At 39.2% G+C, this 115,343-nt stretch carries 105 protein-coding genes, 2 pseudogenes and 3 riboswitches (2 of these 110 only partly in view); of the genes and pseudogenes, 25 read left to right on the forward strand and 82 right to left on the reverse strand.

The genetic code is table 11. From position 1 onward, the window contains the following. The 6 genes from parC to codA form a co-directional block, all read left to right on the forward strand. On the forward strand, positions 1–934 hold the end of the coding sequence (parC, locus tag H0185_RS04675) for a DNA topoisomerase IV subunit A (protein WP_221871646.1). Its footprint begins 1,517 nt before the window's first position; the window shows 934 of its 2,451 coding nt (coding positions 1,518–2,451); its start codon lies beyond the left edge, outside the window; the stop codon is at positions 932–934. A 201-nt stretch (positions 935–1,135) separates the two neighbouring features. After that, positions 1,136–2,566 (forward strand): alanine/glycine:cation symporter family protein, encoded by a 1,431-nt coding sequence (locus H0185_RS04680; RefSeq protein WP_221871648.1) that lies wholly within the window; start codon positions 1,136–1,138, stop codon positions 2,564–2,566. A 104-nt stretch (positions 2,567–2,670) separates the two neighbouring features. Continuing rightward, positions 2,671–3,438 carry a hypothetical protein gene (locus H0185_RS04685; protein WP_221871650.1) on the forward strand — a complete coding sequence of 256 codons (768 nt, stop codon included), beginning with the start codon at positions 2,671–2,673 and terminating at the stop codon, positions 3,436–3,438. 79 nt (positions 3,439–3,517) lie between these two features. After that, positions 3,518–4,009 (forward strand): staygreen family protein, encoded by a 492-nt coding sequence (locus H0185_RS04690; RefSeq protein ID WP_221871652.1) that lies wholly within the window; start codon positions 3,518–3,520, stop codon positions 4,007–4,009. Positions 4,010–4,739: 730 nt separating this feature from the next. Further along, entirely contained in the window at positions 4,740–6,008 is a 1,269-nt protein-coding gene (gene codB, locus H0185_RS04695; protein WP_221871654.1) for a cytosine permease, read from the forward strand. Between the two features lie 325 nt (positions 6,009–6,333). Further along, positions 6,334–7,602 carry a cytosine deaminase gene (codA, locus tag H0185_RS04700; protein ID WP_221871655.1) on the forward strand — a complete coding sequence of 423 codons (1,269 nt, stop codon included), beginning with the start codon at positions 6,334–6,336 and terminating at the stop codon, positions 7,600–7,602. Between the two features lie 266 nt (positions 7,603–7,868). Here the strand turns inward: codA and H0185_RS04705 are convergent, their stop codons facing one another. The 6 genes from H0185_RS04705 to H0185_RS24420 all read right to left on the reverse strand — a co-directional run bounded on the left by H0185_RS04705 (position 7,869) and on the right by H0185_RS24420 (position 16,829). After that, a complete protein-coding gene (locus H0185_RS04705) occupies positions 7,869–8,549 on the reverse strand; it encodes an LrgB family protein (RefSeq protein ID WP_221871657.1) in 681 nt (226 codons plus the stop codon). After that, on the reverse strand, positions 8,527–8,925 hold the full coding sequence (locus tag H0185_RS04710; protein WP_246629005.1) for a CidA/LrgA family protein: 399 nt from the start codon (positions 8,923–8,925) through the stop codon (positions 8,527–8,529). Before H0185_RS04710 ends, H0185_RS04705 begins: the two co-directional genes overlap by 23 nt. Positions 8,926–9,061: 136 nt before the next feature. Further along, positions 9,062–13,528: a coiled-coil domain-containing protein gene (locus H0185_RS04715; protein ID WP_221871659.1), complete on the reverse strand. Its 4,467-nt coding sequence runs from the start codon at positions 13,526–13,528 to the stop codon at positions 9,062–9,064. Next, positions 13,506–14,252, reverse strand: coding sequence for a DUF6063 family protein (locus H0185_RS04720; protein WP_221871661.1), 747 nt, complete (start codon positions 14,250–14,252; stop codon positions 13,506–13,508). Before H0185_RS04720 ends, H0185_RS04715 begins: the two co-directional genes overlap by 23 nt. Next, a complete protein-coding gene (locus H0185_RS04725; RefSeq protein ID WP_221871663.1) occupies positions 14,249–15,757 on the reverse strand; it encodes a hypothetical protein in 1,509 nt (502 codons plus the stop codon). The genes H0185_RS04720 and H0185_RS04725 overlap by 4 nt, the downstream gene beginning before the upstream one ends. Next, positions 15,750–16,829 (reverse strand): Wadjet anti-phage system protein JetD domain-containing protein, encoded by a 1,080-nt coding sequence (locus tag H0185_RS24420; RefSeq protein WP_221871665.1) that lies wholly within the window; start codon positions 16,827–16,829, stop codon positions 15,750–15,752. The genes H0185_RS04725 and H0185_RS24420 overlap by 8 nt, the downstream gene beginning before the upstream one ends. A gap of 583 nt (positions 16,830–17,412) precedes the next feature. Between H0185_RS24420 and H0185_RS04735 the strand changes: the two genes are divergently transcribed. Continuing rightward, the gene (locus H0185_RS04735; RefSeq protein WP_221871667.1) at positions 17,413–18,960 is read left to right on the forward strand and encodes an amidase; all 1,548 of its coding nucleotides are present in this window, start codon (positions 17,413–17,415) and stop codon (positions 18,958–18,960) included. Between the two features lie 428 nt (positions 18,961–19,388). Here the strand turns inward: H0185_RS04735 and H0185_RS04740 are convergent, their stop codons facing one another. From H0185_RS04740 to H0185_RS04755, 4 genes are all read right to left on the reverse strand, one after another. Further along, entirely contained in the window at positions 19,389–21,059 is a 1,671-nt protein-coding gene (locus tag H0185_RS04740) for an SWIM zinc finger family protein (protein WP_221871669.1), read from the reverse strand. Positions 21,060–21,273: 214 nt separating this feature from the next. After that, on the reverse strand, positions 21,274–21,675 hold the full coding sequence (locus tag H0185_RS04745) for a hypothetical protein (protein WP_221871671.1): 402 nt from the start codon (positions 21,673–21,675) through the stop codon (positions 21,274–21,276). A gap of 27 nt (positions 21,676–21,702) precedes the next feature. Continuing rightward, positions 21,703–22,485: a PD-(D/E)XK nuclease family protein gene (locus H0185_RS04750; protein WP_221871673.1), complete on the reverse strand. Its 783-nt coding sequence runs from the start codon at positions 22,483–22,485 to the stop codon at positions 21,703–21,705. A gap of 83 nt (positions 22,486–22,568) precedes the next feature. After that, on the reverse strand, positions 22,569–22,847 hold the full coding sequence (locus tag H0185_RS04755; RefSeq protein WP_221871675.1) for a DUF2325 domain-containing protein: 279 nt from the start codon (positions 22,845–22,847) through the stop codon (positions 22,569–22,571). Positions 22,848–23,552: 705 nt separating this feature from the next. Between H0185_RS04755 and H0185_RS04765 the strand changes: the two genes are divergently transcribed. Beyond that, a complete protein-coding gene (locus H0185_RS04765) occupies positions 23,553–25,532 on the forward strand; it encodes an NAD(P)/FAD-dependent oxidoreductase (protein WP_221871678.1) in 1,980 nt (659 codons plus the stop codon). Positions 25,533–25,863: 331 nt separating this feature from the next. Here H0185_RS04765 and H0185_RS04770 read toward each other — a convergent pair whose 3' ends face one another. From H0185_RS04770 to H0185_RS04780, 4 genes and pseudogenes are all read right to left on the reverse strand, one after another. Continuing rightward, positions 25,864–26,817, reverse strand: coding sequence for an ATP-grasp domain-containing protein (locus H0185_RS04770; protein ID WP_221871680.1), 954 nt, complete (start codon positions 26,815–26,817; stop codon positions 25,864–25,866). A gap of 38 nt (positions 26,818–26,855) precedes the next feature. Continuing rightward, a pseudogene (locus H0185_RS24225) lies at positions 26,856–26,959 on the reverse strand (LLM class flavin-dependent oxidoreductase); the annotation flags it as partial. Positions 26,960–27,042: 83 nt separating this feature from the next. Further along, positions 27,043–27,151, reverse strand: a riboswitch (SAM riboswitch). Positions 27,152–27,481: 330 nt separating this feature from the next. Continuing rightward, the gene (locus H0185_RS04775) at positions 27,482–28,117 is read right to left on the reverse strand and encodes an FMN-dependent NADH-azoreductase (RefSeq protein ID WP_221871682.1); all 636 of its coding nucleotides are present in this window, start codon (positions 28,115–28,117) and stop codon (positions 27,482–27,484) included. A gap of 283 nt (positions 28,118–28,400) precedes the next feature. Next, the gene (locus tag H0185_RS04780; RefSeq protein WP_221871684.1) at positions 28,401–28,826 is read right to left on the reverse strand and encodes a DUF4395 domain-containing protein; all 426 of its coding nucleotides are present in this window, start codon (positions 28,824–28,826) and stop codon (positions 28,401–28,403) included. Positions 28,827–29,105: 279 nt separating this feature from the next. Between H0185_RS04780 and H0185_RS04785 the strand changes: the two are divergent. Together H0185_RS04785 and H0185_RS04790 are read left to right on the forward strand one after the other, a co-directional pair. Beyond that, positions 29,106–29,567 (forward strand): annotated as a pseudogene (locus tag H0185_RS04785) (cation diffusion facilitator family transporter); the annotation flags it as partial. A 196-nt stretch (positions 29,568–29,763) separates the two neighbouring features. Then, a complete protein-coding gene (locus H0185_RS04790) occupies positions 29,764–30,630 on the forward strand; it encodes a metal-dependent hydrolase (RefSeq protein WP_221871686.1) in 867 nt (288 codons plus the stop codon). Between the two features lie 76 nt (positions 30,631–30,706). Here the strand turns inward: H0185_RS04790 and H0185_RS04795 are convergent, their stop codons facing one another. The 6 genes from H0185_RS04795 to H0185_RS04820 all read right to left on the reverse strand — a co-directional run bounded on the left by H0185_RS04795 (position 30,707) and on the right by H0185_RS04820 (position 38,051). Next, entirely contained in the window at positions 30,707–31,591 is an 885-nt protein-coding gene (locus H0185_RS04795; RefSeq protein WP_221871688.1) for a peptidylprolyl isomerase, read from the reverse strand. Positions 31,592–31,846: 255 nt separating this feature from the next. Next, on the reverse strand, positions 31,847–33,658 hold the full coding sequence (locus H0185_RS04800) for a LysM peptidoglycan-binding domain-containing protein (protein ID WP_221871690.1): 1,812 nt from the start codon (positions 33,656–33,658) through the stop codon (positions 31,847–31,849). Positions 33,659–34,061: 403 nt separating this feature from the next. Further along, a complete protein-coding gene (gene hprK, locus H0185_RS04805; protein ID WP_221871692.1) occupies positions 34,062–34,982 on the reverse strand; it encodes an HPr(Ser) kinase/phosphatase in 921 nt (306 codons plus the stop codon). A 303-nt stretch (positions 34,983–35,285) separates the two neighbouring features. Then, positions 35,286–35,427, reverse strand: a riboswitch (cyclic di-AMP (ydaO/yuaA leader). A gap of 50 nt (positions 35,428–35,477) precedes the next feature. Then, complete coding sequence (locus H0185_RS04810) at positions 35,478–35,660, reverse strand: hypothetical protein (RefSeq protein WP_221871694.1); 183 nt, start codon at positions 35,658–35,660, stop codon at positions 35,478–35,480. A gap of 375 nt (positions 35,661–36,035) precedes the next feature. Next, positions 36,036–36,740, reverse strand: a complete 705-nt coding sequence (locus H0185_RS04815; protein ID WP_221871696.1) for an RraA family protein — start codon at positions 36,738–36,740, stop codon at positions 36,036–36,038. Between the two features lie 297 nt (positions 36,741–37,037). Next, positions 37,038–38,051, reverse strand: coding sequence for a DUF3231 family protein (locus H0185_RS04820; RefSeq protein WP_221871698.1), 1,014 nt, complete (start codon positions 38,049–38,051; stop codon positions 37,038–37,040). Between the two features lie 498 nt (positions 38,052–38,549). Here H0185_RS04820 and H0185_RS04825 point away from each other — a divergent pair, with 498 nt between their 5' ends. The 3 genes from H0185_RS04825 to H0185_RS04835 all read left to right on the forward strand — a co-directional run bounded on the left by H0185_RS04825 (position 38,550) and on the right by H0185_RS04835 (position 40,993). After that, the gene (locus tag H0185_RS04825) at positions 38,550–39,959 is read left to right on the forward strand and encodes a purine-cytosine permease family protein (protein ID WP_221871910.1); all 1,410 of its coding nucleotides are present in this window, start codon (positions 38,550–38,552) and stop codon (positions 39,957–39,959) included. Positions 39,960–40,210: 251 nt separating this feature from the next. Next, complete coding sequence (locus tag H0185_RS04830) at positions 40,211–40,603, forward strand: YkvA family protein (protein ID WP_221871701.1); 393 nt, start codon at positions 40,211–40,213, stop codon at positions 40,601–40,603. 117 nt (positions 40,604–40,720) lie between these two features. Further along, positions 40,721–40,993 (forward strand): hypothetical protein, encoded by a 273-nt coding sequence (locus H0185_RS04835; RefSeq protein ID WP_221871703.1) that lies wholly within the window; start codon positions 40,721–40,723, stop codon positions 40,991–40,993. Between the two features lie 62 nt (positions 40,994–41,055). Here H0185_RS04835 and H0185_RS04840 read toward each other — a convergent pair whose 3' ends face one another. The 15 genes from H0185_RS04840 to H0185_RS04910 form a co-directional block, all read right to left on the reverse strand. After that, positions 41,056–42,351 carry an MFS transporter gene (locus H0185_RS04840; RefSeq protein ID WP_221871705.1) on the reverse strand — a complete coding sequence of 432 codons (1,296 nt, stop codon included), beginning with the start codon at positions 42,349–42,351 and terminating at the stop codon, positions 41,056–41,058. Between the two features lie 170 nt (positions 42,352–42,521). Then, the gene (gene pqqE, locus H0185_RS04845) at positions 42,522–43,643 is read right to left on the reverse strand and encodes a pyrroloquinoline quinone biosynthesis protein PqqE (RefSeq protein WP_221871706.1); all 1,122 of its coding nucleotides are present in this window, start codon (positions 43,641–43,643) and stop codon (positions 42,522–42,524) included. Further along, positions 43,624–43,944: a pyrroloquinoline quinone biosynthesis peptide chaperone PqqD gene (gene pqqD / locus H0185_RS04850; RefSeq protein WP_221871708.1), complete on the reverse strand. Its 321-nt coding sequence runs from the start codon at positions 43,942–43,944 to the stop codon at positions 43,624–43,626. The genes pqqE and pqqD overlap by 20 nt, the downstream gene beginning before the upstream one ends. A 37-nt stretch (positions 43,945–43,981) precedes the next feature. Then, the gene (gene pqqC / locus H0185_RS04855; protein WP_221871710.1) at positions 43,982–44,716 is read right to left on the reverse strand and encodes a pyrroloquinoline-quinone synthase PqqC; all 735 of its coding nucleotides are present in this window, start codon (positions 44,714–44,716) and stop codon (positions 43,982–43,984) included. 2 nt (positions 44,717–44,718) lie between these two features. Next, positions 44,719–45,651, reverse strand: coding sequence for a pyrroloquinoline quinone biosynthesis protein PqqB (pqqB, locus tag H0185_RS04860; protein WP_221871913.1), 933 nt, complete (start codon positions 45,649–45,651; stop codon positions 44,719–44,721). A gap of 95 nt (positions 45,652–45,746) precedes the next feature. Then, positions 45,747–45,839, reverse strand: a complete 93-nt coding sequence (locus H0185_RS04865) for a pyrroloquinoline quinone precursor peptide PqqA (RefSeq protein ID WP_221871712.1) — start codon at positions 45,837–45,839, stop codon at positions 45,747–45,749. A 201-nt stretch (positions 45,840–46,040) separates the two neighbouring features. Then, positions 46,041–48,251 (reverse strand): outer membrane protein assembly factor BamB family protein, encoded by a 2,211-nt coding sequence (locus tag H0185_RS04870; RefSeq protein WP_221871714.1) that lies wholly within the window; start codon positions 48,249–48,251, stop codon positions 46,041–46,043. Positions 48,252–48,731: 480 nt separating this feature from the next. After that, positions 48,732–48,950, reverse strand: coding sequence for a hypothetical protein (locus H0185_RS04875; protein WP_221871716.1), 219 nt, complete (start codon positions 48,948–48,950; stop codon positions 48,732–48,734). 167 nt (positions 48,951–49,117) lie between these two features. After that, entirely contained in the window at positions 49,118–49,873 is a 756-nt protein-coding gene (gene nagB / locus H0185_RS04880; RefSeq protein ID WP_221871718.1) for a glucosamine-6-phosphate deaminase, read from the reverse strand. Beyond that, a complete protein-coding gene (gene nagA, locus H0185_RS04885; protein ID WP_221871720.1) occupies positions 49,863–51,074 on the reverse strand; it encodes an N-acetylglucosamine-6-phosphate deacetylase in 1,212 nt (403 codons plus the stop codon). Before nagA ends, nagB begins: the two co-directional genes overlap by 11 nt. A gap of 57 nt (positions 51,075–51,131) precedes the next feature. Further along, positions 51,132–52,568, reverse strand: coding sequence for a glycoside hydrolase family 32 protein (locus H0185_RS04890; RefSeq protein ID WP_221871722.1), 1,437 nt, complete (start codon positions 52,566–52,568; stop codon positions 51,132–51,134). 6 nt (positions 52,569–52,574) lie between these two features. Beyond that, entirely contained in the window at positions 52,575–53,534 is a 960-nt protein-coding gene (locus tag H0185_RS04895) for an aminoimidazole riboside kinase (protein WP_221871724.1), read from the reverse strand. A 31-nt stretch (positions 53,535–53,565) separates the two neighbouring features. Beyond that, a complete protein-coding gene (locus H0185_RS04900) occupies positions 53,566–54,972 on the reverse strand; it encodes a sucrose-specific PTS transporter subunit IIBC (protein ID WP_221871727.1) in 1,407 nt (468 codons plus the stop codon). 202 nt (positions 54,973–55,174) lie between these two features. Further along, on the reverse strand, positions 55,175–56,170 hold the full coding sequence (locus tag H0185_RS04905) for a LacI family DNA-binding transcriptional regulator (RefSeq protein ID WP_221871729.1): 996 nt from the start codon (positions 56,168–56,170) through the stop codon (positions 55,175–55,177). A gap of 141 nt (positions 56,171–56,311) precedes the next feature. Beyond that, positions 56,312–58,387 (reverse strand): DUF4179 domain-containing protein, encoded by a 2,076-nt coding sequence (locus tag H0185_RS04910; RefSeq protein WP_221871731.1) that lies wholly within the window; start codon positions 58,385–58,387, stop codon positions 56,312–56,314. A gap of 376 nt (positions 58,388–58,763) precedes the next feature. Here H0185_RS04910 and H0185_RS04915 point away from each other — a divergent pair, with 376 nt between their 5' ends. Further along, complete coding sequence (locus H0185_RS04915) at positions 58,764–59,399, forward strand: YitT family protein (protein ID WP_221871733.1); 636 nt, start codon at positions 58,764–58,766, stop codon at positions 59,397–59,399. Between the two features lie 168 nt (positions 59,400–59,567). Here the strand turns inward: H0185_RS04915 and H0185_RS04920 are convergent, their stop codons facing one another. From H0185_RS04920 to H0185_RS04965, 10 genes are all read right to left on the reverse strand, one after another. After that, complete coding sequence (locus H0185_RS04920) at positions 59,568–60,917, reverse strand: amino acid permease (protein WP_221871734.1); 1,350 nt, start codon at positions 60,915–60,917, stop codon at positions 59,568–59,570. 142 nt (positions 60,918–61,059) lie between these two features. Beyond that, positions 61,060–61,138, reverse strand: a riboswitch (glycine riboswitch). Between the two features lie 277 nt (positions 61,139–61,415). Next, entirely contained in the window at positions 61,416–62,420 is a 1,005-nt protein-coding gene (locus H0185_RS04925; RefSeq protein ID WP_221871736.1) for a glycine-rich domain-containing protein, read from the reverse strand. Between the two features lie 101 nt (positions 62,421–62,521). After that, entirely contained in the window at positions 62,522–63,454 is a 933-nt protein-coding gene (locus tag H0185_RS04930) for a D-2-hydroxyacid dehydrogenase (protein ID WP_221871738.1), read from the reverse strand. Between the two features lie 104 nt (positions 63,455–63,558). Beyond that, positions 63,559–63,699: a hypothetical protein gene (locus H0185_RS04935; RefSeq protein ID WP_221871740.1), complete on the reverse strand. Its 141-nt coding sequence runs from the start codon at positions 63,697–63,699 to the stop codon at positions 63,559–63,561. A 36-nt stretch (positions 63,700–63,735) separates the two neighbouring features. Further along, positions 63,736–63,906: a hypothetical protein gene (locus tag H0185_RS04940; protein WP_221871741.1), complete on the reverse strand. Its 171-nt coding sequence runs from the start codon at positions 63,904–63,906 to the stop codon at positions 63,736–63,738. A gap of 274 nt (positions 63,907–64,180) precedes the next feature. Continuing rightward, the gene (locus H0185_RS24555) at positions 64,181–64,264 is read right to left on the reverse strand and encodes a putative holin-like toxin (RefSeq protein WP_404333166.1); all 84 of its coding nucleotides are present in this window, start codon (positions 64,262–64,264) and stop codon (positions 64,181–64,183) included. A 156-nt stretch (positions 64,265–64,420) separates the two neighbouring features. Beyond that, positions 64,421–65,716 (reverse strand): D-serine ammonia-lyase, encoded by a 1,296-nt coding sequence (gene dsdA, locus H0185_RS04950; RefSeq protein ID WP_221871743.1) that lies wholly within the window; start codon positions 65,714–65,716, stop codon positions 64,421–64,423. A 149-nt stretch (positions 65,717–65,865) separates the two neighbouring features. After that, positions 65,866–66,699, reverse strand: coding sequence for a deoxyribonuclease IV (locus tag H0185_RS04955; protein ID WP_221871745.1), 834 nt, complete (start codon positions 66,697–66,699; stop codon positions 65,866–65,868). 214 nt (positions 66,700–66,913) lie between these two features. Beyond that, complete coding sequence (locus tag H0185_RS04960) at positions 66,914–67,264, reverse strand: hypothetical protein (protein WP_221871746.1); 351 nt, start codon at positions 67,262–67,264, stop codon at positions 66,914–66,916. 162 nt (positions 67,265–67,426) lie between these two features. Then, a complete protein-coding gene (locus H0185_RS04965) occupies positions 67,427–69,976 on the reverse strand; it encodes a PEP/pyruvate-binding domain-containing protein (RefSeq protein ID WP_221871748.1) in 2,550 nt (849 codons plus the stop codon). Between the two features lie 172 nt (positions 69,977–70,148). Here H0185_RS04965 and H0185_RS04970 point away from each other — a divergent pair, with 172 nt between their 5' ends. Beyond that, positions 70,149–70,292 carry a hypothetical protein gene (locus H0185_RS04970; RefSeq protein ID WP_221871750.1) on the forward strand — a complete coding sequence of 48 codons (144 nt, stop codon included), beginning with the start codon at positions 70,149–70,151 and terminating at the stop codon, positions 70,290–70,292. Positions 70,293–70,656: 364 nt separating this feature from the next. Here the strand turns inward: H0185_RS04970 and H0185_RS04975 are convergent, their stop codons facing one another. Further along, positions 70,657–71,994 carry an MATE family efflux transporter gene (locus H0185_RS04975; RefSeq protein ID WP_221871752.1) on the reverse strand — a complete coding sequence of 446 codons (1,338 nt, stop codon included), beginning with the start codon at positions 71,992–71,994 and terminating at the stop codon, positions 70,657–70,659. A 272-nt stretch (positions 71,995–72,266) separates the two neighbouring features. On the opposite strand from H0185_RS04975, the gene H0185_RS04980 reads away from it, so the two are divergent. Continuing rightward, positions 72,267–72,506: a hypothetical protein gene (locus tag H0185_RS04980; protein WP_221871754.1), complete on the forward strand. Its 240-nt coding sequence runs from the start codon at positions 72,267–72,269 to the stop codon at positions 72,504–72,506. 55 nt (positions 72,507–72,561) lie between these two features. Here H0185_RS04980 and H0185_RS04985 read toward each other — a convergent pair whose 3' ends face one another. The 12 genes from H0185_RS04985 to H0185_RS05040 form a co-directional block, all read right to left on the reverse strand. Next, on the reverse strand, positions 72,562–73,356 hold the full coding sequence (locus tag H0185_RS04985) for an ABC transporter permease (RefSeq protein ID WP_221871756.1): 795 nt from the start codon (positions 73,354–73,356) through the stop codon (positions 72,562–72,564). A gap of 3 nt (positions 73,357–73,359) precedes the next feature. Further along, entirely contained in the window at positions 73,360–74,136 is a 777-nt protein-coding gene (locus tag H0185_RS04990) for an ABC transporter ATP-binding protein (RefSeq protein ID WP_221871757.1), read from the reverse strand. Positions 74,137–74,148: 12 nt separating this feature from the next. Continuing rightward, positions 74,149–75,210, reverse strand: coding sequence for an ABC transporter substrate-binding protein (locus H0185_RS04995; protein WP_221871760.1), 1,062 nt, complete (start codon positions 75,208–75,210; stop codon positions 74,149–74,151). 205 nt (positions 75,211–75,415) lie between these two features. Then, complete coding sequence (locus tag H0185_RS05000) at positions 75,416–77,134, reverse strand: ABC transporter ATP-binding protein (protein WP_221871762.1); 1,719 nt, start codon at positions 77,132–77,134, stop codon at positions 75,416–75,418. 141 nt (positions 77,135–77,275) lie between these two features. Then, positions 77,276–77,464 (reverse strand): hypothetical protein, encoded by a 189-nt coding sequence (locus H0185_RS05005; RefSeq protein ID WP_221871764.1) that lies wholly within the window; start codon positions 77,462–77,464, stop codon positions 77,276–77,278. A gap of 18 nt (positions 77,465–77,482) precedes the next feature. Beyond that, complete coding sequence (locus tag H0185_RS05010) at positions 77,483–77,644, reverse strand: hypothetical protein (RefSeq protein WP_221871766.1); 162 nt, start codon at positions 77,642–77,644, stop codon at positions 77,483–77,485. Further along, on the reverse strand, positions 77,641–77,919 hold the full coding sequence (locus H0185_RS05015; protein WP_221871769.1) for a DUF1292 domain-containing protein: 279 nt from the start codon (positions 77,917–77,919) through the stop codon (positions 77,641–77,643). The genes H0185_RS05010 and H0185_RS05015 overlap by 4 nt, the downstream gene beginning before the upstream one ends. Before the next feature lie 244 nt (positions 77,920–78,163). Continuing rightward, a complete protein-coding gene (locus tag H0185_RS05020) occupies positions 78,164–78,658 on the reverse strand; it encodes a flavin reductase family protein (protein WP_246629007.1) in 495 nt (164 codons plus the stop codon). Between the two features lie 204 nt (positions 78,659–78,862). After that, on the reverse strand, positions 78,863–79,705 hold the full coding sequence (locus H0185_RS05025) for a 2OG-Fe(II) oxygenase (protein ID WP_221871771.1): 843 nt from the start codon (positions 79,703–79,705) through the stop codon (positions 78,863–78,865). Positions 79,706–79,995: 290 nt separating this feature from the next. Then, positions 79,996–80,745 carry a glucose 1-dehydrogenase gene (locus H0185_RS05030; RefSeq protein WP_221871773.1) on the reverse strand — a complete coding sequence of 250 codons (750 nt, stop codon included), beginning with the start codon at positions 80,743–80,745 and terminating at the stop codon, positions 79,996–79,998. A 73-nt stretch (positions 80,746–80,818) separates the two neighbouring features. After that, positions 80,819–82,060 (reverse strand): MFS transporter, encoded by a 1,242-nt coding sequence (locus H0185_RS05035; RefSeq protein WP_425515811.1) that lies wholly within the window; start codon positions 82,058–82,060, stop codon positions 80,819–80,821. A gap of 215 nt (positions 82,061–82,275) precedes the next feature. Beyond that, positions 82,276–83,457 carry a thiolase family protein gene (locus tag H0185_RS05040; RefSeq protein ID WP_221871776.1) on the reverse strand — a complete coding sequence of 394 codons (1,182 nt, stop codon included), beginning with the start codon at positions 83,455–83,457 and terminating at the stop codon, positions 82,276–82,278. A gap of 215 nt (positions 83,458–83,672) precedes the next feature. Here H0185_RS05040 and H0185_RS05045 point away from each other — a divergent pair, with 215 nt between their 5' ends. Further along, a complete protein-coding gene (locus tag H0185_RS05045) occupies positions 83,673–83,924 on the forward strand; it encodes a hypothetical protein (RefSeq protein WP_246629008.1) in 252 nt (83 codons plus the stop codon). A gap of 157 nt (positions 83,925–84,081) precedes the next feature. Here the strand turns inward: H0185_RS05045 and H0185_RS05050 are convergent, their stop codons facing one another. Together H0185_RS05050 and H0185_RS05055 are read right to left on the reverse strand one after the other, a co-directional pair. Continuing rightward, the gene (locus tag H0185_RS05050; RefSeq protein ID WP_221871778.1) at positions 84,082–86,331 is read right to left on the reverse strand and encodes an AAA domain-containing protein; all 2,250 of its coding nucleotides are present in this window, start codon (positions 86,329–86,331) and stop codon (positions 84,082–84,084) included. Between the two features lie 212 nt (positions 86,332–86,543). Then, positions 86,544–87,482, reverse strand: coding sequence for an SDR family oxidoreductase (locus H0185_RS05055; RefSeq protein ID WP_221871780.1), 939 nt, complete (start codon positions 87,480–87,482; stop codon positions 86,544–86,546). Positions 87,483–87,642: 160 nt separating this feature from the next. On the opposite strand from H0185_RS05055, the gene H0185_RS05060 reads away from it, so the two are divergent. Next, the gene (locus H0185_RS05060) at positions 87,643–87,816 is read left to right on the forward strand and encodes a hypothetical protein (RefSeq protein ID WP_221871782.1); all 174 of its coding nucleotides are present in this window, start codon (positions 87,643–87,645) and stop codon (positions 87,814–87,816) included. 47 nt (positions 87,817–87,863) lie between these two features. Here H0185_RS05060 and htpG read toward each other — a convergent pair whose 3' ends face one another. Continuing rightward, entirely contained in the window at positions 87,864–89,741 is a 1,878-nt protein-coding gene (htpG, locus tag H0185_RS05065) for a molecular chaperone HtpG (RefSeq protein WP_221871783.1), read from the reverse strand. 204 nt (positions 89,742–89,945) lie between these two features. Then, positions 89,946–91,631, reverse strand: a complete 1,686-nt coding sequence (gene ilvD, locus H0185_RS05070) for a dihydroxy-acid dehydratase (RefSeq protein WP_246629009.1) — start codon at positions 91,629–91,631, stop codon at positions 89,946–89,948. Positions 91,632–91,898: 267 nt separating this feature from the next. Between ilvD and H0185_RS05075 the strand changes: the two genes are divergently transcribed. Further along, positions 91,899–92,732, forward strand: a complete 834-nt coding sequence (locus tag H0185_RS05075; protein WP_221871784.1) for an MBL fold metallo-hydrolase — start codon at positions 91,899–91,901, stop codon at positions 92,730–92,732. Here H0185_RS05075 and H0185_RS05080 read toward each other — a convergent pair. The 3 genes from H0185_RS05080 to fabF all read right to left on the reverse strand — a co-directional run bounded on the left by H0185_RS05080 (position 92,729) and on the right by fabF (position 95,524). Beyond that, positions 92,729–93,394: an NUDIX hydrolase gene (locus tag H0185_RS05080; RefSeq protein WP_246629035.1), complete on the reverse strand. Its 666-nt coding sequence runs from the start codon at positions 93,392–93,394 to the stop codon at positions 92,729–92,731. The genes H0185_RS05075 and H0185_RS05080 overlap by 4 nt on opposite strands. Positions 93,395–93,541: 147 nt before the next feature. Continuing rightward, the gene (locus tag H0185_RS05085) at positions 93,542–93,910 is read right to left on the reverse strand and encodes a replication termination protein (RefSeq protein ID WP_221871789.1); all 369 of its coding nucleotides are present in this window, start codon (positions 93,908–93,910) and stop codon (positions 93,542–93,544) included. A gap of 375 nt (positions 93,911–94,285) precedes the next feature. Further along, positions 94,286–95,524: a beta-ketoacyl-ACP synthase II gene (fabF, locus tag H0185_RS05090; RefSeq protein ID WP_221871791.1), complete on the reverse strand. Its 1,239-nt coding sequence runs from the start codon at positions 95,522–95,524 to the stop codon at positions 94,286–94,288. A 168-nt stretch (positions 95,525–95,692) separates the two neighbouring features. Here fabF and H0185_RS05095 point away from each other — a divergent pair, with 168 nt between their 5' ends. Then, a complete protein-coding gene (locus tag H0185_RS05095; RefSeq protein ID WP_221871793.1) occupies positions 95,693–95,944 on the forward strand; it encodes a DUF2533 family protein in 252 nt (83 codons plus the stop codon). A 288-nt stretch (positions 95,945–96,232) separates the two neighbouring features. After that, complete coding sequence (locus H0185_RS05100; protein ID WP_221871795.1) at positions 96,233–96,700, forward strand: GNAT family N-acetyltransferase; 468 nt, start codon at positions 96,233–96,235, stop codon at positions 96,698–96,700. 186 nt (positions 96,701–96,886) lie between these two features. Here the strand turns inward: H0185_RS05100 and H0185_RS05105 are convergent, their stop codons facing one another. The 4 genes from H0185_RS05105 to H0185_RS05120 all read right to left on the reverse strand — a co-directional run bounded on the left by H0185_RS05105 (position 96,887) and on the right by H0185_RS05120 (position 100,166). Continuing rightward, positions 96,887–97,441 (reverse strand): GNAT family N-acetyltransferase, encoded by a 555-nt coding sequence (locus tag H0185_RS05105; RefSeq protein WP_221871796.1) that lies wholly within the window; start codon positions 97,439–97,441, stop codon positions 96,887–96,889. A 19-nt stretch (positions 97,442–97,460) separates the two neighbouring features. Next, the gene (locus H0185_RS05110; protein ID WP_221871798.1) at positions 97,461–98,255 is read right to left on the reverse strand and encodes an aspartyl protease family protein; all 795 of its coding nucleotides are present in this window, start codon (positions 98,253–98,255) and stop codon (positions 97,461–97,463) included. A gap of 274 nt (positions 98,256–98,529) precedes the next feature. After that, positions 98,530–99,075, reverse strand: coding sequence for a hypothetical protein (locus H0185_RS05115; RefSeq protein WP_221871800.1), 546 nt, complete (start codon positions 99,073–99,075; stop codon positions 98,530–98,532). Between the two features lie 209 nt (positions 99,076–99,284). Next, a complete protein-coding gene (locus H0185_RS05120; protein ID WP_221871802.1) occupies positions 99,285–100,166 on the reverse strand; it encodes an AraC family transcriptional regulator in 882 nt (293 codons plus the stop codon). Between the two features lie 265 nt (positions 100,167–100,431). Here H0185_RS05120 and H0185_RS05125 point away from each other — a divergent pair, with 265 nt between their 5' ends. Then, positions 100,432–100,701, forward strand: coding sequence for an Atu4866 domain-containing protein (locus H0185_RS05125; RefSeq protein WP_221871803.1), 270 nt, complete (start codon positions 100,432–100,434; stop codon positions 100,699–100,701). Next, positions 100,701–101,432 carry an SDR family oxidoreductase gene (locus H0185_RS05130; protein WP_221871805.1) on the forward strand — a complete coding sequence of 244 codons (732 nt, stop codon included), beginning with the start codon at positions 100,701–100,703 and terminating at the stop codon, positions 101,430–101,432. Before H0185_RS05125 ends, H0185_RS05130 begins: the two co-directional genes overlap by 1 nt. Before the next feature lie 290 nt (positions 101,433–101,722). Here the strand turns inward: H0185_RS05130 and H0185_RS05135 are convergent, their stop codons facing one another. The 10 genes from H0185_RS05135 to H0185_RS05180 all read right to left on the reverse strand — a co-directional run bounded on the left by H0185_RS05135 (position 101,723) and on the right by H0185_RS05180 (position 111,476). Then, complete coding sequence (locus H0185_RS05135) at positions 101,723–102,730, reverse strand: LLM class flavin-dependent oxidoreductase (RefSeq protein ID WP_221871806.1); 1,008 nt, start codon at positions 102,728–102,730, stop codon at positions 101,723–101,725. Position 102,731: 1 nt separating this feature from the next. Further along, positions 102,732–103,031 carry a DUF3219 family protein gene (locus tag H0185_RS05140; protein WP_221871807.1) on the reverse strand — a complete coding sequence of 100 codons (300 nt, stop codon included), beginning with the start codon at positions 103,029–103,031 and terminating at the stop codon, positions 102,732–102,734. Positions 103,032–103,083: 52 nt separating this feature from the next. After that, on the reverse strand, positions 103,084–104,055 hold the full coding sequence (gene trhO, locus H0185_RS05145; protein ID WP_221871809.1) for an oxygen-dependent tRNA uridine(34) hydroxylase TrhO: 972 nt from the start codon (positions 104,053–104,055) through the stop codon (positions 103,084–103,086). A 203-nt stretch (positions 104,056–104,258) separates the two neighbouring features. Further along, positions 104,259–105,074 (reverse strand): undecaprenyl-diphosphate phosphatase, encoded by an 816-nt coding sequence (locus H0185_RS05150; RefSeq protein WP_221871811.1) that lies wholly within the window; start codon positions 105,072–105,074, stop codon positions 104,259–104,261. A gap of 205 nt (positions 105,075–105,279) precedes the next feature. Next, on the reverse strand, positions 105,280–106,497 hold the full coding sequence (locus H0185_RS05155; RefSeq protein WP_221871813.1) for an MFS transporter: 1,218 nt from the start codon (positions 106,495–106,497) through the stop codon (positions 105,280–105,282). Between the two features lie 211 nt (positions 106,498–106,708). After that, a complete protein-coding gene (locus H0185_RS05160) occupies positions 106,709–106,873 on the reverse strand; it encodes a hypothetical protein (protein ID WP_221871940.1) in 165 nt (54 codons plus the stop codon). A 198-nt stretch (positions 106,874–107,071) separates the two neighbouring features. Next, positions 107,072–108,067 (reverse strand): hypothetical protein, encoded by a 996-nt coding sequence (locus tag H0185_RS05165; RefSeq protein WP_221871814.1) that lies wholly within the window; start codon positions 108,065–108,067, stop codon positions 107,072–107,074. 180 nt (positions 108,068–108,247) lie between these two features. Further along, positions 108,248–108,676: a hypothetical protein gene (locus H0185_RS05170; RefSeq protein WP_221871816.1), complete on the reverse strand. Its 429-nt coding sequence runs from the start codon at positions 108,674–108,676 to the stop codon at positions 108,248–108,250. Positions 108,677–109,084: 408 nt separating this feature from the next. Then, positions 109,085–110,851, reverse strand: a complete 1,767-nt coding sequence (locus H0185_RS05175) for a LysM peptidoglycan-binding domain-containing protein (RefSeq protein WP_246629010.1) — start codon at positions 110,849–110,851, stop codon at positions 109,085–109,087. A 181-nt stretch (positions 110,852–111,032) separates the two neighbouring features. After that, entirely contained in the window at positions 111,033–111,476 is a 444-nt protein-coding gene (locus tag H0185_RS05180) for a DUF5392 family protein (protein WP_221871818.1), read from the reverse strand. Positions 111,477–111,941: 465 nt separating this feature from the next. Between H0185_RS05180 and H0185_RS05185 the strand changes: the two genes are divergently transcribed. Then, positions 111,942–112,934, forward strand: coding sequence for a DUF3231 family protein (locus tag H0185_RS05185; RefSeq protein ID WP_221871820.1), 993 nt, complete (start codon positions 111,942–111,944; stop codon positions 112,932–112,934). Positions 112,935–113,019: 85 nt separating this feature from the next. Beyond that, a complete protein-coding gene (locus H0185_RS05190; RefSeq protein WP_221871822.1) occupies positions 113,020–113,193 on the forward strand; it encodes a DUF8096 family protein in 174 nt (57 codons plus the stop codon). 96 nt (positions 113,194–113,289) lie between these two features. On the opposite strand, the gene H0185_RS05195 is transcribed toward H0185_RS05190, so the two are convergent. The 3 genes from H0185_RS05195 to H0185_RS05205 form a co-directional block, all read right to left on the reverse strand. Next, positions 113,290–113,826, reverse strand: a complete 537-nt coding sequence (locus tag H0185_RS05195; RefSeq protein ID WP_221871925.1) for a GNAT family N-acetyltransferase — start codon at positions 113,824–113,826, stop codon at positions 113,290–113,292. 327 nt (positions 113,827–114,153) lie between these two features. Then, positions 114,154–114,717: a hypothetical protein gene (locus H0185_RS05200; RefSeq protein WP_221871824.1), complete on the reverse strand. Its 564-nt coding sequence runs from the start codon at positions 114,715–114,717 to the stop codon at positions 114,154–114,156. A gap of 26 nt (positions 114,718–114,743) precedes the next feature. Further along, positions 114,744–115,343 carry the 3' portion of a DUF3231 family protein gene (locus H0185_RS05205; protein ID WP_221871826.1) on the reverse strand. It continues 399 nt past the right edge of the window, so 600 of the gene's 999 nt are visible here — the last part of the coding sequence; the start codon falls outside the window, past its right edge — the gene reads right to left on this strand; it ends in the stop codon at positions 114,744–114,746.

Genomic DNA, 115,343 nt, shown 5'->3' on the forward strand with positions numbered 1-115,343 from the left:
TGTGACGGTTACGAAGGATGGTTACATCAAACGCACAAGTCAGCGTTCCTTCGCGGCTTCAAATGGCAAAGATTTTGCGATGAAGGATACCGATAGACTTCTAGCTCAACTTGATATGAATACGAAAGAGGTTTTACTTCTATTCACAAATAAAGGCAGCTATCTTTACCTGCCGGTTCATGAGTTGCCAGATATTCGTTGGAAAGACTTAGGACAGCATATTGCCAATATTGTTCCGCTTGAACGTGATGAGCACATTATTAAGGCGATTCCTGTTAAAGACTTTGAGCAAGAGGTTTTCCTTCTTTTTGTAACAAAAAATGGAATGGTAAAGAAAACAGAATTGAAACAATACAAAGCACAACGATACTCTAAAACGTTAACGGCGATGAATCTGAAAGGTGACGATGAGACCATCGAAGTACATCTTTCAGATGGGAATAATAGCTTATTCCTCGTTACACATCTAGGGTATGCTCTCTGGTTCTCAGAGGAAGAGATTAGTCCAATCGGAATTCGAGCTGCAGGTGTGAAGGGAATCAACTTGAAGGATGACGACTATGTAATCGGTGGTAAAATCATTGATGGTTCAAAAGAACAGTCGGTTATCTTAGCCACACAGCGTGGAGCGGTGAAGAAGATGAAACTTAGTGAGTTTGAATTAGGTTCTCGGGCAAAACGCGGTGTCATTATGCTTCGCGAACTTAAAAGCAATCCACATCGTGTCGCAGGGTTTGAAGTGGCGAAAAATCAAGATGAGATCTTCTTGTTCACTGAAAAACAGAAAACGTACACACTAACACCAGAATCTCTCCGGTTTAATGACCGCTATTCAAACGGTTCATTTGTCTTTGATGAAAATGAGAGTGGGAAGCTACAAGAAATGTGGAAACAAGAAGTAACAGAGGAACAAGCAAAGAACGAAGAATCATAAATTGTCACTGTTTTGTCAAAAACATGTACCCTGGTTCAAAGAACTGGGGTGCTTTTTATGTGAAAATTTACTCTATACTTGCGCCTCATGCTTTTACATAGAGAAGGATTCTACATACTTATATTTTTGTTTTTTTGGAACAATAAATGAAATACAGCAATAAAATGAGCGACCTAGATTTACATTAAAAGGAGTCTTTAAATGGAAAAACTACTAGAGATAGTAAATACAAACGTCAATTTTTTAAATGATCTAATGTGGAGTTACATCCTCATTGCAGCACTTATTATTTTAGGTTTATATTTTTCAATCCGAACCAACTTTGTCCAAATTCGTTTATTTGGTGAGATGTTTCGAATTCTCGGTGATAAACCCGTACTAAGTAATGGAAGGAAAAAAGGGCTATCCTCGTTTCAAGCATTCACCATTTCTGCAGCCTCCCGTGTAGGCACAGGGAATCTTGCAGGGGTTGCTACCGCGATATCTGCTGGTGGTCCTGGTGCTGTGTTCTGGATGTGGTTAATTGCTTTCATTGGGGCAGCATCAAGTTTTGTTGAGAGTACTCTTGCGCAGATATATAAAGTGAAAGATAAAGATGGCTTCCGCGGTGGTCCTGCTTATTATATGGAAAAAGGCTTGAACAAGCGTTGGATGGGGATCATCTTTGCCGTTATCATTACCTTTAGTTTTGGGCTTGTATTTAATTCCGTCCAATCAAATACGATTTCACTTGCCGTTACGCAGGCATTTGGGATTAACCGAGTGTGGGTTGGTGTCGTGTTAGCTATTTTGACGGCAATCATCATTTTTGGTGGGGTGAAACGGATAGCCCATGTTTCTCAAATAATTGTTCCAATAATGGCGGTTCTCTATCTTATCTTGGCTTTGTACGTAGTGATTGTTAATTTTACAGAAATTCCTATGATGGTTTCGCTTATCCTAAAAAATGCGTTTGGTCTTCAGGAAGCAGTTGGCGGTGGAATGGGTGCAGCTGTTATGATGGGAATTAAACGTGGATTATTCTCGAATGAAGCGGGGATGGGGAGTGCTCCAAATGCTGCGGCAACCGCTGCTGTTACACACCCTGCTAAACAAGGTCTGATTCAAACTCTTGGGGTATTCGTTGATACCATCCTAATTTGTTCCGCAACCGCTTTTATCATCATTCTTTCTGGTGCATACACAAATCCTGACTTAACGGGGATTGAACTTACCCAAGTTGCACTTAGTAGTCATGTTGGCTCATGGGCGCCGGCATTTGTTAGTATTGCAATATTCCTATTTGCCTTTTCCTCGATTGTTGGGAATTATTATTATGGTGAAACGAATATTGAGTTTATCAAAGATAATAAACCAGCGTTATTTATTTACCGCCTTGCAGTTGTCGCGATGGTCTACTTCGGCTCGTTGGCAGACTTAGCCATTGTTTGGAATCTTGCGGATTTGTTTATGGGCGTTATGGCTATTATTAATCTGATTGCGATTGCTTTGCTTGGTAAGATAGCCTTTGCAGCCTTAAAGGACTATCAAGCTCAACGAAAGCAGCACAAAGATCCTACTTTCTTTGCTGACAGTATTCTTGGATTGCAAGGCGCTGAGACTTGGGAAACTCGCGAAAAACAGGGAAAATAAGGTGGATATTGTAAGACCCTCTATATCATATAGGGGGTTTTTTATGTATATCTCTCCCAAAAAATGGACAGTTTACTGGTAAAAGGAAAAAAGGTGGGGAGATTATGAAACGATTTATCATTCTACCAACAATTTTTATTCTTTCACTAATCGCTGCAACCGTTTATGCCGCAGATAAACAAGCTCAGAACGAGATTGTACAAGAACTAATGGATGTAACTGGAGATGGAAAAGACGATACCATCACCATAACCGGTGTTCCTTTTGAGGAAGGAAGCTTATTTCTGAAAGAAATTTCAATGAAAATAAAGACTTCTGAAGGGGAAAAGTTCCACACTGAGCTTGAAGGGGGCTATGAACCATCTTTAGCCTTTAAAGATTTTAATCATGATGGTGTGAAGGACGTCCTAGTTCGTGTTGAAACAGGAGGTAGTGGGGGCACATCCAATTATGAGCTCTATTCTTTCAAGGATGCTAAGCAAGTGGATATGGGTGTTCCTGAGCCATTAACAATTATTAGCCAGTTTGAGGAAGGGTATAAAGCGAGTATTCAAATCGAAGAAACCGGTAAATTATATACCTTTAATTTATTTGACAGAAAAGAGAAATACGATCGCTTAGGATTATATCAAAACGGCAAATTAAATGAGCCGATGGAGCTGATGGTGTTGCCGTATAGTACATTAAAACCGGTATTTGTTCACGAGAAACAAATTGGTTTTAAAGGGGTTCAACGCATTAGTGGTGTGGGCAATGTAGACACGATTGGGTTTGTGGAGTCTTCCTGGATTTTAGAAAACGGAGAATGGAAACAAACGGATACCAAAGTTCAAAAAAGCTTGAAAACAAAAAAGAAGAAAAAGAATAAATAGGCATATGTAACGAATCCTCTTTCGCTATCATAGGCTATGGTAAGAAAAGGTAATATTTCCTGAAAGGGGTTCTCTTGCCATGTCCACATTCAATCCAGATCGATTGAATACGATATATATTCCTCCGGTTAGCACCTTTGGTCCAATAAGTGGAAGGAAGTATACATTGACCCACTCCGATGATACAGGAGAGTTGTTTCTAACAATCGGAAAAAAATACGATGTGGGAGCAATCGATCCAACCCTTCGTGATGAAGTACTCGCAGAGTGGCAGACTAGAAACGGAGAATATTTATTATTAGCAAAGGTCTATATTAGTGGGGGGGAGTACGATAAAAAATTCTCCCAGGTTCGTTACATGATTTTTAAAAAGGATCTTTCTTTAGCCTTAACAGGGATTGTTTATGGCGATCAGCAGTTCTATACAAATTCACCTTGGCTGTTGGATTGCCCAATTCTTGTGCATTTTGAATCGGTTTATCCAGAATTCAACGAAGTGTTGTATTATGGAACACCAAGGCAGTACTTAACTGCTGCTAGAAATCAACCTATGAGCAAGACACAGGCATAAGCTTGTGTTTTTTTGTTTTATTTTGATTGGGGATTTGGATGGGTAGGTAACTGAACTAAACAAACATCATAATAATATTATGTTAACTAAGATGGAAGATTGACAGCAGTGGTTATTAAATCATAGAAGCATTAAACGTTAAATCAACCTAGAGTGAATCAGATAGCAAAATTGAATTGGGCTTAGAGTATGGTTGCGTGAGAATTTAAAGTTCGAATTTGTTTAATTCACTTAGTGATTGTAAATAGGTTAAAACTTAAGATAGTTGCAATTGTTTAACTGAAAACAATAATTACGCACAAATCCGTTTTTTATCCAATTTTGATTTTCTGTCTCACTATGTTAAGTATACTTAGGTATTGAGACCACTGATTGCTTTCGATTCATTGCTTCCGAGAATATATATTATGTAAACTAGAAGCGGATTTGCTCAACTATTTCATTTGTCATCACTTATACCCCCAATTAAACTAAATTATAGCATGACTACCAGTATTGGTGAATTTTCAGATCGAATTACAGATAGATTATCCGCACTATATCGGTATCCAACATCCATTTTTCTAAATAGGAGGTAAATTTAATGACTTAAATATTATAAGATCCACCAAAATATTATGTTAGGTTTCTTTACATATTAGTAGTTACAACCATTAAATTCTCTTATAGTTTACCTATAAAACAACCAAAACGATTCAATAGTATGTAAAGAATAAAGGAGGAAGTTGTAATGGCACAAACTGATAAGGATTATGCATTAACACCTGTTCCCAAAGATAAGCGTAAAGGTTTTATTTCCATGTTTTTCGTTATGCTTGGCTTTACCTTTTTCTCATCCAGTATGGTTGCTGGTGGTACATTAGGACAAGGATTGGATATGAAGCAATTTATCATCACGGTCCTGATTGGAAACCTAATTCTTGGGATTTATGCTAGTTTATTAGGCTTAGTTGGTGCGAAATCTGGCTTAACCACCCACCTACTAACCAGTCACTCTTTCGGTAAAAAAGGATCGTATTTAACTTCCTTTTTATTAAGTGCCATCCAGGTTGGATGGTTTGGTGTTGGTGTTGCCACCTTTGCCATTATGGTGAACAAAGCCACCGGTATAAACTTAATCTTACTAATCATTATTTCTGGAATTTTGATGACATCAACTGCTTATTGGGGCATGAAAGCTTTAACGATACTAAGTATGGTAGCTGTTCCGGCAATTGCCATTCTCGGAAGCTTTTCTATCTTCCAAGCAACCGAGGAAGTGGGTGGATTTGCTTCATTAATGCAATTAGAACCGTCTGAAACCATGACCTATACGCTAGCTCTTTCGATTTGTATAGGTTCATTTATTGGCGGGGCTACCTTAACTGCAGATTTTACGCGGTTCTCCAAGTCCAAATTGAACGGTTTTTTAACAACATTTATTGCTTATTTTATCGGAAACTCCTTAATGTTTGCCTTCGGGATGGTTGGTACACTTGCCTTAGGTTTAGCTGATGTCTCCGACGTGATGTTTGCTCAAGGATTATTAATTCCAGCCATTGTCGTTTTAGGCTTAAATATTTGGTCAACGAATGATAATTCCTTATACACCTCTGGGCTAGGGTTCTCACACATTACGAAGCTTCCTAAGAACAAAATTGTGATCTTTAATGGTTTAGTTGGTACCATTCTTTCCCTAGTGGTTTATAACAATTTTATTAGTTGGTTAACCTTGCTTGGCTCTACCATCCCTTCAATAGGGGCCATCATTTTGGCAGATTATTTCTTGCTTCGCAGGAAAGATGGTTATCAGGAAAAGAAAATGAAAAACGTTCAAATCAGTGCGGTTATTGCTTGGGTATTCGGTATCGTTGCAGCGAACCTGCTCCCTGGTATCCCGCCTGTCAATGCTATCATTACATCCGTAGTCGTCTATTCTATTGCCACTGCTATTGAGCATGGCGTGCTTAGAAATAAAAAGGGTGTTAGTCAACCTTATCCTCAAATGGAGAAAATATAAAAGAAAAAACCTCTATCTTTGATTATTTTGGTAGAGGTTTTTTCTTTTACATAATTGAGATAAGATCTTCTTCCGAGTTCTTATTTAAATAGTATAGAACATGCGTTTTCGATCCCTTAAATGTCTATCAGTTCTACTCATTTCTTTTAACAAAACGTTTGGCAACTCTTTAATAAATAATAACTTCATTTGGGAGTTTATTAAAATTCACGTTAGATTTTCTTACATAAGTCAAGTAATCATGACAATTTTGCATTTATATTGTAAACATGTTAGGTAAAGTTACGTCAAAAAATGTAAAAGATTAAAGGAGATGTGATTATAAATGTTCATTCAAAATGCAAAGTTATACGGTCAAGAAGGATTGTGGGATCTACATATAATAGAAAATAAAATTTTCAGTGTTACACCTGCTCAACAATCACCTAATCCTTCGGGTGAAAAGGTCATTGATGTTAACGGAAAAATCGTTCTCCCTCCTTTTGTAGAACCTCATATTCATTTAGATTATGTGTTAACTGCAGGAACTCCGAGGTGGAATCAATCGGGAACCTTATTTGAAGGAATTCAAATTTGGTCAGAACGTAAAAAGGTCGTCAAGGAATCAAAAGAAGAGATTAAAAATCGAGCTTTACAAGCGCTCCACATGCAAATAAAACATGGTGTTCAGCATGTAAGAACACATGTCGATATTACAGATCCAAGTTTACTAGGTTTAGAGGCCTTATTAGAAGTAAAGGAAGAAATCAAGCCATATGTTGATCTCCAACTTGTCGCTTTTCCACAGGAAGGGATCTATTCTTATCCAAAAGGAGATGAATTATTAGAGGAAGCCTTAAAAATGGGTGCGGATGTCGTCGGTGGTATTCCCCATTATGAATTCACACGAGAAGATGGCGTTCGTTCTGTACAAAAATCAATGGAGTTAGCCTATCGGTATGGGAAAATGGTTGATATTCACTGCGATGAGATTGACGACGAACAATCACGCTTTGTCGAAGTTGTCGCAGCAGAAGCTTATAAATTAGGGATGGGTGAATGGGTGACGGCTAGTCATACAACAGCCATGGGGTCTTATAATGATGCTTATACTTACAAACTTTTTAAACTATTGAAGCAATCAAACATCAACTTCGTTTCCCTTCCTAAAGCCAACTTACATTTACAAGGCAGATTTGATAGCTATCCAAAACGCCGTGGGTTAACGCGAGTAAAAGAGCTATTAGAGGCAGATATGAATGTATGTTTTGGATTGGATTCTATCATGGATCCCTGGTACCCACTCGGTGATGGAAATCTAATGTCGGTTGTCGATACCGGATTACATGCATGTCATATGACAGGATATAACGATATTGTCTCGGCATTAAATCTCATCACAACAAATGGAGCCAAAACCTTAAATCTACTAGATACGTATGGAATCAAAGAAGGCAATCCAGCAAACCTAGTTGTCATTGACGCAACCTCGGAGTACGATGTGATTCGATTGCAATCAACTGTCCTATATTCAATCCGAAACGGAGAAGTACTTGTTGAAACAAAACCAGCAGAAACAAAGGTGAATATGTTAAATGAATATTTAACCTTATAAACTATCAACATAGGTTAAATGAGCATATATAAAAAGCGATCCCTTATTTACTATTGAGGGATCGCTCTTTATCGTACAAAGTTTAAAACCTTAAGACTACAGGAAATCAGTTCCCCATTTATGATCTGTAACTGTCTCCTCACCAGGTGCTGGAAGCTATGTAACAGTATAACAAAGGTATTAAAGGGCTTGAATTGGATGAATGGTCTTTTCCAAATGACCTTTTTAATCAATAGGTGTTCCATCAATCTCCGTTTGTCATCTCTTTACAAAAACTGATACAACACCGAAAGAATAACTGGTGTGATAATGGCGGCTGCGCCCATTGCTACACTTGAAACTCCGCCTTGGATAGGACCTTCTCCCATTATCTGACTAGTACCAATCGCATGAGAAACAGTTCCGATACTAAGCCCTCGTGAGAATGGCTCAGAAATGTTCATCATGGTTAGTAAAGCAGGTCCGAAAATTGCACCAAATAGACCTGAGGCAACGACTAAAGCCGCGGCTAATGTAGGATCACCGCCAATTATTTGAACGGTCTCAATGGCCACTGGGGTCGTAACAGCCTTCACCGCAGAAGCCGCCTGTATGTTTTCAGATAAATGGAATGCCCTGGATAACCATACAGCAGAAACGATGGATGAAAGCGTCCCGATAATCAATCCTACAATAGCTGGCATCAATTTTTGCTTAATAATGTCTTTATTTTTATACAATGGAACTGCAAGAGCAACAGTGGCGGGACCTAGCAATGCGGTAATCCATTCTTTTGCAGGTGTGTAGGCATCATAACTTATTCCTGAGAAATGAAAGATGCAAATCATGATAATCGTTGTGGTTAAAATCGGAATCGTAAACGGAGATGGGAAACGATGTGCTAATTTCCTTGCACCCATATAGATAATAATCGTTAGCAAAATATTAATGAGAGTGAGACTGTTCATGATAGTTTTCTTCCTTTTGTACTTTCTTAGTTGATAGAAATTGGGTAAATCCCCCTGTGACGAATAAACCGATAAAGCTACTGGCCGCAATCATCACGAATAATTGAATGCCACTTGTTTTGATCAAGCCGCCATAATCCATCAAGCCGATCGCAATGGGAATAAAAAATAACGAAAGATGTTTCAACAAGAACGAGGCCGCAACTTCGATATACCGTAACTGAACAGTTCCATTCCTCAATAAGATATATAAAAGAATCATCCCCAAGACACTAGCAGGTAAAGGTATATCTAGGAATCTCACAATATAGTTTGAAACCTGATAGATTGCATAAAGAAAAAATAATTGTACGAAAAACATCAAAGTATGTTTCATCAGATCATTTCCTTTCGAGAACCAAAATAAAATTATATCAAGGATGGAGGAACAGGTCTACTTCCCCGTTCGTTTAAACGCTTTCCATATAAAAATCCTACTTTCAACCTTAGAAAGTAGGATTTTTGTTTAAGCTTTATTGTGTAACTGCTTCATCTCCCTGATAAATCCTAAACGCAGGAACAATCGTATCTGAAACAATCTCTTTTCCTTTTTCACGAATAAAGTCCAATTTATAATACGCATCGAAGCGTTGACTGATTTCGGTTTTCACCAGTTCAGGTGGCGTCACGACAATAAATTGGAACTTTAGTTTCTCCGCAACCGCGAAAATTGGGTCGAGAACATGCGCAGAGGCTGCTTGGCCGAATGGATTGTCAACCACTAGCGGAACCCAGCTTTGGTCTGTTTCGCCTTTAACGGATAATAGCATCATCATCATGACCATTCGAGCAGATAGCTTTTGGCCACCACTACCGTCGGATTTTGTCTTCGAACCTTGGTTAATCGTCTGCCAGGTTGAATAATGCTCACGTTGCGGTTTTCCGTACATAAACGCATTATCTGTTCGCATGTTATACACAAGTAGTTCAGGATATCGATTTCTGAGCGAAACAAATAAAATTTGTTCATCGCTAATCAGCTGTTTGATTTCCTGATCTAATTCGCGATTATGATCATCAATGCGGTCAAATTGTTTCGTAATTTTATTTATCGCAGAAACGAAATGCTGCTTTAGAAGGGGCTCAATCTCGTCTGCTTTTTTCGGTAAGATGTCTTCTTTCAGCTGAACAAGCGGGAATGAACCTCTTTCGTTCTTCAGCTTCATTTTCGCAATCATCGAGCGAATCGCTTCCGAAATGCCCATCACTTTCATACTCGCACGGCTTGCCCAGAAGCTTTGCGCCTTTTCTGCTCTTTCTTTATCGCGTTCTAATTGTTCTAAACCACTTTGTGAGAAACGCTTCATATTTTTCACAACGCTTTGGATATGGTGATAATGCCTTGTATCCATATGGTCCAGTGTAGTTAAAACTTCATTTTTAAAACGGATTTCCCAATCCTTGCCTTCAATTGCAAGCTTAAGATTTCGCAATGATTGTTCAATTTTCGCATGCTTCTCTTTGCCTTCTTCTTGGATGTTTTGATGATCATCACACCAAGCTAAGATGCATTTCTTTCCTTGAGTTCTAATCTTTTCAATATCCTCATCGGTAAAACTAGCTGCTTCCTCTTTTAGGACAACAGATAATGTAAACAAATCGCCTTCATAATTCGTGATATTGCTTTCTGTTTCTTTTTGTTGTTTCTCTGTGTCCTTAATCTCTTTCTTGGTTAGCTTCGTTTGGTCTTTGATTTCAACTTCTTTAACCTCTAAATCATGCTCTTCCCATTCTTCTGGCTGTTTCTCGTGCTTGGCAACCTTCTTCCCTGCCTTTTCACGCTGTTCAATTGAATGCTTTAAGGACGTTTCCGCCACTGTTACCGCAGTTCCCTGCTCACGTTCTTCTTTTTCAGCTGCCTTTACTTCTTTACTAGCAGTTTGCAACATGTTCTCTAGAATACTTATCGGTTCATCAGGCTCGGCTACATCTTTCCAATCCTCATTAATTGCTTTTAGTTTTTTCTCTAGTTTCTTTTGCTGCTTTTGTTCTGACTCTTTTGTTGCTTGAATTTTGATTAATTCGCTTGCCTGTTCTTCTTTTGATTTGTGAAGCTGTTTGAGCTCATCAATGCTCCCATTGATTTCCTCTAAAACATGAGAGGATAAGCGTGGCACCTCTTCAGTCGCATCCGCTTTTTCCTCAGCAGGGAATGATGCTTCTTCAATAAAGAAAGAGATTCCCTTTATACTTTGTTCTGTCGTGAGTTTCCATTCCACGTATGTTTGATTCCACTCGTTCTGGAGATTTACGACTGTTTCAAACTCACTAGCGATCTCTTCTTGTTGCTTAATTAATGATTCATGTTGTTTTTCTTTCTCTTGTTTGACACGCTTATTTTCTTGATGCAGCTCTTTTTCGCTTTCAAACGCCGTTAAGGTTTCCACATCTTTTGTTAGCTTTTCAACCTTTTGCTTCGCTTTTTTTCGTTGTTCTTTAAGCTGTAGCTGCAATTCTTTTTCTTTCTCTTGTTGGGCCGTAACTTCTTGAAGCTTTGTTTTCTTCGCAGCGAGCGCATTTTGTTCTTGTCCTAGAGATCTTTCCATTTCACTAGAAAGGTCATTGGCTAAAAATCGATCAATTTCCTTTAATATTCCACGTAAGGAAGCTTCCGTTTTCTCAATCTCTTCTAGTGTTTCTTTCTTTTCACCTAGTTGTTTCGCAATCTGAATTTTCCAGTGGGTAAACTGATTTTTATCCGTTAACAGCTCATGCTCGGTTCCATTAACCATTACAAAAGCAGACTCTTGATTTTCCCCATTCATTTCCTCGCGCATAAAAATCGGAACCGGACTCTTATACATTCTACCTGTAAGAATCTGTTGGTTGATTTTTTGCCATCGCTGTCCGCTAACGACTAATCCGTATGGAAGCAGAGGGTACGTCATAAGCGATTTTGCCATTTCTTCTTGACTTAGGGATTGAAGAAATTGAGTTCCATAAAAAACATCGATGCCTGTCTTCTCATCAATCCATTCCTTCAATTCTTTCACATCTTTATTGGCGACCCAAAATGGCTCATCGTTTAATGAATGATCAAGCTGGGTTTCCCAAAGCTCTTTCTTCAATTCCTCCGCCTGCTGACGGTTCTCAGAAAGTAGCTCCTCTATTTGTAAACTGTACTTCGATAATAGCGCATTGGTAAGAGGTGCTGTTACTTCCGCTAGTAAACCATGAAGCTTATCAACTAGTTTTCCTTCTTTTTGCTTTTGCAGTTCTTTGGCTTCGGTTAATTCCTGACATTTTTCCTCTGAAGTCTCAATCGATTGAACAAGTGTTCCGTGTTGCGTTGCTAATTCATTTTGCTTTTCATTCGAGGCTTTCTCTTTTGCTTGCAAGTCGGTTAATTGCTTTTCTTTATCCTCAATTTGTTTCGAAAGACTCTCAATAAAACCGGTTAAATCGTAGGTTAAACGATCTCCGAATTCCTTGATAAGCGTTGCTTCCTTCGATTCAAAGGTATGGATTTGAGTATAGAGGAAATCAATCTCGGTTTTCAGCTTGGCAATTTCGGTTGTCTTTTGTTTATCCTGTTTCGACAGCTCTGTGGCTTTTTTCTTTAAAAACTTTTGATAGCCAAAATACTGCTTAATGTTTTCTTTTATCGCTAAGGAGGATTCTTCCCATTGCTTGGCTGCTTCTGCTTTGATTTCATCCATACGTTGGTTGACTTGCTCTAAGCCACTATTTTGCTCTAATTTCGCAATCTGTTGCGAAAGGGCGCGAATGCTTTGCTCGTTTTCACTCCACTCTTTTAATAAAACTAGAAAAGCGAGCTCGTCTTTACGGTCCTGTTTTGCTTGTACAACCTCTTGTAACGCTTCATGCTTTTTCTGTTCTTCTGCTAACTTTTTCTCCCAATCGCGTACCTCGCGATGCGCTTTGGCGTACTCTAAGTTATCTTTTTGGAAGCGTAACTCGTCTTGCTTCACCATTAATTTTTCAAGGTCTTTTTCTAACTTAACAAGTGTTTCCCGTTCTGCTTGTAACAAATGCTCTAGTGCTCCAAGCAATTGTTGTCCAACCTTGATGCTTTCATCGATCACTTCTTTATGCTGAATTCCAGTTACTAAGTGGTCTTCAAACGGAACAATGTCTTCTAAAAACTCTTTATGTGCTTGCTCACGTTTTAACAGCACTGGAAGGTCTTTGGCAATACTCGCCTGACTTTTAAATATCTCCACAAGATCGTTCTTTTGGTGCTCGGTGCGATGCAACACTTGACTGACCGTTGGGATGATTCGCTTTTGGAACAGCGAATGATCATCTTCGGCGCCTTCGAAGTATTTGCCAACGCCACCTTCGTCTTTATTAATGTCCTTTAAGATATCCCAATCTTTGCGATCAATTCCATACGTATCAAGGATGCGATAATGCTTCTTTGTATCACGGTAAACGTCATAACCATTCCATTTTAAATAGTCTTTCAAGCCCTCAGTATCAGCCACTTCTTCATTTTCTAAAAGGGGGATATGCTCAAGGCCTGCTTCTTCCTGGCGCTCAAATTCTCTTGTATAAAAAGTGATGTTCGGAAGAATTTTCGCTTCTTGTTCTAAGGTTTTCTTCTCAGTTTCGCCTTCCTCACTCATCGAGATCCGCTGCTCGGCGGAGAACATCCCGCCCGTGATGAGATGTCTATGGTCGGCGCCGTCTAATTCCCACTGAATCACCACATGAAAGGTGTACGGAATAAACTGCTCTTTATGATTAAAAAAGAACTGCTGATAATAACGGTTATTTTGTTTACCCCACGAAGTTCCTGGCTTCAGGATTTGGAAGATGGTTTGTAAAAATACCCCTTTACCGCCTCCATTCATCATTGAAATCAACCCATTGGTGGATGTATTTTCATTATGAAAATTGAATGTGGTATCTTTGTATTGCTTTTGCATGCCATCATACTTGAGACCAACAATTCTAATTCGATTGATTTTCGGCATGCTCTTCCTCCTCAGTTGTTACTAATTTCTTAAACATTTCGTAGCGATCATAATCATGGTACAAGTATTCAATCCGCTCAAATAACTCTTGCTTAGGGATTGCTTTTGGAATTTCGTCACGGTCAAGTACGACAATTAATCCTTCCGTCTCTAACAAGCGCATCGCTGTTGTAATCAACCCGATTCTTGTACGGCGATTGGCTTTTTTTACCCCAAAATCATCGGTGTCCACTTCCATGTACTTCCACGTGGTGACAACTTCCTTCATATCGATTTTTTCAGCTTCACCGAAGGAAGGGTTGTTTTTAAGCATGTTATCCCAGTTCATAATGAGTTCATTCACTTGCCGTTCTAATGCGTAAAAGCTGATTCCTTCACGTTGCGAACGTATTTTCGCTGCCTGGTTCCGGTCGATGCTTGCTAAAAACGACATGATCACCACACTAATCAGATGAAAGTGTTTTTTCGTTTCAATCTGCTTGTGCTTGTCTTTCATATGAGTAAAATTCGTCGCAAACACGGAGCCTGTTGGCTGGACGACCAATTGAATCCGTTTTGCCGACTCGATGATATATGTACCAGATTCGTCTGCTAGTAACAGAACGGTCTGTCTCACTTCTGGATCAAAATACGTCTGGAAGTGCTCACTATTTTCATCAATGACTTTCTCTTTTAAAAGCGTAAAGTAAACAGCAGACGCTTTTTTGATGGTTTCCGCACTCATGCTTTCTCCTCCTCTACACAAATTTTAAATGGGGTGATTTTCATGCGATGCCAGAGGAAGGGCTTTGCACTTGAATCAAACTTTGTATAAATCTTCGAACCTTCAAACACTTGAAATTGTGGATATTCCTGCATCAGTTTATAAAGCAAAATTTCACGCTCATCGTTGATGGTTTCTTCCTGTCGATGTAGTACCTGTACCTTTAGTGGTTTACGATCAAACATCATCCATAAATCAATGGTTTCCGATTCTTCAAACCATAGGTCTTGTACCTCTAACGGCAATGTCGCTAAATCGGCTAACGAAAACTCTCCGTACGTTTGTAAAAACTGAAACACATAGCTCCAAGCTTTAATGACAGACTTCCAGTCGGTCACACGCTGGCGAGTCGTGGTTTCTTCTGTTTCTTCCTCAACAACCACATCGGTTTCCTGAGTTTCGTCGTATTCTTGTTCTCCCCAGATCCAATCAAGCGGCAAAACAAACTCGTTCTTCGGCGAAAATAGGGGCCCCAACACACTCTCAATAGTGTCGAAACTTTCCACGCCTTCTTTCATGAACCAGTTTTCATAAAAATGCTCTTTAAACGATACTAGACTGGTTTCCCAGAACAATGATGGATTTTCCGCTTTTAATTTCATCTCATAGGAAATGTTTTGAATCACAAGCTTAGCAAGACGGTCATGCAACTGTCTTGTATGGCCAATCTTTTCTTTAAGAAGCGTTAATTCTTTTTGTATATAATCTTCTTCGTCATTTGTCCGGATTGTTTTTTCAATCATGGTTGTAATCGTTCGAAAATGGGTTTTCTCTTCTTCAAATTGCTTTTCAATATCTTCGCGACTGTCAGACCGTTGCCATTCTTCTTCCATGATAAGGATTTTCGGATTATTGACCATTTCCTTTTGAAAGGTGAATTCTTTTGCCAATAAGCGGTTTACACGTGAAATGAGGTGATCGAGGTTTCGCGTTGCTTTGCGGAAATTCCCATTTTTAATCAACTGCATGCTATAAAGCTGTTCAATCGAAATCGAGAATTCTTCAGCCATTTCCCTGCTCATAAAAATCATTTCTTGAGCAACATCGGTAAGCTTATAAATAATTGAACCACCTAGTTCCAGGTTTGTATACGATTCATCCATTGTGACATAGCGAAACGTCTGCGTTTCCCATGACTGTCTAATTTCATCATAGTAAAGCGTTTCAAACGGCTTACTATACTCTTCCTTCCCCTGATACAGCAGCCCACTGGTAATCCGGTCAATTTGCTTATCATCGGCTAAAAGCTTCATTTGCTTTACCGCATCTTCGACCATGTAGCGGATATCAGATTTTCGTCTGCTGTCATCATCATTTAATTCTTTATAGAAAATCGTCAGCAGCACTTGCATGAGAATCGTTTGGAGATAGGGTTTTAGCTCACCTACTTCCATCCCTCTTCCTAGCTCAAACAACGGATTTAAACGCTGCATCCGCTGGGCAAATCCTTCCCAAGATTCATTCATATGTCCACCTCCTCCATGTTTCGATGGTTAATACTTCTTGCGGGATGCGCTTATTTTCATTCCATAATTGTTGTAAAAGCACCTGTTCTTCTTCCGTAAAGTAGTTGAAGAATGCGTCACGGTATTTAAGGTTCTGTGTTTGGCCGGTTTTCTGGTCATTTCTTTGGCTGATGCATTCAAGCATTTTTCGATAAACTTTAAGGGCCGGCTCAATACAGCAATCAGGATACTTTTCCATCAAGCGAATAAGGATTCCGTATCCAGCGGCATCCAAATCTCCTGCATAATAGAAAAGATAGTTTTTCGGCGGAAACATCCGAAAGAAGAACGAAAAGCTTCGTTCAATTTTCGTTCCTTCGCCGTAAATGATCAGCTCTGGTTCATAATCAAGTTGATTGTTTTCTAATAATTGAATCGATGTATGGAAGAATGATAGATTCTCGACAATCAACACGCGTTGAATATCTTTAATCTCTTTTCCTTGCTTCATCCAGAACACAAACGGTTCCCCGTATTTCACCACTTTCAGGTGTTCCTCGGTAACGCCAATACGAGTTAAAAAGCCTTTGCCTTCAGGAAATTGGTCGCTATCTAGTAAAAACTTTTCATGGCCAAACAGCTCCAAGCTTCGTTCCTCTAACGATACGATTTCTCGTTCCATGCTGGATTGCAAAAACGCATATAAATTTTGTATACGAGTCAATTCCTCTTCCGTTTGCCATTCAGGATGGTTTTCATAGTATGTAAAATCAAACACATCACTCAACTTCATCATTTCTAGTCGATCCCATTTGGTTTCCTGAACTTTGATATTGACCCAGTAAAATAAAGACAAAGCAGGAGTTTTTCCGTTGTATTGATTGTTTTTAAGCGGGGTTAGCTGACCCTCTTCTTGCAATAATTGAATGGCACGATAAAACATCGAATACCCATCCATATCAAAATAGTCATCCAGTAGCCTACGCAGCTGGAGTTCTAAGTCGTTTATATTAATCTTCTTCTTTTGTTTTGGGTGTTGAATGTCAGCAATAAAGCCACGCACCCGGGTTTCAATTACATCTATTTTACTCACCTACTTGTTGTTGCTAAGTCTCTTTTTGTTATAGGGATATAACTTCTAAAACAATTTTCGACATCTTTTAATTATAAACTAGATGGAGGATTGTGTGGAAAGAAAATTTTCTTGAGATTTTAGGGCATATTCCCCAGATTTCGGTTTCATATATTCGAGCTTTAGACTAAATAAAAACCGCACGATTGGAACAATCACGTGCGGTTAACGATAAATTGGAATATGTTTATCGTTTTTCCCTCTTGTTAGATCCACGTCTTTCCAACTCTTCTAAAATTAGTGGAATTTCAATTCTTCCTCTAATGGATGTATTCTTGAATTCAGAGCTAGTTGACTAACATGAAGGGAGTAAACTACTTTGTCTCTTAGAGAACCAATATATAAGAGTCTAAGGTTCCTTCCTTCAACTTAAAGCAACAACAGCAATTAAAACCTTTTCTATTAATTGATACTTTTATTATAGTTCTCGTAGATTATTAGTTTTCATGTTAGAAAATATGACATGTTTGTATTTTTCTAGATAAAACACATCTAAAATAATGATTGTATTCAATTAATAACAAATTGAGAGGGGAAATGCTAATTGGAAAATACCACAGTTTTGACAACTACCAGTGAAGATTTTCGTTTTGCGGAAGTGACAGTGAAGCAACTACAGACAGGGTATGAAAATGGTGAATTCACTGTGGAAGAGGTAATCACCTCCTACTTAAAACGTATTGAACAATTTGAAGAGCTTTATAATGCATTTACATCTTTGAATCCTAATGTTTTCGAAGATGCAAAAGAGATTGATCGATTGCGTGAATCAGGTGCAGAATTGGGCCCTCTAGCGGGAATTCCCATTGTCATTAAAGAAGCAGTCGATATGGCTGGATATCCATCCACTTTTGGCTGGGCTCCTTTTTGTAAGGATACAGGTGGCATTGAGTTATCGCCAAAAAATGACGCAACCATCGTTACTAGACTGAAAGACGCCGGTGTTGTGATTCTTGGAAGGACCAATATTCCTGCTTTCAGCTGTGCGTATAATGCAAATAATAGCTGGGACGGGCCAACATACAATGCGGTTAATCGTTCCATCTCGCCTGGAGGAAGTAGTAGCGGCACAGCTACTGCTGTTTCGGGAAATTTCACTGTCTTGGGTATCGCCGAAGAAACAGCTGGATCCATACAGGTTCCTGCAGCCGCACAGGCGATAGTGGGGATTAAGCCTACATTTGGGTTAGTTCCCATGCGAGGGTGCACTCCTTTAGCAGGGAGTACCAGAGATGTTCTAGGTCCTCACGCTCGAACCGTGGAAGATGCTGCTATATTACTCAATGTCTTGGCAGGTTATTCACCAGAAGATTCGAACACAGCAGCAGCGATTGGAAATGTCCCAATTGAGGGATACACCGCTTCCCTTGATACCGGGGCACTGAAGGGAAAACGAATTGGGTTGTACGGTCCTGGGTGGCGTTCGGAAGAACTATCAGCTGAAACTAAAAAGCTGTATGCTGAAGCCATTGAAGTATTAGAAAGCCAAGGTGCTGAAGTAATAGATGATCCGTTCGCTGGGACAGGTTTGGCTGAGTTCATGGAGACAAAATATTCGTTTATGGGTATGGAAACATTTTTCTATGATCTTGAAAAATACTTAAAAAACCTGGACCCAGAAGACGAAACCATTTCTTTAAAGTCTATCTTTGAAAAGGCTGGGCAAGTCCCGTGGGGCGAAGGGGGACCATTAAGTTTGGTATCAGAGATTATTAATGATGCAACCGCTGAAAAAGATCATAGTCTCTTACCAGATTTAACCGAATTTAATGAAGTTAAAAGTGAACTTCTCCGGGTGATTAATACCGTGATGGTAGAAAAGCAATTAGACGGATTTGCCTTCCCTCAGATGCCAGAAGAAATACCTGTCTTGAGCGAAGACAATGTAAAATCCACGACTATTTCTGAAATTAATATTAGTGGGTTGCCACTGATCACTGTACCTGCAGGGTATTATCAAAGCGGTTCTCCTTTTGCTTTAGCCTTCTTTGGCAGAGCATTCAGCGAAGCTGAACTCATCGCGATGGCTTACGCCTACGAGCAAGCAACCAAACTCCGCGTAGCCCCAACAATGGTTGAGAAGTTAAAATAATCATTCGTTATCGTTCTACTATAGCATTTTTAGAAGAGTGTTTTTCAGTGGATTTTTGATCACACCCTATGCTTCTCTTTCAGCTATAAATAAAGTCACACCATTTTAAAGAATCACAGGGTACGGTATCCCATTTATTAGATTTTTAGTTTCAAGAGTCTTCCCTACTTTTAAGTGTCTCACCCTCTAAATATAAAAAAGAGCCAAAAATATGCAGTTCTTTTGGAATACCTGAATATTTTGGCTCTTCTTTGCTTTTTTTTACTTATATTTAGGATATTATTGTTCCATTATGATAAACATTTGTTGCTCTCCCCGGAATACAACTTCCTCTATGTTCAGGAGGGTGTTTCGGTTCTTTGGCGTATTTTTTCGTTGAAGCTGATTGTGCTAGCTTGTCCTTCATCTATACGATCTGAAAGTAAGTATTAAATCCTCACCTTTTCCAATTCATCAACAAATGCGGGACGCCTTTTATATGTTTCTTTCAACGTTTCTATAAGGGCGATTGGTTGAGCGGTCCCACAGACTTTGCTGTATTTTTTTATGATGGAGGTAACTCCTTTATATTTCTTTCGATCAGAAGCTTCCTCTGCTGCTTTGAGGATATATTCAGTAAATAGTCTATTTAGCTCTTCAGGATGGCTTTCCTCAAAATAAGGATAGAGTTCTGTGACTGAGGAAAGATGATGGTTACAAAAGTCAAGAATATGCGTTGTTAACCTTTCTTCCTTAATAATGGAAAGATATGTTGCCGAGAGCCTGTTTTCTTTTTGAAACAGAGATAATAACCTGTTTAATTCTTCCGACCATTCTTTTGATGTATAAAGATTCTTTAATTTCTCGTAATAGCTATAATCATTACCCAGTAGAAACTCTTCTGCTAATTCCTTTTGTTTCTCAAGCTCTCCAGTTACTTCATAGACTTGATAACGATATTGACGGAATGTGTTAACAAGGCCTGGCCATTTTTTCGCTGCCATCCTTTCTCCCTCTAGAGCTAATTGAATCACTTTATCAAACTGACCTTTCGCGAATGCATGCTCGATGGCAATTTCTCGAAAGTCATGGAGATGAAGATGTTCGTAAATAAACTCTTCTATCTTCTCTTCATCATCAAACGTTTCCATAATAGCAAGTTGGAGCTTTTTCAATTGAGTTCGATCATACTCTCCTGACCAAGAGTCTTTTGTGGTCTGCTTCAATAAGGAGGCTAACGTTTCTTCAAGTTTTGAGCGTAACTTTTTACCACCGCAAAAAGGAATGCATAATCGTAATAAGTCAAAACGCCATTCGCTCCAGCCATCGTACTGTTCGTTCATGGCTTCCTTTACAATTGCATCAAAGAGCTCTGATTGTTCTTGTAAATGACCAAATTCAAAGCCACTGGAAATCGCCTGGTCGATGATCTGTATACACCAGGATATAACTGCCCCAATCGAACCATTAGAATCATCACTGTAATCGATCATTTCAACAACGTTCGATAAAACCGTTATCCCTAAAAGAACGGCATTTTCAAAATCCCCTTGTACGATTTTCGATTGAGCCTTTTCTAAAACCATTTCAGCTCCTTGCAAGGCATTATTAACTTGATTCCATTCAATAAAGCCCTTCCTACTAGCACGACGAATGGACTCCTTGATTAATTTTTCACTCGCGGTACGTTCATTTTTCGTTGGAGAATAGGTATATAACAGCTGTTCTTTTATATCTGGGTTGTCATCGGTGATTTCAAGGATGATTCGAATGAGCTCGTCCTTTTTTAAACTTCTCAGCATGGATGGCAAATTTGGTTGTTTCTCTTTTTTAAAAGATTTTCTCTTTAGTGCTTTCTGCTCTCGAATGGCATAAAGGACAGCAGCTTGATGTTTACAATAATCATCATAGTCGTAGGGACAATCGCAAGAAGAATCCACGATATCATCTACATCATTCAAGTAAACATCAACGGTATAGATGTCGGTCCCATCCACATCTGCTAGATAATGATGACCATCGTCTGTTTCAAGCGTATCGATCATGCCCCTATGAAAATAGTCCAGTCCACGCTCAAGAATCTGATTCTGAAGATATTGTTCAAAATTTGATAAATTCATTGTCTTCACTCCAATGAGGAAAATACTTGTAAGAAGATGTAAGTCTCTTAGGTTCCTATTTTAACACGTTTCCGTTCGCAGGAAACCAGTTCACTAAATGGCTATTTCATCCATAGATAGAAAAGGGATTTACTTTCTCTTTATCATGATACAATTCACAAGAAAAGCTTAATAAGGGAGGAACTCTTCATCTATTCGAAAAATCCCTCCATTATTAAGCCTCACTTTGATACAAATGATTTGTAATCTTTTCTTTAAGCTTACTCAATTCTTTTAACTCAGATGTAAAAACCATAAAGCTTTCATGGTCTCCTGTATCTAGGGCTTCGTTAATCTTGTACTGATAATAAATTTCTGTTAGTTCAAGGTCTGTTAATGAGACAAGATGCCCACTGTCATAGTAGTTCTCCAAATCTACTAGAGCGATATAGAAATGACGGTCGTCATTCACGCTAATTAAAAAATACCAGCCTTGGTCATGGACAAATTTCCGGTCCCTCGTAAGTTCAATGATATCTCCACTATGGATGGTAAACTGGCTAGCATGGTGTTGATCAGGACAAAAACATTTAATCTGATGGTTAAAGGACTTCTTAGCAATAAAATGTCGAAACATTTGCTTCTCTCCCAGTGTAATTTTTCTTTAGTGTAGAAAATTTTGGTTGGACCCCTTTATTTGACTATCGTGGTGCTCATTACATTTATCAGTAAACGGACAGCTGCTACATTCTGCCATCGAATTCGTTTTTAAATAATTGTTGGGTTGCTTTAGGAAGATTTTCATCTTGTTCAAATATAAAATGCCCTGGTCAACATTGCTCTTTGATGGTGAAAAGCTATGTTTCTTCCCATCCAATAGTGTGATGATTTCAATTTTTTCGGGCAGTTTCTTAAACGCTTTATCTGAAAATACCACAAGCATATGAAGGTATAGGTGAACCATTTCCTCGTCCGCTTCCACAAGGAATTTCTTCACTTTGAATGAATTGTTCGTCCATTCCACTAGCTCAAAGGTTAAAGAAAGATCACTTTCCAGTTCTTCGACATATGTATTCATTTTTTTATATAAAAAGAGTGGCGGAACTTGTTCTGTCTTGGGCACTAAGAATTGCAACAACTGGTCCGTTGTCTTTGCTAACACCATATAATAGTGGACCTTCGATTCAAAGGCTTTTGGATTCATGTTTTTCCAATAATGATCAACTAGCTTTAAAACATGCAATGTATTTTGCTCATTTGCAGGCAGCAAATAAAAGCTATACACAACTTTATTAATGATGGATTGCACGACCTGGCGCCATTTAACCTGGCTAGAATCTAAGGACAAGATATGTTGATAATAAAATCGATAAGGACATCGAAGAAATGATTCTAAATGATAATCAGTAATGGTTTTGATCGTGACCTGTTTCTGACTCCAGTCCATAAATGGATCTCCCCTTCCGTATAAAACTGAGAATATTCGCTTTAAGTGAGAATTATTCTCAATGCTGTATAAAAATTAACGAACTAACGTCCCTGTAACGCTTTATAGATTGAACACCAAGAACGCTTCGCAAAATATATTGGAATACATTGGCTTTTCGCTCGCTTTTTTATCTCAGTAGAGAGGTTATGATTCACAAAATCTGTTAAAACAAGAATGCAACCTACTTTTTCAGGAATCTCCATATTGACCATTTTTACTTTTCTTCCGTTTACATGATAAACATCATGAAAACCAAAAGATGAAAGTTTATCAAGAATACTTCCTAAGTGATCAGCGCCAACGATCATTAGTGAACTCATCTGTAGTTCCTCCCAAGACTCTAAATATGTAACGTAATATTTTTAATTGATAATGGTTATCACTGATTATCAATATTTTAAATGATAATGATTTTCATTGTCAATAATATTCGAAAAACTTATGAAAAATGAATTCTTTTGATTGTTTTCCTGATGAATAGCAATAATTGAACTTTCATTATCGTTGTTAGAAACTCTTTCGCTAAGCAGAGATAAGTCAGAGTTTATGAAGAGATGAGAATTAAATGAGCAACGTCCAAAGGGTAGTTCGGAAAAACCTTCTATTTGGATGCCAACATATATTCCCTTTTCATTAATACATATAGATGAAGTCTCAACATCTTGTTTATGGAGTGATTACTGTGCCAATCATCACGAGGAAAACTTTTATCTATACCGTACAACAAGGAGATACCGTGTATTCTATCGCACAACGATATCAGAGTTCGGTACAAGAGATCTTACGAATCAATTATCTATTTCCACCAGTAACTGATGTTGGATTGTATTGAGTCCCCTTCCTGGTGCAATTTTGAATGTCCCCGGAGTATACTTATCCCCCTTGCTTGACCATTTGTTACAAAACATTGTGAAAATATGAACAAAATTTGAAATCGTTTTTATAGTGATAAATGTCATACTGGCCTAAGAAATTCGAATGATAATCTAAATTTGTAGCGAATTCATAAGCAGGAGGAATTTACCATGTCCCAAAAATATCAAAACCTATTCTCCCCAGGGAAAATTGGAACCCTTGAACTAAAAAATAGAGTCGTTATGACCGCAATGGGAACTGGTTTCGCCAATCCAGACGGAACTCCATCAGAGCGAATTATAAAATATTATGAAGAAAGAGCGAAAGGCGGCGTTGGCTTAATCGTCACAGAAGTGACAAGAGTCAATGATGATCACGGTAAGGCTAGTGATGGTCAATTGAGTGTATCTAAGGATGAAAATATTGAAGCATTAAAAGTGTTTGCGGATCGAATTCATCAATATGGAACAAAACTATTTGTTCAATTGCATCACCCAGGAAGGCAAAATGCCTCTGCAGCCATTGGTGGCCAACCAGTTGTTGGACCAAGTGCGATTCCTTGTGGGCTTATGCAGGAGGAAACTCGGGCACTTACAACAGAAGAAGTGGAAGGTCTTGTAGAAGATTTTGTTAACGGTGCTAAAAGAGCAAAGGCAGCGGGAATCGATGGTGTAGAACTGCATGCTGCCCACGGTTATTTGCTTAACCAATTCTTGAGCCCTTATACCAATAAACGAACAGACAAATACGGTGGCTCGTTTGAAAATCGCCTTCGATTTATTGAAGAAATTATTAATGGGATCCGTCGAGAATGCGGTGACTTTCCTTTAATGGTAAGATTGTCAGTCGATGAATATTTAGATACCATCGGAGCTCCTGAACCTGGGATTGTGTTGGAAGAAGGTGTTAAAATTGTCCAAGCTCTTGAAAAACTGGGCATTGATGCGATTGATGTATCATCAGGCATCTACGAGACAATGAATACAATCGTCGAACCTACCTCCTATCCCCAAGGCTGGAGAACTCATTTATCACAAGCAGTTAAAGCAGCGGTGAACATCCCTGTCCTTGCGGCAAATGTCATTAGGAAACCCGAATTTGCGGAAGAATTACTCTCCTCCCATACAATCGATTTTGTTGGTATTGGCCGCGGTTTATTAGCGGATCCAGAATGGGTCAATAAAGCTGCAGAAGGACGCGAATGCGATATTCGGAATTGCATCTCTTGCCTACACTGCTTTGAATCAATTTTTGCTGGAAATCTTGAGTGTGCCGTGAACCCGAGGATGGGACGAGAGCTTGAATATGATCACCTGCAAAAAGATGGTCAAGGTCAAACGGTTGCCATCATTGGCGCTGGACCTGCTGGTATGGAAAGTGCTCGTGTGCTAGCGCTGAGAGGCTTTAAGCCTGTTATTTTTGAAAAAGAAGCTACAGTTGGCGGCCAATTGCTTTTGGCAAATAAGCCTCCGCAAAAAGAGAAGATTGATTGGTTGATTGAGTATTTAGACAATCAATTAAAACAACTTGGAGTAGAAGTCCGCTTAAATACAATGGCTACGGTTGAAGAAATTAGTAAGTTATCCCCTTATGCTGTTTTTATTGCCACAGGTGCCGATGCTTTTATTCCAGGCATAGAAGGGTCTAATCTTGAACATGTGTATACAACGACAGATATTTTAAATGGAGCTGTCAACTTAGAAGGGAAAAATATTGCGGTTATTGGATCTGGTATGACCGGTTTAGAAACGGCTGAGTTACTAGCTGAACAAGGAAATACAGTTACCGTATACGAAATGGCAACCCAAATTGGTGCTGGTGCCTATTTCCAAAACCTAATTGATGTGACAACAAAATTAGCGAGACTTGGTGTTGGCTTACATCCAGTTCATAAACTACACAAGATTTTGGACAGAAGCATCGTTCTCGAAAAGCTGGATACAAACGAAATGGTGGAAACTCCGGTTGATGCGGTTGTCCTTTCTCTTGGAGTACGACCGAACAATACAATCGCCAACGAAATGAAAGGAAACTTTGCTAACGTAAAATGTATCGGTGACGTGAACGCACCAAGGGAAATAGCTCAAGCTATGAGTGAAGGCTATACGGAAGCTTTTAATCTTGAAGTAAAAGAATTAGCAACAGTTTAATTTTAAGGAAGCATAGGGCCGCACGCACCCTATGCTCCCTTTTACTTTTTATTTTTGGCCATATCCACGCTCTTACAGATATGTAAACATCCTTTTTCTCACTTTTCTTGGTTGCACCTTATTGTTAAGGTACTTATGTATGATTTTCATTTTCTTCTATTATTATCTTAGATTCGGTAGTTTGAGTGGTTAGATGAATTTACTGTATTCAAATTTGCTAGGAAGCCCGAGATACAAGAAGCTATAACAAAACTTTGGGGCTGCTTTAGGGTCATTATTATGTAGAATCAAAGAAGCACAGGGCATCAATCCCCATGCTTCAAACCTACATTTATACACCAACCCCAGCCAACTTCTCCAACTCACTGCCTAAGAACTTCGCGACTTTAAGCATACCGAACTTTTGAGCGGCTTCTTCAGCATCAGAGTTATAATTTGTATTCGTGTTAATGTCATAGGTAAAAATTTCTCCATCCTGGTTGCAAATGAATTCAATGCCTGCAATTTGGATACCGTTTGCAGCTAACACCTGTTCATATTGTTCTAATAGTGGGTCTGCAAAATTTTCTACGATTTGGAACTTTGGTTTTGTTGTTGGGGCTTCCTCGCCAACTGGGCAGAATAAGTCACCGATTTGGCATGCGTCTGCGGGACATAGTTCAAAGCCTTCTGACGTGTCTACTTGAACTGCGTATACAAACTTTCCACCTACAAATTCACAACGTGTAATATAAGGTTCTGGTGCTTGGATGTATTCTTGTACTAACGTGATGCCATCAACTGGTTCTTCAAATGTTGGTCCATCTAGGTACTCATTTAAAGCTTCTAATGAATAAAACAATTGCACGCCTAACCCTTTCCCAGCTCTGTTATGTTTCGTGATAAATGGCGTACCGGCAAACTTTGCTGCGGCTTCCCTAATTTGGGCTTTGCCTACAGCAGCAACCGTTTTGGGGGTTTTTATGCCAAAACGATTTAACTCGAGATATTGCTGAACTTTACTAACTTCTAGCTGAAGAGCGCGAGAACCGTTGAACACTTTTCTACCATGTGCTTCTAGCCAAGCTAGTACCGCGCTTGTTAGCTCTGGTGCATAACGGTGATTACGTGTATGAGAGGATGCACTCATTCTACTATAATAGATCCCTTCTGGCGGCGCAGTAGAAAGGTCTACAATACCTTGATCTAGATGCCATACTTCATAAGGAAGCTCAAGTTCCTCTAATCGTCTTACTAAATGCTGTGTCCACTCGTCATTTTCATGAATGACATATATTTTACTCATTGTTGTCACTTCCATTTCTAGTTTTCTATTGTTTTGTTTGCTTTGAATGACTCCTTTGCATAGGCAAAAGTTGGTTGCAGTTTTCATCTTCTACATTATGTAACCATCCGCCAAATATCGGCAACCAAACCCCATACTTCACTCTACTCATCTCCTCATCCTAGCTGCTCAGTTGGCGCAATAGAAAAAACCTCTTCAAAGAAGAGGTTTGGATTGCTTCACCTCTTCTTATTTTTCAAACATGATGTTTGATGGACTTGGCACAGTTTTCTATCATTAGAACCCGCTGCCGAGGCTTCAAAGGGCCATTTCCCTCCACCTCTCTAAATAAGAAGAACATTATTAAAATATAATTTAATAATACTTGATATATTTGGATAGTTCAATATTTATTTAGTCTATTATTATTGTACAGTGGTAAACCGAGTATTTGGATAGACTTTATAAAAGGAAGCATAGAGTATATGGAAATACGTGAAGAGTGCTTCTTGCATAAACGGAAACTATTAAAAGGACATCGGATTTAAACTGAGTTTTGAGGAATAATACGCAAAAAAAAACCGCACGTATGGGTGCGGCTTTTTACATTTTATTGGTACACTTAGACACTCTATTAAGCATTTAAGTTTTCGTTATTTTAAATGATAATGAAAAGACTGGCTTCTTATTTAACAGCTACAGCTGATAAATTTTTTGCCACAGCTGCTACTTTTTCTAAGCCTTCAGCGACAATCCTTTCGGCTTGGTCGGGCATCGCATTGTGACCTTCAATAACGACTTCATCCATGATTTCCATTCCAAATACTCCACCTAAAACGTTTTTCATATAATTTGCAGCCATTTCCATTGGTGCTGCTTCAGGAGTAGAATAGACTCCCCCACGTGCACTTAGAATGATTGCCTTTTTATCAGTCAATAATTGTACAGCTTGTCCATTTTCATCGTATTTGAATGAAAATCCTGCTTCAGCCACATAGTCAATAAATGTGTGTAATTTCGCAGGAATGGTTAGGTTCCATAATGGGAATGCAAATACTATGATGTCTGCTGATGATAAGGCATCTTTTGCCTTTTGTTTTGCAGCTAAAATACGTTGCTCAACATCTGTCAATTCTTCGCCTGCAGATATTTTACCAAAAGCATTAAATAAATCTTGACCAAAGTATGGCATGTCTTCAGCAAAGACATCAAACGTTGTAACGTTCACACCCTCCAGGTTCTCTAGGAAGGTTTCATACATTTTACTTGATACAGCTTCTGAAGCTGGACGGTTATTTGCTTTTACTACTAATACATTCATTACTATATGATTCTCCTTTATATATAAATCAATTTATCTTGAATTGACAATATACAAAACTATTATATGCTAATCAATTTATTAGCTTAATAATCGATTGATGGGTTTAAAAATAAGTTTCTATACCTAGTTTCTATCCAATATATGGGCTTTTGGAATAGGCTCTTATGCCTAGCTCTATCTAACATAAATGAAAAGAAATCCAACTCAAATAAGAATTGGATTTCTTTTCATTTATTTGCTTTTTTCATCATAATCAAACCGCTTTTACAGTGGTTGCCTTTTATCCGTGTATCCTTCTATATTTATATTGTTTCCACTGAAAGAGTATAAAACATCCAATACAGAAACCGAGGATGGCAATAAAAGCGGCTAAAGCAACGAGGGTTGTAAATACATAACCAACAACATTCCAACCAAGAACGAAACTAATATATCCAATCGTTAGGCAAGCCACAGCAATCTTCTGATTGAACTGTTGCTGTTCCCAGTCTTCAGGAATGTAATCCTTTGGTGGTTTCTTTAAAAATCTTTTAGCTACCTCCATGATTGGATGAACGCTTAACATAAGACCCATGAGCCCTGCTAATAATGGTACTAGCAAAAACGCTTCTTGGCCCGTTCCCCATGTTAACAGGACACTGATCACAATCACGGTTTGATTCGTTTTAACAAGCGGTCTTGGTATTGAACGCTGTATTTGACTCATTTATAATCCCGACCTTTCACATTAGTTTTATAGGATTGGTATTAGTTTATTCCTTTCTTCTTCCTTTGTATAGGAAAAATTAATACCTCTACGGCCCCGCGCTTCAAGTGATTGACTAATTGTATAAATTTGTAACCTAAGGCACGACCACTTAATAGGCACCTCTTCTTCTGTGTGATTAAGAATAAATGTTGATAATTAAAAAGTTCCATTTTGTAGCTTCTTATAATTAAGGTTCATACAAGAAAGAAGAAAGAAGAAAGAAGAAAGAGTGATCTTATGAGAGACATATTTTTACTATTAAAAAAGGGCTACAAATCTGCATTATTAGCTTCCATTGTGAACGCAGCCATTTCCATCATAAAAGGAATTGCCTATACAATGACTGGGAATGTCGCCATGTTTGCCGAAACCATGCATAGCTTAGGGGATACGGCAAACCAATTCTTTGTATTTATTGGATCTGCCCTTAGTAAAAAGGCACTTACAAAACGGTTTCCTAACGACTTTGGCAGGTTAGTCAATTTAGTTTTATTAGGTGCAGTTTTAATTGTAGGGATTATGGCGTATGAAATGATCATTGAAGGCTACCATCACCTCCTACATCCCTTAGAAGCGAAGGGGTTTCTCATTAGCTTTTTCGTCTAATTAGCTTCTGTATTATTGGAGTCATTTGTTTTATTTAAAGCAATGAAGGAAACCTTGCATGATGTTGGTGTTCAAGCAAAAGGATTCCAAATTGTAACTTTTATTTATTGGGTACCTACTCTTTCTTCCAAGGGCTTTTTCGAATCCTCGTTCCTGATTTCAGGGTTATCATTTCTGTAAGTCAGAGAAGAAGTACGCTGTACTCATCAAAAAAGAAGCAAAGATAACGTTCCTTCACTTCTTTTTGATATAGTAAAAAAACATTCACCAAGCAACGGAGGACAGCGTTATGGATACGATTACCCATACACTTTTTGGACTTTCTTTATATGGGGCTACTGATAAAGAAAAGATGGATCGTAGAACCAAGATTGCTTATTTATTTACGGCCGTTGGAGCAAGTCAAATTCCTGATATTGATGTGATTTCGCAAGCATGGGATACTGAAGGACTCTACCAAATGTGGCATCGCGGGATTACTCACTCAATTTTTCTGACTCCACTATGGGCGTTGCTCTTTTATATTCTTTGCTTGCTATTCTTTAAAGTTAAAGATCGGCGTTTGTTTTTTCTAGGATGGATTGGAGCATTCATTCATGATACTAGTGATCTTTTTAATGCTTGGGGCACAGGCTATCTTGAGCCTTTTTCAGAAATTCGCATTACGTTTGGAACGATTCCCATCATTGATTTTGTTTTCTGGGTAATCATCGGTGGCGCTTATGTTTTATCGAGAAAGAAGTCACTTGTGAACAGACCCTTCTATTTCCGAGCCGCTTGGGTTGTCATCATTCTTCACGTTGGATTCCAAAGTTTACAAGGCTATTATTTATATCAAAAATACAGTCATGATTATGGACAAGTCGCATTATCTGCTGGGTTTATTCCAACTACCTTTCAGGTAATTACAAAACATGAAGGCAATGTCACCATCTTTCAAGATGGCCTTTTCCAACATAAACAAACCTTGTATGTACTTGAATCGCAAGAGGAAGCGGACCTAGATCGTTTATTCGCTAACAATCCAAGTGCTAAAACTCTTTACCAGTGGTCACCATTTGTTGTCATCGTTGAAGATGATAACAAAATTGGTGTTTTTGACCCGAGATTTTATCGAAATGGACAATCGTTTCTTTTTGAATCCATTGAACACTAAACAAACGCTTGGGTCCTTTTCACCCAAGCGTTTTCCATGCCGTCAAATGTTAATACCTTCTCTCAGTTTCCCTTTATTAACCTAATGTATTTTTAATTGTATATGCTTTTTTCTTCTCTTCCAACCAAGTTGTGTATTCACTTTGAATTTTTTCATTGAAGAGGATTTCATTGATTTCTTCTTTATGATCTTTAAATACAGCTTCTTTTGCTTCCTTTTTATCGGTCACTTGAATAAGATGGTAGCCAAATTCTGTTTTAACAGGCTCGCTAATTGTTCCAACTTCCATTGAAAAAGCAGTTTTCTCAAATTCCTCTACCATATCACCTTTTGCAAAAAATCCTAATTCTCCGCCATTTTCTGCATTGGATGTATCGGTTGAATATTCTGCTGCTAGTTTAGCAAAATCTCCACCTGCTTCCAGCTTTTCAGCTACTTCGCTAGCAGTCGACTCGTCCTCTACGAGAATATGACTTGCTTCAACTTGCTCTGGTTCAGCAAAGGACGCTTTATTCTCATCAAAGTAGGTTTGCAACTCTTCCTCGGTAATATCAATACGAGGTTCTAATAGCTTTTCTAGTTTAAAGTAGTTTTCTATCTCCACCTTAAGGTCATCTGCTGATATCCCGGTTTGCTTTAATGCTGTTGACAGTGCTTCTTCCCCACCATAAGAATCTACATATGCCTTGTATTCTTCTTCAATTTCTTTATTCGATACGGTTATTTCTTCTTTATCTGCCTCCATCTCGATAATTTTATTATCAATTAGGGCCGATAGAGCAGAAGCACCATACTGTCCGACTAAAACATCATATAATTCTTCTTTCGTTATCTTCTCTCCGTCAACACTCGCAATCGTCTCTTGTTTTGAAAAACCTAAAACTATAACCAATGCAGCAACCACAAGGATTACTCCCCCGATTGCAACTTGAACCTTTTTATTTCGTATTTTTTCAAACATGTTTTCCCTCCAAATTCATATTCCCATTAAGGCATGTACACAGAGTAACGTATAAATATGAACAAATTATGACCAAGGTATTAATGGGATATGAATTATGTTGGTGAACTAGAGTTTTTCCTGTGTTTACGAAAAATAAAACCATCTATCAGCGGGGTGTTCTTTACCTACTGATAGGTGGTCGAAATTGGTTACCAAATGATTTTTATCGTGAATTTTTTTACAGTAAACACAAATGAAGGTGGATTGTTGTTGCTATAAAAACAATAATGACTTCCCTATTGCTGTTATATGTCCCTGATCACCCCATAAGATAAAAAAGTGATAGTTGGTTCCAGCAATCACTTTTGGCGTTGGATAGCGAACGATGAGAGCGGCTTGATTGTTCATTTCAGCTGGTTGGTCTCCTGATGGAAAGATATAGCATGCTTCTTGGTTTTGGATATATGTTGGTACAATTTCTGGCTGTGCACCGTATGGCAAGAGTTGGTGGAAGGCTTCGTTACGGCACACGGTGTCAATCGAGTCCTCCGATGATATTGCTCCGACTTGAAAGAAGCCATCACTGCCCTCATAGCGTTCGCCCGTTACTCTTGCCCAGTGCGCTGGGTATTGGAAACTTATTTTTAAAATAGGATGACTGTATACATTCAGATTAGTGGACTGCGCTGGCGACCATTCTAATTCTGTGATGGTTCCTCCAGCTACTAGTCTGATTGGAACTGGATGAGTAAGAGTGAGCATCCAAATCTCACTTGCCTGCCCTTGTGGTTTACAGCCCGAAAGATAAGCCAGCTTATTCCCGTCTGGGGACCATGTAACAGGAGTGGTAAAGCAATTAGAAATTGCTCTTGTTTGCTCGTTTTCTCCCTGTCTACCGGTGGTTTTGATGACAGAGAAATAGCCTCTTTCTTCAAAAGCAGTTGCACTAAAAGCAAGATTCTCTGAATTTGGCGACCATGTTGGAAAGTAATTTTTCGCAAGTGATCCACCCCTCACTTCAAAGATTTTCCCTGTTGAAAGATCTATGGTGAAAATAAGTGAGATGCTTGCTCCTGGGGTGGTGAATAACACATAGTTCCCATCAGGGGTGAGCTGAACATGGTTATGACGCCCACCTGTGTTTTGCGTGATTTGCTTTTTCTCATTTCCATCGATCCTAATTCGGAAAAGCTGGCTGACTCCGTTTTGATCGGGTGCTTGATAAAGCAATTCTGTTCCATCTGGGAACCATTGAACATCGCTGGCTTCAGACTGGGGGATGGTTTGTGCTTGGTGTGTAACTGCATTGTAGAGGATGATGGAATTGCGGTTAGAGTAAACTAGTTTCTGACTGTCCGGGGACCAGTCAAGGAAAACGCTGAGCCCCTCTGAAAACTGATCGATTTGGGCAACGGTATTGGTACGAAGCGAAATGACATAAAGAATGCCGTTTTTACCAACGAAAGCTATTTTACTAGAATTTGGGGACCAAAAAGGAACAGAATAACTTTCTGCCAAACCAAATGTAATTTGTCGATTTACGCCATTTCCCAGGTTATATACCCATAAGTCAAACTCTCCCCCACTGTTCGAAATATAGGCAATGAATCCACTTTCACCAGGCATAGCATAGGGGATCATCAGTCTCATCCCAGGATAAATCGTATAAGAAGGTAATCGATTGACCTCGCGAATCAACTCAAAATTACTTTGGCCACCAGTTGTAACATTAAATCTTCGGGCGATTTCAAATAAGGTATCACCTGGTTGGACGAGATAAAATGGGACACCTGGAGGTACTGTTAACAGCTGTCCAATTTGTAACACATAGGGAGGTTGCAGCCTATTCGCTTGAATGATTGCGGATGGTGCAACGCCATAATCCTGTGCAATTTTAGTAACTGTGTCCCCTGCCTTTACGTTGATAACATCAACCCCAGATGGTACCGAAAGCTGTTGATTGACATAAATCGTGTAAGGCGAGGCTAAGTTGTTCGCCGCTATCAAGGACTCCACCGGTAGTTCCCAGCGTTTAGCAATCTGAGAAACGGTATCTCCTTGACGGACCGTATAAAAAAACTGCATGAGGAAACCTCCTCTCTATTTTATGAAGAGTTTTTTCTTAAAAAGTAAAAATCCATTTATTTTGAGTTACAAAAATATTAATAGTGGGTATAGTATCTTGTCATTGGCAGGTTGTTATAGAACGATTCATACATTTCCAGCTTAGTTTATAAAGTCATTCTACGTGCTTAAACACCCTAACCTTTTATTCTTTCCTAGACAAAAAAAGTGCTTCCCCACATTAGATGGGAGAAACACCGTTTTCCTGTACATATTTTAATCGAATTAGTTTTGATGAATGACGGTTATCCCTTCATTCAATGCACCTATGAATTTTTTTCTGCGTACTTTTGCATCGGTTTTCTTAACATGGAGTTCAATCAAGATATCTTTATCTTTTCTTTGTTCAATTTCTCTCCTCTAGTTAAGAAAACTCAGATTCTAGTCGGCTGAGGAAATCTTCTGCGGCACTGTAGCCTTGTTGTCTTAGGTACCAGTTGTTAGCTGCTGCTTCAATTAGACCCGCTACGTCACGCCCAGGTTGAAGTTGAATTTCAATCGAAGAGATTTTTACACCCATATAATCGGTAAAAGTTGGTTCTTGTTCCAAGTCATTGTTTAATGCATCTTTCTCCCATTTTGTTAACTTGATATCAAGAGATATACGGGTTTCATTTTGAAATGCTCTTTGTCCATAGGAGCGAACCACATTCAATAAACCAATACTACGAAGTGCCAAGAATTCTTTTGTTTTTTCATCGTTTGTACCTAAAAGGGTTTGAGCGCTCAGCTTTTTTAACACCACAATATCATCTGCTACTAATCGGTGACCTCTGCCGATTAAGGTGTGAGCAGTTTCACTTTTCCCAACTCCAGAGTCCCCGCGAATCAAAATACCAATCCCAAACACATTCATACAAACACCATGGAGGGTCATTTCGGGTGCCAACTCTTTGACCAAATACGAGTCGAGTTTAATGATGAAATCAGTCGTACCAGTGGGCTCCTTTGTCACAAGCAATGGAATCTTTTCTTCTGTACAATATTGGGTTAAATAAGTCAATCCTTCTTCACCTGCGGTTACAATGAAACACGGTGGATGATATTGAACAATATTTCCAATCCGCAATTTCCGCTCTTCATGGCTAAGCTTATGTAAATAAGTGATTTCCTTTCTACCTAAAATTTGAATTCGTTCGGTAGGAAAGAAATCAAAATGCCCGACAAATTCCAAGCCCGGTCGATGTACTCTCGGTTGTTTAATTTCTGTCTGAAGTTGATCATCTCCCACTAAAACTTTTAATGAAAAATGTTTAACTAATTGGTCAAGAGATAATGCTTTCACTATTTTTTATCAACACCGTTTCTTTTTATCTTTTATATTTAAATTATACAATATTTAAAGTAAAAAGCATGTTTAAGTCATATTTAATGGTTAAATAAGTATTTTTAAATATTTGCCGACAAGGAGGGGTGAACCGACATCCCAAGTTGTCGATATTCCACTATCCCTTATAGCTTGATGTTGGAAGTGTCCTACGCACCCATTAGATATGACTTTGGATGCATCCTCTTCATAACAAAAAAGTGCCTACAAGTTCATTAATCATGACCTGTAGACACATATTTTTGGATGCATAAGCTCCACCTTCTTTCTCGATAACGCTTACGAGGTTAGCTGTCGGATTCGGGCCATGAGTAGCCCTACCTGTTGAAAAAGGATTCACCCCTTGGATTCGAATAAATCCAGATGGTTCCCCCGCACACTGAGGTTTCGGCGATTTAGAAACTGGAAACTATTTTTAGTTGGTATTAGGGTAAGTGAAAAGGTTTATTTCTTTTAAGAAACCATTGAATTTAAGTAAGCTTCTTCAATAAGTTTGGAATCAAAGTCGTTATAGTAGATGACCTCACTAAGAACTTTGTTTCCTTTTATTTTCTTAAAAGACTCTTGTGCCTCTTCTAGATTATCAAATTCAAACATTTGAATATCGTTTTTAGCATACACAGTAATTACCCACATGAAAGTTCCCTCGCTTTTGTTAATGATTTCACATAATTATCCCAATGCCGTACACTCAACTATTTAGAGTTAAAACGTAATCTATGATGGTGTCTCATTCACCACTTCCTTTCGGTGGATCGATAGGGATAACCCTAAAACCAGTTTTCAAGAAGTTGCCCATTTTCCATAAGAGCAATTCTCTTTGTATGAAATAAGTATACCTCTTCACATATTCTATTGTACCTCAATTTTTTTGTTTTTTTGTAAAAACTATATGACAAATTTATCTCAACTCAAAAAATATAGGGACGTACCCTATGTTCCTCTGAACTAACAGTTGTCCAAAAGAAAAAGGGTACGTCCTCCTCATATTTCAAAAAACCTATACAGTAGTCACTTATTCTCAAGAGCACGTTCTTGATAGTTAAATCCACTTTGCATCAACTGGTCGATATCGATTAACTGACCAATGGTAGCTCCTGCTTTTAGTTTTTCTTGAACGCCGTCCTCTACTTCCAACAGTGCTTTCGTTTTATTTAATATTTCCTCTGATTCTGCTATTGGCACTACAACTATTCCGTTTCCGTCAATGACAATCATGTCCCCTGGATGCACCGGTAAACCTGCACATTGTATGGGTACATTGACATGGCCATAGCCGGCAATCGCTCCGACATTTGGTACAATCCCCTTGGAGAAGATTGGGAATTTCAGTTTCCTGATTTCCTCTACATCTCGAAATGATCCATCGATTACTGCCGCTGCTACTCCTTTGTTCATTGCAGACATGGTGATATTTTCTCCCCAAAAGGCCGAATTCGCATTTCCCTGTGCATCGACCACGATAATATCGCCAGGTTGTGAGAGGTCTACCGCTTTTATCACGGCCGATAAATCTCCACCAACACTCTTTGCCGTAATCACCGTTCCTGCCAACCGAAGACCTTCAAACAATGGCTTCATATCAGCAGTCATCGCCCCTGTTCTTCCCAGAATATCAGATATCGCACAGGTAACCGACTCATAATTTTCCACCAATGTTTTATACCCCTCGATAATATACTGAGAAGGGCGCTTAATTGACTCCACAACAGTCATCCACAATCTTCCTTTCATTTCTAGATATAGTTATCTTCTATATCCAAAGATACATTCCCTTCTTAAATGCTGATAGATGGTAGGTAGACTGTTTTTAAGATTCATAATAATCTTCCCTTGCTTCTGGATGAAGTTGGTTTACTTTGCCTAGGAGTTCCACAAACATGGGTGTAAATACCATATAACTAGATTTCTCCCAAGCTAAAAATAGGTCAGTCCCCCATTTGAGAGACTCTTCACTCCGCGTGGGGACTGACCATAGTTGTAAAAGATGCAAAGTTGCCGTTCCGATTTTCATCAATCTGAACGTTTCGCTAATCCCTTCCGATCAATGGTTTCCGGGATTTTTTCAAACCACCCATGCTTCACCATGATATGGTAAACGATCCCACCGGCTTTCATTGCATTGATAAAGACCTGTTGGTAATTCAGAATAATATCGGACCTTAGGCTTGAGCCTAATCCAGCTCCATAATAAGAAAGGGCCGAATTTACTAAAAAACCTGCGTGAAACATCATCAATTTGTCTGAGAATGGACTCTTGGTTGAATCGGTAATTTCAGAATCCCACTTTTCTGGAATAGGGAGATTGTCATTTTGCAGGATTTTATCAAAACTATCTGCATCTTTCCCAGCTAATTTCACATTTTTCAACATAAAGTTTCGAACTTCCTCAGAACTTGCAACCTGACTAAATCCTAAACTTAATGATCGAATAAATCCCGTTTTCCTAGAGTTGAAAAATAAGTTACTGATTTCGGAACTATTCAGTGGCCGCTTGTCACCGATCAAATTCTCAATGATGCCGGTTGTATCTGTAAACTCCACGCCTGCCGGGGAGGGTACTGTCGGAACAACGGAGAAAATGTTTCTTGATTTAGCTAAAATCACAATTTTTTGAAACAACTCTTTCGATGATGCCGTACATTCAAAAAAGTAATCTTGAATATCTTTTCGTTCGGCGTTTGTAATCGCTAAACCATAAGCTGTTAGCCCATGAATCGTCATAATATAAGTATAAAAAAGAATGAATTCATCAGAAAAAAGTCGTGGCGCCGTAAGATTTACATCCTTTTCAGTAAAACCCTTTGGGATTTGAAAATTACCTTTCTCTAAAAATCCAGTAATTTTCGTGATATGGGTCTCTGCTAAATGGAGGGCCATTTCTAGGATCGGTTTGATCTTTTTATCTTCCACAATATGTAGAAAATGTTTATATACACAAATTGCCATACTATCGCCTTGGTACTGAAACCAAAGCCCAGATATTTCTGCAGAGGTTAAGGTGTTTTCCTTCTCTTGCCCAAACATCCTTCAACATCCCCCCATTCAGGTAGATTTCAATCTCTATACCTTCTTCCCTTATTTTGCGGAAATTTTTTGGAGAGTATACAGGAGTAGTGTGAAGAATTGCAAAATGTCTTCTTTGGAAACTCAATTAAGTTTGCCATATAGTTTTTATCTTTAACTGTATACTTGCAGGTGAAAAAGGAATGTACCTAACACTCCTCCCCACCTTGTGATGGAGTTCCCTGTTTCATCCTACTAAACAATAAAATAACAACTCCATTTTCTTTGAAATAACGTACATTACCCTTCCTACAGTATTATTATATTCGGAATTTGAGCATTTCGGAGATAACAGCAGGATTTGAAGGATAGACACGCTTTAAATGTGTTATATGACAGAATTTGTCTATTTTCAGTGTTTGAATACATCGTGTTTTAATTGTTACCCTTAATTAGTTGACGGTATTCAAATTATGTCAACTTGCAAGGGAATGCCTTGTGAAAAAATATACAAAGGAGATGATACTATTGAGATCTGATACCGCTAAAGGTAACAATCTCAACGAAGAGTTGAGCGATGATTACTCATTGGATCGAGTCCCTCTTGACAAAAGGAACATGGGTTGGTTAAGCATTACCAACATCACATTTGGAATTGCCACTGCGATTTTCTATTTCCAAATGGGCAGTGTGATGGCCCTGCAATTTGGTGCCATTAATGCGATTATTTCGGCTGTATACGCTATCGTAGTTGCTGGAATTCTAGGAACCTTCATAGCCTATTTGTCTGCAAAATCTGGGATGAACGTTAACTTATTATCCAGAGGCGGCGGATTTGGTTATATTGGTGCATCTTTAACCTCCGTTATTTATGCTACGAACTTTATTATGTACTGCGCGCTTGAAGGGTTAATTCTTGTTGCTGCAGTCCATGAATTTTTCCCCGTAATCCCAGAATGGGCTCTGATTCTATTCTTCGGGACAATTGTCATTCCATTAAATTGGTTTGGAATCAAGCAATTAGATAAATTGCAAAAATGGTCATTGCCTCTGTTTGGCATTTTTTTAATTGCCGCAATTGTTGTCGCCGCCCTCAAGCCTTCCCTTTATGATGGGAATTTTTGGACCTATATGCCTGAAAATGTTCAGGTTGGAGGAACGGCCCTATTGCTTTGTATCGGGATGCAGCATGGAATTATGGGTTTAACGCCCCTGCTTGCATCGGATTATGCTCGTTTTCTAAAACCAAAGGATATCAAAATTGGTTCTTTCGCCATTGGGTTTATCCCACAAATTTTTTGTTTTGGCGTGATGGGTGGTTTAGGAATTTGGTTTGGTGTCCGCCTCGGCGAGCCTAACCCTGGAGTCTACATTGTAACGCTTCTTGGTATTTGGGGAGCATTATTTACGATGATTACTCAAGTTCGAATTAACGTCACCAATATTTATAGTGGTTCATTATCATTATCGAACTTCTTCGAAAATGTGTTTAATTTTAAACCAGGTAGACGAGTTTGGGTCGTTGTAACAGATGTATCAGCAATCCTTTTAATGCTTGGAGATATTGTCAATCATCTAGAAGTCGTACTAACCTTTCAAGGCGTTTTCTTATTATCATGGGCAGCTGTTTTAGTGGCAGATGCTGTTGTAGTCAAGAAATTCTTGAAAATTGGTCCTGGATATTATGAGGCAAGACAAGAGAATCTGCATAAGTGGAATCCAGTTGGTGTTGGAGCGCTCTTGATTTCGAGCATTCTAGGAACGGTTGCAGCTTTAGGGGTTATGGGAACCTTCCTACAGAGCACAGCTGCATTTTTTGCCGCAATCCTTGCATCGATATTAACCGTTCTATTAGCCATCATGACAAAAGGAAAGTTTTATATTAAAGAAGAAGCCACTGATGTTGAAAAAGAAGAGTATATTGCTTAAGGTATGAAGAATCGGGACTTACATAGCCCTTCCTCTAAGGTAGTATTTATTCTGAATATAGGATATTTCCAACAAGAAGCAAAACCGCCGTCTTACCAGATGGCGGTTTTTTCTTTGAAGATTCCTCCCCATTTCAGTAGTCTCGGTACGTCTTCTCCCAACTTCATGGTTACAACTATTTAGTAAAGGCAATATTATAGTAAATAAACCGTAAATTCGTAGCGGATTGCTATTTGTTAAGGGTGGTTGTTGTGGAGAAGATAAAAGCTTGGGCAAAAAACTTAAAACGACAAACGTTCGTTCTTTACTTGGCTTATAAAGATAATCGAGTACCTTGGTATGCCAAATTATTTATTATTGGTGTCGTATCCTATGCGTTTAGCCCCATTGATTTAATCCCGGATTTTATACCAATCCTTGGCTTCTTAGATGAGGTGATTATTCTTCCTCTTGGAATTATGTTCGCACTAAAGATGATCCCACAAGAAGTAATTGCAAACTGTGAGACAGAAGCAAATAGAATGATGGAAAATGAGAAACCGAGAAATTGGTTGGTGGGAATCCTAATCATTTTATTATGGAGTTTGCTAATTTTATGGATGGCTAAAGAAGGGTATCACCTTCTAAACGAAGGGTCCTTTTAAAGCTTGTTTATTGTTTAAATTGGAAAACCATAAGGCACATTGGACAACCTTTAGACAGAATTTTAGTTATTTCGAGCGATTCTCCGACATAAGATGAACTTGTATAGGACTAATAAAATGAATAAGGTGGTGCCAGAACAAATGAGGGGTTATCTTAAAGCAATTATTGGGGCGTTAATTGGGGCTGTAACTGCTGGGGTTTGGCTAACCATGGATCTCTTCCTCCCTGAACCATATGGGGACTTTTTATTATTTGGTCTCATGGGGTTGGTTCATATCATTATTGGTTGGCAAGTAGGAAGATTGCTTGAAAGAAAGGATGCTCTTGAGGCATCAGCAAAAGGGCACGAATTGAATTCGAATCAGGCGGAAACAGTTGTAGAAAAGTAGAGGAAAACACTTTAAACAGTGAAAGAAGACCATCGAAAATGATGGTCTATATTTTTCTAAATTTAATTTTGCCGAACATCACCTAGTTGCCCCTGCAACTTCATACTGGTATCAAAAGAGCGAAAGGTCCTTCCATATAAATAAGCAAAACTGAATTGAAGACCAGAGGCCAGGTAAAATGGGAAAGAAAGTGCACCTAATCCAAACAAGTATCCCGCAATCGAAGGTCCAATTGAGATAGGCAGTCTGATGGAAAGAAGGTTGATGCTTGATGCAAATCCGCTGCGCTGCCCACGAGTCAAACTAACACTAAGTGCTTGTTGAGCTCCTTGTGTTCCTCTGTTTAGCGCTGTTCGTAGGATATAAACGATGGAAACAAGAGCATAGGATGGTAATAAAGGCATTAAAATTAAAAATAAGCTCGCTATGTACCGAAATATCACAATTGATCGAACCGTTCCATATTTTTTCGAAAACCTTGCTTGCAAAATGGAAATCACACCTGTTGCGAAAAAGGTCAAAGCTAAAGTGCTACCAATTTGATTCATACTTACCCCGAATTTTGCTGAAAACCAGTAGGACATCATTGGTCCTGTTAATCCAATCGCAATTCCATTAAGAACATTAATTCCGGCGAGCTTCATCATCACAACATTCTCTTCTTGTCTTGTTTTCTTTTCATCCCTCCCAGCTTCTTTGTTTTGATGATTATCATATTTAGATCCTTTTCTTATGACAGCCTCTTCCCCACGAATTGTTAAAATAATGAACGAAGTAACCAATGAAAAAGCGAAATGAAAGAAAAAAGCAAGGCGGTATGAAGATACTCCTAAAACTGCTGGTTCCCCGATACTCATACTTCCGATTAAGATGGCCCCTGCTGCCATTCCGAAAAAACTAATTCCGTTATTCAAACTATAGATCTTTCCACGTTCACTAGTAGTGATAAAAGATGCAAGCCACGCCTGCTCGGCTGGAGCAAAGGGGTTGGACGAACCAGCATCTGCTTTCCCAAAGCCAGAAAATGTGATGCTAATAAACAATAGCACTGGGTTCGTCGAGACAATCCCAATTAGCGCACATCCCGCTGTTAATAGTTCCGAAACAAGTACGAATGGTTTCCTACCTATCCGATCGCTGCTCACACCTACAAATGGGGCGAGTAAGACACTTAGCAACCCACCGGCAGCCAGCACACCCCCAATTCCGACTGTACTCCATCCTAGTGCATCAAGATATAAAGCTAATACAACAATCATCATTCCTTGTCCAGTACTACGTATGGCATTAACTAGCATCAGTTTTCTGACGACCGGATGAATTTGTCCATTTTCTAAATGATGTACACCAACAACCATCTTTTCACCACTTCATTTGTATTTTTTAGATGGAGATAATCTTGAATGGAATGAATGGAGAAGTTATAGAAGCTTTTACTTAAAGCCTTCCAAACCTTGTGCAGGTTTATGCACAATAGAAAAGGTGCTAAAGGCAATCATGATCACCTCTAGCACCCCTATAGAAGATATTATTTTAAATGTTGGAGATAATTCCGATAAATGACTGGAGAGGACGGTTTCTCCGAACTGCTATTGGCATTTTGAACAGCCTTTTCAATAATTGAATGTTCTGGTGCCATATGGCAGGCAGGATCGGTCGCCGTCGCATCACCCGTCAATGCAAATGCCTGACAACGACACCCACCTCCGTCCTCGTGCCGCAAATCACATGACCGACATGTTTCCGGCATCCATACTTCGCCGCGAAAAGCGTTGAAAGAAGTAGATTCATACCAAATCTGGTTTAATGATGACTTTTGTATATTTTCAAAAGAGATTCCTTCAATCATCCCAGCAGTTGGGCAAGGAAGGACGTCTCCATTAGGTGCCACGGTAAGAGCGACTGCTCCCCACCCGCCCATACAAGGTTTAGGGGTTGATGCATAATAATCAGGAATAACCCAAATGATTTCCATTTTATTTCCGATTCGTGAAATGGCTTCTTCATATATCTTAGATGCCTGTTCAATTTGCTCACGACTTGGCAAGAGTTTTTCACGGTTGAGTAAAGCCCAGTTATAATACTGGGTATTTGCTAATTCTAGCCGGCCCGCTTCTAGCTCTTCGGCCAGCGTGATGATTTCATCCAAAGAATCAATGTTCAACCGGTGCAACACGACATTTAAAGATAAATGCATGCCGACTTCTTTTACCGCTTGAACTGCTTTCCGTTTTTGGTCAAAGGCTTTGAAGCCACCAATCTGGTCTGAGAGCTTGGCATCCCCTGCTTGAAAGCTTACTTGCACATTGGCTAGCCCAGCATCTTTTAGTCGTAGCGCCTTTTCTGTTGTTAATCCGATGCCACTCGTAATAAGATTTGTATACATTTCTAATCTAGTAGCATGATGGATTAGGGCCTCTAAGTCCTCCCCCCATAAAAGTGGTTCCCCACCAGAAAAATGAACCTCAACGACACCAAGGTCCGCGGCCTGTGTTAATACCCGGCACCATTCTTCGGTTTTCAGTTCATGATCCTTCAATGTCATTTCTAGCGGGTTCGAACAATAGGGACAATGCAAAGGACACCGATGTGTTAGTTCAGCTAGTAACGAGTATGGAGGCTGAACCCTATTATTCTTGTGCTCTATCATATTGCATGACCACCCATCCTTGATCAACCATTTCCTTTAGAAAATTCGTGATGTCTTCTTCCATCTTTTGAAAATCAGGCAATCCATTTGTAGTTGCTTGGCTAGACTTTAATTGGAGTGAACTTCGCAATTTTTCGGTGATGGTATGAACACTGTCCTTTCCGTCACAAAGGGTAAGGATGGATGCGGCTGAATCATTCAAAACCACAACCTTTTCAGGCAATAATAGAAGATGATTCCCTCTTACCTTATCGTATTTTAGTCGCCCTTTTGGTGCGAGTTTTGGAATAGTACTAGACAAGATTTCCTCCACCACCAATTTTATAATAATCATTTATTTAGTTGGGGTAAGCCTTTTCGATTGCATCAAGTTGAGCCCATAACACATCGCATTTAAATTGTAGAGCGTTGACTGCTCGCTGTTGTTCTTCTCGCGTTTGGCAATAGTCTAAAACCACTTTGAGAGCGAAATCTGTATCCCGTGGTGCTTGGGTTAGTCGATTTCGAAAATAGCCAAGTCCGGAGCTATCAATCCACGGATACAGTCGCTCAAGGATTTTTATCCGCTCTGAAATGAGAATCGGAGAAAATAACTCCGTTAAAGAGGAGGCGACCGCATCAATCCATGGTTTTTCCCGAGCAAAGGTAACATAGGCGTCAACCGAAAAGCGAACAGCTGGGACAACATGATCTTCCCTTAAAATTTCTTCCCGAGACAAACCTACAGCTTCGCCAAGCTTCACCCATGCTTCAATTCCGCCTTGTTCTTCTTGGTTCCCATCATGATCAATGATACGTTGAATCCACTCTCGCCGAAACTCCCTTGATGGAAGCTTCGACATGATGATAGCGTCTTTAATGGGAACACATTTCTGATAGTAATATCGATTGGCCACCCATCCTTTGATCTGCTTTTTGCTTAATACCCCTTCATGCATCGCCACATGAAAGGGATGTTTGTCGTGATAAGAATTTCGTCCGACATCAATCAATTGTTCGCGGAACTCTTCCCGAGTCCAAGGTTTTTCGTTTCGTTGGGATGTGCTGCGAACAATCCCTCCCTGGTTTAGCATCCTCAAACCTCCAGTTCCATCCCTTCATAGGCAATCTCTATTCCTACTTGTTTTACAATCTCTCTTTCCTTTGAATCTTGCTTTAAAATTGGATTGCTGTTATTAATGTGGATGAGAATTTTCCGTTCAGCAGAGTATGAAGCTATTTTTTCCATGATGCCTGATGGACCATTAATTGGCAGATGCCCCATATCCCTTGCATTTCGGGTGGTTGCGCCCATTTTCACCAATTCATCTTCTGACCAAAACGTTCCATCGACCATTAATATATCAGCTTTCTCTAATACAGCTTCTATTTCAGGGGTCAGTGTATCTAAGGTTGGAAAATAGGCTAGGCATTTTCCTGAACGTTCATTATGAAGAAGCAAACCAACTTCCCACTCATCGTTAGGGTAAGGATTCTTCTTGTCACACTGAGCATATAGAGGAGGTTTATTAGAAACGGGGACCGTATCAATTACGATGGTTCCTTCCCCTTTTTCGTCCATCCTTCCTACCCTCTGTTTTGTGCCAGGAGAAAGAATTCTCCATTCCCATGAACAATAGTTTTTTAACATCGGGATCACTGGAAAAGCAGAGTGTAAACATTTGCGTACTGTAGATGTTCCATAAATTTTTAAATGAGAGCCTTCCCTGAGGGACAATAAACCAATTGTATGATCAAGCTCCGCATCTGTTAAAATAACCCCAGCTAAAGGGGTGTTTCGAATTTCGGGACCCGCATGTAGTGCAGCAAAAGATTCGATTTGCCTGCCTACATCTGGGCCCGTATTAATTAAATACCAGTCTTGTTCATTCGGACTTACTGCAAGAGAGGATTGTAACAATGGCTGGAGTGCCTCATCCCCTTCGCGAACACCACGACAATTGGGACAGGCACAGTTCCATTGTGGAAACCCTCCTCCTGCCGCTACGCCTAAAACTCTGACTCTAATGTGTCTTCAATCCTTTCAACTGAGTTTGAATGGTCTTTTTGTCAGAATACTAGTAAGACTTCCTAAGAAAACATGGGAGGGTAACTAGAATAATGCTATTTGCCATTTTTATCATTCTTGGCGATATATGCATACATGGTCACTTCAGAGGCTGTATTGATAACTTTATACTCAGGTGCTATCCACATGCTGTTCACCCCCTTCAAATGACAATGTCGGGTTACGGATTTCGAATGGTATTTGATCCCCTTTCAAGCTAATCTTATGTTGAGATATTTCGCAAAATAACTAAGTTTTTGACTTGAGGTTGTCCAAAATTGTCGCAATGGGTGCTTAAACCAAATAAAAAGAGAATCGTCACAAAATGTAACGATTCTCCCTTTTGTTCATCAACCTCCGCCTAGACTCTCGATATAATCAGTAACGGCATTAATTTCTTCTTCCGTCAAGGTTCCTTCAAACCCAGGCATTCCACCGCCGCCATTTTTAATTTGGTTAATTATCGCTTCTCTATCCATTTCAAGCGCCTTTAAGACTGGTCCATTATGACCGCCAGATCCGGCTTCACCGTGACAAGCTAGACAGTTGTTTTCGTACGTTTTTACGCCTAGATCTTCATCTGCGTGATGTCCTTTTTGGTCATCAGTCTCATGGTCATTGGCTACTGGTGAAATATTAACGGCATCTTCAGGAATGTCCTCTAAGGATCCATATTTTCCTTCTAATGAGAACGTATAAATCTTATCTCCGTGCGTCGTACCTGCAAGTGAATTTCCAGCTGCAAACACAGAGATATATTGCTTGCCATCTATTTCATAGGTCATGGCTGGTGCATTTGCACCTGCATCGGTCATGAATTCCCATACTTGATCACCTGTTTTGGCGTCAAAGGCAATTAACCGTCCATCATTATGTCCTACGAACAATAAATTTCCTTTTGTTGTTAGAGCACCACTATAGGCAATGGTATCCCAATTTTTCTGCCAAACAATTTTATTTGTTTTAATATCCATGGCTGTAATGGTAGAGCGGTTAGGAGCTTTTTCAACCGGTTGCCATACGCTCCCGATAAACTCCCTTCCTTCCTCGTACTCATTTGCTTCATCGCCTTCATGATGGGCAAACGCAAAATAGTTATCATTTCCTAATACATAAAACAACTCTGTGTCAGGGTTATATGCCGACGGCGCCCAGTTTGCCCCTCCCTGTGGAGATGGTTTTACAACGGTCGGTTCATCCCAGAATGGAGTGAAAATCGGGCCGAACTTCCCAGAAAAATCTCCTGATAAATCACGCTTAACATCTTCTTCCGTTATGTTTTGTGGAACAAAGGCATCTCCAACTGGATGAGGCTGTGTTGGGGATGTCTTTTGTTCTTTAAGTTGTGGGACAGGTTTTTCCTCAATTCCAATGAGTGGTTCTCCGTTGGTCCGATCTAAAATGTATAACCAGCCCGTTTTTCCTGCTTGGACAATTCCTTTTCTCTCTTTGCCATCGATTTCAACATCAAATAGCACAACCGGATTGGCTGCATCCATGTCCCAAATATCATGGTGAACCTCTTGGAAATGCCATTTATACTCCCCTGTATTCGCATCTAAAGCTAGCACAGAGTCCGAGAATAAATTATCTCCTTCCCGTTTGCTTCCATCAAGGTCTGGAGAGGCATTCCCAGTGGCAACATAAATCATCCCCAATTCTGGGTCAACTGCTGGAGTTTGCCATATTGGTGCTCCCCCTGTTTTCCACGTTTCGTCGGTCCAAGAGTCACCACCTGTTTCATCAGGGCCAGCCACTGTATGTGTTTTCCAAATTTCCTCTCCATTTTCAGCATCATACGCAGCAAGATAGCCTCTAATTCCGTACTCACCGCCAGCAACTCCCTGATAAACCTTTCCGTCAAAATAGAGAGGGGCACTTGTCGTGTTATAGCCCTTTTCCCATTCGCCTACTGTTGTTTCCCATACTACTTTGCCATTCTTTTGGTCTAAGGCAACGAGCCTCCCATCTAAAATGGGGGTGAATACTTTTCCATCCCCTAGGGCTACTCCCCGGCTCAACCAACCACAACAAACCGTATCCAATCCTTCAGCAATCTTTGGCTTGTACTCCCAAATGATCTCACCTGTTGTAGCATCAAGAGCTGCAACCTCATTTGCTCCAGTAGTCATAAACATGACACCATCATAGACAAGAGGTGTTGCTTCACCAGAATATTTAAAATCAAATCCTGACCCAAGGCTGGTTACCCAGTCAGCTTTTAAATCTTTCACATTCGCGGTGGTAATTTGTTCTAACGGAGAGTATCGATCGTTACGAAGGTCTCCTCCATTCGTTAGCCAGTTTCCCGATGGGTATGCATTTAAATCATCGGCTGAAAACTTAGGGGCAATTTTAGCGTTATATTCCATGTGTTGATAAGAAGGGTGCTTATCGTCACCAGCTTCCTTGCCTTCTTCTTTTTTTCCATCACCCTCATCAGTTTGTTCTTCTCCACCAGGTGGGTCCGTTGCTTGCTCTGATGTATCCATAACAGAGTAAACGAGACCACCAGCAACTAATAGTAAAATGACAATAATAATCCAGTCTCTTTTACGCATCCATTTAAGACTCCTTTCAAAAAAGATAAATTCTTCTCAAGTAATGTGCCCCAAAAATGGAAAAAATAAATAAAGACTTTCGGTCATATTTTCAAAAATGAAAAAAGTTCCAGAAGCCCTGGAACTACTTGGATTTAATTGAGAGAGACGTACCATTCAACCTCACATCTTAAAGTGCAGATTCCCATGATTAATTAGAAGGTTTTCTTATGTGTTCCCATATTTTTTCTCATATCAAACAACAATCTAATAAAACATGGTAAGGAATAAATTCTTCTCGGTCAATCATTGAGAGAATCTCATCGGATGAGGGGCACATGGACATTGGTTTTAAAAAGTTAAAGAAGGGTGGACGTGGTTTTCTAAGGATATATGTCGCTTCTTCCTTTTCGAAAAAAAGAATGAGTATGATCTTACCAAGGAGTGCGTCTTGTATGAGATTCATAATATGTAATAGAAAAAGCACCCTTGGAAGGATGCCTACTGATTCACTTTTAATGGTTCAACACTAATTTTTAATACTAGATTTATAGAATCATGAACCATATTTATTTTATTAATGATATATTCTTTTTTGAAGATCGTTATAGTGTCACTGGCTCTTAGCGTTGTAATGTATTGATCCCAATGGACTACATTGGTACTTAGTAGGCATTTGTCTTTTAAATAATAATCAACCCTATTTAACTTTTTATTCACTCCTTCACCTCCTTAGTAATAATTTATTAAGCAATTGGAGGTTTTAGGACAACCTCCTAGCTTCCTTCTTAAATAACGTTAACTTCCTATTAAACCCTTGCTTACATAATAAAAAGAAGCACCCAAAAAGGATGCTTCGTGTTCATTCGTTAAGATAAAGGAAAACGTTAATAGGAGCCATTTAAGACACGGTGCCTGTCCCCTTGTCCCGCTGCGGCTTTATCCATCAGGATGGTGACGTTTGGGTGCTGGTTGAGGATGGATGCGGGGAACTCTTCATTCACTTCACCAGATAATAGCCGCTGGACTGCTGCTTTTTTTTGCTCTCCTGAGACCAACAATAGAATTTCCTTGCTTTTCATGATGGTTCCGATTCCCATGGTTATGGCTTGTTTTGGAACTTCCTCAATGCTTGGGAAGAAGCGCGCATTTGCCTTTATTGTTGTTGATGCTAAGTCAACCACATGGGTTCTCGATTCGAAGGAAGTTCCCGGCTCGTTAAAACCGATATGACCATTGCTTCCAATTCCAAGAAGTTGGAGGTCTACTCCGCCTTTTGCCTCTAGGAGTTGTTCATAACGCTGGCATTCTTCTACCGTATTCATAGTAACTCCGTTCGGAATCAAGGTATTTTCTATTTTAATATCGATGTGATGAAATAATTGAGCGTTCATAAAATACCGATAACTATTTGGATTCTCTCCGGCCAAGCCCAAATATTCATCTAGATTAAAGGTGGTGACATGTTGATAGGAGGTTCCATTCTGATGGTGATCTGTAATCAGTTGTTGATATGTTCCTTTTGGTGTTCCTCCCGTTGCAAGTCCAAGGGTGCTTTTTGGATTCTTCTTGACACGATCAATCAGAATTGTAGCGGCCGCTTGGCTTAATTCTTGATAGTCTTCGAGAATGTTAATCTTCATTCAAATCTACCCTTTCCTTTTGAAAAGCCAATTCTCCGCGACAGAATGTCATGAACACATCATAGTTCTGATCTAAAACAACCAAATCAGCGTCTTTCCCACTACGGATGCTTCCTTTATGTTCATAAACATGTAACTGCTTTGCAGGATTGACTGAAGCCATTTCGATCGCGTCAGCAAGTGAGCAGCCTGTATAATTCATCATGTTTTTAACGGCCTGACCAAGTTTTAAAATGCTTCCCGCAAGAGTGCCATCTTCTAATACGGCCTTCCCCTCTTCCACCTTGACTTGCTGACCGCCTAGGTCATAGCTTCCATTTTTCAAGCATTTCGCTCGCATTGAATCTGTTATCAATAGCAAGCCTTCGCTTCCTTTTTGCTGATAAGCGATATCAACGATTTCTGGCTTAACATGAATGCCATCAACTATCATTTCGGCTTTTAACTCATCATGCAAAAAAGCCGCTCCTACCACTCCAGGCTCACGATGATGCAGCCCCCTCATTTGGTTAAACAAATGCGTTACCTGGGTAGCTCCTTCGTTAATCGCACTCTTGACCTCTTCAAAAGATGCATCCGTATGTCCTAGAGAAGCAGTCACTTCATTGTGACTTAAATAAGAAATGAGGTCCAATGCCCCCGGAACTTCTGGTGCTAAGGTAACAAGTTTAATGGTGTTTTTTGATAGTGCCTGCCATTTCTGAAACAACTTAGTTTCTGGGCTAATAATATGGTTGAGTGGCTGAGCACCTGCCATTTTTTTATTAATAAAAGGGCCTTCCAAGTGAACACCCAGAACTTCAGCTTTCCCAGTTGGTGGTTGCGAAGAGATATACTCTCCTGCATTAACAAGTGCTCGTTCAATCGCTTCTGGGTCTTGGGTGATAGTTGTTGCCAGAAAACTTGTGGTCCCTTCTCGTGGCAATGCCTCAGCCATATTCATTAAAGCTTCTGGCGTAGCATCCATCGTATCTGATCCATTGACTCCATGAATGTGAACATCGATAAGGCCAGGAATCAAAGTGGATCCTGCTGGGAGCTCCATAACTTCGTAGGTCATTTCTTCTACCAAAGTTGAAAGTGGACCAACTTCCTGAATCTTTCCATCCTGAATGAGGATATAACCGTTCTCAATCTTATCGCTCTCAGTGTAGATGGTCGCATTCTTGAGCAAAAATGGCTTCCCTTTGTTTTGTTCCATACAATCTTCCTTTCACTACCTCTTATCACTTGATTTCTGCTTGCTTTTACATTGAAACTAAAGACTCCACTTTTCGATGAACACGTCGATTTTTCCATTTGAAGAAAACGTAATGGTTTGCTCAAATGGTTCCGCAAAGAAGCGCGCCGTCATCACTTCTTGTCCACCATTCAGAAAGATTTCAATCGAACTGGTGTCTAAGAAAAGATGAATATCGGTTAGAATCGGTAATTCACAAGAACGACTTTCTGTTGTGCCGTCCTTGAAGGATTTTCTTTCAAGTGTAAACAGCTTCTCTGCTTGATTAAAGCGTAGCTTTAGATTTTCACGGAGTGTTATTTCAAAATGAGTGCCTTCCATCTGACTCATTTCAAGGCGAATTTCACTAACAGTTCCATTGATTTCAGTCCAAGTTTTCACTTCATTCTCAATTGATACTTGTTGCTGAAAATCAAGTGATTTCCTTAAATGCGTTAGTTCCACAGCAGGCTTTTGATAGAGTTTATTTCCTTTTATCTCTATTTCTCTAGGAATTGTCAGTGCATGGATCCACCCATTGGCAATGGTCGGTTGATAGGCTTCGGTATCATCGGTCAAGCCCATCCAGGCATAAAGTAGCCTTCTTCCTTGGTCATCTTCAAAAGTCTGCGGAGCATAAAAGTCAAAGCCGCGATCTAGCTCAATAAAAGGCCCATGTTCATATTGATTTGTTTCCGGTGTCCAGTTCCCAATAAAATAGCCTGACTGAAATAAATTTTGATAAAGATGACCTGCTGGTTCAAGACCTTGAGGAGAAACCAATAAAACATCTTGTGCACCAAGCCTGAAGAGGTCCGGGCATTCCCACATATATCCGAAGTCTCCTAAACCGTTTAGGTTACCGCCAGCGAGAGGTCCTTTGAATTCCCAGTTTTCAAGGTCAAGAGAAGTATAAAGCACGACTTGCCCTTCTTCTTGATCATTTTGTGCCCCAAGCACCATATACCATCTTCCATTTTGTTGCCAAACTTTTGGATCGCGAAAATGCGGGGTATAGCCGTCTGGTAAATAAATGACAGGCCCCTTTTTTTCAAAAGTGATCCCATCACTTGAAACGGCCATACATTGATACGTTTGCCGCTCATTGTGTTCGTTTTTTACATTTCCTGTGTAAAACAAGTACATCTTCCCGTTATGTTCTACCGCACTTCCTGAATAGCAGCCGTTTTTCTCGTACCATTCACTTGGGACAAGGGCTGGAGGCTGTTCCTCCCAAGAAATGAGGTCTTTGGATGTATAATGTCCCCAAAATTTAGCGCCATGAGTTGTATCAAACGGATTCCATTGATAAAAAACATGGTACGCACCATTAAAGTAAATGAGCCCATTGGGATCATTTAGTAATCCAACTGGTGGCATCAAATGGAACTGAAGCCGGTTGAAATCCTTAGCTATGAGTGGTTTATTTTCTTCTATCTTTTTCGATGCTAGTTGTAATAACTCTTGCTGATTCATGATTGATTAACTCCTATTTTCTGTCGTGATTTTGTGAATCGCCTCCAAAGTCGGCAATGCCGTCATCGCTCCTTTTTCAGATGCAGCAAGCCCACCTGAAACTGAGGCAAACTTCGCAATCTCAGCTACTTCTTCTATTGTAATCGCAGCAAGGTCCATTTCTCTTTCATTCAAGCAATAAAGGAATCCTGAAACAAAGGCATCGCCTGCACCTGTTGTATCAACGGTGTGGACCTTTAATGCATCTACTTTCATTGAACCTGACTTAGTAAAAACGATACTCCCTTCCGCTCCTTTTGTAAGAAATACTAGAGAAAGGTCGTATTCTTTTATCCATTCTGCAATAACTTCAGGATTTTCAGTTCCCGTTAAAAACAAAAGTTCTTCATCCGAAAGCTTTAACACATCGACATCTGGTAAGACAGAAAAGATGGTTTCACGCAACACATTCTCATCTTTCCATAAGCTAAGGCGAACATTGGGGTCAAATGAAACAATCAACCCATGTTGTTTTGCATACTCAATCGCTTTTAATGTTGCCTCTCTCACCGGATTCTGTAGCATCGAGATGGTCCCAAAGTGAAAAATCTTGTGATTTTTAAATATTTCTTCGTTTACGTCTGTTTTTTCTAAAAATAAATCCGCACTTTCTTTTACAAAGAAGCTAAAGCTTCTCTCCCCAGTTGAATCAAGAGTGACAAAGACAAGGTTTGTTCGATAAGAATCAGTGAAGGAAATAGAAGAAACATTAACCCCATAATTCGATAATGTACCAACGAGAAATTCTCCTAAAACATCTTGCCCTAACTTTCCGATAAACGCTGATCTCATCCCTAATCTGGCTGCCCCAACCGCAACATTCGCTGGGGCACCACCTGGACTTTTTTGATATGTGAGGTTGGTTGAATCCACTGGGATAAAATCAATCAATGCCTCCCCAAGTGTGATCAATCCATTCTTTATCATGAAAATCGTCCTTTCCTAAAAAAATTGGATGTTATTGCTGGTTTGTGTTGTTTAACATTTTATCGGAATAGCCAAACATCCAAGTTAAAACAAATGCCGTTGCAACCGCAATGAGGTTAACTAAGATATAAAGTAAAATTTGTCCGTTTAAGTAAAGCAGTGTACCTGGAATTACGGTAATCGCCATTCCTGTTGCTTTTAACCCAAAGATTGAGGCGAAAAATCCACCGACAGCTCCACCAATTAGTCCCATAATAAACGGCTTTCCATAGCGAAGGTTTACCCCAAAAATCGCTGGTTCGGTAATTCCTAAGAAAGCAGAGAAAGAAGATGGAAGTGCCAATGCTTTTAGCTTTTTCGATTTAGATTTTAACCCTACCGCTAAGGCCGCTCCACCTTGTGCCGCAGTAGCACAAGTGACAATCGCGTTATAAGGATTGTTTCCAAGGCTTTCTAGTAAAGAAATCTCAAGCATATTAAATACATGATGAACCCCAGATACGACAATAATCTGGTTTAAGCCACCGATTAACAATCCACTAATTCCAAATGGCCATTCTAATACCGCAACTGTTCCAGCTAAGATGATGTTTTCAACCCAATGGAAAACTGGGCCGATGACAAACAACGCAAGGAAAATCATGATTAATAATGTTAAAAATGGTGTAACAATTAAATCAAACGCATCTGGAACGCGTTTGCGAATTTGCTTTTCCAATTTCGCTCCAATAATACCGGCGATAAAGGCTGGAAGAACAGAACCTTGATAACCTAAAACAGGAATGAATCCAAAAAACATAATCGGTTCGACGGTTCCTCCTGCAACCCCCCAGGCGTTTGGCAAGGCTGGGCTAACAAGCATAAGCCCGAGAACCAATCCAATGATTGGAGAACCACCAAATACTCGGAACGTTGACCATGCAACAAGTGCTGGAAGGAAGATAAACGCTGTATCGGTTAAAATCTCTGTAAATAACAAGAAGTTTTCCGAAATATCTGCCGGTGTCATCCCAAATAAGGCTAAGATTTGCTCTTGCATGACCAAGCCGCGAAGACCCATAAACAATCCGGTTGCAACGAGTGCCGGGATAATCGGAACAAATACATCCCCAAATGTGCGAATCGCTCTTTGAAACTTTGTCCCACTTTTCGCTGCCTCTTGTGCTTGTTCTCCTTTATTCGAAGCGTTGATACCAAGATTTGTTACTTCTTCATAGATTTTGTTCACCGTTCCAGTTCCTAGGATCACTTGGAACTGACCAGAGTTAAAGAAAGCTCCTTTTACTTTTTCAATATTTTCTACCCGATCTTGATCAATCTTTTCTTTGTCTTTGACCATTATTCGCAGTCTAGTTGCACAATGAGCAGCTGAAACAATATTTGCTTCTCCACCCACTGCATCAATGATGTCTTTTGCTATTTCCCGATTTGTAGCCATGTATAAGCCTCCCTTTTTTTGTACCTTACCCGTCTGAACTAAAATTATGATTGTGGAATCGATTCCACATTAAGTAAAAATACTATGGAATCGATTCCATAAATAAGAAATGAAAATGGTATTGATTTCATCTCCTATTAAGATAATATGATACCAATATAAAAAGCATTCCTTCAGAGATATGGAATCGATTTCACAATGATTATATACTATTCCTTTCAATCAGTCTACCATTTAAAATGACCTTCTTTTGGATATTTTCATTTTTTTCAAGTTGGTCTAATAAAAATTTGGCTGCTTCCTTCCCTGCGACTTCGTTTTCGTAGTCCATCGTTGTAAGGGCTGGTTCAACATATTTTGAAATATCGGATGCTCCAATTCCTGCAATTGAAAATTGTGAAGGGATTTGATATCCATGTTCTTTTAAGAACTGCATTGCCCCGATGGCAATTCTTTCTGTCACACAAAAAACGGCATCCGGTCTCCTACTTTCAGAGGTTTGATTCATAATTTTTGCCATTGCTTTGTATCCCGATGGGATATCAAAATTAGCTTTTGTCATCCACTCTGAACAAATTGTGAGGTTAGCCTCTTCTATTGCATCCATATATCCCTGTTTTCTCATCAACCCGACAGCTTGGTCTGCTTCATCCACACCAATAAATGCAATGCTTTTTCGTCCTCTTTGAATCAATAGTTGTGTAATACTCTTGGCTGCAAGAAAATCATCATATGTCACACTTGATACACCTGGAATATCTTGACCAATCGCTACAAACGGCAAGTGAAGTTGCTTGATTTCAGTAATTAACTCCTCGTTTGTGTTCGTTGCAATAAGAATAATGCCATCTACTTGCCTGCTTTTTAGCAACCGTAAATAGTCAATTTCTTTCTGAGTTTGCAGATTTGTGCTGGTTAACAGGATTTGATAGCCTCTTTCACTTAGGACATCATTGATCCCGTACACAATTCTTCCAGCTGTTTCAGTCCCTAGTTTAGGGATAACCACTCCGATTACCTTTGTCTTTTTTGTCCTTAAAGATTGAGCTTGCTGACTTGGAACATAACCTGTTTTCTCAACTACCTCAAGAACGCGCTTCCTTGCCTCTTCACTCACATAACCAGACTCATTTAACACCCGTGAAACCGTTGTTCGTGAGACTTTTGCCATCTCAGCAATTTCCTTTATCGTTAACATGTGATTCCCTCCATTCCCAACAACCTACCTTGTCTAAAATATACCATAATGAGCTTGTTAGTCTGAAATATAGAAAACGAGCGTCGTGATCATACGTGGTCCCCCGTGCTATTCCAGCGGAGGACCACGACTTCAATTGTCTTATTTTTCTAGCGAAATCTTTACAACATCATTCAAGTACTTTGTTGTGTTATATCCATAAATCTCTAGCCTCTTTGGGACCACTTCTTCTCCATTATCCGTGCGTAATCCGATTTTCTGAAGGGTGAAGAAATGACGAGGTTGCTCTATTTCTTCATAGGAGAACGGTGTCTCATTCATATCATATTCTTTGCCATTTTTATCAACGAGGACTCCTTCAACATCCATATCCATTGAACTCATCTCATTATCGTCCTCACTGAAAATATGGAACTGGAGCGATTCATATCCTCGATTCTTCACTTCATGGTTGCTGATGACAACAATGGTTGGTTTTCCGATATCAACCTTATCAATAGAGATAGTACTGCCTGCATATTCGAAGGTTTGGGGATACTCCTGAGATGCATCTAAGTCGACTTTTTTATAGTCATCTACTGTTAAAAGAACCGATTCGAATTGAACACTTATGTCCTTTGGTTTCTTTCCCAAGTAGGGTTCGAACTGAGTCTGTAAAGCCATCCAATTTACGTCTGGTTGTGAATTTACAAAAGAATCGCCATACAAATCAGCTTTGACCTTTTGATTGTTTACTTCTAAATCATCAAAATTCAGGACTTCTATTCGCTTTTTTTGCTGGTTCTGGTTAATACTTTGAAGACTATATTGCAGAACTGTTGCAGTCGGAGCAATGGTTAGCTTATCAAACCGAACGGGAACCCCCTCAATTTTTGTTTCTTGATCCAAGACATATTCCGTGGAAGGATGCTTTGTTGCAGGAATCTCGAAGTTCCACTCTCCTTCACGGTATTCCATGTCCTCATAAGCAAAGAATTGATTCCGATTAGATGAATCACGAATCAATTTTTGAAGTCTTGTGATTTTAAGCTGAATTGTCCCGCTTTCTTCAGAGATTGGCTGCAAACTAATTTTCCCTTGATATAGGTTTTTTTCTCTATTATTGAATTTTGATTTAATGTCAGGCGGATAATACCTTGGATAAGTGTCAAGCTTCATGATTTCATATGCATTTTCCACAAAAAAGCCCTCATTGAAATCAATCACGAATTGATTGAAAGCATTAGTATCCTCTATTTCATAAAATATAAGCGTCTGAACATCATCCGCAATTACGCTCTTGATTTTCATTTTCACCCCATTGCTCTCTGCTTCTAGATTTAGTTTTTCCCCCAAGTCTTCCTGGAGATAGGCACGCAATTCAGGGTCCTCTACCGTCCATGTATAGTAGAGGTTGGTGAATATACCGGTAAAAAAGCCAAGACCCATGATGACTAAGAAAACACCTGCACTAACGAGACCCCATTTTTTTCGCTTCTTGTTCTTCTCTTTCTGCTTCGCCTCCTGTTTTGCTAGCCTATTTTTAACATTCTCGATAAGTCTCGAAGGCACTAGAGAATCTCCCATAGTAGGGAGCTTGACCAAGGTTAGCATGACTTCCTGAAAGGTAGCAAGGTCTTCCTGACATTTTTGACAATGAAAAATATGTATCTCGAAATCAACCTTTTTTGATCGTTCCATCGTTCGACCTAAGTAATCAATATAATTCTTATGATGCTCTAGACAGCCATTAAAGCTTGGTCCGTAGCCCATCTCGTTTCTAAGCAGTCTGATTCCGGAAAACAATAATTCTTTTACCTTTGCCACTGGTACCTGTAGAAAATGTGCCGTCTCCTCCTCGGAGAACTGTTTTATATAGGTTAGAACAATTGCTAGTTTTTCAGCCTCGTTCAATCGATGCAGTGCCTTATATTCGTCCTGGCGTAGGTCGTTTTCCTCTGATTCTGATAAACTTCTATTTTTAACAAGCTCCCGACAAAGTTGGATGAAAATTGATGTTAGCCATATGTCAAAGGAAGTTTCTCTTTTAAAGCGTGGCCATTCCTTGTGGGCTTTTATAATCACCTGGTAAAAAAGTTCTTCCATTTGCTGCTGATTTTTAAGGTAAGTTAAACCAATGCTATAGAACGATTCTTTACGATGATCGAGCCAATCGACGATTGCTTCTATTCTGTTTTCTTTTATGTTTGTACTAGTTTCTGTTTTGGCTGGGATCATAAGTGTGCTCTCTCGCCCCTTTTAAAGATCTCGATTGTTATTGGTTTGTGTTACGATCGTTCTGTTAAAATAAGCAATTTTACATATAAAAATATATCCTCATTTATCATACCATTTACGAGTTTCTCTTGGTATAAATTGGTGAAAGGGACACTTCCTTTTTCTTTTGTGGTTTTAAAGAGCATAAACCACTAATATGAGTTCTTCATGCTGAGCTACAAAAGAAATTCACTAATGAGAAGGTATTTAACAACAACCTTTCGAAAACAGTCTTTTTGAATAATGACTAAATTTTTACTATATCCTTACTAATTTTATTGTAATATAGAAAATGGAAAAAATTAATTGTGTAAATCTAGTTTAGGAGTTTGTATTAATGAATCATATGAGAAAATGGTTGTGGATTTTGTTTTCCTGTTTATGTGTGGCTATCGGGATCCAGTTTCTAACGAATGCAGATTTAGTCATTGGTGGTACGGCGGGTTTAGGAATTGTCATGCAGCAGTTAACAAATGTTTCGTTCGGAGTCTTGTTTTTTAGCATCAATCTCCCTTTTTACTTTCTGGCTATCTCGCAATTAGGAATGGTTTTCACGGTTCGAAGTTTTATAAGTGTCAGTATCATGTCGGCGATGTCAGATACGCTCGTCCTTATGTTCTCGTTTGAATTGCCACACCCTATTATGAGTGCCATTTTAGGTGGAGCAATGATTGGAATCGGTCTTATTTTTCTTTTTAGAGAAGGATCATCGCTCGGGGGATTCAATATGCTGTGCATCTTCCTCGATAAACGGTTTGGGATAAATCCTGGAAAGACAATGTTCTTAACTGATATTATCATTGTTGCCTCTGCCACAATCGTATTTGGAATTGTTCAGGTTCTTTACTCTGCACTTGTGATTTTTATTATGACTGGCATACTTGGACGCTATCATAAAAAGGCACCAATTGAACGCCATCATAAAAAAGAGACCGAAGAGGTTGAACAAAATGAAGTAGCTTCTAATTTATAATAAACAAATAGCTATTTTATTAGCTGAGGAAAGAAGAAAAGCCAAACGATACAAGACGATTAGCGTCTAAATCGTTTGGCTTTATTTTCGTTAAATAGTGTCAGAACCCATAAGAGTAACACCTTACTAGGTTTACCCCCGATACATTTTTCTTCAAAAGTTCTCTCTTCAAACTCTGCTTTGTCTTTTTCTAAATCTATATAAAATAAATAATAGAATAAACCATAATGGTGTCATGAACAAGGCAATACGTGTTGCTTCTGAAAAGAGCATGATGACTAAGATAGCGGCAAAGAGCGCAAGGACCAGATAATTAATAAACGGTGTGAGTGGTGCTTTAAACGTTGATTTCGCTCGTAAATCAGGTCGTGTTTTTTGATAGCGAATATGGGAAATTAAAATGATACTCCACACCCAAATAAAACAAATGGCACTAACCGTCGTTACAATACTGAATGCTTGTTCCGGAATCAGTTTGCTTAATAATGCCCCAATGGAAACAACAACCGCTGATGTGATTAACGCATTGCTCGGAACATGATTTTTGCTTAATTTCGCAAAGGATGCCGGCCCTTGATGATGCCTGCTTAAATTAAATAGAATTCGACTTGTTGAGAACATTCCGCTGTTCCCAGCTGAAGCCGCTGAGGTCAAAACCACAAAATTGATGATTCCTGCGGCAACAGGAATACCTACTAAACTAAAAACTTGTACAAACGGACTGCTCGAGCTAGTTAGCTGTTGCCAAGGGTTAATACTTAAAATAATAATAAGTGCACCTACGTAGAAAAAGAGAATTCTAAACGGAATTTTATTAATAGCTGATGGGATATTTTTTTGCGGATTGGCCGTTTCCGCTGCGGAGACTCCGACTAATTCGATGCCAACAAAGGCAAAGACAACCATTTGAAAGGCAAGTAAAAATCCAGCGATTCCATTTGGAAATAAGCCTCCGTACGCCCAGAGATTTCTAATCGAAACGACCCCTGCATCGGTTTTAAATCCGATCACTAGTAAAATAACCCCGATTACGATTAAAGCGAGAATCGTGATGACTTTAATCAGTGCAAACCAAAACTCTAACTCCCCAAAAAGCTTAACGGTTAATAAATTCAAGCCTAGCAAAATGACTAAAACGAGGATGGCTGGAATCCATTGAGGAATTTCAAACCAATATTGAACATAAACGCCAACTGCAATGATATCGGCCATTGCCGTCATAATCCAACAAAACCAATAAGTCCATCCAGTCACATAGCCGGCCCACGGACCGATATAATCAGTCGCGAAATCATTGAAAGATTGATAGCCTGCATTTGATAAAAGCAATTCTCCTAATGCTCTCATAACGAAGAATAAGGCAATTCCAACAATTAAGTAAGCTAAAATAATCGATGGTCCTGCTAGCTGGATCGCTTTCCCCGAACCTAAGAATAAACCTGTTCCAATTGTACCTCCAATCGCAATTAATTGGACATGTCGGTTTTTCAGGTCCCTTTTTAGCTCATGTTGTGCCACTTTTCATTCCCCCATTCTAATTTATCGAAAATAATCTTTGTGATAAATTGAACATTCTGGAAAGAACAATAAAAAAAGAGGTTGGAATTTTTCCAACCTCAAGAAAATAAGAATAACAATAAACAAAAATAAAAATAGTTGTTGTTACTCTTCTGTCCTTTTGCCTGAGATTGTGAACCCTTCGGCGCCGCAATATTTGCGATCTCTCCAGAAGCCGCTCCTGCTATAGTTTGACCCACAGCATTCATAGCTAGCTCGAATTAAATTATTTTACGATAAAATAAAATCTATCAGGAATGTGCTCATCCGTCAAGAGATTTGCCATGCACTTCTTTATTTTTTTCCACCTATATAAATTCTTTTTGACTGTAACGCATCCCAGTGCTGAATGCTCGAACGAATTAAATCAAGGAGTTTTGATTCTGTTATGGCTGCCGTTGCTTAGGGTAAGTTGTGAATAAAACGATTAAACAAGTGATTTACTTTTCTGTTCTCCAACTAAGATGAACACCCACCGCCACAGCTTGAACACGAAGAACCGCCGCCACTGTCCCCACCGCCGCCACTGTCCCCACCACCAACACTGTGACCATCACCATCACCACCGCCATCTCCGTTACGGTCTGTAGAGGATGTACCACAGAAAACGGCAGTGGAACAGCCGCTAGTATTATTTGCCGTCTGCGCAAAGGCATAGGTTTTTGCGTACTCCCAGTACTCATCAAAATAAAAATAAGAGAAGAAAACCATGGTAAAGGAAGTAGAAGTCATATCTCCATAAGTTCGTTGTTTTTTAAAGGATCCTTTTTTATCGATTGCGTAAATGTTTTCTGCTTCAGTGAGTTGCTGTTTCAGTCGTTCTACTAAATGTTCAATTAGCTCGTTGTTATGATCATTTTGACGAAAATATTTTTTGATTAACTCTTCTTTACTATTTTCCTTAAACTCTTTTAAACTCTCATTAGACAAGGGGTGCTGAAAGAAGCTACCCCAAGCTTTCCAACTAAATTCCGTAATTTGAAACAGTTGAGCGAACACCCAATCAAAAAAGGCACGATCTTGTGGTGCAGGCTCTGGATTTGTGTTCGGAATATGGTGAAGCATTTCTCCTAAAAATTCTACTGAAAATCTATGATATTCCTTCGTAAAAAGAATCATCTCATGCCAAATTTCATCCACATCTTTGCTAAACATAGGTGCTTTTTTTAGAATGTTGGCGACAAGGAAATACCGCTTTAACTCAAACAGCAACCATTCGAACTCATCCTCAGTCTTTTTAGGGTTTTCCTGAAGGAATCGCTGCTTGACTTTTTTTAGGTAATCATCATCTAATGCTGTATTTAATTGTAGAAGCAAATGCTGTAACTGAACAGGGTCAAGTGCACCAAGATTTTCAGGGATGTTCTCCTTCGCCAATTTAGATTGACTTTTTCTGCTCATTGAAATGACAGCTGCTAGTAATCCCACTACTATTAAAACGCCTACAATGACACTAAATAACATCCAACTCCTCCTTACCGAAAGTAACGTTTCTCTTTTTTTCATTCTTATCTTATTCTAGGCTGACTCTTGATTATGTGGCCTAGAAGACCATCTTCTGGTGACTAATACCCTCTTGTTACGTCAACTTTATTGAACAGCATCTTACTTTCCTCGATGTTTTTTAATGTTTCAATAAAACATTCTACTCCTTCACGAGCTGTTGTTACGGCCGAAATATGTGGAGTGATGATGACGTTTGGATGTTCCCAAAGCTGGTTATTTACCGGTAATGGTTCTTCCGCAAAGACATCAAGGACAGCAAATTTCAACTGATTTTTAGCAAAGGCATTCAATAGTGCCCCTTCATCAAGCGATGCCCCGCGGCCAACATTGATAAACCCTCTTGCGGATAATAGGCCAAAGATTTTTTCATTAAACAGCTTGAATGTTTGTTCTGTTAACGGCAATGTATTAATTATGTAGTCCATCTCACTCAATTTCTCATAATGATCATCAAGCGTCATCACTTGTTTAAAGCCCTCTTTCACTTTGCCACTCAACGATACTCCATAAACCTCAACACCGAAGCTTGAAAGAATTTGAGCAGTGGTTTGCCCGATTTCTCCTGTTCCATAGATCATCACTTTTTGCTCGTTCAGTAATCTTGGAGTCATGGGCTGCCAACTTTTCTGTTGTTTGAAAGAATGGAATTGATCATGTTCTTGGAGGTCTTTTAATAGATAGCTAAGACAATACTCGGCAATTCTTTGTCCAAAAGAACAAACAGTCCGTGTTAGGGTAACACCCTCAGGCCATTCTTGCTTATATAAAAAGCGATCGACTCCCGCACCAAGTGAATGGACCCATTTTAATTTCTGATAATCAAACTCCCCTTTCATACTAAAAGAAACAAAAGCATCTGCCCAATCAAGATCATTTTGCGTGAGCTCTTCGTCTGATAAATAACGAAAGTCTTTGTCTAATCCTTTTTCTTCAATGATTTTTTGAATCTCCTTATGCATCGGACTTGCAATTACAATATGTTGAATGTCCACTTATCTCACCTCATACTCTTCTGTTCTTTCCATTCTATCAAAAACAAGGGGAAAAGTGGGCTTCCAAACAAATAACAAAAAAAACAGCCAAGAAGTCTTGGCTGTTAACGGTTCCGTCCTTTTTGACGGACGTTGTCATTCGGTGAATCACCTGTTCCATTTTTACTTTTGCTATTGGGTGTCCCATAAATTTGATTATCTTTTGTGACCTTAGCACCTTCTAAGAAGTTATCTTTTGTTTTCATGGCTTTCAGCTCCTTTTATTTTCTGCACTAAATAGGTTATCGAATTCGACCTGTTATTCCATCATCACCCATTAGGGTTTCGCCAATTTTTGGCTGTGCTGCTTGTTTCGCTTTTTTTGTATTTCTGTCAAAACCAGCTCTCGTAGTAGCGGTTGACATGAAGGGTTGTTCAACTGTACCTGATGTTTTCTGCTCTTTATTTGACATCGTTTTCCCCCTTTCACTCCTCCCTATTATCTGTCATCACCGGATTCCCTATTCTTTAGGATCAATTGGCGTATCAAACGTGGATAATCATGCGATAACCTTGTTTTCTTGCAGTAGTATTGGGTATAATATAAACATCAATAACATAAATAAAAAAAGACCGCCGGTGCTGGTAACACCGAACGGTCCATGCAATAGACGGCTCCCCTTAAGGGGATCAGCTGTTAAGATGAAATGAAATAATCCACCTTGTGCTGTCTAACTCAAGGGTGGATTATTTTTTATTGGTAAAAGACAGAATTGCAACGATCAAGCTTGCAAATGCTAACGCAAACATCAACGCCTCAAATACCGTCACAGCATCACCCCCTTTCGATAGGGGTTATTGCTGACCACCCTTGAGAAACCTATTCTATTGCCGCTTTATTATAGCATAACTGATAGAACATATGCTCTAAAATATTACAAACATGACAAAAGCACTACAACCGCTCGAAAATCCTACATAAGTCAATTACCAGTTCTTTTCATCATAGTGTTTTCCCCTTTTGATAAAGTCCGCTCTCAGCTCCTCGGGTACAAGGCTCCCGCCAGTTCCCCACACAAGATGGTTCGCATTGGGGTTCAATTTGCTTAGATGAACTGGTCCCTTCATTCCAGCTAATGAAGATGGTTCAAGAAATGTCCCCTCCGATTTATGAAGCAAAAACAATAATGATAACAGTTCATCATCGGAAATCGTGTATACACCGCTTAGCATATTTTCCATGATTTCACCAACAAATGAAGATGCCCGACCTACTGCCAAACCATCTGCTTCGGTCCTATTATCCAATCCGATATCCCCAACAGAAATTTGATGATGTAGTTTCGTCATAAGCCCTAGAAGCATGCAAGGCGAATGCGTAGGCTCAGCGAAAAAGCAATGAACATGTTCGCCAAACACATGTTTCAACCCAAATGCAACACCACCTGGTCCACCACCAACCCCACAAGGTAAATAGACATTTAACGGGTGGTCGGCCGATACTTCAACACCTTGTTTTGCTAATTGGGTTTTTACTTCAAATGCAGCCGCTGCGTAACCAGCAAAGAGCAATGGAGATTGTTCATCATCGACAAAATAGGAATGGGCGTCTTGATCGCTTTCATTTCTTGCCTGTTCCACGGCCTCTGAATAATCAGAAGGATGTTCCACAACCTTTACCCCATGTTTGCGCAATAAATCTTTCTTCCATTCTTTCGCATCAACTGACATATGTACAACAACACGAAATCCAAGTGCTGAGCCTATCATCCCAATACTTAGTCCTAGGTTACCCGTAGAACCCACGGAAATTGTATATTGACTGAAGACTTTTCGTGCATTTTCAGTTACTAGAATCTGATAATCATCCTTAACAGTTGAAATAAGCCCCTTTTTAATGGCTAGAGTTTCAGTGTAAGCTAACACTTCATGAAAGCCGCCACGCGCCTTAATAGAACCAGCAACAGGTAGAACGTCATCTCTTTTCAAAAACATTCTTCCATCTATCTTGGAGTGATATTTGGCTTCAAGTTCTTTTTTCATACTTGAAAGTTCGGTTATAGGCGATACAATTCCGTTTTCCATTTCAGGAAATAACCATTTAAGTACAGGTTCAAATCGATGCAAACGGTCTTTTGCATCGGTAATGATTTCCGGTCCTAGCTTCTTGATTGGAAATGTAACATTAGGCTGGTAATCTGGGTTCTGCCAAAAAACAGGTATTTTCTTTCCCAGCTCACTTATTAATGGAAAGCGTTCTAAATCGTGCAATTCTCTCCTCATATTAGGATCTCCTCACCCCTAGAATTGAATTATCTATTTATTCTATCTATTTTATAATCCTACATTCCATTATAGCATCACTTGTTATGCACGTTTCATCTACAAGTGAATAGCACAGAGGAGAACTTCCCCTTTTGCTGTTATGAATTCTAACTCCACTGATTTACCAGAAGGTGAATTTCTTCTTTATGGGTTATTCCCTCATCATCAGGTGTTTCTAACACAAGGGGAACATCCCGCACCGCTGCTGATAAAACAAACGATTTTAACTGGAGTTCGTCTATATAACCATTTTTAAAAATATTGGCATGGCGGTCTTTCTTAGAACCTGTCGGGTATTTTGAGTTATTTAAATGGATGACCTCTAAATCCTTCCAATAGCCTAACTCTTCTCCCTTGCTGAGCATTTCTTTCGTATTTTCACCTGTCCAAAGCCCACTTGCGAAAGCGTGGCAGGTGTCAAAGCAAAAACCGATTTTTTCAGGAAACTCGCATAGGTTCCGAACTTGAACCAATTCTTCAAACGTTGTTCCTAAGCCACCTTTTGTTCCGGCGTTATTTTCTAACAAAATTTTGCATTCACCGTCCCAGTTTCCAAGAACGTTATTCAACATCTCTAACATCAAATGATAGCTAGCCAGCGGGTCACTTTCACTAATTTGATTAGCAAAATGGACGACCACACCGATTGAGCCACATGCATTGGCAATGTCCAGGTCGTTTAATATCGATTGGATTGTAAGCTCTTTTTTATCATCGTCAGGTGTTAGGTTTGTTGAGTACGGAGTATGTGCCACAGAGTGAAGCTGATGTTGTTGGGAGAAAGCTTTACAGCTTTGTGCATCCTCATGATTGAATGCTTTAACTGATAAGCTTCGCGGATTTTTAGGGAAATATTGAAAAGCGGAAGCATGGTTTGCGACCGCACGTTTTGCTGCAGCTAAATATCCATCACGTATACTAACATGACTGCCTATAATCATGAAAAATCCCTCATTGGTAAGAATATGTATTTACTAGTGGCTGATTTTTGTTTGAATACAGCCCCGAATGAAGCGTTATTGTGTGCGTAAACCTTGTTTACAAGCTCGTTTCTTCAACGGAAAGGGTAACAATCAGCAAAAACAACAGAGTGTGAGAAAGTACTTACTAAAAAAAGCCCCATGACAACTGGGACTTTTAAAAAATCGTTTGCTCTTATTCCTTCTCAGGGTTAGTGTTCTTTTCATCATTTCCGTTGTTGCCATGACCTTCAGGATGTTCTTCTACCATTTCCTCGTCGCTTTTCATATTTTCTTCGGTCTCATCTACAGGCTCTTCCATATCATTCTCAATGTTATTATCATTGTTATTTTCATTGGTATTATTATCGCCAATATCATCCCTATTATTTTCCGCATCTTGTAGTGGATCATCCTCGATTGGTGCCTGTTCTTGATCCTGATTTTCATCTACTGGTGGCGAAGGATCGTCATTCGCTCCACAGCCTGCAACCATAAGCGCTGACAACATAAGACTTGCTAACAACAAAAACCACTTTTTGTTCATCGTTTTATACTCCTTTCTAATCTGTTTAATTAAATATCTTTGATTATCTTTACCTCGTCACAAAATAATATGTATGTTTTCCAAAACTTTTAAAAAATACCAAGTATACTGTCAAACCAATAAAAAAAGATACCTTAATTGGTATCCTTCCTTTCCTACGAACTATTTACATACTAGCTTCTGGGTGAGGATATCTGAAAAAACCTCCATACTTGGTGTTTTGGCAATATGGATGGTAGATGCTAATTTGGCATGTTCAGGCAATATAGACGACAAAAGATTCTCCTTCTGCAGTATTTTTTCAGGATGATAGACCACATCCCTTTGACCATCATAAATGGCAGCATAAAAGATGCCTGTCTCTACTAAGTCCTGAAAAAAATGACTACCATAGGACAGCTCTGGCATAAGCCCTCCATCATTGGATGATACTTCGCATATTACAGACATATTGGCCAGCTCTGTAAAGTGGACAGGTACTCCTAAAGAAGGGGTCGTTGTTCCCCATCTTCCAGGACCAATTAACATCACATTTTTATCTTTTAACATAGTATTCATTTTTCCAATCGCTCTAGCTACTGCATACTTACCTTGTTCACTTTGTTCGATATAAGCATCTGGGTTCACATATATAACATAATCAATTGGTAAGTGAACATTGCCACCCATAAAATTTCCTGTTTGCGAAAATAAGCAATTAGCTTTATCCGTTTTTTGTGGCATTTGAACAGGTTTTCCTAATCCCCTTGTTTGCAGAGGGCGACATTGAAGAAGATTGATTTTAAAAGAGTGATTGTCTTTAAAATTCCCTGTAAACTCAATGTCGACAGGATACTCATAGACAGAAGACAATCGCGCCAGCATGTCTTTCATTAGACTTGCGAACGCCGTTTCCTTAAGTAAACACTGAAAATCTAGTATATAAGGAACATGTAAATGGTTGTATCCTAGTTCTTTTATTCGGGTTAACGTGTCATTGTCTACTTTTGCAAAAAGATGTTTATCCACTCCTAAATCATTTGATAGAACCTCATCCGCCCTTTTCGTCAAATGCTTATTATTCGAAAGTGAAAGCACATCTACATAATATTGGGAAAATTTCTTTTCATCTTCTATTGCCATTAATGGTCTACGTAAAGGGGCATCTAAAGAGATGATCTTCGCATAATCCTTGACGGTTCTGTCTACTGCGCGTGTTCCTAATCCAAAGACAAGCCGAAGCATCCCTGCATCCATGTCAATGCTTTTATCCCACACATAAAGATTTGAAGAATTCCCGACCCCTGCGATATGCGGGAAGAAAGATTCTCCATAATGATCACCAGAAACACGCTGAATCAAAATGGCCATTTGCTCATCTTTTTCAAAAAGGCCTCTGTTCATTCGGTAGGTTAAGGCATCATCATTCATTGTGCTCGCATAAACGGTTCGGATCGCCTGTACAAAGGCTTCGTACCGTTCCTCGGGTGTTCCTTGGTTTGCGCAAAATACACTTTCATATTTCCCTGCAAAGGCATTTCCAAAATTATCTTCTAACAATGAACTAGAACGAACGATAATCGGCGATTGTCCGAAATACTCGAGAACCTGTACAAATTGCTCTTTTATTTTTTCAGGAAACTTTCCATGTAAGAGTTTTTCTTTTAACTCTGGCGCAAATTGATAATAACCTTCCGCTGTTTTCTGTTTGACCCGCAGTTTCCACCAGCCGTTTTGGACAATATAGGTATAAAAAACATCTGACCCAAGGTAAAAAGAGTCATGAGACTCTAAATAAGGTTGAAACCGGTTTGATTCGTCCACTTCGAGTATCTTTCGCGCCAATAACATCCCAACGCTCTTTCCACCAATATAACCTGTTCCAATTTCCCTAGAAGCGATAGTTAAAATATCATTCAAGGTAAAATATTGAAAACATAACTCAGACATTCTTGATTCATTGCCAATCAACAAAGAGATTAATAGCCGTTTAGTTTGATTTTGTTGCTCAAGGTCTAGATTGAGTGCTTTTCTGGCATTGGCAAACACCACATTCCAGTAATCTAGACGTTCTTCCCCACGGTTTATGCTTGAGAATAGCTCAGCTATTTCTGAACTGGCACTGATGCAGATTGCTTCATGTCCTTTAATGAGGTGCGGAAAAAACATCGTTGGCGAATAGCGTTCTGATGCTTTTAACGGATGGATATACATTTTTTCGTTCACTTCATATAAATCTAGCAACAATTGTGTTGTTTCACGAATCCCGGCGATCGTACTATATGTATGAGCATTACGAATGAGCGCAAAATACGCAATTGTATCAAGTTCATATAAAAACGGACATGAGACCTTGAAAAAGTTTCCAATCATTAAATCTGAGTACCAAGATTCTAACAAGTCTGTTAAACAATCAAACACGTAAAAGGTTTTCCTGCCTTCTTGTTCAATGATGTGATGAACCTCCGAGGCAAAGCTTTCAAAACCCTTTGTCGCATCCACTTTGTAAACTGTTAGTTCAGAATCATCGTTTAGAATCCGTTCGTGATTTCCAAAGCGGATGTACACAAGTTTGCGCTGGTCCCGCTTCGCTTGTTCCACAAAAGGCGTCACCACTTTAAGGTAATCTTGGACAGAATCGACCTGCCAAACGACATTATCACCAAGACGAAGCATATCAATGGCCTGGTCGAATCCAGTCATTCCAGTACTCACTTTATCATGTATTGTCATGACGACCATTCCCTCCCTCTATAAATCTCTGTTTTTATAAAATTATAACATTTCAGTGGATTAGGTACCGTGGAGAAATAGAGAAAACTTTAGGTTGAGAACAGATATTTATTCATTAACCATTTTATTTTCAAGTTAAAAGTGGGACATATTATCTGTAGGAGGTGAGAATGTGGCTGAAAAAAAGATAGCTTCCAAACAAGTAGAAAAAAACGATAAATTAGATAGAAGCAACAACGATCGCCATAATGAAAATGCGAGGACATCTGCGGCTCTTGAACCAATAACACCAAGAATTAATACAGATCATCTTTAACAGCTAGCTAATGATTCACTCATTATTGCTTCCACAAAGAACAGGATGTTTAGAACAAGGGGACTAAAAAGAAAAAGATTATCGTAGATGCAGATTGGAGCCCGTTTTAGAGAAAGGAAGCTTTTCCGACTATTCGTATATCAATCATTTTTTCGTTTTATAGTGAATAGTCGGAATCTCCCCAACATCATGATTTAGAGTCAAGAAACTGCATATTTATAGAAGAAAGTCCGTATCCGTAAAGGTAACAGAGACCTACAAGCGCTACTGCGCCAAGGAGGTTTCCCGCAACGTCCACAGAAAGTTAGGGTCTGGGGTGCAAATCGACACCATCATCTACCTACAGATTTTACTAATACCATCATTATCGACTGGCAAACAGCTTCCGTTCCTTCCATTTCCCAAATTTAAAATAACCAAAGGAAAATAGACTACTAATTACAAAACTAATTCCCATTCCGTAGGCAATCCCATCAGGCCCGATCATTGATGAGCAGATATAGGTCAAAGGATAACGAAGCACCCAAAAGGAAAGAACGTTTAATACCAATACTTGATACATTGCTCCTGAGCCTCTGACAATTCCATTTAGGATGAAATTTAAGCCAATGAACGGATAGAAAAAGGCTATGATTTTTAAATAATGTGTGCCAAAGAACGCTGCCCCACCTGCGCCGATAAACAACCCAATTAAAGGCTCAGCTAAAAGAAAAATGATCAATGCCATGACAAGCATAATCACTAAATTATAAATGGCTCCATAGAAAGCAAGTTGTCTGATCCTATCCCAACGGTTGGCGCCAATATTTTGACCGGCCATACTATTGACCGCTGTGCCCAATGCCATTGCTGGTAGCGTGATTAAACTATCAATCCGTTGTGAAGCACCAAAGCCGGCCACTACCCCTTCGCCAAATGTATTGACGACGCTCATAATGGCCAACACCCCGGCATGAATCACCATCATTTGTAATCCAGAGGGAATTCCTAGTTTTAATATCAGCCAGACTTCTTCTCGTTTTGGTAATTTTGGCAAAGAAAAAGGTACCAGTTTGCGCCTTAATGTATAAATAAGTCCATATAGAAAAGAAACTCCTTGCGACAAGACCGTTGCATATGCTGCCCCCTCAATGCCCCAGTCAAATACTGAAATAAAAATTGGGTCTAATACGGTATTCAATAGTACAGCTACAAGGACAAAGGTTAATGGCGTTTTGCTGTCGCCTAGAGACCTCAATACCGAACTGATAAAATTATAGCCTAAGAGAAATAAAATCCCGATAAAGTTTATCCGCAAATACGCATTTGCATCTCCGAGCATTTCCGCTGGTGTATCAAGCATCAGTAAAATTGACTCAGAGAAAATGAAGCCAACGATTCCAGCCCAAAGCGCTAAAACTGCTAAAACCACAACAAAGGCATTTAAATACGACTTTAGGCCAGCGCTGTTTCCTTTCCCCCGCTGTTGTGAAAGAATTGTTAAGGTTGCATGGTTGATTCCGATAATGAAGGAAAGAACCGTGACCACGACAGTAGAAGCTACCGTAATCGCTCCTAGAGCATTAGCCCCTAAGAGATTCCCAACCCAAAGGCTATCGATAAATTGATAAGATACCTGCAATAAATTAGCAAGCATGATCGGAGTCGAAAATAAAAATAACTGCTTAACAATTGAACCATTGGTAAAATCATGTTGTGCCAACTTCAAAAGGCCTCCCTTGCTACGTTAAACATTCCCATAGTTTAACATATCGTTGTCAAGCAATCACGGGACATGCTCACACCTAAAAGGCTCTTATCAAGATGCTTTATGAAAAGTATCTGCTTCTATTGCAAATAAAATGAATCAAACCGTCTCATGCCATAAAGTGGCATGGTTAAATAGCTGTCAGAAATTACAGACTTAAATTGAAAGAGCTAAAATTGATTTTTTTTTATCGTGTTCGTTGACATGCTTTGATGGGAGGTAAAATAATGGCTGATTTCGTTGATTCAATGGATTATGAAATTGGGGTCCCTATTCGTACATTTAATATACTTGATACAAGTGTGACCGAAGAAGGCTATGAAGTGCTTTTAAACATTGATTTGGATAGCGGCTATGAATTAGAGGACGTGAAAATGAAGGTTTCGTTTGAAGATTTAGCAGCATATGAAACGAATGATATCCATGAAGGAGTAAAATACGCACTAGGTTTTTTTGCTACAGAATAACAAACAAAAAAGACAGTCTTTTTTTAGTAAAAAGGAACTGTCTTTTTTGCCATTTTTATTTCCACGGGATTAGTTTGCGCTCTAACCATTGTAGTCCACGATTAAACATGAGACCCAATAACGAGAGAATCAACACACCCGCCATTAATTTAGTGGTAATCATTAAGTTTCCATAATGAAGCACCATAGCTCCGATTCCGTATTGAGCGGCAATCATTTCTGCAGATACAAGCAAGAGTAGCGCTGTACCAGCTGCAAGTTTTAGCCCTGCAAAAATCGTTGGCAAAGCCCCAGGCAAGATTACTTTCCGAATCACATTGAAATGATTCGAGCCAAATGTAACAGCTGCCTTAATCAAACTAGGATCTACACTCTTCACGCCTGAGAAGGTGTTAATCAATACAGGGAAAAATACTCCTAAAGCAATGATCGCCACTTTGGGCATTTCCCCGATTCCAAACCATAAAATAATTAAAGGCAATAAGGCAATTTTCGGTATCGGGTAAATGCTATAGACAATGGGCGTAAAAATCGCATCAGCCAGTTTAGAAAAGCCGAGTAGCAAGCCAACCATGATGCCCAAAACAGCACCGATGGCATATCCCCCGAGTATCCGGTACAAACTGGCCAGGAGATTTTTTAATAATTCACCGCTGCTAATCATTTCCCACCCATCGGTAATAATCGCGGTTGGTGCAGGCAGAAACAACGGTGGAACAATATTGAGTCTACAGGTAAGCTCCCAAAGGAGTAATATTCCAGTAATTCCCAAAACAGAAACATAACCAGGTATTTTTTGTTCAAGGAAGGCGACGCGATTTTTTATTACTTTCTTTGTTGTGTTTGCCACAGGTTACGCCTCCTTCAACGCTTCTTCTGCATCATGACGGATTAATTGCCAAATCTCGTCTGCATACTTTTCAAATTGAGCACGATATTGATCTTGGTCTCGGCCGATTTTTGGTAAATCAATAGGGATGATTTTTTTTATATGCCCAGGGTGTCGTGACAAGACAATTACACGATCGGCAAGGTAGACAGCTTCTTGGATGTTATGCGTCACATAAAGCGTACTTAACTTTGTCCGATTCCAGATGGTTAAAAGTTCTTCCTGCATAATCGTACGGGTTTGAGCATCTAATGCCGAAAAAGGTTCATCCATCAACAATAAATCAGGTTCAACCGCGAGGGCCCGCGCGATGCCCGCGCGTTGTTTCATTCCCCCAGAAAGCTGTTTAGGATAGGCATTTTCAAAGCCTGTTAAGCCAACCATATCAATATAATGTTTTCCTTTTTCTGCACGCTCTGCCTTACTAGCACCTCGTTCTTCAAGCCCGAACGTGACGTTTTCAAACACACTTCGCCACGGAAATAAGGCAATTTCCTGAAAGACAATTCCTAAAGTAGGCTCCTTATCTTCCTCAGTACCTTCAAAATAGACTTGTCCTTTTGATGGCGATAATAATCCCCCGACAATATTTAGGAGTGTTGATTTTCCGCATCCACTTGGCCCTACTAACACAACAAACTCTTGCTCGTTGATGGTAAAGTTAATATCTTCGAGTGCGAGTACTTCATTTTTTTTACTATCGGTAAATCTTTTCTCGACATTTTCAATTACGATTTTCATGCTGTCACTTCCCTAGTTATTCAATGCTTCCTCAAGTAATTCTGTGTTGACGATTTCTTTTACGTCAATTGCTTTATCAATGAGTTTTTCTTTTGCATACCAGTCAATTTGAGTTTGAATATCTTCTTCTAATAATTTTCCATCACGGTCCATATATGGAAGTCCCAATTTAATCAATTCAGCATCCTGATCCGTATATTTCGCAATAATCTCAATCACTTCATCGTAGTTTTCACCAGGAACAAGTTCCCCGCCTTCTTGTGTTAAGACAGCATCATAATAGTAGTTTGTTGCTTTAACATAGGCTTTTAAGAAGCGAACTGCTGTATCCTTATCTTCTGCAAATTTAGGTGAGAAGAAGATTCCAGACGTTTGATAATCCATTTCTTCGCCAACTTGGGTAATGACTTTGCCATATCCTTCTTTTTCGACGGTTGAGATATTCGGCTCATTTAAAATAACGGCATCTACCTGTTTGCTGTTTAAAGCTTCCATTAAGCCTTTAATGCTATTAAGTGGAACCAATTGGACATCTTCTAATGTTAGGCCGTGATTTTCTAATATTCGACCAGCCATGTAATGGAAGGTTGATCCTGTCTGTGTAATCCCGATGCGCTTTCCTTTTAAATCTTCAGGCTCTGTAGCCTCTGAATCATTTGGTACCAATAAAGCTGATGAGGAGAATCCTTCTTGCTCTCTTCCTTTATCGGCAACAATCCATAACTTTTGTCCACCAGCGACCATATTATATAAGCTTGCGGTAATCCCAGTTGCGCCAACATCAACACTTCCACCCGCAGTTGCAACCGTAATTGGTTGCGCAGCTTCAAACCATTTCGCATTCACTTCAAGGTTTTCTTCTTCAAAGAACCCTTTTTCCATCGCAATGAATAATGGAGCGGTACTCGTTAATTTAAGCATTCCTACATCAATCGACACTTTTTCTGCTGTTTCTTTTTCATTTGTTCCTTCTTTGTCTGTTGATTCATTGGCTTCATCCTGGTTTCCACAACCAGCTAATGCTAGCACAAGTGTAACGATTGCGACTAGCAGCCATGACAGTGATTTTTTCACTTTACAATTCCCCCTGTTAAATTTTTTTAATTTATTGACTATTATACCGTATGCACATTATTATTCTACACAATTTTTGAATATAGTGTAAAAAATTCAGTACGAGGAACATCGTTTTACAAAATTCGAGCCATCCTATTATTTTACTCAGAACAAAGAACCTGCAGAGAAACGATCTTTCTCTGCAGGTTCTTTTGCTATAATATTAAGCTTTTTGAAACTGGACTTTATGAAGGTTTGCAAAGATTCCGCCCTTTGCAAGTAATTCATCATGTCTTCCCTCTTCGGCAATCCCGTCTTCGGTTACTACCACGATTTTATCGGCGTTTCGAATCGTTGCCAATCGGTGAGCAATGATTAAGGTTGTTCTGTTTTTAGAAAGCTCTGTTAAAGCCTTTTGGATAATCAGTTCTGTTTCTGTATCTAGTGCAGAAGTTGCTTCGTCTAAAATTAAAATGGGTGGGTTTTTCAGAAACATTCTCGCAATCGCAAGCCTTTGTTTCTGGCCACCTGATAGTTTCAAACCTCTTTCACCAATTTGCGTTTCATACCCATCAGGGAGAGATTGGATAAACTCTTCTAAATGCGCGAGCTTAACGGCCTTGGCGATTTCCTCTTGAGTTGCATCAAGCGCACCATAGGCAATATTTTCTCTTAATGTTCCTGTAAACAAGAAAACATCTTGTTGAACAATTCCAATTTGCGAGCGAAGTGATTTTTTCGTCATATGGCGAATATCAATGCCGTCAATCGTAATGGCTCCATCCGTAACATCGTAGAATCGAGGAATCAATGAGCAAATCGTCGTTTTTCCGGCACCAGATGGTCCGACAAACGCAACTGTTTCTCCGTGTTGAATACTTAAATCAATGTTTTTTAAGACAGATTTATTTTTATCATAGCTAAAATGTACCTTTTGAAAGCGAATATCTCCTTTCAAGCCATTGATTTCAATCGCATCTTGTTCATCCACCACATCTGGATGCTGATCCATCAGCTCGGTAAATCGTTTAAACCCAGCCATTCCTTTCGGATACAGCTCAAGGATGGCACTGATTTTATCAATCGGCTTAAAAAGGACATTGACATATAAAACAAAACCAACCAATTCCCCATAGCTAAGCTGACCTCTAAAACTTAGCCATGCTCCATATACAAGTACAGCAAGCACAAACAAGCGCGTAAGCATAAACATACCTGAAGAAGTATAAGACATGACTTTGTACGCGCCTAATTTCGCTAAACGAAACTTTTGGTTATTTATTGCAAATCTCTTAATCTCAAATTCTTCGTTTGTAAAAGATTGAACAACACGCGCGCCTGAAATGCTATCTTCAACTCTTGCATTGACATCGGCGATTTCTGTGTACATCGATTTCCAGGCTGTATTCATTTTAAAATTCGAGTAGGCAATCAACCAAATTAAAAATGGCACAATGATCAAAGCGACCAAAGCGAGCTTGACGTTGATCGTAAACATAATACAAAACGCTCCAACAAAGGTCATGATGGCAATGAATAAATCCTCAGGACCATGGTGGGCAAGCTCTCCTAAATCGAATAAATCATTGGTAATGCGACTCATAATATGCCCTGTTTTCGTGTTATCAAAAAAGCGAAAGGACTGTCGTTGCACATGTTGAAACAGCTGATGCCTCATATCTGTTTCAATATTAATCCCGAGCATATGCCCCCAATAGTTGACGATATACTGGAGAAACGTACTGAATGCATATAGCACTAGCAGCCCAATACTAACTGTGACAATCGCATTCCAATTCTGTCCTGGTAAAAGCGTATCAATGAACCATTGGACAGCAAGTGGAAACGCCAATTCTAGTAAAGCAACAATAATGGCACAACTAAAATCAATGATGAACAACCGCCGATGCGGCTTATAATAACTAAAAAATCGTCTAATCATTTCTCAGTCCCCTTTTATGTATATAGTGATTATAGGGATTTGGGGTTGTTTTCGCAATAGTCTAATGATAAGAAATCTTCATTTGGTAATGAAAAACAGAAAAAAGGAGCAGCCTGCTTTAGCTGCTCTTATCAAAGAATTTTACATACTTGGTTGGCGGCGCTTTAATTGTTTTTTAAGTGCATCATCTCGTTCGCCACCAGCTAATAGTTCCTCGGAGAATTCATGATCCTTCGCACCCTGTCCTTTTTTTCCTACTAGCTTAGATGTTTGAATGGTTTCAGATTGTAGATTATTATTCGGTGCACCTTGTTCATTCCAATCACTCATACATTTCCCCCTTTCTGATTAACTAGGGTCTACTTCATCGTTTGAAAGAACGGTTACTTCCGTAAATTCACCGTTCACTAAATCTTGGTTGCTGGCCTCTTGGTTTAATTCTTCGGAATCATCCATCCCAGGGGCAACAGTTGGTTCATCATTTTGGTTTTTGCGAGGATCTTTTTTCATCTGATGTCACCCCCAAATTCCTCAGCAGGTGCAGCATCAACGGCTATTTGATAAGCATCAAGAATATTATCTTTTTCTGCTTCGTTTGATAAGCCAATTAAATGCTGGCCATGTTCATCTTCTTCTACTTGCATGAGAACGGTATCGTCTTCTGACCTTAATAACGCATATGTTTCTCCGCGCATATCAAATAAAGCTTCAACCTCATAAGAGATTTGATTGCCAGACTCATCTTCAACGGTAATTAAATCACGGATGCTGTAATTCTTTTCCATCTTTTCACCTCTATTTAATCATCAGGCATTAGACTTTTTTAGGCTGGAGCCTAATTCAAATGTCTTTTCCTTGTTAAAATTCCCTATTCATTGTGGAAAAATGCTCATTTTAAATGGTTATTACATGGAAGTTTGACCTCAAACTAATAAGTCATTAAATAAGGAGTTGGCACCTTGAAACACGAAAGCAAAAACATAAAAAACCGTTCCAATGCAAATGCTAGGAACGGTTCGTGACATATTCTTATTTATAAAACTCTTCAGGAATTGGACCGAATTTACGCTTATGATATAGAAGAGGTTCTTTTTGTTCACTTTGAATTTCAATGACTTCGCCAATTAAGATCGTATGGTCGCCGGCATCAATTATTTTGAAAGTTTTACATTGTAGGACCCCTGCCGCTCCACTAATCACCGGGAGATTTTGGTCAGATAGCTTCCAGTCACAATTGCTAAAACGATCGGTTCCTTTCGTTGCAAATAAACCGCAAATATCACTTTGATCGCCTGCTAATACATGGACAGCGAATTTATCGGTATTTTTAAAGACATCGTGTGAAGAGACCCGCTTATCAATTGACCAAAGAATTAGCAATGGATCAATGGATACAGAAGCAAATGAATTAACCGTAAGCCCGAGCGGAGTTCCATTCTCATCAACTGTTGTCACAACGGTGACACCTGTAGGGTAATTTCCCATTACTTCTTTAAAAAGGGTTTCATTAGTTTGATTCGACATATGCTTAACACACCTTCCAGTTGTCATTCTCTATATTTTCCTCATATAACAATATTAACAATTTTAAAACACTGTGTACATTATCTGAACTGAATAATGGCATAAAATTTTAAAAAATTCTCTCTATTTTATCGTAGTCAGTTTAGACAAGGACATTTAATTCGACGCACCATTGAGAAAATTCAATAATGGACATTTCCACTGTTAATAAATTCTTCCTTGCCTAATCCATTTCGTAGCAACCCATTTTTCACCTTTTGAAACAGGTACGCTGCTATGAACGGACATCCGGTCAACTTGATTTTCACTATTGCCGTAATGAAAGTAAACGGCTGAGCCTTTTTTGGGAACAATTGAGACCCCTGCTTTAGGAAAGACGGTCTCGCCTCCTGCGATTACTTCATTTAAATAAATCAGCATCGTCCCCACGCGTTGACCACCTTTAGTTGGGTCAACTTTGTTAGCTGGGAAAAAATCAAAATGTTGTTTATACTCTTCCCCGATATCATAGTTTAAAACCTGAAGACCTTCCCCGTTTTCAACCGGTGTGTTGGTTAATTCTGATATTCTATTTTCGATCTTTGTAATGAGTTGATTTTCTTTAAGAGTAAAATACATTCCTTTGCTGGTTCTCCCTGGTGTGACCTTTTCTTCACCAGTAGTAGGGTCAACGATACGTGATGGCTGTAGCCGATTTTTTGAGAGCTGGATCAATTCATCACATTCATCCTCACTAAGGACATGATCTAAATGAAGAATGAAGGGCTTGTCTACTCTTGAAAGGACTTTTACTTCTTGATCACTTGTATAAATGAGATTTCCTTTTTTTCCGATTTCGGGTATTTCATATGTATACTGATTTTGCGTCGTTTCGATTGTTTTTATCGATTCATTTCCGACAATTTTAAAAAGTGATTCATAAGCAAATTTGGGGTCAAAACCTTTTTTAATCATTGCATCGGCAATGGCCACAGGACTGACACCGTTATTTAAGGTATGAATAATCCAATCTCTAAGCTCACTAGAGATTTGTCTTATTTTTTCCATAAAATTCGTCTCCTTCAAGGCAGTTTTTTCTTGTGTCTCTTCTAACAACGCTGATTAATTCAGAACCGTCCTTTAACAGAACCCTTCATTTAAAAACTCTACATCCTTTAGTTAATTAAAAATCCTAACCAACAGGCATTTTACAAACCTATTGTAAACGCTTTATTCTTTTAGATTCTTAATCATAGATTAACCAATTTTTACTAGAATTACAATACATTAGATTAGTAGAGCACCTGAAAAAACAGGCCAACCTCTACTCGGTAATCCAGATAGAGGTGGGTTTGTTTCTATTCTTCATAGATCATTTTTCTAGTCATTCCGCCGTCGACAATGAGGTTAACACCGGTCACAAAATCATTTTCACTTGAGGTTAAATATAGACATGCGCGGGCGATATCATCTGGTTTCCCGACGCGTTTAGAGAAATGCTGCTCATGGTCAAGTTTGGTCAATGTTGAATAATCCCCTGTTTCAATCCATCCTGGTGAGATGGCATTGACTGTGATGTGATCTTCACTTAAGGATGCTGCAAGTGCGTGGGTGATGGCGACGATTCCTCCTTTCGTAGCGGCATAAGATTCAGAGTTCGCTTCTGACATAATCGCTCTTGTGGAAGCAAGATTGACAATCGCTCCACCTTGCCCGTTTTTTCTCATATATTTCCCAGCTTCACGAGAAGCTAAAAATACACTTCGTAAATTGGTATGAATCACATCATCCCATTCTTCTAGCGTTACCTCATAGGGAGATTTGAATAAGCCTTTCCCTGCATTATTAATGAGAATATGTATTTGACCATATGTATCAATAGTACTTTTCATTAAATTGATAATGTCAGCTTCCTTTCTGACATCTGTTTGTACAAATATAGCTTGTCCACCTTTTGCTGTGATCTCTGAAGCTGTCTCTTGCCCGGCTTCCTGGTCAACATCTGCTAACACTACTTTTGCGCCTTTCTCAGCGTACAGCCTGGCCACTCCTCGACCAATTCCTTTGGCTGCTCCAGTCACAATGACAATTTTATTATGAAAACTCAATAGTAAAACCTCCAAGAAAACATATCATCATTCTTCTTTATATTAATCGCTAGATCTTAAACACTCAAGGATGTCATACTTGCTCCTTTTTTAGAGACCAGATTACTACAGGAATGAGCAGAATGGAAAGAATTCCCCCAGCAATTGAGAGTGTCGCAAAACTAGAGTGTGCTACTACCATTCCCGAAAGCACTCCCCCAGATGCGCCCGACAAAGCGATTAAGACATCAACTGAACCTTGCGTTTTTGCACGAGTAGATATACTCGTTGATTCGACGATCATTGTTGTGCCACTAATTAACCCAAAGTTCCACCCTAGCCCAAGCAAGGCTAACGCAAGTATTAAGACGAACAAAGAATCTCCTGGTGCAAACGCGGCGATAAAACCAGCTACCAAAAGTGTGATTGCAAAAGAAATGGCCATGCGTGTTGTACCAACTTTATCGACAAGGATACCTGTTAATAAAGAAGGCAGGAACATCGCGCCGATATGGATACCAATCACAAGGCCAACCATGTTCAAGTCATGTCCAAAATGACCCATATGAACAGGTGTCATCGTCATAATCGCAATCATGACAAATTGACTTAAGACCATTACCACAGCGCCGGCGGTAACCCCTTTTTTGTTTAAAGGAAGTGAATTAGACGGCTTTACAGAAGATAAACTTTCCACTTTTTTTTGTTCAGACGCGAGGGCGTTGGCAATGACGAGTGGATCAGGACGAAGGAAAACTAAGATCACAATCCCCGCAAGGATATAAGCGGCTGCTGCAAGAATGAAGGTACCAGCCAATGACGGTACTCCGATCGCTGTCGCAACTCGCCCCATCACACCTACCATATTTGGGCCCGCAACAGCTCCGAAGGTTGTAAAAACCATGGCGATGCTAACAGCGGTTGCCCGTTGCTTGCCGTTGGCTAAATCTGTTCCTGCGTATCGGGCTAATAAATTCGTTGCCGTCCCAGCTCCGTATAAGACTAAGGATGCAAATAAAAGGAACACACTATGTAATACTGCCGCTAAAACAACTCCGACAGCACCAATTCCCCCCACCAAAAAGCCGGAAGCTAGTCCAGCACGGCGTCCTAACTTTTGTGAAAGACGCCCGACAAAATAGGCTGCTCCAGCGGAACCAAGGGTGAACAGCGCCGTTGGAACTCCTGCAAAGTTACTTGTTCCTAGCATGTCTTGAGCGAGCAACGCTCCAACCGTAATCCCCGCGGCTAGTCCTGCTCCACCGAAAATTTGTGAAATCACTACAATGAGTAGTGTCCTGCGGTATAATTGCTGTTGTTTTTCAGCTGAATTCATATACTCCTGCAACCAAACTGGTTGTTCTTTACTAGTTGCTGAATCACTAGAATGATGATTCATCACGCAGACCCCATTTCATATCCTTTACCTTTTTAGGCAAAGGAAAAATAAAGATAGGACCAAGAAAACGTGCTCCATTAAAACAACGGGAGCACGTTTCACTCTATGAACCTATTTAAAATGCAAAACCGATAAAACGGCTGGTCTGGATTTTAAACACTTTCAATAATAACCGAGATTCCTTGTCCGCCACCAATACATAATGTTGCTAATCCATATTTCCCTTGTCTTTCCTTCAATTCTAGTGCTAATGAGTGAAGAATTCTAGCTCCACTTGCGCCAACTGGGTGACCTAAGGCTATAGCTCCGCCATTTACATTGACTTTTTCCTGATTTAAATTTAGGGCTTTGATAACCGCTAATGATTGAGCGGCAAACGCTTCATTTAATTCCACTAAATCAATGTCGTCAATCGATAATCCTGCTTTTGACAGAGCAATTTGACTTGCTGGGACAGGTCCAATCCCCATAATCGTTGGGTCAACGCCCGCGATTCCCCATGAAGTGATTTTCGCCAATGGTTTTACATCAGGATGTTCGGTTAAATATTGCTCAGAAGCCAATACCACCGCTGCGGCACCGTCATTAATTCCACTTGCATTACCAGCTGTTACCAAACCGTCCTTTTTGAATGCTGGGCGCAAACTTGCTAGTTTTTCGAGGGTTGTACCTGGTTTAATATGTTCATCTTCTGTGACGAAAGTGGAACCTTTTCTGCTTGATACCTCAACCTGAACAATTTCTTTTTGGAACTTCCCTGATTCTCTGGCAGCGGTTGCCCGTTGCTGTGACAGTAGCGCGAATTGGTCTTGTTCTTCTCTACTAATCTCATATTGGTCTGCCAAGTTTTCCGCAGTAATCCCCATGCCACATCCTGTATATTGATCTTGCAGTGTTAACGTCAGCATATCATCAATTACTGGCGGTTTTAGCCCTGTTCCAAAACGGGTATCGCGTAAAGTGTGTGGAGCCTGACTCATATTCTCTGCGCCTCCAGCGAGTGCTGTTTCAGCATCACCTAGCATGATGGTTTGCGCAGCTGAGACAACAGCTTGTAAACCTGAGCCACAAAGTCGATTTAAGGTTAAAGCAGGTACTTCAAATGGGATGCCTGCTTTAAGAGCGATATGCCGAGACAGGTAAGAAGCAGCCTTTGTCGTATGTATCACATTTCCAAAAAACACATGGTCAATATCACTAGCTGGAACATTGCTTCGTTTTAAAGCTTCTTTGCTTGCAATAACCCCTAGGTCAATATCCGTGACCGATTTTAACGAACCTCCAAAACTACCAAATGGTGTACGAGCACCCTCAACCAAATAAACCGCTTTCATCCTATTCACTCCTCAATAAATAATCGTTTCCTTCTAATGTAGAAGAGACTGTCCTTCTTTCATTTTATAACTCTATGGCTTTTTTTACTACACTTAACAAAATATTTAGGAAATTTAATGATGAAAAGTATCCTCTAAGCATGACAGATACCCAAGACCTAGACTAGTTTCATGCATATAATTCAGTGAGTATAAAAAGGAGGAGGAATTTGGAAATGCAATATAGACAGGATATGCCTATGAATCCCTATGACACAAGAATTATCGGTCGACGCCCATGGGGATTTGGTCGTCCATTCGGATATGGTAGACCTTTTGGTTTTGGTCGCCCGTTTGGCTTTGGTTTCGGCGGACCATTTGTTGGGGGATTATTAGGAGGAGCACTTGCTGGTAGCTTATTAGGAGGATATGGTTATCCATCCCCATATCCATATGGTTATGGGTACGGTTATCCATTTTATTGGTAGGATGTTTCTGTAAGGAATGTTGCTATAATCCATTAGCCAATCTTAGCGTAAGTGTGGCCTATCGGGATTAAAAAATTGTCATACTTTTGTTTATCTCACTTAAAAAAGCACACAAACCATCTCTATTGAAGATGGCTTGTGTGCTTGTTATTCTCTGCTAATTTTTCTCCCTGCCCATTTGACCGATCATATATTCCCCTATCAGTTTAGAGTCCAGCCGTGCAGCGACAAACGGTGGTTCTACCTCTCGAGCACCTTCCAACGGAAGACCAAGCCAAAGAAGTTGTTCATCAATGAGGATAAAAGGAAATGGTACAGGCTCCTCCACATAAGTATCGACAGCTAGATCTGTCCAATCTTCGTTCGATAGCACTGTTAGCTGTACTCGTGATGCTCTCCTTTTAAGCTGAGTCTTCCATTCTGCAGAAAGTGAGGTCCCTGCAGGAAGGGAGAGAACCACTGAGGATTTGGCACCATTCAAATCGGTGAAGACACTCTCTAGTTTGCGGGCATGAATCCACTGAAGGTTCGCATGTTGGTTCTTTATCCAGGTTCCAATTTCCTTTGTTGTGACCCTTTGCTGATGGCTGATTTGGTGTTGGACAAGCTGGCGAAGTGTCTTGCTTCTATAGACATTTTTCGCAATAAACTCATTGTTGCTAACATGGATAAATTTCCCTCTTGTCCGCGTTATCGCAACATTAATAAGTCGTTCACTATCTTTGCCAATTAACAGCATGCCAGCGCGGGTTTGAGGCGGACCATCCACGGTATCGAATATCATCACATCTCGTTCGCTCCCCTGAAACTTATGAACGGTTGCCGCAATGATATCCGCCCCTTTCATCGATGTCTCAGATAATTCTTCAAGCAATAGCCCCATCAAATACGCTTGAGCTCGGTATGGAGTGACATACCCAATCGAAGTTGCTCCAGCTAAATACGATTCATGAATGAGTTGAAAAGACAATAACAGTTGCCAGAGATTATATCTAGAGTTGGAACCTGTCTCACTAATGCTGTGTAACCCTGTATAGCTGGTATCTAGCAGGATTGAAGCACGGTTTGGAAAAGGAGCTTGACCGACAATTAGGTTTCTATTTTTAAACACTGATTCATGATCCGTGACAAGCCCTTTATATACGTACTGATTCGTAAATGCAGAAATATCTGGATGCATCCTGCGTTGTTCATTTAATAAAAACAAGTGTGGATGCAGTTTGCCTTCGTTGACTGACTCGACCACGCCTGCTTTATGAAACACATCCTCTTTTAACCATTCCGTCACAAGTGAATCTCGACTAGAGGCGATTGGTGGTAATTGTTTGAAGTCTCCACAGATGATGACACGTTTCCCTAAAGTTGCCGCAAAGGCAGCCTGCGGGACATAAGCCATGCTTGCTTCATCAAGAATCACCAAATCAAACTCTTTCTCATAGATGGCGCTATCTGTTGCTGCTTTTGCCAAGGTTGTCCCGATTAAGGAAGCGTCATGAAGGAGTTCAAGTTCTTTTTGGCGCATTTTATCAAGAACCCTTGCGATTTTTGTTTCGATTTCAAGTAATTCATTTGAGTCACGTTTACTGAACGATCGATACAAATCTTGTTTTAAGTTCCTTCTCTCAAGGAACAATGTTTCTCTTTCGTTGGAAAGCAATGGATCTTTTTTCTCAATTAACTGGCTCGAAGTAATGTCAGGATGGCCCGTTAAAGCTTCCCCGGTATTGGCACCGTACCGGAGAATCTCTCCTTCCTGAAATTTCTTCTTCTTTTTAAGAAACGTTGAAATTTCTCCGATTAAGACATCTACAGCCTGATTGCTATGGGACAAGACAAGAACCTTTTTTTCTTGTAAATATTTATTTGCCGCTACTCGAGCTAATGTATAGGTCTTCCCTGTTCCAGGTGGACCCCAAACATAAGTAACAGGGTTATACTTTGACCTTAACAGCAGTTCATGGACAGAACTTTTTATCTTGTCTGTTGGGTGCTTGGCTTCCATTGAAGGGTCCATTAGTTTTAAAACTCGTGCTCGCTTTTGTTTGCTTTTTTTAATTTCATCAAAGCGTTCAATCAATTGTTCAAGCAATTCCCATGGATCATGCAAGAGATAAGCTTCAGAGATTAAATCACCGAAATTTCCTTCGAGTGAGAGAATGACGCCTTTCCCTTCTGAGGAAAGAATCCGCCCACTCTCCTTTAGTCCACCCCACTCTAGCTTGATTGAAGAACCCACGGGAACCCGGAGTGAACTGACTGTATCAAAATAATAGGTAGAATGTTCGTCCTTGGATAGCAGGCGACCATTATTTACGATATACCTGCTTCCTCCGTATTTCTTTAGATAGGAAATTTCATTTTGCAACGCTTGCTGCCATTGCTTTATATATGTTTTTGTATTCGTCATGATGGCTTCCTTCTTTAAATTAGACTGTTTTGTAAAATGTGTAACTAAGCCGAATTTTTAATGTGAAAACAGCTAGTTATTTCTTTGTGAACTTATTACTCATAATTTATGGAGCTTCAATATAAGCTCAGATGGTTAACCCCTTCTATATTTGAGTAAAAAATAAAAACAACACTTAATTGAATAAGTGCTGTTCCTATTATGACATATTTTCACGAAGACATCACTTGACCACCATTTACGTGTAGTGTTTGGCCAGTGACAAAACGGGAGTCATCTGAAGCGAGGTATACAAAAGTTGGTGCAATTTCAAATGGCTGACCTTGTCGTTCCATCGGGTTACCGGGTAGTGGTACTTGGTCTGCGGAAAAACTTGCTGGAATCAGTGGGGTCCAGAAGCGACCTGGTGCAACGGCATTGACACGAATCCCTTTATCGACCAAATTATTTGCAAGCGCACGGGTAAACCCTACATTCGCTGCCTTTGTTGCACTGTAATCAAGCAATTGGTCATGCCCGTAGAAAGCAACAACTGAAGCTGTATTGATAATGCTGCTGCCTGCTTTTAAGTATGGGAGAGCTGCTCTTGTGGTGTAGAAATGGGAATAAATGTTTACTTTAAAGGTGTCGTCGAACTGCTCATCGGTAATATCAAGAAGGCTAGATTGCTGAAACTGAATGCCAACATGATTGCATAACACATCGAGCTTGCCGAAGGTTCGCACCGTTGCTTTGACAATCTCAATGCATTGCTGTTTATTTCTTAGGTCACCTGGTAGCAGCAGACACCTTTGTCCTAGTTCTTCAATTCTATTTTTCGTTCGATTCGCATCCTCATGTTCATCTAAGTAGGAAATTGAAACATCCGCGCCTTCTTTCGCAAAGGCAATGGCCGCAGCAGCACCGATTCCACTGTCACCACCTGTAATCAGCGCTACTTTTCCTTTGAGCTTCCCACTTCCATGATAATTCGGATTTTCGATAATCGGCCGAGGAACCATCAGATTTTCTAGCCCTGGCTGACGAAGCTGTCTTTGTTCAGGAACCGTGATGGGGGTCTCTTTATATTCCGTGATTTTCCCGTAATTCGGGTACATCGGATATTCTTGATTGCTCAATTGTTGTTTTGGATGATGATGATGTTCTGACATAGTATCCTCCTACAGAAGCATTTTCTGAATACTTTATGTCATCTAGGCGTAGTTAGTGCCTGTTTAGGAGGTGGCTAGTCATCGAACATCCGTAGTTGGACGGGCGCTAACATAAGGTAACCTGAATACACTAACAAAGAACTATGAAGGAGGCTAACTCATGCAAAATCTTGTATACAATCCAGAGGTCAAGCTATTGTTGGTAAATCATTCAGATAAAAAAGTAAATGTGCTGTATGCCCAAAATAAACATCCTTACCAACTTCCTAAAATCGGACCTAGACCACCTTACTATGCACATCCGCGTTATGAACCTTATTACCCGATTATTTAAATAAAAATAGCCTTGTATCCGTAAAAGATACAAGGCTATTTCTATCGTTAAACCATTACCTTACAAATATCATTCGTAAACTCAACAGGATCTTGAATTGGCAAGCCTTCAATTAGCAATGCCTGGTTATATAATAGGTTGGTATAAAGGTTTAATTTTTCTTTATCCTTCTCAAGCGCTGATTTTAAAGATGCAAATACTTCATGGTTGATATTGATCTCAAGCACTTTATCTGCTTTAATGTTTTGATTATCTGGCATTGCTGCAAGGATTTTTTCCATTTCAATTGAAATGTCTCCTTCAGTTGTTAAACACACCGGGTGAGATTTTAGGCGTTTTGATGCGCGTACATCTTTAACTTTTCCACCTAAAACTTCCTTCATTGCTTCAAATAGTTCCTTGCTTTCTTGCTCAGTGCTTTCTTCTGTTTCCTTGTTCTCTTCCTCAATGCCTAAGTCACCACTAGACACCGATTTAAATTCTTTTTCCTTGTAGTTCATTAACATCTTGATTGCGAACTCATCAATTTCTTCTGTGAAGTATAAAATTTCATAGCCTTTGTCTGCTACTAACTCAGTTTGTGGTAGCTTTTCTATTCTTTCATTTGAGTCTCCAGAAGCATAATAGATGTATTTCTGGTCTTCTGGCATTCTTGAAACATATTCATCCAGCGTAACTAGTTTCTTTTCCTTTGAAGAATAGAACATTAATAAATCTTGTAAAGCTTCCTTATTTGCTCCGAATTCATTATAGACTCCGAATTTTAACTGTCGACCGAAAGAATTGTAGAATTCTACATACTTTTCACGTTCGTTTTTCAACAAGCTTTGCAATTCACTTTTGATCTTTTTGCTAATGTTTTTCGCGATGAGTTTCAACTGTCGGTCATGCTGAAGGATTTCCCTCGAGATATTTAACGATAAATCCTCTGAATCCACCATTCCTTTAACAAAGCTGAAATGGTCTGGAAGCAAATCTGCACATTTATTCATGATCAAGACGCCATTTGAATACAGCTCCAAGCCTTTTTCAAACTCTTTTGAGTAGTAATCAAATGGCATTTTCTCAGGGATAAATAAAATGGCATTATAGCGAATGCTTCCATCCACAGAGACGTGAATATGCTTTAACGGCTTATCAAAGCCATAATGTTTTTCAGCATAAAAGTTTGCATAATCTTCATCGGTTAGCTCATTTTTATTTTTTCTCCAGATTGGAACCATGCTATTGATGGTTTGTTCTTCTGTGTACTCATCATACTCTCCTTCACTCCCCTCTTTCGGGCTGCGCTGGGTTACGTCCATCTTAATTGGGTAGCGAATAAAGTCAGAGTACTTTTTAATAATTTGTTTTAAGCGATATTCTTCAAGGTATTCATCGTAGTTATCATCTTCAGTATTTTCTTTGATGGTTAGAATGATTTCTGTTCCAACAGTGTCTTTCTCAACCTCTTCGATTGTGTAGCCATCTGCCCCCTCAGACTGCCATTTATAGGCTTGGTTACTTTCGAGAGCCTTACTGATTACCGTTACAACATCTGCGACCATAAACGCCGCATAAAAACCGACACCAAATTGCCCAATGATATCATGACCATCTTTGGCTTCATTTTCTTTTTTGAAGGCTAATGAACCACTCTTAGCGATTACCCCAAGATTGTTTTCGAGCTCTTCTTTTGTCATTCCAATCCCTGTATCAGAGATTTTTAATGTGCGGCTATCCTTATCAGCGCTCACTTTTATGTAATAGCTATCTTTGTCAAACGTTAAAGAGTCATCTGTTAATGCTTTATAATAGATTTTATCAATCGCATCACTAGCATTTGAAATTAACTCTCGTAAAAACACTTCCTTTTGAGAATAGATCGAGTTAATCATCATTTCTAATAGTCGTTTCGATTCTGCTTGAAACTGCTTCTTTTCCATTGCAACCTCTCCTTTTTGAGTAATAGAAGTTTTCTTTGTATGTGGCCACCTAAGACCTTGATAGCTATTCATAGTTTAGCACTCTATTATCACGAGTGCTAATCCATACCAATATTTTAATATCATATTTTCTTTATTTATGTCAATATAAACACGTAAAAAAACAGCAACAGTAGCATGTTTCTACTGTTGCTGTTAGGTCCATTATATTTTTAATACGCCACCTTGGCTTGCGTTGGTCACCATTTTTGAATAACGAGCTAAGTAGCCTTTCTTCACAGATGGCTCGAAGCCTTTCCAGTTGGCTTTTCTTTGTTCAAACTCTTCGTCAGAGATTTCAAGATTGATTGTTCGATTATTTAAATCCAACTCAATGATGTCACCGTCTTCAACAAAGGCGATTGGACCACCTTCAGCTGCTTCTGGTGAAATATGACCAATACTAATTCCACGAGATGCACCTGAGAAACGACCATCGGTAATCAAGCCGACTTTCGCTCCAAGTCCCATTCCAACAATTTGTGAAGTAGGTGCAAGCATTTCTGGCATTCCTGGTCCACCTTTAGGACCTTCATACCGAATAACAACGACGTGTCCTTCTTTTACCTTCTTGTTGATAATGCCGTTTAAGGCTTCCTCTTGGGAATCAAAGCAAATCGCTGGACCTCTATGATAACCGCCAACAGCTGGGTCAACCGCGCCTACTTTAATAATACTTCCTTCAGGGGCTAGGTTTCCGAATAGTACGGCAAGTCCACCGCGCTCAGAATGTGGGTTGTCTAATGGACGAATGACATCTTTATTTAAAATATCAGCACCAGCTACATTCTCTCTAAGTGTTTTGCCTGATACAGTAATTAAATCTCCATTTATAGCACCTGGTTTCTTAAGCAATTCGTTGATGATTGCACTTACGCCCCCTGCATTATGTACATCTTCAATATGATAATCAGACGCTGGAGCGATTTTAGCAAGATGTGGTACACGGTTGGCAATTTCATTGATGCGCTCAATTGGGTAATCGATTTCTGCTTCATGTGCTAATGCAAGGGTATGAAGCACAGTATTTGTAGAACCACCCATTGCCATATCTAAAGCAAACGCATTGTCAATCGTGTCGATTGTCACGATATCACGCGGCTTAATGTCTTCTTTAATGATGTTCATCAATTGTTTTGCAGATTTTTTAACAAATTCCTTACGATCTTCAGACACAGCTAAAATCGTTCCATTTCCAGGAAGCGCTAGTCCTAAGCCTTCTGCTAAACAGTTCATAGAGTTTGCTGTGAACATTCCTGAGCAAGAACCACAAGTCGGACAAGCTAGCTGTTCAAGGTCCATTAGACCTTGTTCATCGATTTTTCCAGCTTGGTAGGCTCCTACCCCTTCAAATACAGATGATAATGAAAGTGGGTTGCCATCTTTATCAACACCGGCTTTCATTGGTCCACCGCTAACGAAAATGGTAGGGATGTTCACGCGTAAAGCAGCCATCATCATTCCTGGAGTGATCTTATCGCAGTTTGGAATACAAACCATGCCATCAAACCAGTGAGCCGAAACGACCGTTTCAATTGAATCGGCAATAATTTCACGGCTTGGCAAGGAATAACGCATTCCGATATGGCCCATCGCAATTCCGTCGTCAACGCCAATGGTATTAAATTCAAATGGAACGCCGCCCGCTTCACGAATGGCATCCTTTACAATCTTCCCAAACTCTTGCAAATGAACATGTCCAGGGACAATATCAATATATGAATTACATACAGCAATGAATGGTTTCCCAAAATCCTCTTCTTTTACGCCGGCAGCACGCAATAAACTACGATGCGGAGCTCGGTCGTAACCCTTTTTAATCATGTCACTTCTCATTTTCCCCTCGGACATAGGATATAAGACCTCCAATTATCTTTATATTCAATAATATTATTTTATTATTATATGAAATAATACCATTTATTTTTAAAAAATCAAATGTTCTAACAAATAAAACAATAGAAACTTTTCTTTTTTTGAGTTTCTGAAGGAAGTTCCCATAGAAACAATAGATTCAGAATTTTCCCATTATCTCTTTCCTTTCCTATCAAAAACTCGTAATATACAGTTAACACTATATAGACCTACAAAAGGTTATTGAAGGAAAGGACGATGTTTGTGTCTAGTCATAAGAAACTAAAAATCATTCGTGTCCCAATCCCCACTCCGACATTATGGCCACACACCTCAACGAACTGTTATTTAATTGGGAATGAACATGAAAGCATGTTGCTTGATGCTGGCTATGATCAACCTGAGACAAAAGAAGGCTTAGAGAAGGCCATTGCGGAGCATAGTCTAGCGACCCCTCGTGTGATTGTGCTAACGCACTACCATCCTGATCACGCCCCTGGTGTACGGCAGTTAGTTGACTGGGAACCTACGATTCTATGTCATGGTAAAGAGCAACAAAACATTTTGGTTGGAATTTCTCCAGTAAAAGAAGTGTGTGCGATCGATGATGAACACGAATTGACCGTAGCAGGAGTCAAAGTGATGGCGATTCATACTCCAGGTCATACTCCAGGTCACCTAAATTTATATATTCCTTCAGAAAAAGTTCTGTTAGTTGGTGACAATATTTTAGGAGAAGGAACTACATGGATTGGCAAACCAGACGGTGAAATGGCCGATTATATCCATTCTTTAAAGCGTTTACAAAAGTTGGCGATAGACAAGCTCGGTCCAGGACATGGGGAATGGGTGCTAGCCCCACACCAACAGATCCAATTTGTGTTGGACCGGCGCTTACAGCGCGAACAGCAAATTAAAGAACTGCTCGCACACCATAAAAAAGTCAGTACAACTGAATTAACCCAATTCATTTATCAAGACAATATTCATCCTAGTGTGTTCGAAGTGGCTAGAAGAACAACCGAAGCTCACCTTATAAAACTAGTGAATGAAGATATTGTCACGCAAGAAGACTCACAGTTTTCACTGAAAGGTTAAGTTCGAAATGGAAATCTTTCCGGTCTTTGTTTTCCCATCATTAACTCTCCGCCGTTTTGGTGGTTTAAAATCGTTTCAAGAGAATCGATTGTTGGGGGAACTAAAGGCATCTTCCCTTCTTGATAGGCTGTTAAAATATCTACAGGATTCATCCAGAAAGCTTCATCAATTTCATTTTGTTCAGGCTTAGGACTTTGGTTATTCGGAAGCTTTGCGATAAAAAAGCGAGTATCAAACCGGATTGGGCTTTCCTTTGGTGTAATTCGATGCCCAAAATACGTTAAATGATTAAAATCAAAATAAAGATTTTCTTGTCTTAAAATTTGCGTGAAAGAGATTTCACCATTAAGTAGTTGACGACGGTACTCCCATTCTGTTTGGTTCTTCAACTTGGCAAATGTACCGTCGTCATGGTTGGCAAGTAACACGCCAACTTCTTCAAAGAGTTCTCTTGCGGCAGCAATATAATGACCTAAGCTAAAAGCATCTGGGTCTTTTTCATTTTTTATATAATCTTTTTTGATCTCTTCATCCTCATGTTCCACCGAACCACCTGGGAAGACATAATATCCTCCTAGAAATTTCATCGTTTTTGGTCGCTTCGTCAAATAAACTCGATTTAATTGATCCATTAAAACAACTGTTGAAGCAGGTTTTATCATACGATCCACTGAAACGCCTCCCTTAATTTGAAAATGCGTCTTTCATCCTGTCCCTATATATATTCAACTCCCCCTCAGGAAATCAGTATAATAATATAGAAGAAATCCACCTCATTACGGTAGGGTGGATTTAAACTGGTGAAGGGATTATGAAAAATTATCTTTGATCGCCTTTCGTAATAGCTGTTCGCCTCGGTCAAGGTCAGCTTTTACTAGTTTTTTATAAGCTTTTGCTTCTTCCATATTTTTAACTGAATACACCGCAACTTCTTTGTATTTCGATCCTTCCTCTATCACTTTTTTTCTAGTTAAAATCCCATCTTCTAGTAAGTCATGAAGGGCGCGGTAAATTTCTGAATGCTGTGGCTCATAGCCATAAGGTTTAAAGGCTGATTTTAATTCATCTAATAACTGCATGCCATACCAACGTTCTTTCTCAATACTGCTAAGAATGTACAATTTAAGAAAAGCACGCTGTTTAATTAGAAATCCAGTACTTTCTCGCTTTTTAACCATCGATCGCTCACCTCAAAATAGGAGTGGTTGGGATATTTTGTTTCTTGCAATCTATGATGTTTAAAAAATTATAATTTTCAATCTAATTATAGCACACTGTACTAGTTACACACTACCATTTCATTCCAGTTGGTGTTGCCATTTAACTACTATCGTGAATAAAAATAGGATGTTCCAGCAAATTATTGGGCGAGGTACAGTTGAATTTTAGAGTGTGTATTTAGCACATAGTGCTAATTTCACTTTCTGTGAAAATAATTCTCTACCCGATTATGCTATTTTAACCCTAAATTACCTTCATACTCTAGTAATTACTAATAGATTTTGTCGAATAAAGGCAGAAAAAAGCCCGAAGATGAACTCCGGGCAGAAAGATTATTCATATCTTTTAAAGACTAAAGATGCATTATGTCCACCAAATCCTAATGAATTTGATAAAACAGCATTCACCTTTTTCGTTTTAGCTTTATTTGCTACATAATCTAAATCTAGTTCTTCATCGGCTGTTTGATAATTGATCGTTGGAGGGACAATTCCTTCTTTTATCGATAACAAGGAGAAAATCGCTTCCACTGCCCCAGCTGCACCCAGCAGATGCCCTGTCATTGATTTCGTCGAGCTGATGGATAGGGCATAAGCGTGCTGACCAAAAAACTCTTTAACAGCTTGAGTTTCATATAAATCATTGTAGGGTGTGCTCGTTCCATGAGCGTTGATATAGTCAATTTGTTCGGGGGAAATACCAGCATCTTTCAATGCTAAATGCATCGCTCTTTGTGCCCCTTCTCCTTTTGGTGCTGGAGCCGTAATATGAAAGGCATCGCCTGTTGCACCATATCCAACTAACTCTCCATAAATCTTTGCTCCTCTGGCCAAAGCGTGTTCTAACTCTTCTAAAATGACTACCCCTGCACCTTCAGCAATGACGAATCCATCGCGGTTTTTATCAAAAGGTCGACTTGCGGTATTAGGGTCAGAGTTGGTCGAAAGTGCGGTCATATTGGTAAACCCGGCAATCGTCATTTCTGTGATTGCCGCTTCCGTCCCACCTGCGACCATCATCTCAACATCTCCGTTTTGAATCACGCGGAAAGCATCACCGATGGAATTGGCTCCTGATGCACAAGCGGTCACCGAGCAATTATTAATCGCTTTTGCGCCTAATTCAATTGAAACGCGCCCAGCTGCCATGTCAGGGATCAACATTGGAATCGTAAATGGATTCACGCGTCTAGGGCCTTTTTCTAGAAAGCGCTTGTGCTGGACCTCAAATTCATCCAGGCCACCAATTCCTGAGCCAATCCATACTCCGATTCGCTCGGGACCGATGTCCTTCCCAATCTCAACGCCTGCGTCATTGATTGCCATCTTACTTGCGGCGACAGCGAATTGGGTAAAGCGCCCCATTCTTTTCGCTTCTTTGCTATCAATGAATTCCTCTGGTGCAAATTCCTTAACTTCCCCAGCCACTTTCACACTGTTATTCTCTGCATTAAACTTTGTAATCGGCGCAATGCCTGACACACCACTTTTAATGTTCTCCCATGTAGTAAAAACATCATTGCCTAATGGAGTTACTGCGCCAATTCCTGTAACAACGACTCGTTTTTTCATTCCAATCTCCCCACTCGTTTTAATACTAGGTACTAATATCTACTATAAGTCATTATATCATATTTTTAATTATTTTTCTCGGGTGTAAGTCTTAATCATCGTGCTGCGATATGGTATAGTAGGAAAAAAGATTGCAAATTTACAAAATTTACTTACGAGGAGAAAACCATGAGTGTACATAAGGACTTAATTAAACATGCTTACAACCAGAATCAAGACTACCAGGAGTTTTTACGAATGGATCAACTACGTGAGGCCTACATAGAAGAAGCGGTAGAACTATGCAAACAAGGTCAACCTTTTACGACGGATAAAATCAACCAAGTGACAAATAACATGAACCGTTTAACCGTGCGGATGCTGCCCAAGAGGAAAAATGTTACCGTGGAAATGGTTCAGGAGTATGTAGGAAAGTTATAGAAAACTTTACCCATTTTTATGAGTGACAACAAAATGCCCTAACCTAAGTAACAATTTATATAGCGAGCAAAAAACGACTGAGTGAAATTTTGCACAGTCGTTTTTTTGTTTGTAATTCTTTTTTAATGAAAGCTGTGTCTTAGGAACACGTCACCCTTGACTCTTTGGGTGAATGTTCCCTCGAAATAACACAGTCTGTATTTTTGAACCGGGTACTCGATCCAACTCCGAACCAAACTTAGCAAGCGTTGAACGAGATTATTTAGTATTGAGATGAAGGTGAATAAAATGGTTTATGAATGTAAAGTGATGACTCAAGAACAAGCAGAAGATATTGCCTTTAATTGGCATTATGATGGTGAGTATTCTTTTTATGATATGGAAGCTGATGAAGAAGATTTAGACGAATTTTTAAATCCAGAAAAACGAGGGAACTCAACATTTGCTGTAACTAAAGAAAATGAATTGGTTGCTTTTCTTAGTATAAGTAAAGTTACTGATAAGATTTTTGATATTGGTTTAGGAATGAGACCAGATTTAACTGGTAAAGGCACTGGAGGAGAATTTTTAAGGGCAGGTATTACTTTTATTCTATCGGAATTTAAACCTGAAAAAATCACATTATCAGTGGCAACTTTTAATCAACGAGCTATAAAATTATACAGAAAAGTTGGATTTAAAGATGTCGAGACTTTTATGCGGGGTACAAATGGTAGTACATTTGAGTTTCTTAAAATGGTATATGAGTGTGGATGACTCTTCTTCAAGTAGTGGGTGCCTTTAGTTGAAGAAGACTATATTTTGAAATAGAACTTCCAAATACTTGGAAGTTCTATTTACTATCAACATTAAACCTTTTAACAGAGCCTTAACTAGAGAAAAGGACTGTCGCTACAGTCCAAATTATTACTACTTACAACGATTTATAAAAGAGTCTAATCTTTATTTTCGATGGATTTCATCCCATTCTTCCCGTAATATCCCCATTTTTATAGCATCAAAATACTCACCATCAACGATTCTTGCCTTTCTAATACGTGCTTCTACTTGCATGCCTATTCTTTCTGCTACCTTCATCATTCGTTTATTCCCAGACCAAGTAGACATCCCTATTCGATGTAAGTGTGTAGATTCAAAAAGATAAGCAATCCAAAGTTTATAGGCTTCGGAACCATATCCACCGTTCCAAAACTTTTTATCATAGATTACAATTCCGGTTTCAAGCCAGTTTGTGTTCTGGTCTACCCAATACGAACCAACAGAACCAATCGCTTTTCCAGCGCTTTTAATCACTAATGAAGCAGGAACATCTGGAACTATTTCTTGTCCCCACTGTTTTCGGTATTCTTCTTTGCTGATTTTCTCTTCAGGTATATAAGGTCCATTCCACTTTTTTGCTTCTTGTTCTTTTTCTTCATATTTCCAAAAGTATAATTCGTCCATCTCTTTTGTTGTTGCTTCCTTTAACACCAATTTATCCCCTATTATCTCAACCATTATGAAAATACTCCTTTGGTTAGTTCATTTTTACAATCGTCCACTTTTTATTTGGGAAATCGAATAGCCAATTTGCTTTATTTAAACAGTTATAGCCTAAAATGATATCCATCGGCTTTTCTAATTTAGCATTTATTGAGGATAGATCAATACTAATTACTTTTAGTGTAGGAAATAATTTGTTTCCGATAACCACCGATTGCATCATGTACATTGGCGTTCCTGTTGAAGAGCCTGAGGAATCTGTTCCTTGTACAACATTTAAACTTTTAAAAGACTTCGGATATTTATCTACTAATCTACTATCTACCACGGTTATCCCGGCACCTGTGTCCCAAATAGCGCTTACCTTAGTGTCTTCCATATACACATCCACATTTGGTATTGCTTTATTTCCAACATGCAAATCAAAAAATTCTAACTCTTCCAAACCTTGCTTATCCACTTCTACATTGTTTTCAACAAAGTTAAAAAAATAGGAGTGGTCATGTAAGAAATCCATTCCAATAATATTGTGGGCTGGTGAGTCTTTATCAAATCGGTTCATCTGAAAATCGACCTTTTCAATTGGACCTAATGCTAAATTTGGTACAATAATCTGTTCATTTTTCATTTTAGAGAAGACTCCATAGGTATCTTTAGAACTGTAAGATTCAAAGTGATTGATGTAATCATCATTTCTTACACGTGTAGTGTTGGCGCCCGTATCAAAAAGAAATCGATAAGTTCTCCCATCAATGACTCCATCTACCAAAATCTCCGCAGCATCCTCAACTTCTTTATCTTGTTTAATCACGAGATCAAAACTTTTCATTGATGCTCCCCTTCCTTTCGTACAATTCCCACCTTACTCTGTTTTTCAATTTTGTAGTTTAGCTGTTTTAGACTTTTCCTCATCATCTACTAGTAGACTAGCAAATCAAATCGGTTCAACCCCTACTTATTTGTATACTCTTTATATCTTTCATCTGTCATTTAATTATGTATAAAGGGGTAGAGGAACGGATTCCCTTTCCTGAAAGGAAAATTAATATGTACTACGCTGAAGACATTCATAACTTCAGCTTTATAATCTCTAAATTGTTAAACTACTTCCATATATTCATATATTTTTTTTTGTATTTTTTGTCATCAACCGTATCAATTAAATCCAATGCTTTTTGTTTAATAACTTCATCATTGAAATGGTCATATAGATTTTTCAGGTTTTGAATAATGTCATTACGAATTAACGTGAAATTCTTTTCATCTGCACATTTTTTGAAGCGTTCAATCAAAAACTCCATAACCATTTCTTTTTGGGCTGTACCAGCAATTCCAACTTTCCAGATAGATTGGAGACTATGTCTAGCCGTAACAAACTTTTCATCTTTTGTTACCTCCCACAATTTAGGGAAATCTTTCATCATTCTCAGCTCTGGGTCGCTTTTAGCTAGATTGGCTAAATATTGTGCAGCACGAGAGCGTTGATGGTTATCTTTATGGGTTAAGTCCTCTATTAGTTGATTCCATACCTCGTAAGCCCAATCAACTTTTTGATCGGTTGCATGTAAAATATTTTCATAGGCTTCATATCGCTCATCTTTATCGCCTAATTTTGATTTTTCAAATGCTAACTTTATTTGAGTATCCATTTTTCTACCACCTTATTTCATGTTATTACGTTGAAATGTAGTAATCTATTGATAAAACAAAAACATACACGATTTGCACACATCCAGAAATAGCAATCCAAGCCTTTTTTTCTTTTTAAATATCAATTCGGTTTTCTATTTAGCGCATTGGATTCACTACTCCTAAGCCCTTCCACTTACACCCCTCGGTAAACGTATGATTCTTTTTATTACAACATTTCCCGCAGACGTCGTATGTCTTTCATTGGGGACAGGCCGAATTTACGGCTGTATTCCCGGCTGAAATGAGATGGACTTTCATACCCTACCTGAAAGGCTGCCTCAGCCGCTTCCAGGTTTTCCGTTAATAGCAATCGGCGTGCTTCTTGCAACCGAAGTTGTTTCTGAAACTGAATTGGGCTCATACCCGTGACTTCCTTGAAATGATTGTAAAAGGATGAAGAGCTCATTTTGGCTTCTTTCGCCAATTCATTTACCTTTAAGGGCTGCGCATATTCACGGTTTAACAGCTCAATCACCTTTGCAATCCGTTGGGCCTGACTTCCTACAAGTGCAAAATGCTTCAAGGAACCATTCTTGTCATTCTGTAGAATCCGGTAAATAATTTCACGTTTGATCCCATCTGCAAGAATTGCTATATCCTGTGGAGTCTCCAGTAGCTTAATAAGCCGTAATACCGCTTCAAGGAGCGAGTCATTAATTGTGTTGATTACCAGACCACGCCTCGGGGAGTCATTAGAAATTACTTGATTCGATGATTGAACGACTTCGAAAATCTGGTTCATATCAAGCTGCAAATTTACGCATAAATAAGGATTTTCGGGCGAAGCCTTTATGACCTGTCCCGTAATCGGCAAATGAACGGAAGCAGTCAGATAACTGGCAGAATCATACTGATAGCTTTCTTCCCCAAGCAGGACCAATTTTGATCCCTGGGCCACAACACATAGGGAAGGTTCATAAACAGAGTAAACGGGTTCAGAAATCTTGGTGGTCCGAACAAAACGTAATCCTGATATAGACGTGTCATACGTTCCATCCACCGCTACATTTCTCTCAATTAACTCCGCTAATTCCTTCATTCGCTCCATGAACATTCCCCGCCTTTCCCATTTCATTTATGATCTCTTGCTCACTATACTATAATTTATTGGAGTATTAGGCAATAATTGTCTATTTTCCGACTACCTCCTCTTTGGCGCAAAAGTTCATAATGAATTTATGGTCAGACACTTAAATTTGTTGATATGGATTTGATTCTGTTTCTGTTACGTTCTTTGGATCACTTTATCTGCATTTCAATCCTGCCAAGATTTGAGTGCCACCATCTTATGACTTGCGAGAGGAGATTATAAAATGAAAAAAGAACTTGTAAAAAGGTCTCATCCCTTTGTGGGGATGTGGGTGACCGCGGACGGCTATATTCGGCACGAGCTGCTTCCAAACGGCCGATACGATGAAGCCCGCGGCAACCGCAAAAGCGCTTATCAAGGCAGCTATATCGTCAAAAACAATCATATCGAATATGTCGATGATACAGGCTTTACTGCCAATGGTGATTTTGTCAACGGGGTTCTTTACCATGCAGGTATGGTGCTATATCTGGAAGAAGGGAGCAAGGAATAATGTCTGTACTTAATGGAAAAGTGGTTGTGATTACAGGGGCAAGCAGCGGAATTGGTGAAACAACAGCACGACTGCTCGCTAGCTTAGGCGCTCATGTTGTGATCGGGGCAAGACGCGTGGAAAGACTAAAGTCATTGGCATCTGACATTCAAGGGGATGGCGGTTCTGTAGTCATTCAACAGCTCGACGTGACAGAACTAGAACAGATGCAGGCAATGATAGGTGCAGCCCAAAGTCGTTTCGGAAGAGTGGACGCCATTATTAACAATGCAGGAGTGATGCCGCTCTCTTCGCTGGAATCATTAAAAATTGAGGAATGGAACATGATGATTGATGTCAATATACGCGGTGTCCTCCATGGCATTGCCACAGGTCTTCCGGTTATGAAAAAACAAGGATTTGGACATTTCATCAATATTGCATCCATCGGCGCCTACGAAGTGACCCCGACGGCAGCTGTCTACTGCGCGACTAAATATGCCGTACGTGCAATAACGGACGGATTGCGGCAAGAGACTGTTGGCCAAGGGATTCGTGTGACCCTTGTATCGCCAGGAGTAACGGAATCAGAACTAGCTGAGAGCATTACCGACAACCAGGCTAAAGAATTCATGAATGAATACCGACGGAATGCTCTGCCAGCTACAGCTATTGCCCGTGCGATCGTCTATGCACTTGAACAGCCTGTTCATGTCGATGTAAGTGAACTTGTCATTAAACCTGCAATGTAAACGAAACAAAAGAGATATCAGGAATGCTATTAGAATCATATAGCTTTCTCCGATCAAAAATTAATTCCTAAGGATCTAATTCTTCCATATCATCACAGAGAAGAATTGTATGTAGGAAATACCCTCGAATCCTCACGATAGGGACTTGAGGGTATTCCTCCTACTTCTTTTAATATAGTACATTCATTCATCACTTTAGGTTATCATTTTAAGCTTCATTTTTCATGTTTATAAAGGGAAACGGACATGAGTGTACCCTTTTTCGGATGTAATTTTTCACTTAAGTTGAATTATCTACTTGATTTCTTTATTTCCTCCATAACCAACTTATACGATTGAATACGATCTTTTAAAGAATTAGTAATGGTGACGAGCATGAGCTCATCAGCTTGATACAAGCTTTGGAGGGTACGCAGTTTCGAAGCTACCTCTTGGGGATTTCCTATGATCATCTTTTGTTTTTGCTTTTCGATCGCATCTAATTCTTTTTCGGTAAGTGGATATTCCTTTGCCTCCTTTATGGAAGGAACTCCTTGCTGTCCTAGCCCTTTTTCTTTCTGAAGTCCCCAGACAAGCGAGCTTAAGGCAATCTCTTCTGCTTTATCACTACTTTCTGCACAAATGACTGAAACCGTTAAAATGACTTGAGACCGGTCTCCTGCTTGCCGTGGGACAAACTCCTTGCGATATTGGTTAACGAGGACCTCTCCGTCCCTTTCACTCATAAATTGTCCAAAGGCATATGGTAATCCTTTTTTAGCTGCAAGTTCAGCACTTTTTTTACCTGTACCTAGAAGCCAGGCTTCTGGAGCAATTTCGGGAATGGGAGATGCAGAAAGATTAGCATACTCATTGTCTGTAACATAATCATCGTCTAAGAAATGAAGCAAATCAGTCACTAACTCAGGCATTTTCCAAACCTGCTGAAGGTAGTTGTCGGATAGTGCATTCGTTGCTTCAGCAGAACCACCTGGCGCCCGACCTATCCCAATATCAATTCGTCCTGGAAAAAGGGTTGCTAACAGATTATAGACCTCTGCCACTTTGTATGGCTTATAATGTGGCAAAAGCACTGCGCCTGCACCTAGGCGGATTTGAGTGGTGTTTGCACCGAGGTAACTTAACATCACTTCTGGTGCCGAACAGGCTAGCCCTGATAAGTCATGATGTTCGGCGATCCAATACCTTATGTATCCTAAAGTCTCGCCAGCTTTAGCCAGTTTCAACGAATCTAACAATGCCTCTCTTGCTGTTTGTCCCGAAGCAATTGGAGCTTGATCTAAAATGCTTACCTTCATCTTAGTTTCCTTCTTTCTCATCCTGAACTTCAAGAAAACTTACCCGGTAATCACCCACTTGCCCTTTTTCATACAAGTTTGTGATGCTGGTTGAATATTGAACAATTTTCCCTTTAAATGCTAGATTTCGACTTGGAACCTTAACATCAAAGGTTCCTTTGTAAAGCAGTGTTGCCACATCATGATATTCTTCACTAGAAACCTTAAACTCCACATCTATTTTATGTAACCCATCAATCATTTCTTCGTTATATGTAAAAACTGTAATCGGTGTTTGATCTAATTGTATTTGCGTGACCATGTTTCACCCTCCTAATGATTTAATGTAAAAAAAGAGTAAAAGATAGAATCTTTTACTCTGCTACTACAGTATTTCTTTCTTCAATCCTGTTTAATCGTGCTTGTACTTCTTCTTCTGTCAAGTCATGTTCATGGACATAACGATTTCTTTCGTGTGTACGGCATTCATGGGTACAGCCACGCATGTAGAAATGTTCATTTTCCTCTGAACAAAGAATCTGTTTGTTACATTCTGGATTTCCACAATTTACGTAGCGTTCGCATGGCTCGCCAGTAAAATGATCTTTCCCGACAATCACATGTTCTACTCTGTTGACAGGAACACTGATTCGGTTATCAAACACATAGCATTGACCATCCCATAACTGACCTTTTGCTTCGGGGTCTTTTCCGTACGTAACAATTCCTCCATGAAGCTGGGAAACATCTTCAAAGCCTTCTTGTTTTAACCAACCAGAGAACTTTTCACAACGAACTCCACCGGTACAATACGTAAGAATCTTTTTGCCTTCGAGAATGTCTTTGTTTTCTTGAATCCACTCTGGTAATTCGCGGAAAGCTTTGATATCAGGTTTGACCGCACCGCGGAAATGACCTAACTCGTATTCATAATCATTCCGAGCATCGATCACAATCGTATTTTCGTCCTGCATTTTTTCATAGAATTCTTTCGGACTTAAATAGTTCCCTGTTAGTTCAAGAGGGTTTATGTCGTCTTCTAATCTTAGGGTAACAAGTTCTGGACGAACACGTACGTGCATCTTTTTAAAAGCATGTCCTTCCGCTTCATCAATTTTAAATGGCATATTTGCAAAACGTGGATCTTGCTTCATCGCTTGCATATATTGCTCTGTTTGTTCAATAGTTCCAGAAACAGTACCGTTAATTCCTTCTTCTGCAACTAAGATACGTCCCTTTAAACCAAGGTCCTTACAAAATTGTAAATGGTCCGTTGTAAACTGCTCTGGGTTTTCAATCGGAACATATTGATAATAAAGTAAAACACGGTATGAAGGATTTTCCATTTTTTTAAAACCACCTAATCTATAACTAAATATAAAAAGGACCAGAACTGGTCCTGTGATAATTATCACTATTATAGTATTATAAACCTATTTTTAAACGATGGTAAAGAAAAATGTTTCCAATCTCATTCCCCTTTCTCTTCTACCCTCTTAAATAGGAAAAAGCGATTTATAAAAATCGCTTCCATATCATGTATGCTTGTCTATGCGAAAATAAGTACCGCTGCTCCAATAATGAAACAATAAATACTAAAGTAGATTAAGTTTCCTTTTGCCATGATGCCCATAAACCATTTCAGTGAGAAATAAGAGGCAATGAACGAAACAATAAAAGCGCCTAGGTATGGAATAAATAGCTGGCTTAGATTAGGATCATTGGCAATATCAGTAATGCTTAGCAGCGTGCCGCCAAGACTTACGGGGATATATAATAAAAAAGAAAAACGCAATGCTGTTTCTGGTTTCATTCCGAGTCCCATGGATGCAACAATCGTTGCTCCGGAACGACTGATCCCAGGAATTAATGCAACAGCCTGCGCGAGACCTACAATAATTGAATCTTTAAGCGTAATATCTCCATCTTGTTTTCTTCCTCTAAGGTTGCGGATAAGAAACAACGCTACCCCGGTTACAATTAAGGTGATTCCGACAATATGAACTCCTTTGAGCACCTCAGAAATTACATCATTAAATAAAACTCCAATGACACCTGCAGGGATTGTCGCAACAACTAAATAAACAATAAACATAAAGTCTGCTTTAGACTCAGGGTTCCTAGTCACAATATAAGAAATTCCATTCTTCGCAAGGCGAATAATGTCTTCTCTGTATATAATCAGTACAGCGATCAGTGAGGCCGCATTTACTAGTAGTTCAAACGATAAGCTTCTTGTTTCAATCCCCATAAAATACTGTGCTAACACCAGGTGTCCACTTGAAGAAATCGGGATTGGTTCAGTAAAACCTTGTAATAGTCCTAAAAACAAATACTTTAGTAGAGTTAATAATTCAAATTCCATCCATTTTCTCCTTATACAATAGTAATCCAAAAACACCTTTTCTATTTTAGCATACACATAGCTTTTCGTATAAAGATTTTTTAAGACTCCCCTGAAAACCAATAAGTAATTCTATCAAGGACAAAAAAAAGCCACTTCATATGTCGCAAATGCGGATGAAGTGGCTTTTATTTTTTATCAGTTGTTGGAGGTGCATCATCACCCATTAAGATTCAATACTGATGGGCGTTTCAACCTGTTGGACTTCTTCGGAATTTTTTACTTTAAGTGTCAATACAAAGCCAACCATTAAACAAATAGCACAGAATAAAAAGGCTGTTTTGAACCCACCAAACCCATCAATCAACCAGCCAGCAATGGTTGGACCAATCAATTGGCCAGCAGCAAAGTAAAACGTCACATACCCAAACGCAACAGGCATATCATTTGGTTCTACATGATCCATACTTGATGCTTGTATTAAGGTAAATAGTCCAGTAATCGTACAGCTAATCACGATGATATGAATAGTAAAACCTAATATGGTAGGGAAAAATACGGGAACTAACATTGAAAACAATACAAGTCCCATGGTACTCACTAATGAAAACCTTCTGCCAAGCTTATCAGAAATCCCACCCCAGATAAATCCACTAAAAATCGATAAAATTCCGTTGACCGCCATTAATTGTCCAGCAATTTTATTACTAACACCAGATTCAATCATAAAACTCATCACAAAAATGACCTGTACAATATAAGCAATGCCAATAATGCCGTAAATAAAGCCAACAATCATCACATTAGGGTTTAAATAGATTTCTTTTGGTGAAGTAGTGTGTTTTTTATGATTGTCACTTTCAGTCTCAGTTGGAGTATGTTCAATAAAACGAAGCGTAAGGAGTACAACGACAAAAGCGATAGCAGCGTAGATCCCCCAAGTAATCCTCCATCCAATATCAACATAAACACTGCCTAAATACGGAACGACAATTCCCGCAAAAAGCATTCCAATCCCTACTCCACTTGTAGCAAGGCCAATCATTAACCCCTTTTTTTGTGGAAACCGTGCGACAAGAAGTGAAATGAATGGTGTATAGGTAAAGGCAGTGCCAATCCCTAAGAAGAGCATGAAAACATACATCATCCAATAAAAGGGTGACAATGCTAGACCCACGAAGCCTGTGGTCACAAGCGAAATTCCTAAGATGACCGTTCGTTTTCCACCCCATTTTGCGGCTAGAATCCCCGCAAATACAACGGTGGACAAATACCCTAATGACGTTGTAGTCCCTAGATATCCAGCTTGTTGATAGGAAATGTCTAAGCCATCTTTCATAAATGGAAGAACAACACCATAGGATAATCTAGCGAAAGCTAAAACAACAGTGGTTGTAAGCATCCCAATCGCGGCGTAGATCCCCAAACTCTTATTTTTTACCATTCCATCCCACCCCATCATTGAACATCCTATGTATAGAATTTTTAAGCGTTTACATTCTCCATAAAATAATATCATTAATTTTCACTATATTCAAACTATTCTTATTTATAGCGCGCTCTCGAACAGCTTTAAAACCATTTACCAATAAAAAAAAGTAGCTAAATCGGTATCCCGATTCACTACTCTTCAATCTTCTACTAGTAGAAGTTCCTTACTTTTTATCCAATGAGTTTAGCTTTTGTTCAATCCGATCAAGTTGGGCTTTTTTCCGTTTGGAATTTCGCAAGTATGAGAAAAGAATATAGACAACAAAGATAGGAATCCCAATCGAAACTAGTTGGAAAATAATATCGCCAATATTCACTCCTGTGCTCATGTTTTTTCCACTTCCTATGATTTTGATATTTTTATTTTACCAAATCTCTAATCCTTCTTCCATCATTTTCCTCAATTGGACCTGATGGAACTTTAGAAATTAATGAGGAAAATAGTTCGCTCCCCTACCTATTCTCTCTGATAGCATCACGCTAAGAGTCATTTAGAGATTTAGTCCCTATAACCATTTAATGAACTTTTAGGCAAATCGATAATAAATTAATACAAAGGTGGATAAAACAAACAAGAAGTTTAAGAACACAAAGATAAATTGGTCAATTTTCGTTTTATGCATTTTGATTGGTGGATTGTAAAAAGAAACCCCTTCAATGATAAAAATAATTAACACAATGTGTACCATAAAATGTCCAATAACTTCTTTCATTCCAAACAACATCGTGGTTAACACAAAAATCACCGTAACAACAAGACCCAATACTCTATTCAAAATTCCTACAACCAGCAAATATCCTACGACAAATTCTATATATGCGGCCATAACAATGAAAACAGCGGGGTCAAAACCGAACGTTGGCACATGGTGATTGGCAACAATATCTAAGCTCATGGCTGGGTACACCCATTTCTCCACTGCTACCCAACATAGCGACAAACCCGTTCCTAAGTATAAAAATGGGAAGCCCACATTCTCATATTTGGTTTTTCCAACTAACAGGACTCCAATAATCGCGACATAAAACCCATAATCGAGCATGTAAAAGATTCCGTGGTCCACCGTAACAAAAACAAATAAACATAATAACAAGGCGGCCCCTATTTTTGTAGCGATATGATTGGGGATAAGTAATAAAGCGATACTAATCCATGCTAACACCGTTGTTATTGTATTGGTGATTGGCAATTCTGGAGCAAATATCGTTCCATTTACCACTTGGATAATCAATGCAATGGCCGTCCCATATTTTAAAATGTATCTTGAATATTTTCGTAAACTTGAAAGTCGTGCATCCCAGTTTTGGATTTGTTTCCAATTGGTTGTTTTAGGAATAAGCAAGGTTAAGATCCCTAGAACCACTGCCGCTGTTAAAGCTAGTAACATAAATAACGGTGATAAAATATTTTCAATGGACTCCTTTTGAGGCTCAACCTCGGTAAACCACTTCACATGGGCATTTGTTAATAAAGGGGTCAGCAGTAAGCCAAACATGATTCCAATTGATAGTACCTTCTTCAAAGCGATTTCCTCCTACTAAAAAGCATGTCTAATTAAGATAGTAATTCCCGAAATGGGAATGAACTATTATATACGATTTTACCGGGTGCTACAACATGGACCGCTTGATACCGGATTTATTCTATCGGTATCAAGCGGATAAAGGTGATATTAAGGAGGAGAGATGTTCAAAGGGGTTATTCAAGCGATGTCTGAATCGTTTCTTTTCTTTAAAACATCTTGAATAATCTCAATATGTGCGGCGGCCCATGCTTTTTCCCGAAAATGAAGAATGACACTTGTAATCAAGATGAAAAAGTAAAGAAATGCAAAGATAATGAGCCAAATAAAACGACCATCTTTGAAAAGAAAATCTTGAATCTTGTTTGAAAACATAAATAAAAACCATGGGATAGATGAAACAAAAATTGGGACAATCCCGGAGCCATTTTTTTCTTTTATCATTCGGTAAAAAATGAGTTTTAAGGTACTGCTATCGATTGAATGATAAAACTGTTTGATTTCTTCTATCTCTACTATCGCTGGCATCTGTTTATAAGATTGCCCTTTGTTTGAAGCGTTTTTCAATTGAAGATAAATTTTATGAGCATCCCCACGAAATGAAATCATACTTTCATCCTTTCTAGCGAAAACAGTTTCGTAATGATCAATACGACCCATCCTTTGGAACATCAAAGGTTGTAAAGAGTCCTTTTCACTTAGACAGATTACACAATTAAAATTGAACTCAAATTCATCTTGTTTAGTATAGTGAACCATTATCGTTTTCTTATGTAAGCAGAATTCACAAAGCTCGAACTTTGTTCTTGTTAAAGAGTACATACGATTTTGTTAAGCTAATATTAGTCCTTCATTACTGAGAAAAGAATTTGAAAACGAATGTAAAGCGAATAACCAAATAGTCTACTGCAAAAAATGCTTTAAGATACCACGGAAATCCCATAAAAAATATCGAGGCATCACCTATTGGGTGATGCCTCGGTGGTTATTCATATGCAAAAGGTTCTTTGAACTAAGTTAATAAATCCTTTTTGCCCCAACATAATACTTTGACCAATAGGAGTTATCCATTGATACGGCTTGGATTCCCTTGGAGCTCGTTGCAGAAATAAACTGGTTATTTCCCATGTAAAAGCCAACATGGCTAATGGTTCCAGTTGAATTGATATCAAAGAAAACCAAGTCACCAGGCTGTAGTTTGGCTCGACTGATTGAGGTTCCAGTCTTATATAAGCCAGCAGAAGTATTTCGAGACATGTCTACCCCGTGTTTATTAAACATAAAGTAAACAAATCCGGAGCAATCAAATCCTGCTGGGGTTTCCCCACCCCAAAGATATGGAACGCCTGTGTAGTTGACGGTATCCTTTACCAGTTCATTTTTCACAATAGCATGATTGATTGCTGTACCCGTCGCCTCATTTATGACGCCAGTTATAGCTAGCCCATAATCAGTTTGAAAATTCTTTATTGCTTGCGTTGTTGCTGTATCATAGCTCCCTGTTGTGGCTTTTCCTTTATAATACCCGAGCTTTTGGAGATCTTTTTGAACCGACACAATATCCTGATTAGCAGGCACTGGAGATGGTGTTGAAGGTTTAGGAGCAGAAGTTCCATTTGGAATCGTTAAAACCTGACCAACTCGTATGATGTCTCCAGTTAATTGGTTATCCTGTTTCAATTGTTCAACAGAAACCTGAAACCGCTTCGCAATAACCGAAAGCGAATCGCCTGCTCTAACGATGTAGTTGGAGTTCGGCTTTTCTGGTGTTGGAGCAGGTACACCATGATTTGGGACGTTTTCTTCATAGGATGCTGTTTTCGGTATCAGGATTGTCTGCCCAATTTGTAATAAGTCATTTTCAAGGTTATTTGCACTTCTTATTTCATTTAAGCTCACGTTATATTTCATCGCTATTCCCCATAAACTATCACCTGCAACAACCGTATATCGTAAATTATCCGTTTGTTGTATGGGTTCTGGTCCTGTTTCGCTATTAGTAGGAATAGTTAATACCTGGCCCACCCGCAACAAGTCTGAAGGTAACTGATTGGTACGTTTCAACGCTTCGACTGTTGTATTGAAGCGTTTTGCAATAACTGATAAGCTATCCCCTGAGACAACAGTATAGGTAGAATTGGCTTGTGGTGAATTCGTTGAAGGTGATGATTGATTATTTTGACCTCCAATTAATTTAGGGATAATGAGTGTTTGACCAAGAAAGGTGTTATCGGTTTCTAGGCTATTTGCCTCCTTAATTGCCTCGACAGTCGTCCCATATTTTTTCGCCAGCACAGTTAAATAGTCTCCTATTCCAACAGTATGAATGGCGATGGGAATGATTAACCGCTGCTGTATTTGGAGTACATCTGTAGTGAGGTGATTGGCTCTCCTAATCAAGTCGACACTGATATTAAACCTCTGCGATAATAACCATAATGTATCGCCAGGAGAAACAGTATAGTAGATAGAGTTGGGTAATGGTGTTTGCGTACTAGCTGACATCGGTGCTGCTAATGCTTCAGATGAAAATCTATCGGTGGTAAGGGGCATCGCGGCCACAACCATTCCACCTATCATCACTTTAACCATTGTCACTTTAATTGTCGGAAACTGTTCGGTTATTACCTTCCTAGTGGTCATGATGATGGATTGTCGCGAACTTGTTGGACCTCCAAACTCACTCCCAAACTCACTTAATTGATCATCCAGGTACAGGATAAATTCATATTCATCACTTTGAGGTCCCCGTTTTCGAATTGCATACTTTTGGTATTCCTCCATGCTGCATGATCCCCCCTGATTGTTGCAACTTGTTGTTATTTTTACCAAATAGGAAGGGATTACACCTAGAAGGAAAAATTACATGACGGATTACCTATTAAAAGTGACGGTTGAAAGAAACGAAGGATAGAAAACAAGCAAAAAAAGGGCCAAATAATGGATTAGGCCCTTTTTTTGCTACCTAGTTCAGCAACCTTCTTCGATTTTCTTCTTCATTTAAAAACGTAATGAAGTGATTGAGCATCTTTCCAATAGGTTGTTCGCTAACGAGAGCAATGTACTGGTTTTTGTGTGTTTCCGTCGCTATTTCGCTCTTTTTAATTCGTTCAATGATATAGTTCGCGCTTATTTTTTGTATTTGTTTTCGTTGTATTCTAATCTCTTTGTACAAGGCCATCCCAACGGCACCCGCTAAGGCAAAGAAGAGAATCATAGACAAGTTATCAAAATTTAAAGCACCAACAAACATAAGGCTTAACAAATTAAACATCGAGAACAGAATTAGTGGGAGTGTCCACATCGTATATTTAGTCACTTTTTTCATGATTGGATTCAGTACTTCCTGTAGCTTTTCAATTTCTTTGCTTACGTGTTTTGGCAGATCTGGAATTTTCATATTTACCATGTTTTCCCCTCCATGTGTATTTTATACAAAGATAGCGGAAGAAGCCCCTTCCAGCACTTTTAGATTTTTTACTCATCTTAGAACAAAAGACCTTTACCAATTGGCAAAGGTCTTTTGTGGACAATTAAAGACCTCTATCAATAGTTGTATTGATAAAGGTCTTGCTAACAACATCAGTTGCCAACAAAGCCGAGAGATTTTTTAATCTCCGTATTGACGACCTTGCTGTAAAAGCTACTCCCCTTTAAAGAGAATTTCATTATTATATGAAAATAGTATATTAAATTTGGGTTTATCGGTCAAATGAACACACTTACCGCCATATTCCTCGCTAATCATAAACACATTGTATTTTTATTCTAACGCAAAACTTTTTATGAACTATTTTTACCGTATTTGATTGAATCATTCTGCAAATACTAACAAAAACAGGATGGAAAAATTATTTGTAAAGGAATTATACTCATGAATAAAAAAATGACATCTGCTGAAATAGGCAAACTATGGACTGTTCATATGGGTAATACATTATCTAAATGTGTACTTAGTTATTTCCTTCAACATGTTGAGGACCCTGAGATAAAAACGGTCGTAAACGATGCACTAAATTTAACAAACGACTTACTAGAAAGGACGGACCATCTCTTTAAAAACGAAAATTCACCTGTTCCAATCGGTTTAACGGAAAAGGATGTTGACTTAGATGCTCCTAGACTATATTCTGATTTATTTTACCTTTATTATTTAAAATATGTTACAAAGGCAGGCTTGAGTATTTATTCAACGGCCATTCCGTTGATGATGAGAGAGGATGTAAAAGAATTTATCCTTTACAGCAATTCTAATACGATTGAGTTAATAAATAAAGTAAAAGGCGCCTTAGATAAAAAAGGCTACCTACAAGAACCCGCAACGATTCCTATACCTGAAAACGTAATGTACATCTCAAAACAAAGTTATCTTAATGGATTCTTAGGAGAAGTAAGGCCTCTTCATGCATTAGAAATTGCTCATCTATTCGATAATATTGAAAACAACATAACGAGTAAAGCGTTATTAACTGGATTTACTCAGGTGGCCAAGAAGGACGATGTGAAGAGTTTTCTACTTCGAGGAAAAAAAATGGCGATGCATCATATTCAACAACTGTCTGAGAAATTAAGCAAAGAGGATTTACCTTCACCCCCATTAATCGACGACCTTGTAGAAGCATCAACGATTTCACCTTTTTCTGATAAATTAATGATGACTCATAAAATCGACATGTTTTCGATGAAAATCAGAACCTACGCGAATGCCATGTCTTTAAATGGAAGACGAGATATTGGAGCTACATATGGGAAATTACTCTTTGACATCGGTAGATATGTGGAGGATGGTGCCAACATCATGATTGATCATGGCTGGATGGAACAACCACCACACGCCGTTAACCGTGATCAGCTTGGTTCGAACTAGGGGTTTTGATTCTAATAAAACGGGTTCCCCTTATGTATGCATTTTGTTATCATAAGATAAGAAGTTAAGATAAGGAGCCTGAAGGATGGAAAACGAAAAAACAGAATATGATTTAGAAAAAATATACGACTACGAAGAGTACCCAGATAAAGTAAGTGGACGCTGTGATAATTGTGGGAATGCTCTTTTTAAAAGCTCGGTTCATAATTATGTTTTTGTTCGAGAGTGTCGGCAATGCGGCATGAAAAAGCGGATTTAGCCCTTGGTGAGGGCTTTTTTTGTTCCTATTTATGGCTTTTATGTATCTAATGTGACGTGCTAAATATCTTAAGCAAGGTTTGATTCGGTAGCGTTATTATTTATTTCTATAAAAAATCAAATGGTCTGACCACTCTCCTGATTCAAAGAGAAACGCTTTCCGAACACATTCATATTCCATGCCAACTTTTTTTGCTAGCTCAATGGACGCTGTGTTATTAACATGAATATGTGCTTCAATTCGATGGTAGTGAAGTTCTGAAAAGGCTAATTGTAAGGCTGCGAGGACTGCTTCTTTCCCATAACCTTGTCGCCAGAAATGATTGTGAATGCTATACCCTATACGTCCCCATTGAAAGTTCTCTCTTGCTAAAGTTGAGAAATCTATCATGCCCAAGTGAGTGTCATCCTGCTTGCGAAACACCCCGAAAATATAGGCTTGATCTGTGAATGCCAACTCCTGGTGTTCTTTCACTAGTTGAGCAAACCACTGTTCACTGCAATTACTCATATTCATTCTACCTTTATCGTGTTTGTGCTGAGAAGGAAGTCTATTGCTAAACTCGTTTAACCAATTTGAGTAATCTTCCTTCTTGAGTGGTCGAATGAGGAGCCTTTCGGTTTCTTTACTCATCGTAAACTCTCTTCTTTTATGAAAAAGAGGATACCTCCCCTTCGTTAACCGATTTAGAAAAGAATTACGTTCATTTACTAGTTGTTTTAATTTCTCGGACATAGGATCTCACACCTTCCAAGTTAGGGCTGACAGGAGTATTATACCATAATAAAAGGGCTTTCATTGTTAAAAATTTCAATTTTCAGTTATAAAAAACCATTATGATCTATTCTTAATCAACCAACTGTATACTTGGAATTTCCCTTGCCATATCCTTTTTGAGCAAAAAAAGCCTTAATCTTTTCTAGGATAAAGGCCCTTTCAAAGACTTATGTTGATGTGTACCTACGGAGACTTCTTGGATAATCGAATAATGAACCTTGTGAACAGATAGGCAATGGATGCAGCACTCATTCCTATAAGGACTATATAGAATTTTTTCATCCCATTTCTAATTTCTACTAACCCTAATGCCTCCTCGAGAGGGGCTATTGTATAGGTAATCACGATCGCAAACAAAAGGGCGTAAAGATAAAAGTTTTTATTTTTATTTGTACAATATTGATAAACGAGCAAATAACCCACAGGGAGTAATGACGCGGTTATATTTGAGGCGAAGGGATAGTATGGGGATAAAAAGTAAGTGTGCACAAAATACCCATACCTTTCAAGCACAAGGTCGGCATAAATCCACAAAATATGCACGGTATACCCAAAGAAAAATACCTCAAAAATTCTTTTTCGATCTACAGTAAAGTATAGCAAAACTAACGGAGTAATCATTAAAAAGGCGACGAACCAAAATTGCCATGTTCCCATATGAGAATACTCATTCCAGTAAGACGTAATTAACGAATTAAATTCGTCACTTTTTTCGTAAATTTGATTCCAATATTCTCTATGTCCCATAGGACCATCCCTCCTTAAACGGAATGCTATTGTGTTAATTCGTCCCGGTCAGCAGCCTGAGGAGGTCTCTCCATCCATTTATATTTGATATTGATGTTGGCTCCATCTTCGGCATAAAGGCCCACTTCCCCAATCATTTCCCCATATAAGGATGCTAAGTCTCGTCTCGGAGACAAAGACATTGACACACCATAGTTTCCCATTCCTGCACTACTTAATAATCCAACATGGTACATCATTAATTTTTCTGAGTATGGCGGTTCAGTAGATGTGGTTACACTTTGATCCCAAGGCATTGAAATCGCCAAAGAATCAGCTTTGAGATGCTTAGAAAATCTTTCAATATGCTTTTTTGCCATGTCTAAGCCTCTTAGAATATAATCTTTCACATCTTTTTGTTTTGCTACTTGCGCCAATCCCAGGGTCAACGCTTCCCCTAATTTATTCGTTTGAATATTTGCATATAGATGTGTGATTTCTATCCCTGATAATGGTCGTTTATCCCCAAACCATCCCGCTAAGAAATTCTGTTTTCCTACAAACTCCACGGTCGTTGGGTATGGAATATTCGGCGAACGGATTTCAAGACCTTTTGACAAGAGCAATTCTGTCGTTTCATTATATAA

This window comes from Mesobacillus maritimus, assembly GCF_019749255.1.
Taxonomy (GTDB): domain Bacteria; phylum Bacillota; class Bacilli; order Bacillales; family Cytobacillaceae; genus Mesobacillus_B; species Mesobacillus_B maritimus_A.

Excerpts from the sequence above, each read along its gene's own strand:
- H0185_RS04680 (WP_221871648.1), top strand. The coding sequence starts at position 1,136 with ATGGAAAAACTACTAGAGATAGTAAATACAAACGTCAATTTTTTAAAT.
- H0185_RS04685 (WP_221871650.1), top strand. The coding sequence starts at position 2,671 with ATGAAACGATTTATCATTCTACCAACAATTTTTATTCTTTCACTAATC.
- H0185_RS04690 (WP_221871652.1), top strand. The coding sequence starts at position 3,518 with ATGTCCACATTCAATCCAGATCGATTGAATACGATATATATTCCTCCG.
- codB (WP_221871654.1), top strand. The coding sequence starts at position 4,740 with ATGGCACAAACTGATAAGGATTATGCATTAACACCTGTTCCCAAAGAT.
- codA (WP_221871655.1), top strand. The coding sequence starts at position 6,334 with ATGTTCATTCAAAATGCAAAGTTATACGGTCAAGAAGGATTGTGGGAT.
- H0185_RS04705 (WP_221871657.1), bottom strand. The coding sequence starts at position 8,549 with ATGAACAGTCTCACTCTCATTAATATTTTGCTAACGATTATTATCTAT.
- H0185_RS04710 (WP_246629005.1), bottom strand. The coding sequence starts at position 8,925 with ATGAAACATACTTTGATGTTTTTCGTACAATTATTTTTTCTTTATGCA.
- H0185_RS04715 (WP_221871659.1), bottom strand. The coding sequence starts at position 13,528 with ATGCCGAAAATCAATCGAATTAGAATTGTTGGTCTCAAGTATGATGGC.
- H0185_RS04720 (WP_221871661.1), bottom strand. The coding sequence starts at position 14,252 with ATGAGTGCGGAAACCATCAAAAAAGCGTCTGCTGTTTACTTTACGCTT.
- H0185_RS04725 (WP_221871663.1), bottom strand. The coding sequence starts at position 15,757 with ATGAATGAATCTTGGGAAGGATTTGCCCAGCGGATGCAGCGTTTAAAT.
- H0185_RS04740 (WP_221871669.1), bottom strand. The coding sequence starts at position 21,059 with ATGAATTTATCAAATTTTGAACAATATCTTCAGAATCAGATTCTTGAG.
- H0185_RS04745 (WP_221871671.1), bottom strand. The coding sequence starts at position 21,675 with ATGTTTCGACATTTTATTGCTAAGAAGTCCTTTAACCATCAGATTAAA.
- H0185_RS04750 (WP_221871673.1), bottom strand. The coding sequence starts at position 22,485 with ATGGACTGGAGTCAGAAACAGGTCACGATCAAAACCATTACTGATTAT.
- H0185_RS04755 (WP_221871675.1), bottom strand. The coding sequence starts at position 22,847 with ATGAGTTCACTAATGATCGTTGGCGCTGATCACTTAGGAAGTATTCTT.
- H0185_RS04765 (WP_221871678.1), top strand. The coding sequence starts at position 23,553 with ATGTCCCAAAAATATCAAAACCTATTCTCCCCAGGGAAAATTGGAACC.
- H0185_RS04770 (WP_221871680.1), bottom strand. The coding sequence starts at position 26,817 with ATGAGTAAAATATATGTCATTCATGAAAATGACGAGTGGACACAGCAT.
- H0185_RS04775 (WP_221871682.1), bottom strand. The coding sequence starts at position 28,117 with ATGAATGTATTAGTAGTAAAAGCAAATAACCGTCCAGCTTCAGAAGCT.
- H0185_RS04780 (WP_221871684.1), bottom strand. The coding sequence starts at position 28,826 with ATGAGTCAAATACAGCGTTCAATACCAAGACCGCTTGTTAAAACGAAT.
- H0185_RS04790 (WP_221871686.1), top strand. The coding sequence starts at position 29,764 with ATGGATACGATTACCCATACACTTTTTGGACTTTCTTTATATGGGGCT.
- H0185_RS04795 (WP_221871688.1), bottom strand. The coding sequence starts at position 31,591 with ATGTTTGAAAAAATACGAAATAAAAAGGTTCAAGTTGCAATCGGGGGA.
- H0185_RS04800 (WP_221871690.1), bottom strand. The coding sequence starts at position 33,658 with ATGCAGTTTTTTTATACGGTCCGTCAAGGAGATACCGTTTCTCAGATT.
- H0185_RS04810 (WP_221871694.1), bottom strand. The coding sequence starts at position 35,660 with ATGTGGGTAATTACTGTGTATGCTAAAAACGATATTCAAATGTTTGAA.
- H0185_RS04815 (WP_221871696.1), bottom strand. The coding sequence starts at position 36,740 with ATGACTGTTGTGGAGTCAATTAAGCGCCCTTCTCAGTATATTATCGAG.
- H0185_RS04820 (WP_221871698.1), bottom strand. The coding sequence starts at position 38,051 with ATGTTTGGGCAAGAGAAGGAAAACACCTTAACCTCTGCAGAAATATCT.
- H0185_RS04825 (WP_221871910.1), top strand. The coding sequence starts at position 38,550 with ATGATACTATTGAGATCTGATACCGCTAAAGGTAACAATCTCAACGAA.
- H0185_RS04835 (WP_221871703.1), top strand. The coding sequence starts at position 40,721 with ATGAATAAGGTGGTGCCAGAACAAATGAGGGGTTATCTTAAAGCAATT.
- H0185_RS04840 (WP_221871705.1), bottom strand. The coding sequence starts at position 42,351 with ATGGTTGTTGGTGTACATCATTTAGAAAATGGACAAATTCATCCGGTC.
- pqqE (WP_221871706.1), bottom strand. The coding sequence starts at position 43,643 with ATGATAGAGCACAAGAATAATAGGGTTCAGCCTCCATACTCGTTACTA.
- pqqC (WP_221871710.1), bottom strand. The coding sequence starts at position 44,716 with ATGCTAAACCAGGGAGGGATTGTTCGCAGCACATCCCAACGAAACGAA.
- H0185_RS04865 (WP_221871712.1), bottom strand. The coding sequence starts at position 45,839 with ATGTGGATAGCACCTGAGTATAAAGTTATCAATACAGCCTCTGAAGTG.
- H0185_RS04870 (WP_221871714.1), bottom strand. The coding sequence starts at position 48,251 with ATGCGTAAAAGAGACTGGATTATTATTGTCATTTTACTATTAGTTGCT.
- nagB (WP_221871718.1), bottom strand. The coding sequence starts at position 49,873 with ATGAAGATTAACATTCTCGAAGACTATCAAGAATTAAGCCAAGCGGCC.
- nagA (WP_221871720.1), bottom strand. The coding sequence starts at position 51,074 with ATGGAACAAAACAAAGGGAAGCCATTTTTGCTCAAGAATGCGACCATC.
- H0185_RS04890 (WP_221871722.1), bottom strand. The coding sequence starts at position 52,568 with ATGAATCAGCAAGAGTTATTACAACTAGCATCGAAAAAGATAGAAGAA.
- H0185_RS04895 (WP_221871724.1), bottom strand. The coding sequence starts at position 53,534 with ATGATAAAGAATGGATTGATCACACTTGGGGAGGCATTGATTGATTTT.
- H0185_RS04900 (WP_221871727.1), bottom strand. The coding sequence starts at position 54,972 with ATGGCTACAAATCGGGAAATAGCAAAAGACATCATTGATGCAGTGGGT.
- H0185_RS04905 (WP_221871729.1), bottom strand. The coding sequence starts at position 56,170 with ATGTTAACGATAAAGGAAATTGCTGAGATGGCAAAAGTCTCACGAACA.
- H0185_RS04910 (WP_221871731.1), bottom strand. The coding sequence starts at position 58,387 with ATGATCCCAGCCAAAACAGAAACTAGTACAAACATAAAAGAAAACAGA.
- H0185_RS04915 (WP_221871733.1), top strand. The coding sequence starts at position 58,764 with ATGAATCATATGAGAAAATGGTTGTGGATTTTGTTTTCCTGTTTATGT.
- H0185_RS04925 (WP_221871736.1), bottom strand. The coding sequence starts at position 62,420 with ATGTTATTTAGTGTCATTGTAGGCGTTTTAATAGTAGTGGGATTACTA.
- H0185_RS04935 (WP_221871740.1), bottom strand. The coding sequence starts at position 63,699 with ATGAAAACAAAAGATAACTTCTTAGAAGGTGCTAAGGTCACAAAAGAT.
- H0185_RS04940 (WP_221871741.1), bottom strand. The coding sequence starts at position 63,906 with ATGTCAAATAAAGAGCAGAAAACATCAGGTACAGTTGAACAACCCTTC.
- dsdA (WP_221871743.1), bottom strand. The coding sequence starts at position 65,716 with ATGAGGAGAGAATTGCACGATTTAGAACGCTTTCCATTAATAAGTGAG.
- H0185_RS04955 (WP_221871745.1), bottom strand. The coding sequence starts at position 66,699 with ATGATTATAGGCAGTCATGTTAGTATACGTGATGGATATTTAGCTGCA.
- H0185_RS04960 (WP_221871746.1), bottom strand. The coding sequence starts at position 67,264 with ATGAACAAAAAGTGGTTTTTGTTGTTAGCAAGTCTTATGTTGTCAGCG.
- H0185_RS04965 (WP_221871748.1), bottom strand. The coding sequence starts at position 69,976 with ATGACAATACATGATAAAGTGAGTACTGGAATGACTGGATTCGACCAG.
- H0185_RS04980 (WP_221871754.1), top strand. The coding sequence starts at position 72,267 with ATGGCTGATTTCGTTGATTCAATGGATTATGAAATTGGGGTCCCTATT.
- H0185_RS04990 (WP_221871757.1), bottom strand. The coding sequence starts at position 74,136 with ATGAAAATCGTAATTGAAAATGTCGAGAAAAGATTTACCGATAGTAAA.
- H0185_RS05000 (WP_221871762.1), bottom strand. The coding sequence starts at position 77,134 with ATGATTAGACGATTTTTTAGTTATTATAAGCCGCATCGGCGGTTGTTC.
- H0185_RS05005 (WP_221871764.1), bottom strand. The coding sequence starts at position 77,464 with ATGAGTGATTGGAATGAACAAGGTGCACCGAATAATAATCTACAATCT.
- H0185_RS05010 (WP_221871766.1), bottom strand. The coding sequence starts at position 77,644 with ATGAAAAAAGATCCTCGCAAAAACCAAAATGATGAACCAACTGTTGCC.
- H0185_RS05015 (WP_221871769.1), bottom strand. The coding sequence starts at position 77,919 with ATGGAAAAGAATTACAGCATCCGTGATTTAATTACCGTTGAAGATGAG.
- H0185_RS05020 (WP_246629007.1), bottom strand. The coding sequence starts at position 78,658 with ATGTCGAATCAAACTAATGAAACCCTTTTTAAAGAAGTAATGGGAAAT.
- H0185_RS05025 (WP_221871771.1), bottom strand. The coding sequence starts at position 79,705 with ATGGAAAAAATAAGACAAATCTCTAGTGAGCTTAGAGATTGGATTATT.
- H0185_RS05035 (WP_425515811.1), bottom strand. The coding sequence starts at position 82,060 with ATGAATTCAGCTGAAAAACAACAGCAATTATACCGCAGGACACTACTC.
- H0185_RS05040 (WP_221871776.1), bottom strand. The coding sequence starts at position 83,457 with ATGAAAGCGGTTTATTTGGTTGAGGGTGCTCGTACACCATTTGGTAGT.
- H0185_RS05045 (WP_246629008.1), top strand. The coding sequence starts at position 83,673 with ATGCAATATAGACAGGATATGCCTATGAATCCCTATGACACAAGAATT.
- H0185_RS05050 (WP_221871778.1), bottom strand. The coding sequence starts at position 86,331 with ATGACGAATACAAAAACATATATAAAGCAATGGCAGCAAGCGTTGCAA.
- H0185_RS05055 (WP_221871780.1), bottom strand. The coding sequence starts at position 87,482 with ATGTCAGAACATCATCATCATCCAAAACAACAATTGAGCAATCAAGAA.
- H0185_RS05060 (WP_221871782.1), top strand. The coding sequence starts at position 87,643 with ATGCAAAATCTTGTATACAATCCAGAGGTCAAGCTATTGTTGGTAAAT.
- htpG (WP_221871783.1), bottom strand. The coding sequence starts at position 89,741 with ATGGAAAAGAAGCAGTTTCAAGCAGAATCGAAACGACTATTAGAAATG.
- ilvD (WP_246629009.1), bottom strand. The coding sequence starts at position 91,631 with ATGTCCGAGGGGAAAATGAGAAGTGACATGATTAAAAAGGGTTACGAC.
- H0185_RS05080 (WP_246629035.1), bottom strand. The coding sequence starts at position 93,394 with ATGATAAAACCTGCTTCAACAGTTGTTTTAATGGATCAATTAAATCGA.
- H0185_RS05085 (WP_221871789.1), bottom strand. The coding sequence starts at position 93,910 with ATGGTTAAAAAGCGAGAAAGTACTGGATTTCTAATTAAACAGCGTGCT.
- fabF (WP_221871791.1), bottom strand. The coding sequence starts at position 95,524 with ATGAAAAAACGAGTCGTTGTTACAGGAATTGGCGCAGTAACTCCATTA.
- H0185_RS05095 (WP_221871793.1), top strand. The coding sequence starts at position 95,693 with ATGAGTGTACATAAGGACTTAATTAAACATGCTTACAACCAGAATCAA.
- H0185_RS05100 (WP_221871795.1), top strand. The coding sequence starts at position 96,233 with ATGGTTTATGAATGTAAAGTGATGACTCAAGAACAAGCAGAAGATATT.
- H0185_RS05105 (WP_221871796.1), bottom strand. The coding sequence starts at position 97,441 with ATGGTTGAGATAATAGGGGATAAATTGGTGTTAAAGGAAGCAACAACA.
- H0185_RS05110 (WP_221871798.1), bottom strand. The coding sequence starts at position 98,255 with ATGAAAAGTTTTGATCTCGTGATTAAACAAGATAAAGAAGTTGAGGAT.
- H0185_RS05115 (WP_221871800.1), bottom strand. The coding sequence starts at position 99,075 with ATGGATACTCAAATAAAGTTAGCATTTGAAAAATCAAAATTAGGCGAT.
- H0185_RS05120 (WP_221871802.1), bottom strand. The coding sequence starts at position 100,166 with ATGGAGCGAATGAAGGAATTAGCGGAGTTAATTGAGAGAAATGTAGCG.
- H0185_RS05125 (WP_221871803.1), top strand. The coding sequence starts at position 100,432 with ATGAAAAAAGAACTTGTAAAAAGGTCTCATCCCTTTGTGGGGATGTGG.
- H0185_RS05130 (WP_221871805.1), top strand. The coding sequence starts at position 100,701 with ATGTCTGTACTTAATGGAAAAGTGGTTGTGATTACAGGGGCAAGCAGC.
- H0185_RS05135 (WP_221871806.1), bottom strand. The coding sequence starts at position 102,730 with ATGAAGGTAAGCATTTTAGATCAAGCTCCAATTGCTTCGGGACAAACA.
- H0185_RS05140 (WP_221871807.1), bottom strand. The coding sequence starts at position 103,031 with ATGGTCACGCAAATACAATTAGATCAAACACCGATTACAGTTTTTACA.
- trhO (WP_221871809.1), bottom strand. The coding sequence starts at position 104,055 with ATGGAAAATCCTTCATACCGTGTTTTACTTTATTATCAATATGTTCCG.
- H0185_RS05150 (WP_221871811.1), bottom strand. The coding sequence starts at position 105,074 with ATGGAATTTGAATTATTAACTCTACTAAAGTATTTGTTTTTAGGACTA.
- H0185_RS05155 (WP_221871813.1), bottom strand. The coding sequence starts at position 106,497 with ATGGTAAAAAATAAGAGTTTGGGGATCTACGCCGCGATTGGGATGCTT.
- H0185_RS05160 (WP_221871940.1), bottom strand. The coding sequence starts at position 106,873 with ATGAGCACAGGAGTGAATATTGGCGATATTATTTTCCAACTAGTTTCG.
- H0185_RS05170 (WP_221871816.1), bottom strand. The coding sequence starts at position 108,676 with ATGATTTCATTTCGTGGGGATGCTCATAAAATTTATCTTCAATTGAAA.
- H0185_RS05175 (WP_246629010.1), bottom strand. The coding sequence starts at position 110,851 with ATGGAGGAATACCAAAAGTATGCAATTCGAAAACGGGGACCTCAAAGT.
- H0185_RS05180 (WP_221871818.1), bottom strand. The coding sequence starts at position 111,476 with ATGGTAAATATGAAAATTCCAGATCTGCCAAAACACGTAAGCAAAGAA.
- H0185_RS05185 (WP_221871820.1), top strand. The coding sequence starts at position 111,942 with ATGAATAAAAAAATGACATCTGCTGAAATAGGCAAACTATGGACTGTT.
- H0185_RS05190 (WP_221871822.1), top strand. The coding sequence starts at position 113,020 with ATGGAAAACGAAAAAACAGAATATGATTTAGAAAAAATATACGACTAC.
- H0185_RS05195 (WP_221871925.1), bottom strand. The coding sequence starts at position 113,826 with ATGAGTAAAGAAACCGAAAGGCTCCTCATTCGACCACTCAAGAAGGAA.
- H0185_RS05200 (WP_221871824.1), bottom strand. The coding sequence starts at position 114,717 with ATGGGACATAGAGAATATTGGAATCAAATTTACGAAAAAAGTGACGAA.